The sequence below is a fragment of the Haloferax sp. Atlit-12N genome, from assembly GCF_003383095.1.
Classification (GTDB): Archaea; Halobacteriota; Halobacteria; order Halobacteriales; family Haloferacaceae; genus Haloferax.
In genome coordinates this window covers 271,528-378,105 of record NZ_PSYW01000002.1, presented here as the reverse complement: position 1 = coordinate 378,105, position 106,578 = coordinate 271,528, and the positions used below count along the sequence as shown (strand labels likewise).

The 106,578-nt window shown below is 67.5% G+C and carries 125 protein-coding genes and 3 tRNA genes (2 of these 128 cut by a window edge); 54 read left to right on the top strand and 74 right to left on the bottom strand.

Annotation, left to right across the window (positions count from 1 at the left end):
• Window positions 1-641, bottom strand: the 5' portion of a protein-coding gene (locus C5B90_RS10250; RefSeq protein WP_115881223.1) for a DUF1405 domain-containing protein. Its footprint begins 37 nt before the window's first position; 641 of the gene's 678 nt are visible here — the first part of the coding sequence; the start codon lies at window positions 639-641; the stop codon falls past the left edge of the window.
• 136 nt (window positions 642-777) lie between these two features.
• Here C5B90_RS10250 and gpmI point away from each other — a divergent pair, with 136 nt between their 5' ends.
• The gene (gene gpmI, locus C5B90_RS10245; protein WP_115881221.1) at window positions 778-2,373 is read left to right on the top strand and encodes a 2,3-bisphosphoglycerate-independent phosphoglycerate mutase; all 1,596 of its coding nucleotides are present in this window, start codon (window positions 778-780) and stop codon (window positions 2,371-2,373) included.
• Between the two features lie 59 nt (window positions 2,374-2,432).
• On the opposite strand, the gene C5B90_RS10240 is transcribed toward gpmI, so the two are convergent.
• Entirely contained in the window at window positions 2,433-3,065 is a 633-nt protein-coding gene (locus tag C5B90_RS10240; protein WP_115881219.1) for a TVP38/TMEM64 family protein, read from the bottom strand.
• Window positions 3,066-3,155: 90 nt separating this feature from the next.
• Here C5B90_RS10240 and C5B90_RS10235 point away from each other — a divergent pair, with 90 nt between their 5' ends.
• On the top strand, window positions 3,156-3,527 hold the full coding sequence (locus C5B90_RS10235; protein ID WP_058566930.1) for a DUF5830 family protein: 372 nt from the start codon (window positions 3,156-3,158) through the stop codon (window positions 3,525-3,527).
• A 36-nt stretch (window positions 3,528-3,563) separates the two neighbouring features.
• Here the strand turns inward: C5B90_RS10235 and C5B90_RS10230 are convergent, their stop codons facing one another.
• A complete protein-coding gene (locus C5B90_RS10230; RefSeq protein WP_115881217.1) occupies window positions 3,564-4,685 on the bottom strand; it encodes a hypothetical protein in 1,122 nt (373 codons plus the stop codon).
• A gap of 128 nt (window positions 4,686-4,813) precedes the next feature.
• Here C5B90_RS10230 and C5B90_RS10225 point away from each other — a divergent pair.
• Window positions 4,814-4,962, top strand: a tRNA-Met gene (locus C5B90_RS10225).
• Window positions 4,963-5,086: 124 nt separating this feature from the next.
• Here the strand turns inward: C5B90_RS10225 and C5B90_RS10220 are convergent.
• Window positions 5,087-6,136 carry a CNNM domain-containing protein gene (locus tag C5B90_RS10220; protein ID WP_115881215.1) on the bottom strand — a complete coding sequence of 350 codons (1,050 nt, stop codon included), beginning with the start codon at window positions 6,134-6,136 and terminating at the stop codon, window positions 5,087-5,089.
• A gap of 164 nt (window positions 6,137-6,300) precedes the next feature.
• On the opposite strand from C5B90_RS10220, the gene C5B90_RS10215 reads away from it, so the two are divergent.
• On the top strand, window positions 6,301-6,774 hold the full coding sequence (locus C5B90_RS10215; protein ID WP_115881213.1) for an Lrp/AsnC family transcriptional regulator: 474 nt from the start codon (window positions 6,301-6,303) through the stop codon (window positions 6,772-6,774).
• Between the two features lie 476 nt (window positions 6,775-7,250).
• On the opposite strand, the gene C5B90_RS10210 is transcribed toward C5B90_RS10215, so the two are convergent.
• The 3 genes from C5B90_RS10210 to C5B90_RS10200 form a co-directional block, all read right to left on the bottom strand.
• Window positions 7,251-8,033, bottom strand: coding sequence for a spondin domain-containing protein (locus tag C5B90_RS10210; RefSeq protein ID WP_115881211.1), 783 nt, complete (start codon window positions 8,031-8,033; stop codon window positions 7,251-7,253).
• A gap of 162 nt (window positions 8,034-8,195) precedes the next feature.
• Window positions 8,196-8,492: a hypothetical protein gene (locus C5B90_RS10205; RefSeq protein WP_115881209.1), complete on the bottom strand. Its 297-nt coding sequence runs from the start codon at window positions 8,490-8,492 to the stop codon at window positions 8,196-8,198.
• A 2-nt stretch (window positions 8,493-8,494) separates the two neighbouring features.
• Window positions 8,495-8,770, bottom strand: a complete 276-nt coding sequence (locus C5B90_RS10200; protein WP_004969621.1) for a winged helix-turn-helix domain-containing protein — start codon at window positions 8,768-8,770, stop codon at window positions 8,495-8,497.
• A gap of 285 nt (window positions 8,771-9,055) precedes the next feature.
• Here C5B90_RS10200 and C5B90_RS20810 point away from each other — a divergent pair, with 285 nt between their 5' ends.
• The 4 genes from C5B90_RS20810 (at window position 9,056) to C5B90_RS10185 (ending at window position 12,314) form a co-directional block, all read left to right on the top strand.
• Entirely contained in the window at window positions 9,056-9,208 is a 153-nt protein-coding gene (locus C5B90_RS20810; RefSeq protein ID WP_004974999.1) for an HVO_2523 family zinc finger protein, read from the top strand.
• A gap of 169 nt (window positions 9,209-9,377) precedes the next feature.
• Window positions 9,378-10,397 (top strand): phytoene/squalene synthase family protein, encoded by a 1,020-nt coding sequence (locus tag C5B90_RS10195; RefSeq protein ID WP_115881207.1) that lies wholly within the window; start codon window positions 9,378-9,380, stop codon window positions 10,395-10,397.
• A gap of 60 nt (window positions 10,398-10,457) precedes the next feature.
• Window positions 10,458-11,195 (top strand): helix-turn-helix domain-containing protein, encoded by a 738-nt coding sequence (locus C5B90_RS10190; protein ID WP_115882484.1) that lies wholly within the window; start codon window positions 10,458-10,460, stop codon window positions 11,193-11,195.
• A 171-nt stretch (window positions 11,196-11,366) separates the two neighbouring features.
• Window positions 11,367-12,314 carry a DMT family transporter gene (locus tag C5B90_RS10185; protein WP_115881205.1) on the top strand — a complete coding sequence of 316 codons (948 nt, stop codon included), beginning with the start codon at window positions 11,367-11,369 and terminating at the stop codon, window positions 12,312-12,314.
• Window positions 12,315-12,345: 31 nt separating this feature from the next.
• Here C5B90_RS10185 and cruF read toward each other — a convergent pair whose 3' ends face one another.
• Genes cruF through C5B90_RS10170 form a run of 3 tightly spaced genes read right to left on the bottom strand, consistent with a single transcriptional unit; the run spans window position 12,346 to window position 15,698 of the window.
• On the bottom strand, window positions 12,346-13,227 hold the full coding sequence (gene cruF, locus C5B90_RS10180) for a bisanhydrobacterioruberin hydratase (RefSeq protein WP_199517474.1): 882 nt from the start codon (window positions 13,225-13,227) through the stop codon (window positions 12,346-12,348).
• A gap of 24 nt (window positions 13,228-13,251) precedes the next feature.
• Window positions 13,252-14,199, bottom strand: a complete 948-nt coding sequence (locus C5B90_RS10175) for a prenyltransferase (protein ID WP_115881204.1) — start codon at window positions 14,197-14,199, stop codon at window positions 13,252-13,254.
• Window positions 14,196-15,698 carry an NAD(P)/FAD-dependent oxidoreductase gene (locus C5B90_RS10170; RefSeq protein WP_115881202.1) on the bottom strand — a complete coding sequence of 501 codons (1,503 nt, stop codon included), beginning with the start codon at window positions 15,696-15,698 and terminating at the stop codon, window positions 14,196-14,198. Before C5B90_RS10170 ends, C5B90_RS10175 begins: the two co-directional genes overlap by 4 nt.
• Window positions 15,699-15,793: 95 nt before the next feature.
• Here C5B90_RS10170 and C5B90_RS10165 point away from each other — a divergent pair, with 95 nt between their 5' ends.
• Complete coding sequence (locus tag C5B90_RS10165; RefSeq protein ID WP_115881200.1) at window positions 15,794-16,486, top strand: SDR family NAD(P)-dependent oxidoreductase; 693 nt, start codon at window positions 15,794-15,796, stop codon at window positions 16,484-16,486.
• A gap of 75 nt (window positions 16,487-16,561) precedes the next feature.
• Window positions 16,562-17,383 carry a ZIP family metal transporter gene (locus C5B90_RS10160; RefSeq protein WP_115881198.1) on the top strand — a complete coding sequence of 274 codons (822 nt, stop codon included), beginning with the start codon at window positions 16,562-16,564 and terminating at the stop codon, window positions 17,381-17,383.
• A 4-nt stretch (window positions 17,384-17,387) separates the two neighbouring features.
• Here C5B90_RS10160 and C5B90_RS10155 read toward each other — a convergent pair whose 3' ends face one another.
• The 3 genes from C5B90_RS10155 to C5B90_RS10145 form a co-directional block, all read right to left on the bottom strand.
• Window positions 17,388-18,698 carry a phosphoribosylamine--glycine ligase gene (locus tag C5B90_RS10155; protein ID WP_115881196.1) on the bottom strand — a complete coding sequence of 437 codons (1,311 nt, stop codon included), beginning with the start codon at window positions 18,696-18,698 and terminating at the stop codon, window positions 17,388-17,390.
• A 65-nt stretch (window positions 18,699-18,763) separates the two neighbouring features.
• Window positions 18,764-19,123, bottom strand: coding sequence for a hypothetical protein (locus C5B90_RS10150; RefSeq protein WP_115881194.1), 360 nt, complete (start codon window positions 19,121-19,123; stop codon window positions 18,764-18,766).
• On the bottom strand, window positions 19,111-20,118 hold the full coding sequence (locus C5B90_RS10145) for a PGF-CTERM sorting domain-containing protein (protein WP_115881192.1): 1,008 nt from the start codon (window positions 20,116-20,118) through the stop codon (window positions 19,111-19,113). The genes C5B90_RS10150 and C5B90_RS10145 overlap by 13 nt, the downstream gene beginning before the upstream one ends.
• 180 nt (window positions 20,119-20,298) lie before the next feature.
• Here C5B90_RS10145 and C5B90_RS20560 point away from each other — a divergent pair, with 180 nt between their 5' ends.
• Together C5B90_RS20560 and C5B90_RS10135 are read left to right on the top strand one after the other, a co-directional pair.
• The gene (locus tag C5B90_RS20560) at window positions 20,299-20,457 is read left to right on the top strand and encodes a DUF1059 domain-containing protein (RefSeq protein ID WP_158250835.1); all 159 of its coding nucleotides are present in this window, start codon (window positions 20,299-20,301) and stop codon (window positions 20,455-20,457) included.
• Between the two features lie 50 nt (window positions 20,458-20,507).
• Complete coding sequence (locus tag C5B90_RS10135; protein ID WP_058827544.1) at window positions 20,508-20,909, top strand: universal stress protein; 402 nt, start codon at window positions 20,508-20,510, stop codon at window positions 20,907-20,909.
• A gap of 30 nt (window positions 20,910-20,939) precedes the next feature.
• On the opposite strand, the gene C5B90_RS10130 is transcribed toward C5B90_RS10135, so the two are convergent.
• The 31 genes from C5B90_RS10130 to C5B90_RS09980 form a co-directional block, all read right to left on the bottom strand.
• Complete coding sequence (locus C5B90_RS10130; RefSeq protein ID WP_115881188.1) at window positions 20,940-21,632, bottom strand: hypothetical protein; 693 nt, start codon at window positions 21,630-21,632, stop codon at window positions 20,940-20,942.
• A gap of 120 nt (window positions 21,633-21,752) precedes the next feature.
• Entirely contained in the window at window positions 21,753-22,994 is a 1,242-nt protein-coding gene (locus C5B90_RS10125) for a TIGR00300 family protein (protein ID WP_115881186.1), read from the bottom strand.
• A 92-nt stretch (window positions 22,995-23,086) separates the two neighbouring features.
• Window positions 23,087-23,578, bottom strand: a complete 492-nt coding sequence (locus C5B90_RS10120; RefSeq protein ID WP_042663574.1) for a hypothetical protein — start codon at window positions 23,576-23,578, stop codon at window positions 23,087-23,089.
• A gap of 70 nt (window positions 23,579-23,648) precedes the next feature.
• A complete protein-coding gene (locus tag C5B90_RS10115) occupies window positions 23,649-24,590 on the bottom strand; it encodes an alpha/beta hydrolase (protein ID WP_115881184.1) in 942 nt (313 codons plus the stop codon).
• Window positions 24,587-24,943, bottom strand: a complete 357-nt coding sequence (locus tag C5B90_RS10110; protein WP_115881182.1) for a hypothetical protein — start codon at window positions 24,941-24,943, stop codon at window positions 24,587-24,589. Before C5B90_RS10110 ends, C5B90_RS10115 begins: the two co-directional genes overlap by 4 nt.
• 102 nt (window positions 24,944-25,045) lie before the next feature.
• On the bottom strand, window positions 25,046-25,765 hold the full coding sequence (locus tag C5B90_RS10105; protein ID WP_115881180.1) for a hypothetical protein: 720 nt from the start codon (window positions 25,763-25,765) through the stop codon (window positions 25,046-25,048).
• Between the two features lie 164 nt (window positions 25,766-25,929).
• Window positions 25,930-27,399 (bottom strand): preprotein translocase subunit SecY, encoded by a 1,470-nt coding sequence (gene secY / locus C5B90_RS10100; protein ID WP_115881178.1) that lies wholly within the window; start codon window positions 27,397-27,399, stop codon window positions 25,930-25,932.
• Between the two features lie 3 nt (window positions 27,400-27,402).
• A complete protein-coding gene (locus C5B90_RS10095; protein ID WP_004974953.1) occupies window positions 27,403-27,900 on the bottom strand; it encodes an uL15m family ribosomal protein in 498 nt (165 codons plus the stop codon).
• On the bottom strand, window positions 27,897-28,361 hold the full coding sequence (locus C5B90_RS10090) for a 50S ribosomal protein L30 (protein WP_008095305.1): 465 nt from the start codon (window positions 28,359-28,361) through the stop codon (window positions 27,897-27,899). The genes C5B90_RS10095 and C5B90_RS10090 overlap by 4 nt, the downstream gene beginning before the upstream one ends.
• Window positions 28,361-29,005, bottom strand: coding sequence for a 30S ribosomal protein S5 (locus C5B90_RS10085; protein ID WP_049905066.1), 645 nt, complete (start codon window positions 29,003-29,005; stop codon window positions 28,361-28,363). The genes C5B90_RS10090 and C5B90_RS10085 overlap by 1 nt, the downstream gene beginning before the upstream one ends.
• Entirely contained in the window at window positions 29,002-29,556 is a 555-nt protein-coding gene (locus tag C5B90_RS10080) for a 50S ribosomal protein L18 (protein ID WP_004969595.1), read from the bottom strand. The genes C5B90_RS10085 and C5B90_RS10080 overlap by 4 nt, the downstream gene beginning before the upstream one ends.
• On the bottom strand, window positions 29,556-30,011 hold the full coding sequence (locus tag C5B90_RS10075) for a 50S ribosomal protein L19e (protein WP_008095301.1): 456 nt from the start codon (window positions 30,009-30,011) through the stop codon (window positions 29,556-29,558). The genes C5B90_RS10080 and C5B90_RS10075 overlap by 1 nt, the downstream gene beginning before the upstream one ends.
• Window positions 30,011-30,718 (bottom strand): 50S ribosomal protein L32e, encoded by a 708-nt coding sequence (locus tag C5B90_RS10070; RefSeq protein WP_115881176.1) that lies wholly within the window; start codon window positions 30,716-30,718, stop codon window positions 30,011-30,013. Before C5B90_RS10070 ends, C5B90_RS10075 begins: the two co-directional genes overlap by 1 nt.
• Window positions 30,718-31,254: a 50S ribosomal protein L6 gene (locus C5B90_RS10065; protein WP_004974940.1), complete on the bottom strand. Its 537-nt coding sequence runs from the start codon at window positions 31,252-31,254 to the stop codon at window positions 30,718-30,720. The genes C5B90_RS10070 and C5B90_RS10065 overlap by 1 nt, the downstream gene beginning before the upstream one ends.
• A gap of 4 nt (window positions 31,255-31,258) precedes the next feature.
• Window positions 31,259-31,651: a 30S ribosomal protein S8 gene (locus C5B90_RS10060; RefSeq protein WP_004042581.1), complete on the bottom strand. Its 393-nt coding sequence runs from the start codon at window positions 31,649-31,651 to the stop codon at window positions 31,259-31,261.
• A 3-nt stretch (window positions 31,652-31,654) separates the two neighbouring features.
• Window positions 31,655-31,831 carry a 30S ribosomal protein S14 gene (locus C5B90_RS10055; protein WP_004042587.1) on the bottom strand — a complete coding sequence of 59 codons (177 nt, stop codon included), beginning with the start codon at window positions 31,829-31,831 and terminating at the stop codon, window positions 31,655-31,657.
• Window positions 31,828-32,346, bottom strand: coding sequence for a 50S ribosomal protein L5 (locus tag C5B90_RS10050; protein ID WP_004974920.1), 519 nt, complete (start codon window positions 32,344-32,346; stop codon window positions 31,828-31,830). Before C5B90_RS10050 ends, C5B90_RS10055 begins: the two co-directional genes overlap by 4 nt.
• Entirely contained in the window at window positions 32,343-33,086 is a 744-nt protein-coding gene (locus C5B90_RS10045) for a 30S ribosomal protein S4e (RefSeq protein WP_008095292.1), read from the bottom strand. The genes C5B90_RS10050 and C5B90_RS10045 overlap by 4 nt, the downstream gene beginning before the upstream one ends.
• The gene (gene rplX, locus C5B90_RS10040) at window positions 33,083-33,439 is read right to left on the bottom strand and encodes a 50S ribosomal protein L24 (RefSeq protein WP_115881174.1); all 357 of its coding nucleotides are present in this window, start codon (window positions 33,437-33,439) and stop codon (window positions 33,083-33,085) included. The genes C5B90_RS10045 and rplX overlap by 4 nt, the downstream gene beginning before the upstream one ends.
• Before the next feature lies 1 nt (window position 33,440).
• Window positions 33,441-33,839, bottom strand: coding sequence for a 50S ribosomal protein L14 (locus tag C5B90_RS10035; RefSeq protein ID WP_004042597.1), 399 nt, complete (start codon window positions 33,837-33,839; stop codon window positions 33,441-33,443).
• Window positions 33,839-34,183, bottom strand: coding sequence for a 30S ribosomal protein S17 (locus C5B90_RS10030; RefSeq protein WP_042663561.1), 345 nt, complete (start codon window positions 34,181-34,183; stop codon window positions 33,839-33,841). Before C5B90_RS10030 ends, C5B90_RS10035 begins: the two co-directional genes overlap by 1 nt.
• On the bottom strand, window positions 34,174-34,605 hold the full coding sequence (locus C5B90_RS10025) for a ribonuclease P protein component 1 (protein WP_058827535.1): 432 nt from the start codon (window positions 34,603-34,605) through the stop codon (window positions 34,174-34,176). Before C5B90_RS10025 ends, C5B90_RS10030 begins: the two co-directional genes overlap by 10 nt.
• A 1-nt stretch (window position 34,606) precedes the next feature.
• The gene (rpmC, locus tag C5B90_RS10020) at window positions 34,607-34,819 is read right to left on the bottom strand and encodes a 50S ribosomal protein L29 (RefSeq protein ID WP_004062417.1); all 213 of its coding nucleotides are present in this window, start codon (window positions 34,817-34,819) and stop codon (window positions 34,607-34,609) included.
• Window positions 34,820-35,731, bottom strand: coding sequence for a 30S ribosomal protein S3 (locus tag C5B90_RS10015; RefSeq protein WP_115881172.1), 912 nt, complete (start codon window positions 35,729-35,731; stop codon window positions 34,820-34,822).
• Entirely contained in the window at window positions 35,731-36,192 is a 462-nt protein-coding gene (locus C5B90_RS10010; RefSeq protein WP_004042608.1) for a 50S ribosomal protein L22, read from the bottom strand. The genes C5B90_RS10015 and C5B90_RS10010 overlap by 1 nt, the downstream gene beginning before the upstream one ends.
• A gap of 3 nt (window positions 36,193-36,195) precedes the next feature.
• The gene (locus C5B90_RS10005; RefSeq protein WP_042663557.1) at window positions 36,196-36,618 is read right to left on the bottom strand and encodes a 30S ribosomal protein S19; all 423 of its coding nucleotides are present in this window, start codon (window positions 36,616-36,618) and stop codon (window positions 36,196-36,198) included.
• 2 nt (window positions 36,619-36,620) lie between these two features.
• Window positions 36,621-37,346, bottom strand: a complete 726-nt coding sequence (locus tag C5B90_RS10000) for a 50S ribosomal protein L2 (RefSeq protein ID WP_004974912.1) — start codon at window positions 37,344-37,346, stop codon at window positions 36,621-36,623.
• 2 nt (window positions 37,347-37,348) lie between these two features.
• A complete protein-coding gene (locus C5B90_RS09995; RefSeq protein WP_004974911.1) occupies window positions 37,349-37,600 on the bottom strand; it encodes a 50S ribosomal protein L23 in 252 nt (83 codons plus the stop codon).
• Window positions 37,597-38,343: a 50S ribosomal protein L4 gene (rpl4p, locus tag C5B90_RS09990; RefSeq protein ID WP_058827532.1), complete on the bottom strand. Its 747-nt coding sequence runs from the start codon at window positions 38,341-38,343 to the stop codon at window positions 37,597-37,599. Before rpl4p ends, C5B90_RS09995 begins: the two co-directional genes overlap by 4 nt.
• A 3-nt stretch (window positions 38,344-38,346) precedes the next feature.
• Window positions 38,347-39,363, bottom strand: a complete 1,017-nt coding sequence (locus tag C5B90_RS09985; RefSeq protein ID WP_058566961.1) for a 50S ribosomal protein L3 — start codon at window positions 39,361-39,363, stop codon at window positions 38,347-38,349.
• A gap of 4 nt (window positions 39,364-39,367) precedes the next feature.
• The gene (locus tag C5B90_RS09980; RefSeq protein WP_004974908.1) at window positions 39,368-40,210 is read right to left on the bottom strand and encodes a putative RNA uridine N3 methyltransferase; all 843 of its coding nucleotides are present in this window, start codon (window positions 40,208-40,210) and stop codon (window positions 39,368-39,370) included.
• A gap of 289 nt (window positions 40,211-40,499) precedes the next feature.
• Here C5B90_RS09980 and C5B90_RS09975 point away from each other — a divergent pair.
• Window positions 40,500-40,570, top strand: a tRNA-Gly gene (locus C5B90_RS09975).
• Window positions 40,571-40,582: 12 nt separating this feature from the next.
• Window positions 40,583-40,653, top strand: a tRNA-Gly gene (locus tag C5B90_RS09970).
• 268 nt (window positions 40,654-40,921) lie between these two features.
• On the opposite strand, the gene C5B90_RS09965 is transcribed toward C5B90_RS09970, so the two are convergent.
• The 5 genes from C5B90_RS09965 to C5B90_RS09945 form a co-directional block, all read right to left on the bottom strand.
• Window positions 40,922-41,212, bottom strand: a complete 291-nt coding sequence (locus tag C5B90_RS09965; protein WP_115881170.1) for a hypothetical protein — start codon at window positions 41,210-41,212, stop codon at window positions 40,922-40,924.
• A 180-nt stretch (window positions 41,213-41,392) separates the two neighbouring features.
• On the bottom strand, window positions 41,393-41,647 hold the full coding sequence (locus C5B90_RS09960; protein ID WP_004974905.1) for a hypothetical protein: 255 nt from the start codon (window positions 41,645-41,647) through the stop codon (window positions 41,393-41,395).
• 72 nt (window positions 41,648-41,719) lie between these two features.
• The gene (locus tag C5B90_RS09955; RefSeq protein WP_115881168.1) at window positions 41,720-42,004 is read right to left on the bottom strand and encodes a hypothetical protein; all 285 of its coding nucleotides are present in this window, start codon (window positions 42,002-42,004) and stop codon (window positions 41,720-41,722) included.
• A gap of 38 nt (window positions 42,005-42,042) precedes the next feature.
• Complete coding sequence (locus C5B90_RS09950) at window positions 42,043-43,101, bottom strand: YihY/virulence factor BrkB family protein (protein ID WP_115881166.1); 1,059 nt, start codon at window positions 43,099-43,101, stop codon at window positions 42,043-42,045.
• A gap of 65 nt (window positions 43,102-43,166) precedes the next feature.
• The gene (locus C5B90_RS09945) at window positions 43,167-43,334 is read right to left on the bottom strand and encodes a hypothetical protein (RefSeq protein ID WP_233194354.1); all 168 of its coding nucleotides are present in this window, start codon (window positions 43,332-43,334) and stop codon (window positions 43,167-43,169) included.
• Between the two features lie 105 nt (window positions 43,335-43,439).
• Between C5B90_RS09945 and C5B90_RS09940 the strand changes: the two genes are divergently transcribed.
• The 3 genes from C5B90_RS09940 to C5B90_RS09930 all read left to right on the top strand — a co-directional run bounded on the left by C5B90_RS09940 (window position 43,440) and on the right by C5B90_RS09930 (window position 45,295).
• The gene (locus tag C5B90_RS09940; protein ID WP_004062408.1) at window positions 43,440-43,754 is read left to right on the top strand and encodes an MTH1187 family thiamine-binding protein; all 315 of its coding nucleotides are present in this window, start codon (window positions 43,440-43,442) and stop codon (window positions 43,752-43,754) included.
• 120 nt (window positions 43,755-43,874) lie between these two features.
• Window positions 43,875-44,807, top strand: coding sequence for a methenyltetrahydromethanopterin cyclohydrolase (gene mch / locus C5B90_RS09935; protein ID WP_115881162.1), 933 nt, complete (start codon window positions 43,875-43,877; stop codon window positions 44,805-44,807).
• Window positions 44,804-45,295 (top strand): hypothetical protein, encoded by a 492-nt coding sequence (locus tag C5B90_RS09930; protein WP_115881160.1) that lies wholly within the window; start codon window positions 44,804-44,806, stop codon window positions 45,293-45,295. Before mch ends, C5B90_RS09930 begins: the two co-directional genes overlap by 4 nt.
• Window positions 45,296-45,334: 39 nt before the next feature.
• Here the strand turns inward: C5B90_RS09930 and C5B90_RS09925 are convergent, their stop codons facing one another.
• From C5B90_RS09925 to C5B90_RS09890, 8 genes are all read right to left on the bottom strand, one after another.
• The gene (locus C5B90_RS09925; RefSeq protein ID WP_115881158.1) at window positions 45,335-46,939 is read right to left on the bottom strand and encodes a GTPBP1 family GTP-binding protein; all 1,605 of its coding nucleotides are present in this window, start codon (window positions 46,937-46,939) and stop codon (window positions 45,335-45,337) included.
• Between the two features lie 141 nt (window positions 46,940-47,080).
• A complete protein-coding gene (locus tag C5B90_RS09920; protein WP_115881156.1) occupies window positions 47,081-47,671 on the bottom strand; it encodes a J domain-containing protein in 591 nt (196 codons plus the stop codon).
• 90 nt (window positions 47,672-47,761) lie between these two features.
• Window positions 47,762-48,559: an orotidine-5'-phosphate decarboxylase gene (gene pyrF, locus C5B90_RS09915; protein WP_115881154.1), complete on the bottom strand. Its 798-nt coding sequence runs from the start codon at window positions 48,557-48,559 to the stop codon at window positions 47,762-47,764.
• Window positions 48,560-48,659: 100 nt separating this feature from the next.
• Window positions 48,660-49,856 (bottom strand): MFS transporter, encoded by a 1,197-nt coding sequence (locus tag C5B90_RS09910; RefSeq protein ID WP_115881152.1) that lies wholly within the window; start codon window positions 49,854-49,856, stop codon window positions 48,660-48,662.
• 89 nt (window positions 49,857-49,945) lie between these two features.
• Window positions 49,946-50,752, bottom strand: coding sequence for a carboxylating nicotinate-nucleotide diphosphorylase (gene nadC, locus C5B90_RS09905; RefSeq protein ID WP_115881150.1), 807 nt, complete (start codon window positions 50,750-50,752; stop codon window positions 49,946-49,948).
• Entirely contained in the window at window positions 50,739-52,331 is a 1,593-nt protein-coding gene (locus C5B90_RS09900) for an L-aspartate oxidase (RefSeq protein WP_115881148.1), read from the bottom strand. Before C5B90_RS09900 ends, nadC begins: the two co-directional genes overlap by 14 nt.
• Entirely contained in the window at window positions 52,328-53,485 is a 1,158-nt protein-coding gene (nadA, locus tag C5B90_RS09895) for a quinolinate synthase NadA (protein WP_115881146.1), read from the bottom strand. Before nadA ends, C5B90_RS09900 begins: the two co-directional genes overlap by 4 nt.
• Window positions 53,486-53,694: 209 nt before the next feature.
• A complete protein-coding gene (locus C5B90_RS09890; protein WP_115881144.1) occupies window positions 53,695-55,299 on the bottom strand; it encodes an amidohydrolase in 1,605 nt (534 codons plus the stop codon).
• Between the two features lie 144 nt (window positions 55,300-55,443).
• Between C5B90_RS09890 and hmgA the strand changes: the two genes are divergently transcribed.
• Together hmgA and C5B90_RS20555 are read left to right on the top strand one after the other, a co-directional pair.
• Window positions 55,444-56,655, top strand: coding sequence for a hydroxymethylglutaryl-CoA reductase (NADPH) (hmgA, locus tag C5B90_RS09885; RefSeq protein WP_115881142.1), 1,212 nt, complete (start codon window positions 55,444-55,446; stop codon window positions 56,653-56,655).
• Window positions 56,656-56,864: 209 nt separating this feature from the next.
• A complete protein-coding gene (locus tag C5B90_RS20555; RefSeq protein WP_158250836.1) occupies window positions 56,865-57,014 on the top strand; it encodes a hypothetical protein in 150 nt (49 codons plus the stop codon).
• A 46-nt stretch (window positions 57,015-57,060) separates the two neighbouring features.
• Here C5B90_RS20555 and C5B90_RS09880 read toward each other — a convergent pair whose 3' ends face one another.
• A complete protein-coding gene (locus tag C5B90_RS09880; protein WP_115881141.1) occupies window positions 57,061-57,600 on the bottom strand; it encodes a DUF5817 domain-containing protein in 540 nt (179 codons plus the stop codon).
• 125 nt (window positions 57,601-57,725) lie between these two features.
• Between C5B90_RS09880 and C5B90_RS09875 the strand changes: the two genes are divergently transcribed.
• From C5B90_RS09875 to C5B90_RS09865, 3 genes are all read left to right on the top strand, one after another.
• Window positions 57,726-58,070, top strand: coding sequence for a cupin domain-containing protein (locus C5B90_RS09875; protein WP_115881139.1), 345 nt, complete (start codon window positions 57,726-57,728; stop codon window positions 58,068-58,070).
• A 245-nt stretch (window positions 58,071-58,315) separates the two neighbouring features.
• Entirely contained in the window at window positions 58,316-58,819 is a 504-nt protein-coding gene (locus C5B90_RS09870) for a hypothetical protein (RefSeq protein ID WP_199517473.1), read from the top strand.
• Between the two features lie 172 nt (window positions 58,820-58,991).
• Window positions 58,992-59,447 carry a hypothetical protein gene (locus C5B90_RS09865; protein ID WP_115881135.1) on the top strand — a complete coding sequence of 152 codons (456 nt, stop codon included), beginning with the start codon at window positions 58,992-58,994 and terminating at the stop codon, window positions 59,445-59,447.
• Window positions 59,448-59,616: 169 nt separating this feature from the next.
• Here the strand turns inward: C5B90_RS09865 and icd are convergent, their stop codons facing one another.
• Window positions 59,617-60,876 (bottom strand): isocitrate dehydrogenase (NADP(+)), encoded by a 1,260-nt coding sequence (gene icd, locus C5B90_RS09860; protein WP_058566981.1) that lies wholly within the window; start codon window positions 60,874-60,876, stop codon window positions 59,617-59,619.
• A 118-nt stretch (window positions 60,877-60,994) separates the two neighbouring features.
• Here icd and C5B90_RS09855 point away from each other — a divergent pair, with 118 nt between their 5' ends.
• The 3 genes from C5B90_RS09855 to C5B90_RS09845 all read left to right on the top strand — a co-directional run bounded on the left by C5B90_RS09855 (window position 60,995) and on the right by C5B90_RS09845 (window position 63,467).
• Complete coding sequence (locus tag C5B90_RS09855) at window positions 60,995-61,948, top strand: isoaspartyl peptidase/L-asparaginase (protein ID WP_115881133.1); 954 nt, start codon at window positions 60,995-60,997, stop codon at window positions 61,946-61,948.
• A gap of 85 nt (window positions 61,949-62,033) precedes the next feature.
• Window positions 62,034-62,969, top strand: a complete 936-nt coding sequence (locus tag C5B90_RS09850; protein ID WP_115881131.1) for an oxidoreductase — start codon at window positions 62,034-62,036, stop codon at window positions 62,967-62,969.
• A gap of 69 nt (window positions 62,970-63,038) precedes the next feature.
• A complete protein-coding gene (locus C5B90_RS09845) occupies window positions 63,039-63,467 on the top strand; it encodes a hypothetical protein (protein ID WP_115881129.1) in 429 nt (142 codons plus the stop codon).
• A gap of 67 nt (window positions 63,468-63,534) precedes the next feature.
• On the opposite strand, the gene C5B90_RS09840 is transcribed toward C5B90_RS09845, so the two are convergent.
• A complete protein-coding gene (locus tag C5B90_RS09840; protein ID WP_115881127.1) occupies window positions 63,535-64,167 on the bottom strand; it encodes a DsbA family protein in 633 nt (210 codons plus the stop codon).
• A gap of 114 nt (window positions 64,168-64,281) precedes the next feature.
• Window positions 64,282-66,093 (bottom strand): formate/nitrite transporter family protein, encoded by a 1,812-nt coding sequence (locus C5B90_RS09835; RefSeq protein WP_115881125.1) that lies wholly within the window; start codon window positions 66,091-66,093, stop codon window positions 64,282-64,284.
• An 89-nt stretch (window positions 66,094-66,182) separates the two neighbouring features.
• Between C5B90_RS09835 and C5B90_RS21205 the strand changes: the two genes are divergently transcribed.
• A complete protein-coding gene (locus C5B90_RS21205) occupies window positions 66,183-66,314 on the top strand; it encodes a hypothetical protein (RefSeq protein ID WP_255566825.1) in 132 nt (43 codons plus the stop codon).
• Between the two features lie 49 nt (window positions 66,315-66,363).
• Here the strand turns inward: C5B90_RS21205 and C5B90_RS09830 are convergent, their stop codons facing one another.
• A complete protein-coding gene (locus tag C5B90_RS09830) occupies window positions 66,364-67,005 on the bottom strand; it encodes a dienelactone hydrolase family protein (protein ID WP_115881123.1) in 642 nt (213 codons plus the stop codon).
• 166 nt (window positions 67,006-67,171) lie between these two features.
• Here C5B90_RS09830 and C5B90_RS09825 point away from each other — a divergent pair, with 166 nt between their 5' ends.
• The 3 genes from C5B90_RS09825 (at window position 67,172) to C5B90_RS09815 (ending at window position 69,586) form a co-directional block, all read left to right on the top strand.
• Complete coding sequence (locus C5B90_RS09825; protein ID WP_115882480.1) at window positions 67,172-68,206, top strand: thiamine pyrophosphate-dependent dehydrogenase E1 component subunit alpha; 1,035 nt, start codon at window positions 67,172-67,174, stop codon at window positions 68,204-68,206.
• Window positions 68,206-69,246, top strand: a complete 1,041-nt coding sequence (locus tag C5B90_RS09820) for an alpha-ketoacid dehydrogenase subunit beta (protein WP_115881121.1) — start codon at window positions 68,206-68,208, stop codon at window positions 69,244-69,246. Before C5B90_RS09825 ends, C5B90_RS09820 begins: the two co-directional genes overlap by 1 nt.
• 79 nt (window positions 69,247-69,325) lie before the next feature.
• On the top strand, window positions 69,326-69,586 hold the full coding sequence (locus tag C5B90_RS09815; protein WP_115881119.1) for a lipoyl domain-containing protein: 261 nt from the start codon (window positions 69,326-69,328) through the stop codon (window positions 69,584-69,586).
• Between the two features lie 32 nt (window positions 69,587-69,618).
• On the opposite strand, the gene C5B90_RS09810 is transcribed toward C5B90_RS09815, so the two are convergent.
• From C5B90_RS09810 to C5B90_RS09800, 3 genes are all read right to left on the bottom strand, one after another.
• Window positions 69,619-70,095, bottom strand: coding sequence for a hypothetical protein (locus C5B90_RS09810; RefSeq protein WP_115881117.1), 477 nt, complete (start codon window positions 70,093-70,095; stop codon window positions 69,619-69,621).
• A gap of 73 nt (window positions 70,096-70,168) precedes the next feature.
• Complete coding sequence (ppk1, locus tag C5B90_RS09805) at window positions 70,169-72,430, bottom strand: polyphosphate kinase 1 (protein WP_115881115.1); 2,262 nt, start codon at window positions 72,428-72,430, stop codon at window positions 70,169-70,171.
• A gap of 78 nt (window positions 72,431-72,508) precedes the next feature.
• On the bottom strand, window positions 72,509-73,210 hold the full coding sequence (locus C5B90_RS09800; protein WP_115881113.1) for a metallophosphoesterase family protein: 702 nt from the start codon (window positions 73,208-73,210) through the stop codon (window positions 72,509-72,511).
• A gap of 183 nt (window positions 73,211-73,393) precedes the next feature.
• On the opposite strand from C5B90_RS09800, the gene map reads away from it, so the two are divergent.
• The 3 genes from map to C5B90_RS09785 all read left to right on the top strand — a co-directional run bounded on the left by map (window position 73,394) and on the right by C5B90_RS09785 (window position 75,937).
• On the top strand, window positions 73,394-74,284 hold the full coding sequence (gene map / locus C5B90_RS09795; protein WP_115881111.1) for a type II methionyl aminopeptidase: 891 nt from the start codon (window positions 73,394-73,396) through the stop codon (window positions 74,282-74,284).
• A gap of 69 nt (window positions 74,285-74,353) precedes the next feature.
• Complete coding sequence (locus C5B90_RS09790) at window positions 74,354-74,920, top strand: HIT domain-containing protein (RefSeq protein WP_115881109.1); 567 nt, start codon at window positions 74,354-74,356, stop codon at window positions 74,918-74,920.
• Between the two features lie 81 nt (window positions 74,921-75,001).
• The gene (locus C5B90_RS09785) at window positions 75,002-75,937 is read left to right on the top strand and encodes a cation diffusion facilitator family transporter (protein ID WP_115881107.1); all 936 of its coding nucleotides are present in this window, start codon (window positions 75,002-75,004) and stop codon (window positions 75,935-75,937) included.
• A gap of 23 nt (window positions 75,938-75,960) precedes the next feature.
• Here C5B90_RS09785 and C5B90_RS09780 read toward each other — a convergent pair whose 3' ends face one another.
• On the bottom strand, window positions 75,961-76,551 hold the full coding sequence (locus C5B90_RS09780) for a S26 family signal peptidase (RefSeq protein ID WP_115881105.1): 591 nt from the start codon (window positions 76,549-76,551) through the stop codon (window positions 75,961-75,963).
• 91 nt (window positions 76,552-76,642) lie between these two features.
• Here C5B90_RS09780 and C5B90_RS09775 point away from each other — a divergent pair, with 91 nt between their 5' ends.
• Window positions 76,643-77,140 carry a GNAT family N-acetyltransferase gene (locus C5B90_RS09775; RefSeq protein ID WP_115881103.1) on the top strand — a complete coding sequence of 166 codons (498 nt, stop codon included), beginning with the start codon at window positions 76,643-76,645 and terminating at the stop codon, window positions 77,138-77,140.
• Window positions 77,141-77,158: 18 nt separating this feature from the next.
• On the opposite strand, the gene C5B90_RS09770 is transcribed toward C5B90_RS09775, so the two are convergent.
• Window positions 77,159-78,448: a tRNA (N(6)-L-threonylcarbamoyladenosine(37)-C(2))-methylthiotransferase gene (locus C5B90_RS09770; protein ID WP_115881101.1), complete on the bottom strand. Its 1,290-nt coding sequence runs from the start codon at window positions 78,446-78,448 to the stop codon at window positions 77,159-77,161.
• A gap of 276 nt (window positions 78,449-78,724) precedes the next feature.
• Here C5B90_RS09770 and C5B90_RS09765 point away from each other — a divergent pair, with 276 nt between their 5' ends.
• Window positions 78,725-79,126 carry a DUF5518 domain-containing protein gene (locus C5B90_RS09765; protein WP_115881099.1) on the top strand — a complete coding sequence of 134 codons (402 nt, stop codon included), beginning with the start codon at window positions 78,725-78,727 and terminating at the stop codon, window positions 79,124-79,126.
• A 117-nt stretch (window positions 79,127-79,243) separates the two neighbouring features.
• On the opposite strand, the gene C5B90_RS21035 is transcribed toward C5B90_RS09765, so the two are convergent.
• Window positions 79,244-79,387: a hypothetical protein gene (locus tag C5B90_RS21035; RefSeq protein WP_158547221.1), complete on the bottom strand. Its 144-nt coding sequence runs from the start codon at window positions 79,385-79,387 to the stop codon at window positions 79,244-79,246.
• 16 nt (window positions 79,388-79,403) lie between these two features.
• Here C5B90_RS21035 and C5B90_RS09760 point away from each other — a divergent pair, with 16 nt between their 5' ends.
• Both C5B90_RS09760 and C5B90_RS09755 read left to right on the top strand, forming a co-directional pair.
• Window positions 79,404-80,642, top strand: a complete 1,239-nt coding sequence (locus C5B90_RS09760; protein WP_115881097.1) for a PQQ-binding-like beta-propeller repeat protein — start codon at window positions 79,404-79,406, stop codon at window positions 80,640-80,642.
• Window positions 80,639-81,859, top strand: coding sequence for a PQQ-binding-like beta-propeller repeat protein (locus C5B90_RS09755; RefSeq protein WP_115881095.1), 1,221 nt, complete (start codon window positions 80,639-80,641; stop codon window positions 81,857-81,859). The genes C5B90_RS09760 and C5B90_RS09755 overlap by 4 nt, the downstream gene beginning before the upstream one ends.
• Window positions 81,860-81,912: 53 nt before the next feature.
• Here the strand turns inward: C5B90_RS09755 and C5B90_RS09750 are convergent, their stop codons facing one another.
• Together C5B90_RS09750 and deoC are read right to left on the bottom strand one after the other, a co-directional pair.
• Complete coding sequence (locus C5B90_RS09750) at window positions 81,913-82,911, bottom strand: sodium:calcium antiporter (RefSeq protein ID WP_115881093.1); 999 nt, start codon at window positions 82,909-82,911, stop codon at window positions 81,913-81,915.
• 161 nt (window positions 82,912-83,072) lie between these two features.
• The gene (deoC, locus tag C5B90_RS09745) at window positions 83,073-83,711 is read right to left on the bottom strand and encodes a deoxyribose-phosphate aldolase (protein WP_115881091.1); all 639 of its coding nucleotides are present in this window, start codon (window positions 83,709-83,711) and stop codon (window positions 83,073-83,075) included.
• A 66-nt stretch (window positions 83,712-83,777) separates the two neighbouring features.
• Between deoC and C5B90_RS09740 the strand changes: the two genes are divergently transcribed.
• The 5 genes from C5B90_RS09740 to C5B90_RS09720 all read left to right on the top strand — a co-directional run bounded on the left by C5B90_RS09740 (window position 83,778) and on the right by C5B90_RS09720 (window position 88,479).
• Window positions 83,778-84,587, top strand: a complete 810-nt coding sequence (locus C5B90_RS09740; RefSeq protein WP_115881089.1) for a DUF63 family protein — start codon at window positions 83,778-83,780, stop codon at window positions 84,585-84,587.
• Window positions 84,588-84,700: 113 nt separating this feature from the next.
• Window positions 84,701-85,618 (top strand): carbohydrate kinase family protein, encoded by a 918-nt coding sequence (locus C5B90_RS09735; RefSeq protein WP_115881087.1) that lies wholly within the window; start codon window positions 84,701-84,703, stop codon window positions 85,616-85,618.
• A 69-nt stretch (window positions 85,619-85,687) separates the two neighbouring features.
• Window positions 85,688-86,212 carry a hypothetical protein gene (locus C5B90_RS09730; protein WP_115881085.1) on the top strand — a complete coding sequence of 175 codons (525 nt, stop codon included), beginning with the start codon at window positions 85,688-85,690 and terminating at the stop codon, window positions 86,210-86,212.
• 107 nt (window positions 86,213-86,319) lie between these two features.
• The gene (locus C5B90_RS09725; RefSeq protein WP_115881083.1) at window positions 86,320-87,048 is read left to right on the top strand and encodes a nucleoside phosphorylase; all 729 of its coding nucleotides are present in this window, start codon (window positions 86,320-86,322) and stop codon (window positions 87,046-87,048) included.
• A gap of 6 nt (window positions 87,049-87,054) precedes the next feature.
• Window positions 87,055-88,479 carry a universal stress protein gene (locus tag C5B90_RS09720; protein WP_115881081.1) on the top strand — a complete coding sequence of 475 codons (1,425 nt, stop codon included), beginning with the start codon at window positions 87,055-87,057 and terminating at the stop codon, window positions 88,477-88,479.
• Between the two features lie 111 nt (window positions 88,480-88,590).
• Here the strand turns inward: C5B90_RS09720 and C5B90_RS09715 are convergent, their stop codons facing one another.
• Complete coding sequence (locus tag C5B90_RS09715; RefSeq protein ID WP_115881079.1) at window positions 88,591-89,820, bottom strand: NAD-binding protein; 1,230 nt, start codon at window positions 89,818-89,820, stop codon at window positions 88,591-88,593.
• A gap of 100 nt (window positions 89,821-89,920) precedes the next feature.
• On the opposite strand from C5B90_RS09715, the gene C5B90_RS09710 reads away from it, so the two are divergent.
• From C5B90_RS09710 to samp1, 3 genes are read left to right on the top strand one after another with little or no spacing between them, the layout of a single operon-like run.
• Window positions 89,921-91,135, top strand: coding sequence for a potassium channel family protein (locus tag C5B90_RS09710; RefSeq protein ID WP_115881077.1), 1,215 nt, complete (start codon window positions 89,921-89,923; stop codon window positions 91,133-91,135).
• Window positions 91,135-92,652, top strand: coding sequence for a cation:proton antiporter regulatory subunit (locus tag C5B90_RS09705; protein ID WP_115881075.1), 1,518 nt, complete (start codon window positions 91,135-91,137; stop codon window positions 92,650-92,652). The genes C5B90_RS09710 and C5B90_RS09705 overlap by 1 nt, the downstream gene beginning before the upstream one ends.
• Window positions 92,653-92,675: 23 nt before the next feature.
• Window positions 92,676-92,939 (top strand): ubiquitin-like modifier protein SAMP1, encoded by a 264-nt coding sequence (gene samp1, locus C5B90_RS09700; protein ID WP_115881073.1) that lies wholly within the window; start codon window positions 92,676-92,678, stop codon window positions 92,937-92,939.
• Window positions 92,940-93,187: 248 nt separating this feature from the next.
• Here the strand turns inward: samp1 and C5B90_RS09695 are convergent, their stop codons facing one another.
• The gene (locus tag C5B90_RS09695; RefSeq protein WP_115881071.1) at window positions 93,188-94,033 is read right to left on the bottom strand and encodes a ubiquinol-cytochrome c reductase iron-sulfur subunit; all 846 of its coding nucleotides are present in this window, start codon (window positions 94,031-94,033) and stop codon (window positions 93,188-93,190) included.
• A 225-nt stretch (window positions 94,034-94,258) separates the two neighbouring features.
• Here C5B90_RS09695 and ppc point away from each other — a divergent pair, with 225 nt between their 5' ends.
• Entirely contained in the window at window positions 94,259-96,952 is a 2,694-nt protein-coding gene (gene ppc, locus C5B90_RS09690; RefSeq protein ID WP_115881069.1) for a phosphoenolpyruvate carboxylase, read from the top strand.
• Window positions 96,953-97,018: 66 nt separating this feature from the next.
• On the opposite strand, the gene C5B90_RS20805 is transcribed toward ppc, so the two are convergent.
• Entirely contained in the window at window positions 97,019-97,186 is a 168-nt protein-coding gene (locus C5B90_RS20805; RefSeq protein WP_158250821.1) for a hypothetical protein, read from the bottom strand.
• 173 nt (window positions 97,187-97,359) lie between these two features.
• The gene (locus C5B90_RS09685) at window positions 97,360-98,160 is read right to left on the bottom strand and encodes an aldo/keto reductase (RefSeq protein ID WP_115881067.1); all 801 of its coding nucleotides are present in this window, start codon (window positions 98,158-98,160) and stop codon (window positions 97,360-97,362) included.
• Between the two features lie 88 nt (window positions 98,161-98,248).
• Between C5B90_RS09685 and C5B90_RS09680 the strand changes: the two genes are divergently transcribed.
• The 9 genes from C5B90_RS09680 to C5B90_RS09640 form a co-directional block, all read left to right on the top strand.
• The gene (locus tag C5B90_RS09680) at window positions 98,249-98,806 is read left to right on the top strand and encodes a maltose acetyltransferase domain-containing protein (RefSeq protein WP_115881065.1); all 558 of its coding nucleotides are present in this window, start codon (window positions 98,249-98,251) and stop codon (window positions 98,804-98,806) included.
• A gap of 135 nt (window positions 98,807-98,941) precedes the next feature.
• Complete coding sequence (gene pyrG / locus C5B90_RS09675; RefSeq protein ID WP_115881063.1) at window positions 98,942-100,591, top strand: glutamine hydrolyzing CTP synthase; 1,650 nt, start codon at window positions 98,942-98,944, stop codon at window positions 100,589-100,591.
• A complete protein-coding gene (guaA, locus tag C5B90_RS09670; RefSeq protein WP_115881061.1) occupies window positions 100,591-101,508 on the top strand; it encodes a glutamine-hydrolyzing GMP synthase in 918 nt (305 codons plus the stop codon). Before pyrG ends, guaA begins: the two co-directional genes overlap by 1 nt.
• The gene (locus tag C5B90_RS09665) at window positions 101,505-101,825 is read left to right on the top strand and encodes an NAD-binding protein (RefSeq protein WP_058569113.1); all 321 of its coding nucleotides are present in this window, start codon (window positions 101,505-101,507) and stop codon (window positions 101,823-101,825) included. Before guaA ends, C5B90_RS09665 begins: the two co-directional genes overlap by 4 nt.
• Before the next feature lie 124 nt (window positions 101,826-101,949).
• Window positions 101,950-102,678, top strand: a complete 729-nt coding sequence (locus C5B90_RS09660; protein ID WP_115881059.1) for a DUF4397 domain-containing protein — start codon at window positions 101,950-101,952, stop codon at window positions 102,676-102,678.
• 254 nt (window positions 102,679-102,932) lie between these two features.
• Window positions 102,933-103,556: a DUF4382 domain-containing protein gene (locus C5B90_RS09655; protein WP_115881057.1), complete on the top strand. Its 624-nt coding sequence runs from the start codon at window positions 102,933-102,935 to the stop codon at window positions 103,554-103,556.
• A gap of 207 nt (window positions 103,557-103,763) precedes the next feature.
• Window positions 103,764-104,726 carry a beta-ribofuranosylaminobenzene 5'-phosphate synthase family protein gene (locus C5B90_RS09650; RefSeq protein WP_115881055.1) on the top strand — a complete coding sequence of 321 codons (963 nt, stop codon included), beginning with the start codon at window positions 103,764-103,766 and terminating at the stop codon, window positions 104,724-104,726.
• 107 nt (window positions 104,727-104,833) lie between these two features.
• Entirely contained in the window at window positions 104,834-105,670 is an 837-nt protein-coding gene (locus tag C5B90_RS09645) for an HTR-like protein (protein WP_115881053.1), read from the top strand.
• Window positions 105,671-105,746: 76 nt separating this feature from the next.
• Window positions 105,747-106,578: the 5' portion of a hypothetical protein gene (locus C5B90_RS09640; protein WP_115882478.1), read on the top strand. Its footprint extends 77 nt past the window's final position; only the first 832 of its 909 coding nucleotides appear in the window; its start codon is at window positions 105,747-105,749; its stop codon lies off the right edge, out of view.

Genomic DNA, 106,578 nt, shown 5'->3' with positions numbered 1-106,578 from the left:
AACGCCCGCGACGCGAGGAACACCGCGAGGAACGAGAGGGCGACCGTGATGCCCGCGAGGAGCGCCCCCGCTTCGTACTTCAGCGGCGGGTAGTAGCCGAGGCCGTAGTCGAACACGTCGTTGACGAGCGCGAGCGTGAGGGCGAGCCCGAGCGCGCCCTTCGTGGTTGCACCGTAGCGCGGCACGACGAGGGCGAGCGCGAGAAAGCCCGCGTGGGTGAGCATGATGCCCCAGTAGTCCCAGAGCGCGGCCCCCGAGAAGCCGATGTAGAGGTCGGGCCGGAGGTTGAGCGCGACGACCGTCCAGACCCCGTACTTGACGAGCCAGACGAACGCGAGTGTGTGGAGGTACGCGAGTGGCCGGTTGACCGGGGCGTCGGCGACGCGGCGACCGAGGTTCGGAAGGAGCGTCGCGGCCGACAGCGTCATCAGCGCGAGGGCGGTCGGCGAGTCACCGAAAAGCGGGTAGAGGAACGTCGGCAGGTCCGAGAGCGCGGGGTCGGAGTGGACGTAGAAGCTCACCCCGACGAGGAACGCGGCGGCGTTGAGGACGAGGAAGACGACGAGGCTCGGGCCGTTTCCGAGGTAGTACTCCGTCCAGTCGTCCACCGCGGCGTCGAGGTCGAAGTCGCGCAGACCCATCGCCGAGTCGGACGGCGCGCCGAAAGAAAAGGCCGTCGGGGCGAAAAAATCCGAATTCGATGGCTCAGTACGCCACCGGTTGTCATCCCATGTCGGGAGCAAAGGACAGTTAGCCCGGCGCGCCGAACGGCGACGCATGGACGCAGCACTCATCATCCTCGACGGGTGGGGTCTCGGCGACCACGACCGCCGCGACGCCATCAAGGCGGCGGACACGCCGAACTTCGACCGCTACCGCGACGCGGGCGCGTTCGGAACGCTCATCGTCGACGGCCGGCGCGTCGGCCTTCCGGACGGCCAGATGGGCAACAGCGAAGTCGGTCACCTCAACATCGGGGCCGGCCGCGTCGTCAAGCAGGCGTACACCCGCATCGGCGACAGCATCGACGACGGCTCGTTCTTCGAGAACGAGGCCATCACGGCCGCCTACGACCACGCCGACGAACACGACGGCCGCGTACACCTCATGGGCCTCGTCTCCGACGGCGGCGTCCACTCCGACCAACAGCACCTCCACGCGCTCATCGAACTCGCCGCCGACCGCGGCGTCGAGGCCGTCACCCACGCCTTTACCGACGGCCGCGACACCAGCCCCACCGGCGGCGAGGAATACCTCTCGGACCTCGAAGCAGTCGCCGAGGAGCAGGGAACCGGCGGCGTCGCCACCGTCTCCGGGCGCTACTACGCGATGGACCGCGACCAGAACTGGGAGCGCACCAAGCGCGCCTACGACGCCATCGTCGAGCGCGAGGCGGAGTGGACCGCCGACACCGCCGTCGACGCCGTCACCGAGTCGTACGACCGCGGCGACACCGACGAGTTCGTCGAGCCGACCGTCATCGACGACGCGCCCGCCCTCGAAGACGGCGACTCGGTCGTCTTCTTCAACTTCCGCGCCGACCGCGCGCGACAGCTCGTGCGGATGCTCTGCGACATCGAGCCCGTCTGGGAGTTCGAGACGACGCCGCCGGAGATTCTCATGACGACGATGACGCAGTACGACAAGACGTTCGACGTCTCTGTCGCCTACCCGCCGGAACAGCCCGAGGACACGCTGGGTGAGGTGCTCGCCGGGGCGGACATGACGCAGCTTCGGATGGCCGAGTCCGAGAAGTACCCCCACGTCACCTACTTCCTCAACGGCGGCCGCGAGGTCGAGTTCGACGGCGAGATTCGGAACATCGTCGAGAGCCCCGACGTGCCGACCTACGACCTCCAGCCCGAGATGTCCGCGGTGGAACTCACCGACACGGCCATCGGCATCATCGAGTCCGACGACCCGAACGTGATGGTGCTCAACTACGCCAACCCCGACATGGTCGGCCACACCGGCGACTACGAGGCCGCCATCGAGGCCGTCGAGGCCGTCGACGAACAGCTCGGGCGGCTGGTCGAGCGCGTCCGCGCCCACGGTGGCCACGTCTGTATCACGGCCGACCACGGCAACGCCGACGACATGGGCACCGAAGACGACCCGCACACGGCCCACACGTTCAACCCCGTCCCGTTCGTCTACCTCGCGGCCGACCGCGACGACGAGGCGGCCGCGGAGAACGCCGCCGAGGACGAAGCCGCTGAAGACGAAGCCGCCGAGGTCGACCCCGACCACCCGCTTTCGGGCGGTCGGACCGTCCGCGAGGGCGGGTCGCTGTGCGACATCGCGCCGACAATCCTCGAACTCGTCGGCGTCGACCAGCCGTCCGCGATGACCGGCGAGTCGCTGTTAGATTAGAATAAGACGCCACCGCTCGCGCACCGATTCTCGCGTTTTCTTTCTCCGTCGCTGTTTTCCTACGCGCCGGACTCGCCCCGGTAGCGGCGGTACGCGGTCGGGACGAGCATCGACACGCCCGCGACCGCCGCGAGCACGACGAACTCCGGGCGGACGGCCGCGGCGAGGGACTCGGTCGTGAGCGTCTCGACCGACGCGCCGGCGATGACGCCCGCGACGGCCCACGGGAGTTCGCCGACGGCGGTTCCGAGCGCGAACGCGCCGAGTCGGACGTTGGCGACGCCCGCCGCCACCGAGACCACGTCGGAGGGAATCGGCAGCAGGCGGCTCGCGGCGACGCCCCTGACGGAGCCGGTCTGTTCGACGGTTCGCTCGCCGACGTCGGCCAGTCTGGTCGTCCCGCGGTAGCGCCGCGCGAAGAGGAACGGCGGGACGCTCGTGAGGACGATGAGCGCCAGCGCGAACGGCACGCCGACCGGGCCAAGGCCGTAGCCGACGACGAGCGCGAGGAGCGTCGTCGGCCACGCGAGAAGCGGGCGGACGAGCGCGAGCGCGCTCACGACGACGACGAGCCGAACGGGGTCGGCGGCGACCCACGCCGCGCGCCCGATGACGGCGTCTGGCGACGCGAGCAGGAGGCCGGCGACGACGGCCGCGAGCGCGAGGCCAGCGGCGAGGCGCGGACGGGGCACGGAAGCTCTGGGGTCCGTCGTCGCGCCGCGACCAAACGCTTTGTGCTTCGGAGGGCTTTAGCCCGACCCCGTTCGATTGGCTCCCGAACCGTGACCGAGCCCACACGCGACGAGCGCGTCGAACTCGCGCTCGACCTCCTCGCGCATCTCGAAGCCGACGAACTCTCCCTCGCCGAGGTTGTCGACCGCATCGAGACGGTCACCACGGACCCGACGCTCACCCGCGACATCCTCGATACGGCGGAGCTACGGGGCATCATCGAGCGTGACGGCGGCCGCATCCGTCACAACCGCGGCGGCACGTTCGTCAGGTTCGAGAGTCAGGTCGTCCAGCGCGAGGGCGACTTCGACTGCCGCCGGTGCGGCGCGTCAATCTCGACGGGCCACTTCGTGAAGTTCGAGTCCGGCGAACTCGGGCCGTTCGGCTCGTCGTGTATCAGAAAAGTGCTCGGTCGGGAGTAGCGGTCGCGACCGCCGCGACCGGCCGGAACGGCTCGCTTACCGCCCGCGGCGGAGTTCTTCGATGAGCTGTTCGACCAGCTCCTGCTGGTAGCGAATCTGCTCGCTTTGGGTCTCGACGACCTCGCGGAGCGACTCGATTTCGGCGGCGAGTTCGGCGTAGTCGGCATCGACAGCACCGGCGTCGGCCGACTCGGAGTCGGCGGCCGATTCGAAGCCGGAGCCCTCGAACCCGAGGTCCGCGGCGTCGGCGACGTTGTCCGACGCCGACTCGGTCGCCGTCGATTCGGCAGCCTGCTTCGCCTCGGCCACCGCGCCGGTCGCGGACGGGGCTTCGACGGACTGCGTCCGGGCGGTCTGTTGGCTCGGCTCGGCAGGCGCGTCGCTCTCTGCGCGGGTGGCGTTCGCCGGCTCGTCGGACAGTTCGCCGGGGTTCGCGCTCAGCGGGTCGGGGCCCGCGCCGAAGTCGGTGTTGTCACGGTCGGCGTCGGCGTCGGCGGACTCGTCGTTCGCCCGCGCTTTCTCCATCTGGACGCGGAACTCCTCGAGACTGCCGACGCCGTGGTAGTCACACAGCGCCCGCGCGAGTTTCTCGCGGACGAGTCGCGCCTCCTCGTTGGGAATCTTGAACCGCTCTTGGCGGCCGTCGACGGTGAGCACGACCGTCGTGGCGACGCTTCCCGACTCGAATTCGAGGTCGGTCACGTTGGCGTAGTGGTACGATTCGTAGTCTTCGTCCCAGACCGCGCTGCCGATGTGCCGGACGACGCGGGCGTCGGTGACGACGAACGTGAGTTCGCTGAATCGGAACGTCTGGACGACGCGCTCGCCGTCCTCGTCGGTCACGCCGGCGGCCGCGAGCACGCCCTCGACGATGGGCTGGAGCGCGTCGTCGAGTCGCTTCGAGGACATCGAGAACGTCTCGCTCCCGTCGAGACCGTAGTCGAGCGAGAGCTTCGCTTTTCGTCGGCCTTCCTTGACGGACAGTCGCTCGGCAGCGTGCGAGAATTCGTCGACGGACTCGTCAGAGAGGAGGCCTTCGGCCCGATAGACGAGCGTCCGCGTCGGAGTTACAAACAGTTCGTCCTCGCCCCCGAGGTGGACGCGCGTCACCACGTCTTCCTCTCCGAGGACGGACTGGACGATCTCCGGTTGGCTCATGCGTGTGTGCACCCAGTGTTGGGACATAAATCCGCGGGTGACGACGCGAATCGAGTGGCGTGGTGACTCGCCCCGCGGCCGTCGGAGATGAGAAGCTTAAATACAACCAGCACACAACGGGAAGTTGAGCCCGGGTGGCTTAGCTGGACATAGCGCCGCACTCATAGGGTTTCACAATCGGTGCGGAACGCCTTGGAAGCCTCCGCCCCTCGCGAGGTCATGCCGGCCTCGCACCTGGGACATGCGGAGATCGTGGGTTCGGAGCCCACCCCGGGCATTCTTCGATTCGTCACACGTCGAGAGTCGTCCGCGGGTCTCGATGACCACGCTCGTTTTCCCGGAACGCCGTCGCTGTGAGCCGCGGCCACACGTCGAAAAAAGCCGAAGAAGAGTCGGTGACGCTAGTCGAGCGGGTCGTCGAGTTCGCCCATGACCGCTTCGAGGGCGTCGGTCGCGGTGAGGAGGCCGACGACCTCGCCGTCCCGCAGGACGAGCGCGAGCTCTTGGTCTTCCGCCTGGAACTGGTCGAACGCGTCGCTGACGTTCGTGTCGGCGGCGAGCGTCATCGTCGGCGTGGCGATTTCTTCGAACGAGCGCTCGCCGGCGCGGAGCGCCTCGAAGTTGTCGATAATGGAGGGCGCGTAGACGACGCCGTGGAAGTCCGTCAGCGACTCGCCGACGAGCGGAAAGCGGGTGTGCGGCGTGTTCCGAATCCGGTCGAAGTTCTCGCCGGGCGTCGCCGCCGTCGAGAGCGAGACGATGTCGTCTGTCGGAATCATGATTTCGCTGATGGAGAGTTCGTCCACGTCGAGCGCGTTGAGCACCTCGTCGCGGCGCTCTTCGGGGAGTTCGCCCTCTTGGAGAAGCGAGTCCAGACGCTCGCGGAGTTGGCCGCGGGACTCGATGACGTCGGTCTCGGTTTCGAGCCACGCGCCCGTCATCTCGATACCGAAGAGCTTGAGCGTCCACTTGGCGACCCAGTCGCCGAACTTGATGATGGGCGAGATGGCGACGTAAAACCAGTGCAGCGGCGTCGCACCGTAGCGACAGACCATCCGGGAGCGCTCGACGCCGAGGTACGTCGGCGTCTGCTCGCCGTGGGTGAGGTGGAGGAGATTGATAATCATGTACGCGATGAGCGCGCCGGCCCCGATGGTTGCGAGCGTCGTGCCGGCGAACAGCGGCTCGAACAGGGCCGCCAGCGCGGGTTCGGCGACGATACCGACGGCGATGCTCGACGCCGTGATTCCGACTTGGCAGGTCGTGAGATACAGCTCGAGCTCCTGGGTCATCTCCCAGGCCCGTTCGAGTCGGGAGTCGCCGTCGACGAACTCGGACTCGGTGAACTGGCGCGCGCGGGTCAGCGCGAACTCGATAGCCACGAAGAAACCGTTCGCGAGGATGAGAAGTACCCCCGCGACGAGGCGTATACCGATCTCTGTTGGGGTCATCTGTGTCGGTGTCCGGTTCGTTCGCGTTCGACCCGTTAGAAAGCATCGGCCGTCCGGACGTATATGTAGTAGATTATCGGGAATTGTGTATTATTCAATTTGAACTGAGGTTCTGACAACGGTGCCGGGAAAGTTAATGTCGCAGGCGACAGACGGCCGGACGAATGACGGGTCGAGAACTCGACGCGTTGGACAGGAAGATACTGTACACGTTGCAGTCGGAGGCGCGCCGCACGTCGTCGACCGATATCGCCGACGAACTCGACGCCTCGGCCAGCACCGTCCGAAACCGTATCCGGCGGCTCGAAGCCGACGGGGTGCTCCGCGGCTATCACGCCGACGTTGACTACGAGCGCGCGGGCTACCAACTTTACACGCTCATCGTCTGTACGGCCCCGATTCCGGAGCGCGAGGAGTTAGCCGAGGCCGCTGCCGCGGTCCCCGGTGTCGTCGAGGTACAGGAGGTGATGACCGGCGAGCGGAACGTCATGGTCCGGGCCATCGGCGTCGACGGCGACGACCTCAGCCGAATCGGCGAGGAGTTAGACGAACTGGGGCTTCGCGTCTCCGACGAGGACCTGATTCGGAACACCCACCGCCGACCGTACGCGAAGTTCGGCGACGGCGACGGCGAGTGAGCCACGTGGGGACGTCGCCGGTCGACCGCAACCGTGGTTCGCGTGCGACCGATAGGCGAAACGGCTTTAAGAGCCCCGAGGACAGGACACACGGCAATATTCGAACGCTCACGCGACTGGTGATGCGGTTCCCGAACCACCGGTACAGCTTTGACAGGTGATAACGAACTGGTAATCGCCGTTGTCAGAGACCCTCCCGTTCGCGTCGGTCTCTCGCCGACCGGACGCCCCCCACCACCACCACCATCACCACCAGAGCGGTTCAACGCGCTCCGACAACGGGTAGACGCAAGCTGCAACAGCATCGCGCGGTCGGGTCCCCCGCACTCGCCGCGTGGTACGCTACGTGGTTTCATCGGACGACCTCCCCCGGTCGTTCGCTTCCGACGGCGTCCACGCCTCGGTTTTTCGTTCTCCACCGCCCGTGACTTGTGAGCGACGGGACACCGCTGTCGAGCGGTCGAGCCGGGGCTGACTCAGTCGAGTCGCTCGACCTGAATCAGCGCGACGGGGTCGTCCCAGCCGTAAACGGCGGGGTCGAGGTCGCCGTCGCCGACGATGCCGGCGTGCGGCGTGACGACGCCGCCCTCGGCGAGGTCCGGGTCGCTCGCGCCGGTTCCCTCGATGCCGGAATCGATGCCGTAGAGGGCCTGTGCAGGGGGGACCATGTCGCCGTACGCCTCCGTGTTGACCTCGGTTCCGGCGTCGTAGCTGGCCGCGAAGTACGACCGCGACTCGTTCACCCGCTCCGGGAGCGGGACGGTGTCGAGGCCGGCGAAGCCGTCGTTCGTGCCGATGAGCATGCTGACGAACGAGAGGTACGCGCCGCTGGCGTCGGTCTCCAGTTCGAGCGTCGCGGCCGCGGGGAACATCTCGCTCGCCGGGAGTTCGTCGGGGACGAGGGGCGTGTCGCCGACAGCGACGCCGCGAACGTCGTCGGTTTCCTCGGCCAATTCGCCGAGCGGGCCGAGGTTCCCGTTCTCGGCGAGTTCCCTGATGGCGTCGCTCGCCGGGTCGCCGACGGCGAACAGTTCCACGCCGGCGCGGTGGGCGACCACCGCGGGCGGGGTGAACGGCTGCCCCGTCGTCAGGTTCGCCACCGTCACGCGGTAGGTCCGCGCGGACTGGCCGGTTCCGTTTCCGGCCGATTGGCCCGGAAGGCTCGCACTACCCAGACAGCCAGCGAGGGCAGTCAGCACGCCCGCGCCGGTCAGTCCGAGTACGGTTCGTCGCGTCGTCGGAGTCGTCGTGTCTCTCATTGGTCTCACGTGTGGTCGGTTCCACGAGAACGAAGACGCGAGACCGGCTAAAGGCGATTTTTCGAGATTCGGGGTGACTCCGTGACGAATCGGGGTCGAGTCTGTACCAAATTCGGCTGGGACGATGAGCGAGGGACCGAAGTCTGTCGATGAGGTCGGTCGTCACCGGACCGTCACGTAGGTCAGGAACGCCAGCGCGACGAGTTGCAGGGCGCGGAGGACCAACACGGCCTGCTGGACGTGAGGGTCGCCGGAGTAGAGGCTCTGCATCGTGAAGAAGAAGTAGAGCGCGACGGCGTTCTCGACGAGCATGACGACGGCGAACGCGAGCAGGCCGAGGACGAGCGAGGTGCGGAACGTCCGGTAGTTGCGGATCCACACGGCGGTCAGCGCCGCGAGGAAGACGATGTTCGCGCCCGAGAGGGCGCTGGCCGCCATGATTTGGGTGTCCATTGCCATGGTCAATCGAGGTGTGTCGCGATTTCTTCGAAGGTGTCGCGGTACCGTTCGAACTGGTCGGTGAGGAAGTACAGTCGCCCGTACTTGTCGCCGCCGGCCTCGACGACTCCGTGGGATTCGAGGGCGTCGAGGTGGTGTCTGATGGTCTTGTAGCCCACGTCGAGTTCGTCGGCGAGGCGGTTCGCGTTCTGCGGGCGCTCCGAGAGGACGCGGATGATGCGGACGCGATTCTCGCCGCCGCGGGTCGCCGTGAGCAGATACCAGAGCGCCTTCTCCATCGACTGTTCGTTTGACTGATTGGTCGAGCGCGGTAATATTCTCGTGGGTGCCGTTCGACGCGACGAGTTCGACTCGGCGACGACCGAACATGAGCGTTGTTCCAGTTCCGTACCAAATTCGGGTGGAGTCTCCGGGCGCGTCGGGTTGGTCGATGCCGCCGCACCGACGGCGTTCGCCGGTGTCCGAGGCGGAGCAGACTCGGCCTCGTCGGCGGCCCGACTCGAACCGGCAGGACCCTCCGGCGGCAGTAAGGGATATGTCGGTCGCGTCCTACGAAAACTCGTATGGACGACGACACCGGACGGAACGCGTGTGCCATCGAGTCCCCGAAGGGGCGACCCTGTCCCTTCTGCGGCACGTCGATGGACCACCGCCACTGCAAGTACGTCTGCCCGGAACACGGGGTCGTCTACGACTGCAGCGACACGTTCTGGTAACGAAACCTGACAGGAGACGCCCGCACTGGTACCACCGCGAAGTCGGCGGGTTCCCGGGTCGATTTCACGATGGTACGAAGCGTTATGTCGGCAGAGACCTAACGAATGACCGTCCTCCCCGGTCAGCTCAGTTGGTCCCGATGACGGACGCAGTCACGCACACGAAACGATGCTCAACGAATCACAGGTCGAGGCGGGAAAAGACATCCAACAGCGGACGGGAAAGACGTTTTACTTCGCGACGCGCCTCCTTCCGGAGCGCGTCAGACACGCCACGTACGTGCTGTACGCGTTCTTTCGGGTCGCCGACGAGGTCGTCGACGCCGAGGAGACCGCGCCGCCGGCACAACAGCGCGAGCGTCTCGAACGCCTCCGCGCCGAGGCGCTCGGCGAAGTCGAGACCGACGACCCCGTCCTGTCGGCGTTCGCCGAACTCAGGGAGCGCTACGGCATCGACCCCGACGATGTGAACGTCTTCATCGACGCGATGGAGTCAGACATCGAGAAGGACCGCTACGAGACCTACGACGAACTTGAGACGTACATGGACGGGTCGGCCTCCGCGGTCGGCCGGATGATGACCGACGTCATGCGTCCCGACGACCCCGAGGCGGCGCTCCCGCACGCGACGGCCCTAGGACAGGCGTTCCAGATGTCGAACTTCCTGCGCGACGTGGGCGAAGACGTGGTCGAACGCGACCGCGTCTACCTCCCGCAGACGACGCTGGACCGCCACGGCGTCGACGCCGAACAGATACTCGACCTCGAATTCGACGAGCGCGTCGCCGACGTGATGCGCGACGAACTCCGCCGAGCGGAATCGCTGTACCGCGACGGCGTCGCCGGCATCGAGTACCTCCCGTCGGACTGTCAGTTCCCGGTGCTCCTCTCGGCGGTGCTGTACGCCGACCACCACCGGTCGATTCGGAACCTCGGCTACGACACGCTCACGACGACGCCCGAACTCAGCTTCGGGCGAAAGGTGACGCTCCTCGCGAAGACCGCGGCGTACTGGGCCGTCTGGCGCGACCCCGTGGCCGTGTTCAAGACCGTCAGCGTCGTCCCGTACCCGGACGACGACGAACTCGACGCGGAGTTCGGTCCCGGTTCGACGCCGGCCAGTCGCACCCGGCGCAGCGGACGCGTCTCCGGTTGGCTCCGGTCGCTGAACCGCTGGGGCTCTGACTGAGCGACGCGCGATTTTTCCGCGACTGAAACGGTTTACTGGATGGCCGACAGAGCCCACGGCATGCACCGCGTCACCCTCGACACCCGGTTAGACGACTGTCCGCTGGGACGGGTGACCGCCGCGCACGACGTGACGCTGACCACGCCGTACTGGAATCTCTCGCCCGAGACTGGACGGTGCGACCTCTGGGTCGAAGCCTCGTCGCCGGGGCGGTCACAGTTGGAGTCCAGCATGCGCGCGCTCAGAGACGCTGACGGCGTCGACCGCTTCGAACTGAAGCGGAAGCGCGGGTCGAACGCGACGGCCCACGTCGTACTCGCGGAGACGGCCGCCATCGAGACGGTCATGGCCAACGGCGGCGCGGTCATCGCTCCGTTCCGCGACAGAGACGGCTGGGAGCGGTGGCACCTCGGCTTCGCCGAGCCCCGGGCCGCGGCCGCGACCCTCGACTCACTCGACCGCCGCTACGAACTCGCCGTCGTCGAGCAGGCGCCGCTCGGCGGGTCGGTCGCGGCCGACGTCTTCCGGAACTTCGACGAGGCCGCGACGCTCCTCGACGGCTGTGCCCGGCTCACCGAGGCCGAGTCACGGGTGCTCCGAACGGCGGTCGAACACGGCTACTACGAGACGCCGCGGGGAGAGTCGCTCGCGTCACTCGGCGAGCGGTGCGGCGTCTCCGACGTGGCCATCTCGAAGACGCTCCGACGCGCGGAGCGAAAGCTCCTCGGAGCCGCCGTCTCCGCGCTCGCCGACCTCGACACCGACCGGCTGAACGTCGGGGGCGGCGACGGACGTTAGCATACTAACCGTCGGGTACTCCGGGGTCGCGGGCGTTCGTTTCGGTAATGAGCGCACACGCCGACGAACCGCTCTCGGCTGACGACGAACCGAGACTGATTCCCGACGCGCCCCCGCAAACCGCCGACTCGCTTACGCCCGCGACCCCGTTGTCTCCCAACCGCTCACGCCATGGTCGGTGAGTCGCTTCTCGTCGGTCGGTACCGAAACGCCGCCCTGTTCGTGTTCTTGGCGGCGATTTGGGGTGGGACCTACCCCGCGGTGACGGTCGGACTGTCGTCGTTTCCCCCGATTCTGTACGCCGCCCTCCGACTCGACCTCGGCGCGGCTCTCCTGTTGCTGTACGCGGGGTGGCGCACCGACTACTGGCGACCCCGCACGCGACGCGACTGGGCGGTCGTCGCGGCGGCCGGTCTCCTGACACTCGGCGGGTACGGCATCCTCCAGAACATCGGCCAGCAGACCGTCCCGAGCGCGGTCGCATCGGTGCTCGCGGGGCTGATTCCGATACTGACAATCGGGTTCGCGAAACTGTTTCTCCCCGACGAGCGGTTCGGGCCGGTCGAACTGCTCGGCGTCGCCGTCGGCTTCCTCGGACTCGTCGTCATCACCGACCCGGACCCGTCGAATCTCCTCGGAGGGAACGCCGTCGGACTGGCGATACTGGTGCTCGCCGCGGCGTCCTTCGCGCTCGGCGGCGTGCTCACCCAGCGAATCGACAGCGAGATGCCGTTCGCCGCGCAGACCGCGTGGGCGATGGTCGTCGGCGCCGCCGCGAGCCACCTCGCGAGCGCCGCGACCCCGACGGAGTCACTGGCGGAGGTCGACCCGTCGCTCGCGGGCGTCGCAGGTCTCGTCTACCTCGGCGTGGTCGTGAGCGCGCTCGGCTACCTGCTGTACTTCTCGCTTCTCCCCCGACTCGGCTCCGTCGAACTCAATCTCATCACCTACGCCATCGCCGGCTTCGGGACCGTCTACAGCTGGCTGCTGTTCACCGAACCGGTGACCGCGACCACGCTCCTCGGCTTCGGCATCGTCCTCCTTGGGTTCGGCCTGCTCAAGTGGAAACGACTCGGGGCCGTCTATCGAGGCCGTCGTCGCGGCGTCGAGTCGGACTGAGAACAGAACAGCCGCCGGAGAACACCAACGCTCAGGAGCGCCACGGCAACCGCCGCGGAAGCCGCAGGAGCCGCGAGTCGAACCGGTCCGTCTTGAGCAGTCCGACGCCGAACAGCGCGGCGACGGCGACGGGAATCCAGTTGCCGAACCACGCGTTGATGCCGCCCCAGAGGATGACGAAGCTCACGAGGTCGTCGAGCATGAACTCCGTGCGGTCGAGTCGCGCGAGGAGCGCCTCGCGGTCGAACGACCAGTCGAGCGCGACGACGGCGACGGTGGCGCTGACGACCCAGCCGGCGTAGTTCGAAAGCGGGACGCCGTAGAACAGGCGCGCATCGTCGGCGAGGCGGTAGTACTCCCAGAAACCGAGCGCGACGGCGCCCGGGTCGAGCACCACGTCCATGGCGAGGACGGCCGCGATGACGACCCCGAGACGGACGACCCCGTTGCGGGCGCGGTCGCCCAACAGGAGCAGACACAGCAGGTAGGCGTTCATCACGAGCGGGATGAAAAACACCGGCAGCCCGACCGGAACGCCGGCGACCGTCGGCCCGAGGTCGACGCCGTAGTGGAACCAGCCGTAGGGCCAGCCCGTGGTGACGCCGGTGTACTCGATGGCGTAGGCGTAGGCGGTGAGCGCGCCGACGCCGAGGGCGGCCCGCCGGGTCACGAGCGGGAGGACGCCCACGATGAGCGGCGAGCGCATCACGAGCGTCCCGAGGAGGATGAGAAACGCGTTGAACGCGAGCGGGTCGGGGAGCCAGCCCATCGCACTGGCGACGAGGAGCACCGCGCCGTTCAGCGGGAAGAACACCGAGATGGTAAAGCGGTTGTCGCGCACCAGCCGGTCGAGCGCCGCCTCCGCCTCGCTCCGGGTGGACGGCAGGCGCGCTCGCAGGTCGCTCACGCTCACGGACGCACCTCCAGGGACTCGCCTTTACCCATTGACGAACCTCCAGAGAGCCCCGAGGGTGATGAGCATGCCGACGACGGTGTTGATGACGGGATACCACCAGTACGCCCGGTCCACGTCGACGCCGGCGGCGACGATGCCGAGGACGACGACCGGATAGGCCGCCAAGAGCGCGCCGAGTCGGAGGTCGACCGCGGCGAAGGCGACGGCGGCGAGGCCCCACGTCGCGGCGCAGTACCAGTAGGTCCGGCGCTCGCCGAGGGCCGTCGCAGTCGTCCGAATACCGGCCTCGCGGTCGGGTTCGATGTCGGGAATCGCGGAGAACGTGTGCATCCCCATCGTCCAGAGCCACGCGCCGGCGACGGCGAGCATCGGGGGGTTCGACCCCGAGACGGCCGCGTAGGCGGCGACGCCCGGCAGGACGTACAGGCCGTTCGAGACCGAGTCGAGAAGCGGCGTCGTCTTGAACCGAAACGGCGGCGCGCTGTACTCGACGGCGAGGAAGAAGTGCGCGGCGAGCCACGGCCACGCCACCCGCGGAACGAGGGCGAACAGGCCGACGCCGAGCAGGCCGCTCGCGGCGACGACCGCGGTGTTTACTGGGTCGCCGCGCCAGCGGGCCTCGCGGTCGTCTTTCTTCGGGTTCGCCTCGTCCACGTCGGCGTCGAACACGTCGTTGACGCCGTAGAGAAAGACGTTCGCGGGGACGAGGAAGTACGCGAACAGGGCGACCGCTTCGAGGCCGAACAGGTCGGCGGGGGCGCTCGCGGCGGCCGCGACGCCGACGACGACGGGACCGGCGAGGTAGAGCCAGAAGCGGGGCCGCGAGAGGACCGCGAGGTAGACGAGGCGGTCTCGAAGACCGCCGCCTTCCCGTCCGTCGCCCGCTCGTCGGCCGTCGCTGTCCTCGTCGGACCCGCCGGACCCACCGCCCTCGCCGGACTCGGTCTGTGCGGCCATGTCGTCGGTCACCTCGCGTCTTCGGCCATCTCCTCGGCGGTGAGTTGACCGCTGATGAGACACATCGGGACGCCGATGCCCGGCGTGGTAAACGAGCCGGTGAAGTAGAGGCCGTCGACCGCGTCGGAGCCGTGCGGCGGCCGGAGGAGCGCCGTCTGGAACAGCGTGTGCGCGAGGCCGAGCGCGGTGCCCTGCGTGCTGTTGTAGCGCTCCTTGAAGTCGTTCACGCAGAACGACTCCTCGACGACGATTCTGTCGCGGAGGTCGACGCCGGTGTTGTCGGCGATGTCGTCGAGGACGAGGTCGCGGTAGCTCTCGCGGCGTTCCGGCGTGTCCTCCAACCCGGCCGCGATGGGGACGAGCGCGAACAGGTTGCTGTGACCCTCCGGCGCGACCGAGTCGTCGGTCTTCGACGGCACACAGAGGTAGTACGCGGGGTCGTCGGGCCACGCCGGGTCTTCGAATATCGTCTCGAAGTGGTCGTCCCAGTCGGTGGGTAACACGAGCGTGTGGTGGGCGAGTTCGTCCACGTCGCCCTCGACGCCGAGGTAGAGCAGGAACGCCGAGGGGGCGTACGTTCGGGAATCCCAGTAGTCGGCGTCGTACTGCCGCTTCTTCTCCGGGAGGAGCTCCTGTTCGGTGTGGGCGTAGTCGGCGTCGGAGACGACCTGGTCGCAGAGGAACTCGCGGCCGTCCTCGGTGCGGACGGCGAACCCGCCGCGGCGACCGGCGATTTCGGCCACCGGGGAGTCGGTGTGGAACTCGACGCCCAACTCCTCGGCGAGGTCGACGATGGCGTCGACGACGCCCGCGAGACCACCGTCGGGGTAGTAGACACCCATGTTGAAGTCCACGTGGCTCATGAGGTTGTAGAGCGCTGGCGTGTTGTTCGGCGCGCCGCCGAGGAACACCAGCGTGTACTGCATTATCTGCTGGAGCTTCGGGTGGTCGAAGTAGTTCTCGACGTGGTCCTGCATCGAGCCGACGAGCGAGAGCCCCCACGAGTACCGGAACACGTCGAGGTCGATGTAGTCGGTGAGGTCCGGGCGGTCGGTGTAGACGAAGTGCTCCATCCCGATGCGGTAGTTCCGCTCGGCCTTCCGGAGATAGTCGTCGAGCCTGTCGCCCGCGCCGGGTTCGTACGACTCGAAGGTGGCCTTGTTGGCCGCGACGTCGGGGAGCATGTCCACCCGGTCGCCGTCCTTGAAGAAGATGCGGTAGTGCGGGTCGAGCCGGGTCAGACCGTAGTAGTCCTCCGGTTGCTTGCCGAAGTAGGCGAAGAAGCGCTCGAACACGTCGGGCATGAGGTACCACGACGGCCCCATGTCGAACCGGAAGCCGTCGCGTTCGAGGGTGCTGGCTCGGCCGCCGAGCTGTTCGTTCTTCTCCAACAGGGTCACGTCGGCACCGGCGTCCGCGAGGTAGCACGCCGTGGAGAGGCCGCCGAAACCACCGCCGACGACGACGACGGACTCGCCGTCGAGAGAGTCGAGAGCCGAGACAGAATTCATGTCCGTTCGTAAGGACGTAGAGGACATAAATCGACTGACCGAATCGACCGCCGTCGGGGGGTAGCTTTAGGCTCGGTCCCTCCTTACGGCCCCGCATGAACGACACCACCGCGGTGGTCACAGGCGCGAGTTCCGGAATCGGCGCGGCGGTCGCGCGCGCCCTCGGTCGCGCCGGTGCGACCGTCGTCGTCTGTGCCCGCGACGGCGACGCCCTCCAGTCGGTCGTCGACGACATCGAGGCCGGCGGCGGGACCGCCAGCGCCGTCCGCGCCGACGTCCGCGACGAACTCGACATGGAGCGCCTGATGGAGACGGCGGCCCGCGCCGGCGGACGCATCGACGTGCTCGTCGCCAACGCCGCCGTCGCCCACGGGTCCCCCGGCGAGATGCCCGCGCCCGAGGAGTCCTACGCGGCGTTCGACGACACCCTCCGGACCAACGTCCGCGGCGTCTTCGCGGCAGTCAAAGAGGCGCTCCCGCACATGGCCGACGACGGACGCATCCTCGTGCCCTCCGGCTCAATCGCCCGCGAGGCGAAGCCGGGGATGGGCGCGTACGCCGTCTCCAAGGCGGCCGCCGAGGCGCTCGGCCGGCAGTTCGCCGCCGACTGCGACCAGACCGTGACGGTCGTCGACCCCGGCCTCGTCGCCACCGACCTCACCGGCGGACAGGGCCGCGACCCCGACGACGTGGCCGACCTGTTCGTCTGGGCGGCGACCGACGCCGACCCCGCCGAGTTCGACGGCGACATCGCGGACCTCAAGGCGTGGAAACAGGCGACGCGGTGACGACCCTCCCCGTTCCGACTCCCCCATCCCGCCGGAACCGCGCCCCTTATTAATCCGAGCCAGCTCGTTCACAATATGAACCGTTCGACGGCCATCGGCGCGGGGAGCGTCGTGGCACTCGTCGCGCTCTCCGGGTACGCCGCGAGCGCCGAGGCGTGGAATCTCCTTATCGTCTCGTGGGCCGCCTTCGGCGCGATGGCGCTCGCCGCGCCCTTCGGCGCGCGGAGCCGGACCGAACACGCCGAGGGACTCGTGTGGGGCTACGGCCTCGCCAGCGGCGCGATGGTGACGAGCGCCGCGGTGTTTCTGGTCCCGCAGGCGCTCGGCCACCACCCTCAGTTCGGCGGCTTCGGCATCGCCTTCGGTATCCTCGCGGGCTTCGCCGCCCACACCGTCGGCCACCGATTCGCCCATATGGACTTGCCCATCGACCGCACCGTGGCGGAACTCTCGGCGCACGCCGTCTCCGCGGGCGCGATTATCGGCGTCGTCTACGGAAACATCGACGTGGGCGTCGGTCTCGGCCTCGCCATCGTCTCGCACAAGGGGCCGGCCGGCTACGCCGCCGCCCGCCGGCTCTCGGGCCGGGGCGAGTCGGTCGCCCCGCTTCTCCTCCCCGCGGCGGGCCTCGGCATCGCCGCCATCGTCTCCAGCGCCGTCTCGCTCCCGGCGACTGGCGCGTTCCGCGGGCTCGTCTTCGGGTTCGCCTCCGGCGTCTTCCTCCACGTCGCCATGGACTTCCTCCCGCGCTGTGAAATCGGCAGCGAGATTCACGAACTCCTGTCGGTCGAAGACGGCCACGCTCACGCGATTCTCGACCGCCTCCGGGTCCACGCCGCGCTGAGCACCGCCGTCGGCGGCCTCGCCGTCTTCGCCGCGTGGCTGGTGCTCAACTAATCTCTCATTCGCTCGCCGGCCCGAGGTAGCCCCACGCGAGCAGTCGGTCGCCGTCGCCTGCTATCCAGCGCTCGCCGATGTCGTCGCGGTAGTAGAGGTTCGGGATGACGATGTCGTCGACGCGGTCGTAGGCCTGCTTTCTCGCCTCCTGCATCGTCTCGCCCTTCCCGGTGACGACGAGCGGAATGCCGCTCTCGCCGGCCGCGCGCCACTGTCCGTCGACGAGTTTCGCGTCCTCGATGTGGACGCCCTCGCGGCTGTCGGTCTCGAAGACGACCGCCGCGTTCCGCGAGTTCTCGTCGTAGGTCTTCTCGTCGGTGAAGGGAAACGGCGGCAGGACGATTCGGACCGCGATTTGGTAGCCGCTGTGGACCGATAGCTCGGGGTCGTTGCCGTGGGCGAGGTCGTAGAAGAACTGCGCGGTCGACGACTCGAACGACTCCTCTTGGAGCGTAATCGTCGGGTAGCCGAACCGCGGCGTGAACTCCAGCGGGTAGATGCCGTGTTCGTTGACGATGCAGTTGATGTCGATGCTCCCGACGTAGCCCTCCTCGGCGAGCCACGGTTCGAGCCGACCCAGAGTCTCCTCGAACAGCCGGTTCCGCCCGGCCCAGAACATCGACGTGCCCATCTCGCCGGTCGAGGGTCCGATGTTGCCCGGAAAGAGCTTCTTGTGCTCGAAGTTGAAGTTCACCGGGTCGACGAACGTCTCCCCGTTGAAGAAGCCGCAGACGGCGATTTCGACGCCTTCGACCTTCCGCTGGAGCTGAAAGCCCTTCATGCGGTGCCCCCACGCCTGCTTGTAGGCGCGAAGCACCTCGACTACGTCGCTCCCGTCGTCCTCGTTGCCGACGTAGAGGAGTCGCTTGACGTTCTGGACCTCCCCGAGCGGCTTGATGACGTAGGGGGCGCGGTTCCGCCGGACGTACTCGATTCCCTCGTCGAAGTCGCGGAAGACGCGCTGTTCGATGGTGTTGACGCCGTGTTCTTCGAGCACGTCCATGGCGTAGCCGCGGTCCTCTTCGAGGCGGTCGGTGTTGGGCGTCCCGCCGACGACGGCGTGTCCCTCCTCGCGGAGTTCCTGCGCCAGCGCGCCGGTGCCGATATCGGAGCCGACCCAGATGTCGTCGAAGACGATGACGTCGGCCCATTGGACCTCTGCGCGCCAGTCGTCCGTCTTCGGGACGAAGCCGTCGCCGATTTCCTTGTCGCGCTCGGCTTCGATGTAGTACCGAACGTCGTGGCCCTCCCTGTGGACCTGCCACGCGAGGTCGGTGATGAGCGCGGCGTCCGCCGACACGAAGAGGAACTTCATAGCCGACGACTCGGGCGGCGGCCTGAAAACTGTGTGTGTGTGGTGAGCGGTGGCTCGGCGACGACTCAGTTGCTCGCCAGTCGGCGAAGCTGGACGGAGACGCCGAGCGCCGCCCCGAGGAGTAACACGAGGTTGAACGCCGCTTGGAACGGCGCGCGGTACTCGGGGTTCACCCACGTCGTGATGGTCTGGCTGGCGTTGAGGTAGAACTGCAGCGCCGCGATGAGCGCGAGCAACAGCAGCCCCGCGAGGACCGCGTAGTCGAGATAGCGGCGTATCCGCTCCGCGAACTCTCGGTTCTCGCTTTCCTCGTCGTCTCCCGCGTCGTCGGCACTTTCGGGTGGCTCCGGCGTCGCGCCGGTCGAGACCGCCGTCTCGATGTCGGCCTCGTCGGCAGTCGTCGAGTCGTCGCTCATTTCGACCACCTCCGGGCGACGAAGACGGCCGCGAGCAGTCCCACGACCGCCACTATCGGCCCGAAGCCGGGTGCCGCCGAGGAGGTCTCGGTCTGCTCGTACTCGGTTCGCTGCGGTGCGTCGCCGTCGCCGTTCTCGAAGTCTTCGACGCGGAGTTCCACGTCCTCTCTGGTCTGGTTCACGCTAATCGTCCTCGTTGGGTTCAGGTTCGCCGCGCCGCGGGCGGTGTCGATGACGACCCCGTCGCGGAGCAACACGGTGTCGATGTAGTAGTTGTAGCCGTTCGGGACGCTCGCCGACGCGTCCACCGTCTCGGTCCGGCCGGCCGCGATGGCCCCCGCATCGACCGTCGTCCGGGAGGCCACGATGTTCGATTCAGCCTGCCGGAGGACGAACAGCACCGAGAGGTCCTCGGCCGGGTCGTCGCCGGCGTTCGTCAGCGTCGCCGTCAGGTCGAGCGTCGTCCGGTCCTCGCCGGCCTCGCCGATGGCGAATGAGACGGGCGGAAGCGCCTCGCTGTCGGTGAACGAGGTGGTCGACCGGAGGTACGGCGGCTTGATGGCCGAGACGCCGCGGACGCTCTTTCGCGCCTGGTCGACCCGCTCGTCGTCGCTGTAGAGGACGACTTCGATGTCGTAGCCGCCCTCGCGGGGGACCGTGAGGTTGGTCGTCGTCGCCGTCTCACCGTCCTTCGAGAGCGTCCCGACGTCGAGTTCCTGCGTCGTCGTCAACAGCCCCGACTCGGCGTCGACGGCGCGGACGAGGACGCTCACGTTCTGCGTGGGGTTTCCTCGGTGGTCGATGCGTGTCTCGATTTCGAGCGTGACCGTCTCTCCCGTCGCCTGTCCGGCCGCGATGGAGACGCCGGCGACGTCCACCGGTCCGGGTCGGACGGGGCCGTCGTCGGTCGGGTCCGCGACGACCCCCGGAACCACGGCGGCGGCGACGAGCGCCACGACGACGACGCCGACCGCCCCGGCGGTGAGGAGGGCGTTTCTTTCCATACCCGACTGACATTTACGGTCGGGTATATGTTTTGTCCCCGACGGGTTGGCGGAGCAGGCGACACAACGGAGGCACCGCGGCCGCAGAGACACCGCAGCCGTGGGGACCCGCCCGACTCCGGGAGTGTCATGGTGAGTGTGAACACACGCTTTGGCCTCGGGGCGCGTATCTCTACTGCCATGTCGAAGGCGATGCAACAGGCGACGTGTTCGTGCGGGTTCAGCGTAACCTCGGAGAACAGAAACGAGGTCGTGAAAGTGATTCAGGAACACGCCCACGACGAGCACGGAAAAGAGATGACGAGAGACGACGTGCTGGCGATGATGAAGCAGGCCTGACGAGCGTGGTCGGGCGTGGATTTTTATAGGACGGCGTAGCGATATGTGGCATGGCAACATACGTTATCGGGACGAACTCGGTCCACACGAGCGCCGAAGTCTGCGACTATCTCTCGCGGCGAATCGACGCCGGCGACGTGCTCCACGTCGTCAACTCTCACCGCGGCGGCGACGAGACCGACAGCGAGGACGTTCGCGACGGCGAGGACGCCCTGAACGTCGTCGTCTCCCGTCTCGGCGACCTCGTGGACGTGGAGACCCACCAGTACATCCGCGGTAACGACGCCGCCGACGACATCCTCCAGTGCGCCGACGAACACGACGCGGACGAAATCGTCATCGGCGTCCGAAAGCGCAATCCGACCTCGAAAATCGTCTTCGGCAGCACGGCACAGGACGTGCTGTTGAACTCGAACATCCCGATGGCGGTCGTCCCGCTGGAAAAAGTCTAATCGTCGCGTCCGAAGTCGCTCGCGGCCGCGTTAGTCTCCGGCCCGGTACTCGACGAGCACCATCTCGAATGCGGGCTCCTCGTCGCCTTCCTCCTCGTAGAACGCCATGTAGCCCGGCAGCGGACTCTCCGGCGTGACGCAGCTCTCCCAGAAGACGCTCCCGTTCGTCCGGACGACGAAGTTCGCGCACTCCAGGCCGGCGTAGGCGGAGATTTCTTCGACTTTGAAGCTCACGTTGCCGTTTTCGCCGGAGGCCTCCCAGCCGTCGCCGACGCGGAGCGTCTCGCCGTCGACCCCGCTGTAGTACGGCGAGTCGAAGCCGATGGTAGCGACTGAGCCCGACGGGCTTCCGGCGAGTTCGCCGTAAATCTCGTCCGGCGGCGCGCTCACGGTCTGCTCGCTCGTCGTGTTGGGCGTGACCAGTTTCGTCCGAATCGTCACCTCGTCGTCGGTCGCGGAGACGACCTCCCACTCGTAGGTTGCGGTGCCGTCGATGCTCGGACTCGTGATGTCGTAGCGGTAGTACTGTCCGGTCCGGTACCGCTGGTCCCACGTCCCGTTGAAGCTGAAAGACGTCCTCTCTGCTGCGTCGCCGTCGCCGCTCTGGTCTGCCGACTCGCCGTCGGCGGCGGTCCCGGTCGCGTCTGTCGCGCCCGTCGATGCGTCGGTCGCGGTCGTGGCGTCGCCGCCGACGCCGCCCCCGCACCCGGCGAGGAGAACCATGAGTGCTGCGAGAAGCACTCGCGCTGCTGTGGGTTGCATACAAGACACGAGAGGCCACCCGGGGACATAATAGACACGTCAGACGGGGCGAGGGCGCACGAGGCGAACCGAGACGACCGTTCAGTTCTCGCCGTCGGCGTCGAGGACCTTCTCGGCGAGCGTCGGCACGAACGTCCCGATGTCCGTGACCATGCCGATGGCCTGCGAGGAGCCGCGGTCGAGCAGTTGCGTGACGGTCGCGGGGTTGATGTCGACGCAGACGGTCTTCGCCGTCGAGGGCAGGCAGTTGCCGACGGCGACGGAGTGCAGAAGCGTCGAGAGCATGAGCACCATGTCGGCGCGGTGGGCCTGCTCGCGGATGGCGTTCTGCGCCTCGATGGTGTCGGTGATGGTGTCCGGAAGCGGGCCGTCGTCCCGAATCGACCCCGCGAGGACGTACGGTACGTCGTTTTTCACGCACTCGTACATCACACCCTCTTTGATGAGTCCCTCCTCGACCGCCTCGGCGATGCCGCCGGCGCGGATGACCTCGCTGATGGTGTAGATGTGGTGTTTGTGGCCCTTTCGGGGGTGTTCCATCGTCTCCATGTCCATCCCGAGAGAGGTGCCGTACAGCCCGCGTTCGATGTCGTGGGTGGCGAAGCCGTTCCCGGCGGAAATCATGTCCACGTAGCCCTCGCGGACGAGTTCGGCGAGGGCGTCGCCGCCGCCCGAGTGGATGAGCGCCGGTCCGGCGACGACGAGGACGTTCCCGCCGTCGGCTTTGGTCTCGCGGAGCGCGTCGGCGACCTCGCCGATGAGCGACTCCGAGGGGCGCTCCGAGGAGACGCCGCCCTGCATGAACCCGAAGGGACCCGAGGCGTCGCGGGGCCGCTCCGGCGGCTTGACGCGAATCCCCGCCTCGTCGGTGACGACGAGGTCGCCCTCCTCGATGCCGTTGAGGACTTTCGTGTAGGCCCGGGGGCCGTCGTCGGTCTCCTCGACGACTATCGCGCAGTCCATCTCGATGTCCTCGACAGGGAGCCACTCGCCTTGATACCGAACGTCGGTCGGGTGGTTGGTCGTCGAGTAAAAGCCCACGGGGACGACCCGGTCGGCCGGCGAAGCCTCGACGCGGGCGTCCACGGGGTCCGTGAGGTTCGCGCCGATTTGGTGGAGTTCGTGCAGTATCTCCTGGAGCGTCTCGCGGTCGTCCGCGGTCACCGACATGCGGCAGTAGGAGGTCTGGTCTTTCTGCCGTCCGACGTCGAACTGCTCGACGTCGAAGTCGCCGCCGAGGTCCATCACGATACCCATGGCCTGTTGCATCATCCCCGAGTCGATGATGTGGCCGTCGAGTTCGACCGTGCGCGTGAACGTCATCGACGGAGAGACGGGGGAGGCGGCAAAGTGGGTTACGGACGCGACGACGCGGAGAAAAGACGGAGTCGGACGAAGTTCAGTTCGGCCCGGGTTCAGAGGAAGAAGCTCTTGAACGTGTTGGCGACGGTCCAGACGACCTGGTCGACAGGGTGGCCCTTCTCGCCGGAGACGCGGATGCGGTCGTCGGCGAGGGCGTCTTGAACCTCGGCGAGCGGGTCAGGCGAGTCGGCGATGGTTTCGAGGGTCTGTCGGTCCGTCGTGATTCGGGTCGACGCCTCGTCGTTGGCGCCGGTCGAGATGTCGTCGATGCGCATGTCGTCTTGCACCGACGCCGAGAACACGTGCGTCTCGTCGCCGTCTTCGATGTAGACGTTCACCGTCTTCCCCGCGATGAGGCTTCGGGCGAACGATACGTCGAGCTGTTCGACGTTATCGTTGTACAGCGCGACGCCCTCTTCGAGGAGCTGTTGCATCTCCTCGTCGCTCGGTGCCTCCGACTCCTGTGCGAACACCGGGGCGGACGCGGCCACCGCGACGAGCGCGACGGCGAGGAACAACGAGACGAAACGTGTGGATGTGGACATTTCTGTGTGGTATATGCCGGGCGAGGACATAATGGTTCGCGCGAGCGTTCAACGGGATGACTCGTTCCCGTCAGCGAACCGTTCGGAGGAACGACAGGAGGTGGCCGAACGTCTGTTCGAACGCCCGGTCGTAGTGGTCGAAGTGGCCGGCGGGGAGTTCGACCAGCGTCGACTCCGGTAGCTCGTCGGCGAGGGCGGCCACCGCGTCCGCGGGCGCGAGGTCGTCGCGCGTCCCCGAGACGAGAAGCGTCGGGCAGGTGACGGCCTCCGGGTCGGAAAGCGCCCGGTAGCGGAGCAGCGAGAGGAACAACCGAGCGGGCGTCTCGTCGCGCCACGCGCTCCCCGGCGGCACGAGGTCGCGGTAGGCGGCGCGCACCCCGGGGTCCTCGAAGACGGCCATCGACGAGCCGTCGCCGACGACGGGGACGCGATACGGGCCGAGGAGCCGCGACTGGAGTTTGTCGCGGACGCCGGCGGCGACCGCCGCGAGCGTCCCTTTGACGCCTCGGCCCCGTGTGACCGCCTTTCCGTCGAGCATGGGGTTCTGGGCGACGACCGCGGCGACCCGACCGTCTTCGGCCGCTGCGCGGAGCGCGTAGCCGCCGGAGAGCCCCGCCCCCCAGAGGACGAGCGAGCGCGAGTCGATTTCGTCGCGTCCACGGAGGCCGTCGAGCGCGGCGTGCCAGTCGGCGACCTGCGAGTCGGGGTCCACGAGATTCCGGGGCTCTCCGTCGGAGTCACCGGTGTTCCGGTAGTCGAAGAGGAACGACGCGTAGCCCGCCTCGGCTAGTCGCTCCGCGTAAGGTCGGAGCCCGAAGCGACGCTCCGCGGCGAGTTCGCCGGCCATGACGACCACCGGCGGCGACTCGACGCCGTCGGGGCGGTAGAGCCAACCCGCGCAGTTCGTCCCCTCGCTCTCGAACGTCAGCGAGACGCGCGAGTACTCGAAGTGCGAGGGCCGACGCGGGCCGCGTGCGGCGGGGCGCTCGCCGCGGTGACGCCACGCGCTCACGCGTCACCCTCCTCGTAGAGGCTGTCGAGAACGCGCTGGGACAGTTCCTCGTCGTCCAGCGAGTAGTCGTTGTACGCGCGAATCCAGTCGGCTTGGAGCGTCCACGTCGCCTGCACGTCGCCCTCGCTTCGGAGCACTGTCGCCTCGACGGTCCTCGGGTTGAACTCGTCGTCGCGAGCGAGGTCGAGGAAGGCTGTGACGGCGCGGCCGACTTCGCCGTGGTCGGGTTCGACGTCCGGGAACGCCGTGAGATAGGTCAGCGAGACGGACTCGTCGAGCGAGACTGACTCGACGCTGATGCCGTTGCCGCGGAGCGCCTCCTCGACGGCGGCCACCGGTTCGAGGTCGTTCATACCACGCGATACGACTGCCGGCCGCTAAACGTTTGCCGCGAGACAGGACGATGCGCGGCCTCGACCGACGGCGTCGAGTCGGGTCGGCAGGGACGAGACGAGTCAGTCCGTGGTCGCGTCGGCCCGGCGGAGCGCGTCGTGGAGCGAAAACAGCGGTTCGATGTCGCCGGCGGCGTAGTCGACGAGGAGTCGAGTGAGTTCGGCGTGCGTCCGGGTGTGGTCGAGTCCCGCGACCACGCCGTCGACGTACGTCTCGCCCAGCGCCTCCCCGACGTGCGCGCCCTTGACGTGGCCGTCCTCGATGCCGAGGCGTTCGAGATAGCCCGCCGGGAAGTCGTAGTCGTCGTACCAGACGGTCGGCTGGTCGATGCCTGCTTCCTTGCACGCCTTCCACAGCGCCGGGATGTCGCGGTTCGGACGGACCGCTTCCGGGTACGCCTCGGCGGCGAGCGTCCCGAGGTCGACGTGGTCCGCAAACAGCGCGTCGATTCGGCTCGGCGCGTCCGCCCAGACGCCGGCGTCCGCGACTCGGTCGGCCCACGTGCGGAGGTGGTGTTCGTCGAAGTACTCGCCGTTGTAGGTGACGACGCCCTCGCCGCGGGCCTCGCACCACTCGACGACCCGTCGGAGGAGGTCGGCGGTGTGTTCAAGCGACCAGTCGCCGTCGCGGAGGAGCACCTCGACTTCGACCTCGGCGTCGTCGCTGGCGCGGTAGCCGAGGCCGACGGCGACCAACTCGAAGTCGTCGGTGTTTCGGAAGTCGCTCGGCGGACCGTTCGGGCTGGCCGTCTCGATGTCGACTGCGAGTCGCCCCTCGTGCATACCCCGCTGTTCCGGCGGCGGCAGTCAAAAGTGACCGGATTGTCGGCGGTGCGGGCGGTCCGAGACGGACGCGCCGCTCTCGGTGCGAGTGGGTCAGAAATGAAGTGAAGTGGAAGTGACGTTCGCCGCGAACGTGCGGCGGCAGTCGAGCGCGTCGGTGCTCGCTATTCGGAGCCGAACATGTTGCGCATCATCGGGTGCATCTCCATGAGCTGTTCCTCCGCGATCTCCTCGTACAGCTTGTACGTGATGGAGACCGTAAGGAGCAGCCCCGTCCCGGAGACTGCGCCGATGGTGCCGAGCATGTTCGCCATGACGGCGAGCAGGCCGACGAGCGCGCCACCGATGACGGTCACTTGCGGGATGTACCGCTCCATGACCTTCTCGATGACCTGCGGGTTACGTCGGAACCCAGGGATCTGCATCCCGGAGTTCTGAATCTGTCGCGCGGTCGATTCCGGACCCATGCCCGTCGTCTCGACCCAGAATATCGCGAACACCGCGCCACCGACGATCATGAAGACCAGGTCGATGAGCACGCGGATGGCGATGTCGAGCGGGTCGGCCGACGTGAGCCCGAGGAACCACATCCAGTCGGACCGCGACTGGATAGGCGCGAGGTAGTAGAACAGGCCACCGGTGACCTGTCCGCTCGTGTACTGGCCGAGCCACGCTGGCATGGCCGCCCACGAGTTGTTGAGGATGCGCCCGAGGAACTGGATGTTCGCCTGCAGGGCGCGGACGAGGATCATCGGCAGGACGCTCGCGTAGATGAGCTTGACCGGGAAGCGACCGCGGGCACCCTTCACACGGGCGTGCGAGAGGGGAATCTCGACGCGGACGCTCTCGGCGTAGACGACGATGCCGAAGATGAGCACCGTCGTGATGAGCGCGAGCAGCTGTCCCTGACCGAGGAAAATCGTCGACAGCAGGTCGGTCGGCGAGGCCGGCAGTTCGATGGCACCGGTGATGATGCCGATCCACGTCGGGAAGAACCCGGACGCGCCGCCGAGGCCCTCCCAGCTGAACAGCCCACCGACGAGCTGCTGGCTGACGCCGGCGATAATGAACAGGCCGACCCCGGAGCCGACGCCCCACTTGCTGACGATCTCGTCCATGAACAGGATGAGGACACCACCGACGGCGATCTGCGCGAAGATGAGACCCTTCACGCCGAGCGTACCGATGCCGAGCGACGCCGCTACGGCCTGGTCGGCCGGCAGGAAGTTGCCGGCAAACACCATCGGCAGACCCGTCAGGACGATCATGACCCCGACGAGCAGCTTCTGCAGTCCCTGATAGAGGATCTGGTCGCGCGGGCTGTTGTCCGTGTCGAGCCCGAGCAGGTCAGCACCGCCAAGCAGTTGTAGGACGATGCTCGCCGTGACGATTGGACCGATACCCAGTTGGAGCACCGAGCCCTGCTGGCCGGCCAAGATGGACCGGAACTGACCGAACAGGTCGTTCGCGGTCGCGGCGTCGACGCCGAACAGCGTCACGTTCGTCAGGAAGAAGTACAGAACGAGGATGCCACCAGTCCACCCGAGCTTCCGGCGGAACGGTACGTGTCCCTCCGGTCGGGCGACTGCGGGCATCCGCGCCAGCACTGGTTCGGCGGCGTCCTTCCATCCCATGATTTATTCCTCGTCGTCCTCGTCAGCGTCGGCCGATTCCTCGGCCTCCGCCGCTTCTTCGGCACGTTCGGAGAGTTCGGCGTTGCCGCCAGCCTCTTCGATGAGTTCGACGGCACCGGCCGTGAAGGCGTCGGCGACGACGTGCAGTTCGTTACGAACCTGCCCGCCACCGAGCACCTTCACGACATCCGCTTCCCAGCCGTCCTCGGCCACGTCGCGGGCGTCAATGGTGTAGGTGTCGCCATCCTTCTCGGCGACTCCGTCGGCCGCGAGGAGCGCTGCGTCCTCGTCGAGCTTCTGGATCTTGACTTCGGCGACGTCGTCCTGCAGGACGTCAGGTCGCTTGAAGCCGTGCTTGCCGAGCGGCTCGTAGTTGTGGAACTCGTGTTTGTCGCGTCCGGCGCGGCCGCGACCGCCGCGGTGACCGGCACCGCGTCGGTTCTTGTGCGTACCGCCGCTGTGCGTGCGGGAACCGCGTTGGCGTCGCTTCTTGGACGTCATCGCATGTCCTCCAGGAGTTCGTCGATCTGTTCGGTGCTGTGCTTACCGAGCTGGCCACCTTCCTTGGTGACGTGCTTCTGTCCGCGGTGGCCGCCACGCGGCGGGTGCAGACGGAGCACGGGGGAGACGCCCTGCTTTCGCAGCGTCGTCTCCTCGTCGACGATGGCCTGCGCGAGCGCGGCCACGTCGTCGTAGTCGGTGTTCTCGGAGACCCACTCGTCGGTGATGTCGCCGTCGCCCTGCTCGGGCTCGGCGCGCGTGCTGATGAGGGTCTCGACGACGTCGACGCTCGGCTCGCCGTGCGCGACGAAGTCGTTGACCTTCGAGATCATCCCGCGGTAGGCGTCCGTTTCCGGCACGAACGTCGCGTGGTTCACGCGGTGGATGTTGAGCATCGTGAGCGTGTCGCGGACGTCCTGTGCGATGTTGACCTCACCGCGAAGCTGAACGATAGCCTGCATTATTCGCGCACCTCCTGACGCACTTCACGAGCGCGCTGGGGCGTACGGGACTGCGACGCGTTCTTGAGCGCGTTGTAGGTCGCCTTCGCGAGGTTGACCGTGGTCCGGGTGTTCCCGTCGCTCTTGGTCCAGGCGTCCTGGATGCCGGCGAGTTCGAGGATGTTCCGGACGGTCTCTGCGGCCGCGAGGCCGAGACCCTGCGGGGCGGGGATGATGCGGACCGTCACGGAGCCGGCCTTGCCCTCTGCCTTGCGCGAGAGGGAGTTGAGGCCGCCTGCGCGGTCTTCCCACGACCCCGAGCCGCGGTCTACCTTGATGATGTTCAGTTTCGCCACCTCGATGGCTTTCTGGATGGCACCGCCGACCTGGTCGTCGCGGGCCTCAGCGTAGCCGAGGTAGCCGTCACGGTTCCCGACTGCGACGACACACCGGAACTTCACCCGGCGGCCGGAGTCGGTCATGCGCTGGACCATGTTGATGTCGAGCACCTCGTCGTCCAGTCCGGGAAGGAGCTGGTCGACGAGCTGGGGTTCCTTAAGCGGAAGTCCCGTCTCGAGCGCCTGGTCCATCGACGTGACGTCGCCGTTCTGCACCATGCGGCCGAGCCGCGTTCGCGGCTCCCAGCCGTTGTTATTTCTGCTCATTCGTCCTCCTGAAGGTTCCCGAGCACTTCGTCGAAGTGGTCGGGGAGGTTCGTGGCATCGAAGTCTCCACTGTAGAGCGGCTCGTCGAGCTGCTCTGCGTACTCGGCGATGTGGACACCGCGGTTGCGGTCCCAGTCAGCGAGTACTGCGTCGTTGTGGGGGATTTCGAGGCCAGCGTCGATAGCACCCTCCTGCACCGCGAAGACCTTGTTTCCGGGCGTGGCCGTGTTGAGGCCGATGTCGAGGACCGCTTCCTCGACGCCGGCGGCCAGCGCCCGCTTACCTGCCAGATACCCCGTGAGGTACGCGCTCGGGAGGTTGCCCGTGGGGGCTTCCCAGCCGTACTCGTCGAGGTCAGCAGAGGTCGCTGCAGCGTGGGTCTCGTCGCCCTGCGGGCCCGGAGTGACCAGCTGCGCCCTGACGTGCTTGTTGCTCACGCGAGCAACGAGGCGGGGCTTGCCCGATTTCAGCAGGCGCAACCTTTGATGGTAATCGGTCCGGACTTCGCGGCGACGCCGCATCGGAACCTTGTATCGTGGTCCGGTCGCCATTATTGAATCTCCACCTGGTAGTTGTTCTGAATGTACGCTTCAAGCCGGTCCACGCTATCGAATTCGCCACCGGACGCCTTGTTGTAGAGCGAGCGGTACTGGGAACGGTCGAGCGTTCCGTCCTCGCGAAGCTCCTTCAGGCGACGGCGCTGGGCGCGGATTCGGCTGACCCATGCGTCTTTCTTGTTCTGTCGAGCGCCGGAACGGCCCTTGCGGGAGCCGGCACCCTTGCGGTGACCGTAGGAACGCTTGGCGGCGCGCTCGCGTGCGCGACCTTTCGAGTTGCCCTTGGCGTCCTTGGCGCGAATCGTGCCCTCGTCGACGAGTTCACGGATGTCTTCGCGCGTGATGGCCTCCGCGATTTCGGCCTGTTCCTCGGGGTCGAACCAAACTCGACCCTTGCCGACGTCGAGGACGTCGGCCGCCATTCGCTTCTGCGCTTTGAGGTCCGTCATCAGTTATCCACCTCTACTTCGACGTAGGTGGGGTTGAGGACGCGAATCTCGCGGTCCTCACACGCTTCCTCGATGCGCTCGCGCTTGCGCGCGCCGACCGAGGAGGCGATGCGAACTGCCTGCGTATCGCCGTCGATGCCTTCGAGGTCGTCCGTGTTGAACACGCGGACCTCCTCGAAGCCCGACGGGTGAAGGCCGCGGGCGGCCTTCGGCGTGCGGTAGCCCGCCTCGACCTTGGGGCCCTTGCCCTTGATGCCGATACGCTGTTTGGAGAGACCACCACGGGGGCGACGCCACGACGTGGGCGTGCGCTTCTTCTTGTGGTAGTCCTGCCGGTTGAACTGCGGCTTGCCTTCGCGGCGCTTCTGCGCCAGGGCTTCCGCGGTTTCGTCGTCGAGCTGGGGCTTCTTGTCCGCGTGACCGCGGGGCTGAAGCTCCGTTTCGACGTCTTCGGCTTCCTCTTCCTCAGGCTCGGCTTCGGACTCGTCTTCGACTTCGGCCTCGGCCTCGTCGGAGACCTCGAGGCCACCGACGTCGGCTTTGATACGCGCGGCGAGCGCGTTCCCGATGCCGTCGACCTCGGCCAGTTCGGACTGGCTCGCGGCCTGTACGTCGTCGACGCTCTCGAAGCCGGCTTCGCGGAGCGCGTCGGCCTTCGACGGGCCGACGCCGCTGATGTCTTCGAGTTCGGTGATTTCTTCCGACATTAGGCATCACCAGTCTGCGGTTTCTGGGTGATGTACACGCCGTCGGTGAACACGCGAGTGTCCTTGTCCTTGACGCGGGTGAGTTGTTCGATGTCGGCGGCGGTCTGCCCGACGTCCTCCTTGTTGGAGCCCGTCAGGGTGAGTTCTTCGCCGTCGACCTGTACGTCCGTGTCGCCGCGAATCTGCGCTCGTCGCGGGGACTTCTCGCCGAGGAAGTTCTTGATGACCACGTCGCTACCTTCGACGCTAACCTGCATCGGGAAGTGAGCGTAGTGGACTTCCATCTTGTACTCCCACCCCTCGGTCGCGCCGTGAAGCATGTTGTTCACGTGGCTCTCGAAGGTACCGATGGTCGCGTTAGTCTTCGCGTTCTCGACGTCGCTCTCGATGACGATAGCGTCGTCTTCGGCGGAGACCGAGACGTTCGGGTACCAGAGGCGCTTGGTGACGCTTCCGTTGGGGCCCTCGATGGTGAGCTCGAGGTTTTTGACCTCGGCGGATACCTCGTCCGGGATTTCGATTTCTATTCGGCTCATTGTTCTAGTAGACGTAGGCGATGATCTGGCCACCGATGCCCTTCTCGCGGGCCTCGTAATGGCTCATGACGCCGTGGCTCGTCGTGACGATGAGCGCGCCGTAGTCACGGGCGGGGAGGAATCGCTTCTCCCATTTCTCGAAGTCGTCGGCTCCGGCGGAATACCGGGGCTTGACGACGCCACAATCGTTGATTGCGCCTTTCAGTTCGACCTCGAACAGACCGGCCTTGCCGTCGTCGACGAACTCGAAGCCGTCGATGTACCCGCGGTCGTAGAAGACCTCGAGGACGGAGCCGATGATGTTGGAGGCGGGCTGGATCTCGTGGGACAGGTGTCCGACGCTCTCGGCGTTGTCCACACCGGAGAGAGCGCTACTGAGTGGGTCGTTGTCAGCCATTGCTTATCGGTACTTCTTGAATCCCATCTCGCGGGCGATCTCTCGGAAGCACTGGCGGCACAGGTTGATGTCGTACTTGCTGACAAGTCCCTGCTTTCGACCGCAGCGCCGGCACTCGTTCTCCTGGCCGGTGCGGCGGGATGCGTGCTCGCCCGTCTGTTCTGTTTCGCTATCGCTCATTCTTCAACCTCCACGTCGAACGTGGACTCGATGAACGCGACGGCGTCCTCGACGGTCATCCGGTGGGACGACGGAATCTGACGGGAACGCTTGTCGCGCTTTTTCACTCGGTAGCCGGGGCGGACGAGGTTAACCGTCACGTCCAGCCCGTAGATACCGATCTGCGGGTCGTACTCCTGGCTCGGGAACTCCGTGTGCTCTTCGACGCCGAAGCCGAAGTTGCCCGTCTGGTCGAACGACGAGACGGAGAGGTCCGCGATGGGGAGTGCGGTTTCGAGGAACTCGACGGCGGTGTCACCACGGAGGGTGACCTTCGCGCCGACGGGTTCGCCGCGGCGGACGCCGAAGTCCTGCGAGGCGCGGCCGGAGATCGTGCGGACGCTCTCCTGACCGGTAATCTCCTCGAGGATGTCCTCGGCCTTGGCGAGTTCGCGACCACCTTCGCCGACGCCCATGTGGACGACGACCTTCTCGATGCGCGGGTCGCGCATCGCGTGGAAGTCAGCCTCGCTCATTCGTCATCACCGCCGTCAGTAGCCTGACGTGCTTCGGACTCGTCGTCCGAACCCGTGAAGTTCTCGTCGATGACGACGACGTACTGTTCGACCGTCTCGAACTCGCCGTCTTCGGTCTCGACGACAACGGAGTTGTTCCCGCTGCCGGGCGTGACGATAATCTCGGTGATTTCGCCGATCTCGCCGGAGTGCCGTCCGTTGACGGCCGTGACGAGCGCGCCTTCCTCGTAGGGGAAGTGCGCGACGACGTCCTTCGTCTCGTTGTCGACGACGATGGAGTCCTTGCCGCTGTACTCCGACGCGTCCTCGACGATGAGGGTCGCCCCGTCGTGGAGCGTCAGCTGGAAGTCGCCACCGCCGACCTGCGTCTTGTTCACGATCTTACCGAGACGGCTGGATGCCGAGTCGGCGTCGATGGGGGTCAGCGCCAGGCGGCCTCCCTCGTCGGGGAAGACGCGGTAGTACTCCTCTCGCTGGACGAACGCCAGGATGTCGAACATCCCGATGGGACGGCGGACGTCGGAGGCCACGTCGCCGTTGACCAGAATGCTCTGGTGGTTGAGGGCGTACTGGGCCTCCTTCTTCGAGTCCACGTAGCCGAGCACGTCGCGCAGGACGATGAGGAGGGGAACCCCCTCTTCGCCGTGCGGACCCGCTCCGGCCTTGACCGTGAACGTGCCTGTCTTGCGCTCGACCGGCCAGGACTTCGGTACGGACAGTCGCTTCTGGTGTCGAGTCATTCGTTATCCTCCTTGAGTCGGGCCTCGCGCACGTCGTCTTCGAGGTCCAGTTCCGTCACGCGGACGTTACTGGCCTGAAGGGGGCGTGGGACCTCCTCGCCGTCGGCTTTCTCAACGGTGACGCCGTCGACGTAGATGACGGCGTCGGTGAGGTCGACCTCGGTGACTTCGTCTTCTTCGCCGGCGAAGTCGCCGCGGAGCACCTCGACCGTGTCGCCCGCGTTGACGCGGACGTTACGGCTGCCGTACTCCTCGCGGAGGTCGGCCGACAGCGGTGCGCGGACCTGCTTTTGCCGCTCGTGGAGCGGCGCGTCGCGAATCTGGGTTCGCTGTTTGCGCGGTTGTCGAGTCATACTATACAATCATCGTAGCCGTCGATGCGATACTCCCGAAGCGCTCGGCGACTTCGCGTGCGACGGGACCCTTGATCTCGGTCCCGCGAGGCTCTTCCATCTCGTCGATGATGACGGCGGCGTTGTCCTCGAACTTCACACGCGTGCCATCGGGCCGGCGGATGGATTTCCGCTGGCGGACGATGACCGCTTCGAGCACCTGGCGGCGCATCTCGGGGGTACCCTTGGTGACAGAAACGGTCACCTTGTCCCCGATGCCTGCCTTGGGGTGGCGGTTCTTCGTGCCGGAGTAACCCGCGACGCTGATAATCTTCAGTTCACGAGCGCCGGTGTTGTCGGCGCACGTGACCAGCGAGCCACGGGCGACACCCTTGGTGATGTCCGCTTTGAGCGCTTCCATCACTCGTCACCTCCGATAATCTCGACGACGACGTGGGATTTCGTCTTCGAGAGAGGTCGGGTCTCCGCAATCGTTACTTCGTCACCGACAGCGACGTCGTCGAGCACGCCCGGCACGTGTGCCGGGATGCGGGAACGTCGCTTCATGTAGCGGTCGTACTTCGGAACGAATACGTCGTACTCCCGCTCGACGATGACGGTCTTTGCCATGTCCGTCGAGACGACTGTCCCCTCCAGGGTCTGACCCCGGACGGAGAGCGAGCCGTAGAACGGACATTTTTCGTAGTCGTAAGCCTCGGAATCGTCAGGTTCCGGAGGCATTGGAACGTCAAGTCCTATCGCCATTTCGAGTCACCTGTAGTTTCGGTGCGCAGGGCGGGTCGTGAGAGCAGTTGTGCGCCATCCACCGTAACGTAGGCCACGCCCTCGCAATTCCCGGAACGGGAAGCCGCCGATGATGAGTCGGCGAGCCGATCAGACTGACTGGCATCAAATCCGCCAGTAGTATCCGACCGAAGTTTGGACGCGGTCCCCGACGCCTTCGCAGCGCCGGCGGCTTCATCTGTACGCGGAATCTCGAATTCGAAGGTCGCCCCTCGTTTCGGCACCTGCCGCACCCGAGACCCGTCGTCGACCATGAGCGTGTGCATCGTCTCGACGACGATGCGACCGGCTATCCCGACGAGGTCGGGGTTCGCCGCGTCGACGACCTCCACGTGGAGGCCGTTGAGCTCGTGTCGCGTGAGGGTCTCGGGTGTAAGTGGCATTTTATTCTTCGTCGAGGTCGCCTTCTTCGCCCTGAATCGTCTTGATTCGGGCGATGGTCTTCTTCAGTTCAGAGACGCGGCCGGGGTTCTCCGGCGCGCCACCCGCGGCCTGCACGGCCTTCGCGTTGAGCAGCTCCGTCTCGAGCTCTTCGAGCTCGGCGGTGCGCTCTGCGGGCGTCATGTCGCGAATCTCTTCGGTGTAGAGGATCGCCATTTATTCTTCCTCCGTTTCTTCGTCGTCGTCTTCCATCTCCGCGACGAGGTCGGCCGCCTCTTCGGCGACGTCTTCGTCGAGTTCTTCGTCGTCGTCGACGACTTCCTCGACCGCTTCGTCCTCGTCGTCGTCGGCTTCGTCGTCGACGACTTCTTCTTCGACCGCTTCGACGGCCGCTTCCTCGACGACGTCTTCGTCGACTGCGTCCGTCTCGTCGTCGGCCTCCTCGGAGACGTCCGGAACTTCCTCCGGCTCCTCTTCGAGGAGGTCCTCGACGCTCTCGGTCTCTTCGATTTGTTCGACCGCTTCGGGGTTCGCGTCTTCCTCGACTTCGAAGTCGTCGGGGAGCTTCGCACCCGGCGGGATGATCTTGACCGTCACGCCGATGGTGCCGAGCTTCATGACTGCGACGCCCTGGCCCTCGTCGACGATCTCCTGTGCGGGCTCGCCGTTGTGCTTGATGTAGCCGCGGTTGAACTTCTCGACGCGGGAGCGAGCGCCCGTGACCTTCCCGGAGAGGACGATTTCGGCACCGAGGGCGCCGGCGTCCATGATACGGTCGATGGTCGTGTGGCCCGCCTTACGGAAGTACCAACCGCGCTCGAGCGCGTTGGCGAGGCGGTCGGCGACGATCCGGGCGTTGAGGTCCGGCTCGTCGACTTCCTGCACGTCGATCTGAGGGTCGTCGAGGTTGAATCGCTCTTCGAGTTCGCGGGTGACCTTACGGATGTTCTTCCCGCCTTTCCCGATGACCATCCCGGGCTTTTCGGCCTTGAGCACGATCTGGGTGCCCATCGGCGTCTTGGCGACGTCCATGCCGCCGTAGCCCGCTCGACCGAGCTCTTCTGCGAAGAACTCGTCGATCTGGGACCGCTGCAGTCCGTTCTCGATGAATTGGTGTTCGTCAGCCATTATTCCTCGACCTCTTCGATGATGAGTTCGACATCACAGATTGGGGTGTTCCACGGGTCCGCCCGACCGAAGGCGCGGGGCTTGCGACCCTGACGTTCGCCGACCTTGTGGGCGGCGACGTGCTTGATCTCCATAGCCGGTCCGTCGAACCCTTGTTCGGTCGCGTTGTTGCGAACGTTTTCGAGGAGTTCGAGGAACGCCTTGGACGCCTTCTCGGGGTACCGTCCCGCGTCCCAGCCGTCGATGTCGCTTCGGTGACCGACACCGGAGTTGTGCTGCTTGAACGGAACCGACCGCTCGCCGTCGATGACGGCTTCGAGGTACTCCTCTGCGTCGGCGACGGGCATCCCCTTGATGGCTCGGGAGATGGCCTTGCTGTGCTTGATGCTGATGGGCCGGTCCCGGAGCATACCCTTGGCCGTGGTGTCCGGGTCGGCCTCGACGCTGTAGTTGATTCCCATGGTTTACTTGAGGGGCACGAACTTCGAAGACCGGGTCGCGCCGATACCGGCCTGACCGTGCTCGACCGAGCTACGGGTCAGCTGGAACTCGCCCAGGTAGTGTCCGATCATCTCGGGCTGAATCTGGGTGCGTTCGAACTCCTGGCCGGTGTAGACGGCGAAGGTGAGACCGACGAATTCGGGGAGAATCGGCATGTCACGCAAGTGCGTTCGAATCGGTGCGTTAGCCGTCTCCTCTTCCGTCTTGTCCTGAGCCTTCGCGAGCAGCTTCTCGTGCTCGGCCGACAGGCCTCGGGTGATGGTTCGCCGCTGACGAGCGGGGAGCAGTTCCGCGACCTCGTCGAGCTCCATATCCTGCAGCTCGTCGAGCGTGTAGCCGCGGTAGGTGAACTCACCTTCGCGGCCGGTGCGGTATTGCGTACTCATGGTTACTTACCTCCCTTGCCACCGCGACCGGTGCGTTTGGAGGCGATGTCACCGACCTTCCGACCCGGCGGAGCGTTCCGCGAGACGGACTTCGGCTGACCGGGGTGCTGCCGGCCGCCGCCACCGAACGGGTGGTCGACGGCGTTCATAGCAACACCACGCACGCGCGGCCACTTGATACCGCGCGCTTTCATCTTGTGGTACTTCTTGCCTGCCTTGACGAAGGGCTTCTCCGTGCGGCCGCCACCGGCGACGACGCCGATGGTGGCGCGGCAGTTGGGGTTGAGGCGCTTGACCTCACCCGACGGGAGCTTCACGATGGCGACCTTGCGGTCGTGCGAGAGAAGCTGCGCGCTCACGCCGGAGGCGCGGGCGAACTTCCCGCCGTCGCCGGGCTGGTGCTCGACGTTACAGACGGGGACACCCTCGGGAATCTCGGCGAGCGGCAGCGTGTTGCCGGGCTTGATTTCGGCGGAAACGCCGATCTGAAGCTCTTCGCCGACGGTGACACCCTCGGGCGCGAGAATCATGCGCTGTTCGTCCTCGAACTCCACGAGGGCGATGGGCGCACTGCGTGCGGGGTCGTGCTCGATGCCGACGACCGTACCCGTGATGGTGTCTTTCTCCTCGGACTTCTTGTGCGACAGTTCGGCCTTGTAGCGGTGCGACGGCGCCCGGAAGGTGGACGTACCGCGACCACGACGCTGGCCCTGAATTCGGCGTCCCATGGTTAGAACACCCCGATACGCGACGCGACTTCCTGCGCGTCGTCGTCTTCAGAGAGACGAACTGTTGCTTTCTTTTTGCCTTTCATCGTGACCTGCGTGTTGACCTTCTCGACGGTCACGTCGTAGCGCGACTGGACTTCGTCCTTCACGTCGGACTTCGTCGAGTCGATGTGGACGATGAACTGGAGCTTGTTGTCGAAGTCCATCTGGTTCATCGCCTTCTCCGTGACCAGCGGGTGTTCGATGATGCTCATCGTTCTGCGACCTCCTCGAGCGCGCTCTCGGTGAACAGCGTGAGGCGACCGGCGTGGGTGCCGGGCGCGAGGTCTTCGGCGGAGACGTTCGCCGCGGTGGCGACGTCGACGCCGGCGAGGTTGCGAGCCGCCTTCGAGGGCTCGTCAGCCGTCACGAAGAGGATGGACTTCGGACGGGTGTACTTGCGACCGCGGAGCTTGCCCTGGCCGCTCTTGACCTTCTTGTTCTCCTCGGAGCGCTCGATGTCGTCGTAGACGCCGAGCGACTGCAGGAGGTCGACGACCTCCTTCGTCTTGACGAGGTCCTCGAAGTCGTCGGAGACGACGAGGGGGAGCTCGAGGTCGTCGTCGAAGCGGTGACCGCGCTCGGCGACCAGCTCGGGGTCCGCCGTGGCGGCGAGCGCCGAGCGGACGGCGAGCTTACGCTCCTTCGTGTTGATCTCCTTCCCCTGGTCCTTCTCGGCCTTCGGCGGGTGAGCGCGACGGCCGGAGACGGCGTGCGGGACGCGTCGGGCGACGCCGTTCTGGCGTGGGTCGTGGGACATCCCACGGCCGCTGCCCATGGACTCTGCCGGGGTTCGAAGTCCGGCGTAGGGGTCGGCACCGTACGGCTGTTTTCGGTTTGCCTGCGCGGCGATGACAGCACGCTTGATGAGGTCCGGACGGTAAGCCGTCTCGAAGACCTCGGGCAGGTCGATGCTGCCCGCGTCGTCGCCGTTCAGGTCTCGGATAGTTGCCTGCATGGATTATCCCTGGTTCGATGCGGTAGAGACGTAGCGCACCTCGGGGTCGAGGCGCGGCTGGTCGTTCGGCCGGATGGCCGGGCGGAACCGCAGAAGGCGCTTGTTGGGGCCCGGCAGCGAGCCCTTGATGAGCGCGTAGGAGCCGTCGACCTCGCCGTAGTTGACGAAGCCACCTTCGACGGAGGCCTCGTCACCCTCACCGAGGTCGATGAGGCGCTTGTTGAGCTCGGTGCGCTGGTGGTAACCAGTCTGACCGAGCTGCGGAACCGTAGAGCGGACACGGGACGGGTTCCAGGGGCCGAGGTTGCCAATACGGCGTCTCCAGCCCTGGCGGGCGTGCTTGCCCTTACGCTTCTGGACGCCCCATCGCTTGACGGGACCCTGCGTACCCTTACCCTTCGTGACACCCGCGGCGTCGAGGTACTCGCCGGCGCGGAACACGTCGGACATCTCGTGTTCGCCGCCCTCGGCAACGAGGTCGAGGGCGAAGTCGGCGCGCTCCACCATGGAGCCGCCACCGACGCGAGTCTCCATCACGTCGGGCTTCTTCTTGGGCACGTTCGCGAGCTCGGAGGGCACCGTGTGCGTGATGACGCGGAGGTCATCGACTTCGCCGGCCTCGACGGCCTCGCGAAGCGCATCGGCGTCCGAGTCGAACGTGTCTTCTGCCGGCAGGTCGAGGACGCGGTCGAGTTCGTCGTGGAACTCGCCCGCCCAGACCTCGGTCTGCGGCTTCATACCGTACGGCGTCTGCTCGTAGGCGCGAAGGGCGACGGCGCGCATCGGCGGCGTCTCGACGACAGTCACCGGGACGGACTCCTCCATTCCTTCGCGGGGGGAGTCTGCCTCGTCGTTGACCATCATCACGTGGGTCATACCGGCCTTGTAACCGGCGAAGCCCTGCAGCGCTGGGGAGCCGTCGTCGGACGGCCACGACTTGATGCGTGGAACCTCCTTGACTGCTCGCTTGCGCGGGCTGAAGCCCATCGAGCCTTTTCGTGGTCTGCTTGGTTGTGGCATGGATTCACTCCGTGAGTGTCAGGGAGGCGAGGGAGGCGAACATCGCTTCTTCTGTTCGCACGACCTCGCTGCCCTGTCGCGGAATCGTATTGAGCCAGAGGTCGAACCCCGGACCAACGGAAGGTTCGACGTCTGCAACATCCTCGGGAGACATCCCGAGCATGTCCGGAAGCCCACGGCCCGGCGACCCGAAGACGACGGTCATGCCGCCGGCATCGGTGATGCGGGCCGTCAAGTCGCCCAATGTGGGGACCGACAGCGGTTCGCCATAGCGAGACGTGGCGATTCGCACGCCCGCATCTGGCCTGCCGAGTGCTTCCGTGAGGTCCATGCGGGATACGTCGAAGCCCGGAAGGGGCTCGTCGACGATCCGCGCACGGACCGGTTCTCGCGAAGAGATCCTGACAGCGACGCGCTCTCCCTCTGTGAGGTCCATCCCGGGAGGGACGAACAGGGAGATCGGGTGTTGCATTCCGCAATTGACCCGAACGCGGTCGTCAGGTCCGACCTCGGTCACGATTCCTTCTCGCAACGCGGGCGACTCGTCGGAGTCGTCCGCGGTCGTAGACGCCACGAGAACGGGCGGCAGGATACCAGCGTAGCGGAGTTCGTCGCGCTTGCCCCAGACCTCCTTACGGAGGTAGGGGGGCGTCGCGGCGTACCGAAGTACGGTTTCGACGAACTCGCCGCCCCACTTGTTCTCGCCGTCTTCGTCGGGGAAGACGACGAGTTCGTTCGCCCGGAAGACCGCCGCCGCGCGGGCGACGTAGCCGAGTTTGCGAGTTGCCTCGCGTTGATCTTCGGCTTCCCGGACGAGTGAGGACGGCACGAGTACGCTGAGTTTCATGCCGGGTTCATCCTCGTCTCGTCTAGACTGTGGCGTTTCTACCGGGGGCCTACCTAAAAGAGTAGCGAATCCATTCTGGGGTGATAGAGCGTCCCACGACCCAGTTTGCGGGAGATTGGCGAACGTCGCGTGGTACATAATTACACGGTCGACGACAGGTCGGCGAAGACGAATCTCACGTGGTAGCAGGTGGCGCGCCGTCGCCCGATTTCTCCCCCGTTTCGCAAGTCTTATTTATCAACCCGACACTATCGAGTAACGCAGCAGCACGCCACGATACACGCGGAATGCGCTGGTAGTGTAGTGGTATCACGTGACCTTGCCATGGTCACAACCTGGGTTCAAATCCCAGCCAGCGCACTTCCACCACATGCGTCGGTAGTGTAGTGGTATCACGTGACCTTGCCATGGTCACAACCTGGGTTCAAATCCCAGCCGACGCACTTCTACAACGAACCTACCTTCCGAGCGACCGCTGTGCGTGTCGCTCGGACTGTGAGTTGTGAATGCGGGACCCTGGGATTCTGAACCCGACGAGACGCAGTCCCGAGCAGCGCGAGGGAACCGTCTCGGCTCGGTTCAAATCCCCTCTCACCGACTCGACCGCCGGTCTCGCCGATGCTCCTGCGTTCACCTCACGGTGTTCGGTGAACTCCCAGCCGACGCACTTCTCTCTGAACGCAACCCGGCCACCGATGCGTCCCCATGAACTCACACTTCGTCTCGCACCCGCCACCACCAGCCCATCGCGGCCACGCCGACGATGAGGACAACGACGGCGAGCGCGTCGAGGGCGTAGTTGAGCGGCGTTCCCGTCGGCACGGTCCCAGACTGCGTCACCTGTAAGAGAGCGTACGAGAGCCACGTGAGACACATCCCGACGAGGAGAACCGCCCGCGTGCCGGAGAGTTTCCCGCGCCGATACTGCACGGCCGTGCCCGCGAGGAGCAACAGGTACGCGACGAGCAGGGGAAACTCTCCGAGGTTGGTGAGTACGCTCACGGTTCTGTCGGGAACGCCGCAAGGAGACTCACAGTCGCGAAGCCAGCGAGCGGTACGCCGAATCCGGATGGTGCGGCGCGGGAGGGGAGAGGGACCATACGCCACCTCCGCAGAGAACACACTAAACAGTTGACACCAGCTGTCACGAAAGCCACCGCCCTCGCACGCGTGGGCGAAGAATCAGTATCCGAGCGTGTCGACCGTCTCGATTCGCTCGATACCGTCGAGTTCGCAGAGGTCGGAGACGGCCGACTCCGCGAGCGAGACCACGACGCCGCCGAATCGAAGTTCGCGTTCGAGGCTGCCGCCGAGCGACTCGACGCGGGTTTCCAGCGCGGCGCGGGCGTCGTCGTCCGCGGGTTCGACGCGGAGTTCCGCGACCTCGTCGTCGAGGGGGTCGTCGCGCATGCGACGGACGGGGTGAGAGAGATACATATCCGGGGGTCGTCGGCCGGCGGGAAAACGGTCGCGGTCGGCCGGTGGCGGACCGCGCTCGGCCGAGGGGGGTCAGTCCTCGGTGAAGTAAAACAGCGCCTCGCGGCCTGCGCCGCAGTCGGGACACGCCGACGGGAACGCGGTCAGCGAGCCGAGTTCGCCGCAGTCGTCGCAGCGCCAGACGAGTTGTGCCTCGCCGAAGTTCTTTCCGGGGAGTCGCTGATGTTCGACGACGGTCGGGGGTTGGACCGCACGAGACGTCGTTTCGGCGGTCGTCTCGACGGTTTCCCACCTCGGTTGCTCCTGTTCGAGCGGTTGCGCCGGTTCAGTCGGTCGCGCGGGAGTCTTTATTGCCATAGTGTCACATACGCACGCCAGCCCCATAACGCCCGTCGTCACTCCTCCTGACTGTCAGGCCACGAGGACCATCTGAGTTCCAGTCTGACCGGCCCCTCCGGGAGGAACCGACTGGTCTCGGTGTCGCTGACGACCCGTTCGGGGCGGGGGAGCGTGACGGACTCGTCGCCAATGCGAACCGTCAGGTCCTCGTCGGGGGCGGCCGCCACGAGGCGGTCGAGCTGTTCGATGGCCGCGGTCACCTCGCCGCGGGTCACCGTGTCGGTCTGCGAGTCGAGGGGGACGCCGCCGAACAGCGGGCGGACGTTCACGTCGCGCGAGCGGTTCGAGAGCACCGCGTTGACGGCCGCGCCGAGGAGGATGACGAGCCCGCTGAAGTAGAGCCACGTCAGGAGGACGAGGATGCCGGCGACGACGCTCGACTCGGGCGCGCGGCTACTGAACTCGACGTAGAGCCGGAACAGCGACTCGAAGGTCGTCAGCCCGACGGCGGCGACGAGGGTTCCGGGGACGACTTCGAGGTAGGTGACGTCCTCGTCGGGGAAGATGTAGTACATCGGGTAGAACGTCACGAACAGGACGACCACGAGGAGCCCGCGGTAGACGGCCCACCCGAGCGCACCGTCGAGCGCCGGGAGCACGGACTCGATGAGCGCGCCGGCGACGACGGCGACGGCGACGGTGACGAGCACGACGATGCCGTCGGAGAGCTGGTCGGCGAAGGTGTTGGCCGCCTCCGACTCGTAGATGTCCGAGAAGGCGGTGTCGAGACCGCGGAAGATGCGGAGCGTCCCCCACACCAACACGAGCACCCCGACGACAGAGAGGCTCGCCAGTTGGGTCGACGACTCCAGTTCGGCGACGATAACGTCGCCCGCGCCGGGAGTCAAGACGGATTGGATGACGGCGATGACGCCTTCGCGGAGGCCGCTGTCGCCGGTTGCGGAGACGGCCGCGAGGACGAGCAGGAACAGCGGTAACAGCGAGACGAACGCACCGTAGGCGATGCTTCCCGCCATGAAGGTGAGCCGCTCGGTTCGTACCTCGTAGACGATGGCCCGGCCGAGCGTGAGCGCTCTCGTGACACGCGGATTCATGGACGCTGATACGTCGGCCGACGAGAAAAGCGCGATGCGCTGCCAAGTCGGGAATGCGGAGGCGGCTATCTCCGGGCGGCGAAGACGGCGACCGCCAGCCCCAAGATAGCTCCTGTTGCGGTCCACTCCACCGCGTAGCCGACCGTTCCACCGATGGCCGAGCCGAGGGTCACCCCGCCGACGACGTTCGCCCCTGCGACGAGTGCCATCCGAGTGAGTTCGCTCTGGAACATATCGGAATCTGTGGCTGTTCGAGGAGATAGCCTCGTCGGTTCCGTCATCGAATCGACTGTCTCGGTCCACTCCGTTTTACTACCGCGTGGCGCGTGGGTTCGACCATGACAGTCATCGCCATGTTGAGCGTCGCACCGGTCGTCGAAGGGAGCATGTCGGGCGAGGTCGCCAAGGCGGTCGCGGCCCTCGACGACTTCGAGGTGTCCTACGAGACGAACCCGATGGGAACGGTCATCGAGGCCGACGACATCGACGAACTGCTCGCGGCGGTCGGCGCGGCCCACAAGGCGGTCGACGGCGACCGAGTGAGCACGTTCCTGAAGATAGACGACAAGCGCACGAAAGACCAGACGGCCGCCGACAAGGTCGACGCCGTCGAAGCCCACCTCGGGCGAGAAGCCAGAAGCGACCGCGAGTAGATTCGCGGGCCGCGGTGGCCCGCGTGCGTTTCCGCCACGCGAGACACGAGACACGTCCACGCGACCCGTAGCGGTGGGTGACTGACAAACCCTTTAGCCGAAGGCGCGCAATCGCCTCGCATGGACAGCATCAATCGGATGGCCATCGAACTGGTCGACGAGGCGCTCGACTTCGCCGGGGAACTCGGCATCGAGGGCTACGAACTCGACTCGGGCGCGACGGTCATCGACTTCGGCGTCGACGCCGACGGCGGTGTCGAAGCGGGGATGCTCCTCGCGGAGATTCAGACCGCGGGTCTCGCCACGGTACAGACGCGGATGGGCGAGGTCGCCGGCACGCCCCGCCCGCACGTCGAACTCTCCACCGACCGCCCCGCGCTGGCCCTCCTCTGCTCGCAGAAGGCCGGCTGGGAGCTCGCTTTCGACGACTTCGACGGCCTCGGCTCGGGCCCGGCCCGCGCGCTGGTCGGCGAAGAAGAGGAGTTCCACCACCTCGGCTACTACGACGAGTTCGACCTGACGGTCCTCTCGGTCGAGAGCATCGACCTCCCGACCGACGAGGTCGCAGAACACGTCGCGGAGACGACCGGCCTCGAACCGAGCGCCATCTTCCTGCCGACCTACGCGACCGGCTCGCTCGTCGGGAGCGTCACGGGCGCGGCCCGCGCCGCCGAACTCGCCGTGTTCAACCTCTTCGAGGCGGGCTACGACCCGACGAATATACTCTCTATCAACGGCTCCGCCCCGCTCGCACCCGTCAGCTACGACGAGAGCGTCGCCATGGGTCGGACGAACGACGCCGTCGCCTACGGCGGGCGCGTCCACGTCACCGTCAGCGAGGACTTCGACGACTTCGACCGCGCGATTTCCACGGCCGGGTCCGACTACGGCGTCCCGTTCGAGCAGCTGTTCGAAGACGCCGACTGGGACTTCGGCGAGGTCGACCCCGACGTGTTCGGCCCCGCGCAGGTCACGGTCGACGTGGTCAACGGCCCGACGTACACCCTCGGCGAGACCGACGAGGACGTGCTCGCCGACTCGTTCGGACTGTGAGGCGCAAGCCGGTCCCACCCGCGCCGGACTCCCTCGACCGGCTGTGGGACGCCCACCGCGCCGTCCCGCTGATTCCCGGCTCCGAAGACGACTGTTGCGGGCGCGTCGCCGAGCGGCTCGACGTGACGCCCGACGAGGGCCGCGACTGGCTCGTGTTCTGCCAGTCGCTCGGGCTCGCCCGCGAAGTGAGCCGCGGCTTCGAGCGCGTCCGCGACGACCCGACGCAGGACGACTTGCGGGCCGCCTTCGAGAAACGCGTCTTCGGCGCGCTCGAAGCGCTCGACGCCCTCGACGACGAGCCGAAGTCGGCGGACGCGGTGTTCGACGCGTTCGAGCCGACCGTCCCGAACTGGGAGCGCCACCGCGACCCGGAGGGGTGGGAGTCGCGCTGGCGCGACAGAGTCGCCCGCCTACTCGACTGGGCGGTGCTGTTCGGCGCGGCGGCGAGAAAATCGGACGGCTACGTCGCAGTCGAGAACTCGGGCTGACCGTCGGCGGGAACGAACCGGAGCGCCGCCCGTACTGTTTTAATCGACTTTCGTCACGGTTCCGACGCCCTTGGACCGGCCCTCGCGGAAGACGAATCGCTGGCCCTCCTCGACGAAGTACGGCCGGAACTTGAACTCCACGCGGGTCGTCCCGGTGTCGCCGGGCAGGAGTCGCCCGCCGTCGGGGTGGAAGACGGCCGCCTCGGAGATGGTTTCGAGGTGGACGACCGGCTCGTAGCCCTCCTGAATCCGCGTCGGGTGGTTGAGCACCATCACGTCGGCTTCGAACTCGCGGACTGCCGTTGGCTCCGAGTCGGCCGGGAGGAGCACCATCCCGCGTTCGATTTCGGACTCGCGGACGCCCTTGAGGGCGATACCGACGATGCGGCCGGCGTTGGCCCGGTCGACCCGGTGGTAGTGCATCTCGATGGAGCGGACCTCGACCTCGCGGAACTCGCCGTCGGACATCGGCCCCAAGAGCAGTTTGTCGCCGGCTTCGACCGCCCCGGAGTTGACCGTGCCGGAGGCGACCGCGCCGACGCCCGTGACCGAGTAAGTCCGGTCGATGTACATCTTGAAGTCGCCCTCGGCGGCGCTGCGCTTCGGGAGCGACTCGAACAGCCGGTCGAGGTCGCCGAGGCCGTCCATCGTGACCGCGCTCGTCAGGAACAGCGGGACGACCGACTCGCTTATTTCGTCGACCGCAGCGTCGACGCCGTGGCGCTCGACGCTCAGGGGCGTTCGACCCACGTCGCGGAGGAGCCGTTCGACCTCGCGTTCGACCTCGGCGGCGCGCTCCTCGGAGACGGCGTCGACCTTCGTGATGGCGACGACCGTCGGAAGCTCCATCGCGAGCAGGATGCCGAGGTGTTCGCGGGTCGTCCGCGTCGGGCCGTCGTCGGCGGCGACGACGAGCAGGCCGTAGTCGAGGCGCTGGCCGACGAGGCCGCGAATCGTCGTCCGGAGCCACGGCTCGTGGCCCACAGTGTCGACGAACGACACCAGCCGGTCGGCCTCTTGGACGATTTGCGCCCGGTCGGACTTCCGGTGCGGGTTGCGCATGTGGACCGGCCCGTCGTCGGAAAAGCCGTAGACGGCGTACGAGAGGTCCGCCGACAGGCCGCGTTCGACCTCGTGGGGCTGTACGTCGAGGAACGACCGCGTGCCGCCGTTGCCGTTGTCGGCCTGTCCGGTCACGAGCGACCCGACGAGGGTGGACTTGCCGTGGTCGACGTGGCCCGCGGTGCCGACGACGATGTGGTCGTCGTCCACGTCGAGCATCGCGCCCTCGCGGATGGTCGCGACACCGACGAGGCCGCGTTCGGCCGAGTCGCCGACGCCCCACGTCTCCACGTCTTCGATGTGCGCCCCGGCCTCTTCGGCCAGAAGCGACAGCACGTCCATGGTCTCGGAGAAGTCGTCCGGCGGGATGCCGGCGATGCCGCCGTCGTCGGTGACGCCGACCACGTAGGTCGCCACGCCGTCGCCGGAGAGCACTCGGTGTCTGAGTTGCGCCGCGAGCGACTCCATCCGGCCGTCGGACAGGTGAACGGCGCGGGTGAGGCGTTCTTTGAACTCGACGTTTCCGCCTTCTTCCTCACCGCGCTCGAGGGCCTCGTCCAAGAGAGCCCGATCCGCGCTCATGGAAGCGGGTAGGAAACCGACCGTGAAAACGCTTTCCGCGGTAGCGATTGCCATGAGAACGTACCGCAATCGAGACAGAACCGACGCGGGGGCGCTCGTCGGGGCTCGTGGCGGTCGAATGCGGATGAAAAAGAAAACGCGTTACTCGGTCAGGCGCTCGTAGGCGCGGTTGACGCGCTTGAACGCCTCCTCGTCGCCGGTCTTCGAGTCCGGATGGGTCTCCTTGACTCGCTTCCGGTAGGCCGCTTTCACCTCGTCTTCGGAGGCGTCGTCGTCGAGGTCGAGCGTTTCGAGGGCTTTCTGCCGACTCATACCGCGCCGCGGCGGGCGGACTCGCGTCCCGCTTCCGTCGCGGGCGCGCCGCCTTCGCCGACCACCGTCGAATCCGCCGTCGGGACCGGCGTTAGGGCCGAATCGCCCGGCTCGAGGTCCCTCTTGGGGGTCGCCGCGGGGGCCCGCACCGAAGCCGCCGGTCTCCCGGCGGTCGCCTCGCCGTCGCTCTGACCGGAAGCCGAACCCGCCGCGTCCGGCGTCGGCGCGGACGCGCGTCCGGCGGAACCGCTCTTCGAGGCGGCCGCTGACGTGGGCGTACATGAAGTACGTCGTCGCGCCGAAGGGGACGGCGACGAACAGCAACAAGAGCTGTCGGTAGGCGAACGCCAACACGACGAGGAGCATGGTGATTCCCGCGAACACCGCCGCGAGCCCCATGACGAGTCGGTCTCGATCCACGGGCGCAGTTAGGTTCGCACGGTGGTAAACGTCTCGCCGGGCGGCGACTGCCGGACGGAGCAGCCAGAAAAATCGACCGCTGGCGTCGGCTCAGCGGTACTGGTTCAGCCGCTTTTTGAGGCGCTTCGCCGCCTGTCCGGCGGCCTTGTCGAACTGCTCGCCGTCGTCCTCGCCGGCGAAGATGATGCCGCGCGAGGAGTTCACGAGGCCGACGCCGTCGGCGAGGCCGAACTCGACGGCGGCCTCGGCATCGCCGCCCTGCGCCCCCACGCCGGGGACGAGAAACGGCAGGTCGGGCACCTGTTCGCGGAGGTGTTCCAGTTCGTCGGGACCGGTCGCGCCGACGACGAGGCCGACGTTCCCGTGTTCGTTCCAGAGGTCGCAGAGCGCGGCGACGCGCTCGTAGAGGGGTTCGCCCGAGTCGAGTTCGAGCGACTGGAGGTCCGAGCCGCCGGGGTTCGAGGTGCGGCAGAGGACGAACACGCCCTTGTCGGCCCGCGAGAGGAACGGCTGGATGGAGTCGCGACCCATGTAGGGGTTGACCGTGATGGCGTCGGCGTCGTCAAGCAGGTCGGCGTACTTGCGGGTCGTGTTGCCGATGTCGGCGCGCTTGGCGTCCAGCAGGACCGGCACGCCCTTCCCGTGGGCGTAGGCGATGGTCTCGCGCAGGGAACGCCAGCCGTCTTCGTCCTCGTAGAACGCCGCGTTCGGCTTGAACGCCGCGGCGTGTTCGTGAGTCGCGTCGATGATACGGCGGTTGAACGCCCAGCGCGGCAGGTCCTTGTCGAGCAGGTGGTCGGGGATGCGGTCGATGTCGGCGTCGAGGCCGACCGAGACGACGCTGTCTGTCGCCTCGATGCGGTCGCGGAGGTCGTCGAAGAAGCCCATTGCCCGCGAGTGCGACGACCGGGAGTAAGGGGTTTTCCCTTCGGCGTGGGTGGCGGGGCCTCCCGCGCACCGAGGCTGGCAGCCACACCCCGAACAGCCCTCAGACGGGTCGCTCGACCGTCCACAAGAGGCCCGCACCGACGACGAGCACCCCGCCGAAGAGGGCGAGCGCGCCGGCCGGCGAGAGGGCGTCGGCGACGACCCCGCCGGCGAGTTCGAACGGGACGACAGCGAGCGAGTAGAGCATCCCGGCGGCCGAGAGGACGGTCGCACGCCCGACCGAGTCCACCCGGTCGTTGACGTACTGGTTCCCGAGGACGGACGAGACGTTCGTGACGCCGCGGGCGACCGCGAACGCGGGGAAGGCCAGCGGCCCGAAAAGCGGGACCGACGCGTAGGCGACCGCGAGCACGACCGGCGAGGCGAGGAACCACCGACGGACGCCGACCCGGGCTTCGACCCACCCGGCGCGGAACGTCGCGGCGGCCGCGACGAGCGAGAACAGCGCGTAAGAGGCGCTGACGGCGGTGTTCGTCGCCGACGCGGGGACGCCGAGGTCGAGCGCCACGTCGCGAAGAATCGGCTGGTCGAAGATGTACACCATGTTGGCGACGCCGAACAGGAGCGCGAAGTAGGCGACGAAGCCGCGGAGCGGCGGGCGCGAGAGCTTTTCGCGGATGACCCGAAGCGCCGTCCGCGGCGTGAAGTCGCCGCCGTTGGCTCCGGTCTCGGGGACCGACAGCAGAATCGGGACGCCCAGCGCCGTCACCGCGGCAGTGGCGAAGAAGGGAACCGCGTAGTTCGTCGCGTCGGCGAGGAGTCCCCCGGCGAGGGTCGTCACCGCGCCGATTGCGAGGCCGACGCCGGTGGCGCGCCCGCGAACGGCGGCGAACTCGTGAGTCTCGTCGGTCTCAGCGAGGAGGTCGTAGAGCCACGCGTCGTCGCTGCCGGACCGGAACGTCTGGCCGACGGCCCACGCGCCGTAGACGACCGCGAGTTGGAGGAACGTCTCCGACAGGCCCATCGCCGCGGTCGAGACGGCGATGATGGCCGTGCCGAAGGCCATCGCGCTCCGGCGACCCAGTCGGTCGCCGAGGTAGCCGGTCGGTATCTCGGCCGCGACGAGCGCGAGCCACCAGACGCTGTTGAGCGCGCCCACCTCGGCGAACGAGAGGTCGCGCGAGCGGACGAACAGAATCCAGATGGCGGCCGTGAAGGAGACGAACTCGGTCGTCTTGTACGCGTAGTACTTCGCGACCGGGGAACGCAGGCGGGCGGCGACGGGCCACGAAGTCATCGTCCCACCGTCTCGACACGGCCCAAAGAACGTGTGGATTCGACCGCCTGCGACGGTACGGTGTCCGAGTCGGGGCCGACGCCCGTCTCTCACCCGGTTCGGAAGGAGAAGTCCGAACTCGGTGCACTGTGGGTGAGCCAGCCCATCGAGACTACGTCGACGCCGGTGTCGGCGTAGTCGGGGAGCGTCTCCAGCGTGATGCCCCCGCTGGCCTCCGAGATGACGCCTTCGGGGAGTTGGGAGACGCCCTCGCGGACCGCCTCGGGCGGGAGGTTGTCGAACAGGACGATGTCGGCCCCGGCGGCCGCGGCGCGCTCGCCCATCTCGGGTGTCTCGACTTCGACTTCGAGCTTCGTCGCGAACGACTTGCGCTCGGCGAAGCGGCGGACCGCCTCCTCCAGCCCGAGTTCTGCGACGTGGTTGTCCTTGACCATCACCATCCCCGAGAGCGTGAGGCGGTGGGTGTCGCCGCCGCCGGCGACGACGGCGCGCTTTTCGACGCCGCGGAGGCCGGGCGTGGTCTTGCGGGTCGCGGCGACCCGAACCGAGTCCGAAACCTCGCGGGCGGTATTGACGGCTTCGCGAGTCGTGGTGGCGACGCCGGAGGCGTGGCCGACGACGTTGGCGGCGACGCGCTCGCCGCGGAGGACGTTCCGGGCGTCGCCTTCGACGCGGAGAACCACGTCACCCGGTTCGACCGCGTCGCCGGCCTCGACCGCTTGCTCGGCCTCTACGCCGAGGTAGTCGAAGACGGCGACGGCGGCGTCGAGACCGGCGGCGACCGCCGGCTCCTTCGCCACGAGTCGTCCGGTGGTGTCGCCGGGCACGTCGTTCGTCACGTCGCGGTGGCCCACGTCCTCGGCCAGCCAGCGCTCGACGGTCTCAGTCGTCAGCACTCGGGGTCACCCCCCGTCCGGCGTCGTCGCTCTCCTCGCTTTCCTCGCATCCATCGCGTCCGTCCGGGTCGACCAGCGAGTGGCAGCCGGCCGACGGCGCGTCGGCGGCCGCGCGGGCGACGAGGAGCGACGAAACGCAGGCGTTCCGGAGTTCATAGATGGACCGCGAGACGCGGGTGCGGGCGTAGGCGTCGACCTCGCCTTTCAGGCGGCGGAGCCGCGCCCGCGCGGTCCCGAGCCCGTCGGGGGTGCGCTCGATGCCGACGAACTCGTCCATCGTCCGCCCGAGGCGGTCGAACTTCGTGTCGGCGAAGGCGTCGGGCAGCGCCGGGTCGGAGTCGCGCGGCGGCGCGTACTCGACGGCCTCGGCGTCGCCGCGGCCCCGGTCGGCCGCGGTCTCGCCGGCGCGGACGCCCCAGACGAGCCCTTCGAGCAGGCTGGTCGAGGCGAGTCGGTTCGCGCCGTGGACGCCGGTGCGGGCGCACTCGCCGGCGGCGAACAGGCGGGACAGCGAGGTCCTGCCGCGGTCGTCGACGGCGACGCCGCCGCAAAGGAAGTGCTCGCTCGGCGCGACGGGGATGCCGGCGTCGAGGTCGACGCCGCGGTCGTCGCACAGCGCCGCGAGGTCGGGGAACTCCTCCCGGAAGTCGAGGTCGGACACGTCGAGGACGACGCGGCCGGTTCGGTCGCGGGCGCGAGAGACGGCGCGGGCGACCACGTCTCGGGGGGCGAGTTCGGCGTCTTCGTGCACGTCAGGCATGAATCGGCGGCCGTCGGCGTCGCGCAGGGCCGCGCCCTCGCCGCGAACGGCTTCGCTGACGAGAAACGGTTGCGCGTCGTCGGCCTGGGGGTCAGTCCGGGGGTCGTACGCCGTCGGGTGGAACTGGACGTACTGCATGTCCGAGACGGTCGCGCCGGCGAGCGCGGCCATCGCCACGCCGTCGCCGGTCGCGCCCGCGGGGTTGGTTGACCGGGCGTAGCAGTCGCCGATGCCGCCAGTGGCGAGGACGGTCGCCCCGGCGAACACCGGTTCGACCTCGCCATCCGCGAGGACGGTCGCGCCGCGGACAGTCCCCTCCTCGGTCAGGAGGTCGAGGGCCGTCGCGTCCTCCATGATTCGCACGCCGTCGCGGGCCGAGAGGTGCTTTAGGAACGGCCGGAGGACGTGCGCGCCGGTGCTGGCGTCGACGTGGAGGATGCGGCGGCTGGAGTGGCCCGCCTCGCGGGCGAGGTCGAAGGTATCTGCGTCGGCGTCAGCGTCAGTACCGTCTCCCACCGCGTCGAACTCGACTTCGAGCGTGTCCAAGAGCACGTCCTCGACGACGGCGCGGGACTCGGAGACGAGCGTCTCGACGGCCTCGGGGTCGGCGGTGCCGTCGCTCGCCCGGCGGATATCGGCGGCGAACTCCTCGGGCGCGGACTGGGTGACGGCGATGCCGCCCTGCGCCCAGTCGGACGCGGCGTCCTCGGGTTCGGTCGCCTTCGTGACGACGAGCACGTCGGCCCCCTCGCGGGCGGCAGCGAGGGCCGCGGCACAGCCAGCGATGCCGGAGCCGACGACGAGCACGTCGGCCTTCATAGGTCGAGCATGCGGTCGAGCGCGACCGCGGCGAGTTCCTTCTCCTCGGGCGCGACCTCGACGACGTTGGGTTCGCGGCCCGCGGCGAGTTCTTCGAGCACCCACGTCAGGTAGTTGGGGTCGACCTGCCGCATGGCGTTGCAGTCCATGCAGGCGTCGCCGCAGAGGGGTCGCACGTCGACCTCGGGGTGCCAGCGCGCGAGGTGTCGCGCGAGGTGGACCTCGGTGCCGATGGCCCACGTCTCGCCGGGGTCGGCGTTCTCGATGACGTCGCAGATGTGGCTCGTGGAGCCGACTTCGTCGGCGGCCGCGACGACGCTCGGGCGGCACTCGGGGTGGGCGACGACCTTCGCGCCGTCGGCCTGCGCCTCCTCGACGTGGTCGACGCGGAAGCGCTCGTGGACCTGACAGTAGCCGTCCCAGAGGATGACCTCGGCGTCGCCGAGGTCCGGGATATCGGGTTCCACCTCGTCGGCAGCGCCCATCGACTCGGCCACGTCGCCGGCCCACGGGTCCCACTCGACGACCTCGTCGATGCCGAGGTCGTCGGCCGTGTTGCGCCCGAGGTGCTTGTCGGGCAGGAACAGCACGGCGTCGCCGCGCTCGAAGGCCCACTCGAAGGCGTCGGCGGCGTTCGAGGAGGTGCAGATGAGCCCGCCGTGGGAGGCGCAAAAGGCCTTCAGGTCGGCGTAGGAGTTCATGTACGTCACGGGGATGATGTCCTTGCCGCCGGACTCCTCGACGAGCGTCTCCCACGCGGAGTCGACCTGCACGGCCTCGGCCATCCCGGCCATCGGGCACGACGCCTCCATCGACGGGAGGATCACCGTCTGGTCGTCGTCGGTGATGATGTCCGCGCTCTCGGCCATGAACGTCACGCCGGCGAAGACGACGTACTCGGCGTCCGACTCGGCGGCGCGCTTCGAGAGTTCGTAGGAGTCGCCGACGAAGTCCGCGTGCTCGACGATTTCGCGTCGCTGGTAGTTGTGTCCGAGCACGATGACTCGGTCGCCGAGCTCCTCGCGGGCGGCGGCGATTCGCCGGGAGCGAGCGGCCTCGTCGAGGTCGCGGTGGCTCTCCGGAAGCTGTTCGAGCGTGTCGTATTTGAACAGACTGAGCTCCGACTCGAACCCGACCGACTGTAATTCAACCACGATTGGTCACCACGGTGGAAGTCCAATCATCGGCCCTTATTGAAAAATATTTTTCTTCAATACTCGACACCCATCCGTAAAGATTCTCTATAGAATCGATTGGTCGGTGGTACCTTGGCCTAATTGGATTCAGAACCCGTGAACGTCGTCTACTCGGTTGAAGAACAATTTTATTCGAAGGAATCTCCCGGTCGATGGCGATTATTCGTTCAGTCGCGTTCGAAGACGACGCGACCGTCCACGACGGTCATCGAGACTGCAATGTCACGAATCGAGTCGGTCTCCCACGGTGACTCATCGAGGACGACGAGGTCAGCGGCGCTCCCGACCGTGACGGTTCCCAGTCGGTCCTCGTCGAACCCGGCGTAGGCCGCGCCGGAGGTGTACGCCCGAAGCGCCTCGGTGACGGTGAGCGACTGGTCGGGGTTCGGGTGGTCGGTGGCGAGGTCGACGCCGAGCAGCGGCCCGAGCGGCATGCAGTCGCTTCCGAACGCGAGGTCGACCCCGGCGTCGAGCAGGTCGCGGTAGCGATTGGTTCGCAGGCGTCGCTCGCTGAGGCGGGCGTCGTAGAGGCCGCCCTCGTCGGCCCACTTCAGGAAGTTCGGCTGGACTGAGGCGACGACGCCCAACTCGGCGAACCGCTCGATGGCCTCGTCGGACGCGAGTTCAACGTGTTCGACCCGATGGCGGGCCGCGCCGGGGTCGTCGGTCTCCTCGTACGCGTCGAGCACCGCGTCGATGGCCGCGTCGCCGATGGCGTGCGCGGTGAGTTGATAGCCCGACTCGTCCGCGTCGGCGACGAGGTCACGGAGTTCCTCGGGGGCGACGACCCACTGGCCCGTCTCGTCGTCGGCCGCCTCGGGGTCCGCCGCGGCGTCGGCGTAGGGGTCGGTGAGCTTCGCGGTCCGTCCACCGAAGCTCCCGTCGGTGAACGTCTTTATCGCGCCGACGGTGACGAGGTCGCGGCGGCTCCCGCCCCCGTGGTTCGTCCGCAGGCCGACCTCGCGGAGCGCGTCGAGGTGGTCGGACCAGTAGTTGATGCGGACGCGGAGAGCCAGTTCGCCGGCGTCGGCGAGGTCGCGGTAGACCTCGGGCGCGCGGGAGCCGCGGACCATGTCGTGGACGCCGGTGACGCCGCGGGCGGTCGCGTACGACTGCGCCGCGCGGACGAGTTCCGCCATCTCCTCGCGCCCCGGCTCGGTTGCCTCGCGGAGCACGTCGACCGCGCCTTCGACCACGACACCCGTCGGCTCGCCGGTGTCGCCATCGCCGCCATCGCCGTCGCCCCCGGCGGTCTGGACGCCCGAGTAGGGCATCTCGTCGACGTAGTGGTCGAGGACGACCGAGTTGACGCCGGCGGTGTGAAGGTCCTCGCGGAAGGCGACCACGGGAAGCGACTCGGAGACGGCGTCGAGGTCGTCGCGGGTGAGGTATCTTGATTCGTCCCACGTGCTCTCGTCGTAGCCGTAGCCGAGCACCCAGTCGGTGTCGTCGTCGGATTCGACCTCGACGGCCCGCTCGCGGAGCAGTTCGACCGCCTCCGCCGCGGAGTCGGCGGCGGAGAGGTCGGCGTGGACGAGCGACCGGCCGACCATCGGGAGGTGCGTGTGGGCGTCGATGAAGCCGGGAAGGACGACGCGGCCGCCGCAGTCGACGACTCGCGTCTCGACGCCGGCGAGCAGTTCCACGTCGAAGGCACGGCCGACGCGGACAACCTCACCGTCGCGAACGGCGACGGCTTCGTGCGTCTCGTCGGGCGACCCGAGGGTGTGTACCTCCGCGTTCGTCAGTACGAGGTCCGCTGCCGCGGTCATACCTTCGACCCCGGCGCGGGAGGGCAAAACGGTTCGGGAGGCGACGGGGTGGTCGGGCGGTGGCCAGACGGTCTCGAACGGAGACCGACCGCGACCGTTGAAAGAACCGGAACGCGTTAGGGCCGGCGCGGGAAACGTCGGAGCATGACAGACGCCGCGTCCCTCGCCGACCGCGTTCGGGAGGGCGAACTCCGCCTCCACGAACTCGAAGCGCACGCCGACGCCGACACCGCCGCCGAGGCGCGCCGGTTGCTCGTCGAATCGCAGTCCGGCGCGTCGCTCGACGCGGTCGGGAACTACGGCTTCCCCGCGGAGGCCGCCGAGTCGGCCATCGAGAACATGGTCGGCGCGATTCAGGTTCCGATGGGCGTCGCCGGCCCCGTCAGCGTCGACGGTGGCTCCGTCGCCGGCGAGAAGTACCTCCCGCTCGCGACCACCGAGGGCGCGCTCCTCGCGTCGGTCAACCGCGGCTGTTCGGTCATCAACAGCGCCGGCGGCGCGACCGCTCGCGTCCTCAAGTCCGGGATGACCCGCGCGCCGGTGTTCCGCGTCGCCGACGTGGCCGAGGCCGAGGCGCTCGTCTCGTGGGTCCGCGACAACTTCGCGGCGCTGAAGGAGGCCGCCGAGGAGACGACGAACCACGGCGAACTTCTCGACGTGACCCCGTACGTCGTCGGCAACTCGGTGTACCTGCGATTCCGCTACGACACCAAAGACGCGATGGGGATGAACATGGCCACCATCGCCACCGAGGCCGCCTGCGGCGTCGTCGAAGCAGAGACGACCGCCTCGCTCGTCGCCCTCTCGGGCAACCTCTGTACCGACAAGAAGCCCGCCGCCATCAACGCCGTCGAGGGCCGCGGCCGGAGCGTCACCGCCGACGTGCGCATCCCGCGCGAAGTCGTCGAAGCGCGCCTGCACACCACGCCCGAAGCGGTCGCGGAACTCAACACCCGTAAGAACCTCGTCGGCTCTGCGAAGGCCGCGAGCCTCGGTTTCAACGCCCACGTCGCCAACGTCGTCGCCGCGATGTTTCTCGCCACCGGACAGGACGAGGCGCAGGTCGTCGAGGGCGCGAACGCCATCACGACCGCCGAGGTGCAGGACGGCGACCTCTACGTCTCGGTCTCCATCGCTTCCCTCGAAGTCGGCACCGTCGGCGGCGGCACGAAGCTCCCGACGCAGTCCGAGGGCCTCGATATCCTCGGCGTCAGCGGTGGCGGCGACCCCGCCGGCTCCAACGCCGACGCCCTCGCCGAGTGCATCGCCGTCGGCTCGCTCGCGGGCGAACTCTCGCTCCTCTCCGCGCTCGCCTCGCGGCACCTCTCCAGTGCCCACGCCGAACTCGGCCGGTAACTCGACCGGTTTCAGTTTCGCCGGTACCGGACACAGCTGAATTGCGTTTCTCAGCGCGCTCCCGGACTATACCAGTGTATTCGCATCTTTCTGTTTACTTTCACTTTCACCCCGCACCCGTGGCTCGCGTTTATTCCGTTTCCGCGGAAACGATGAAAACGCGTCCGTCGGGGAGCACCCGCGGGCGTGTCCACAACCCGTCCCCTCCCATGCCCGTCTCCACACGCAGTACCGACCCCGAATCGCCCGACGAGTACGACGACGCGCGGCGATTGGCGCTCGCGCTCAGGCTGGTGAAGTTGGCCCTCGGCGTCGTCGCCTCCGCGCTGACCGTGGCGAAGCTCCTCGGCGCGCTCTGAAGTACCCGCGCTCGCGCCCGGTCTCACCGCTCGCCCGCCGCGACGCTCAGACCAACCGGTGTCGGCCCCGTGACTCCGACACCTCGCCGCGCCGCCGGAGTTTGTCGAGCAGGTCGCGGGCGCGGTCCTCCGGGACGCCGCGTTCGACCGCGGTCGCGACGATTTCCTCCTCGGTCGGCCGGTCGCCATCGCGTATCGCCTCGCGGACGACCGTCAGGCGGTCGGGCGACCCCGACGACGAGTTCCGGCCACGCGCGGCGGACTCGCCCGCCTCGAACACCTCGTCGGCGTCGAGCCCCGAACCTTCGAGGTACTCCCGGTCGTCGACGCCCGACTCCTCGACTCGCCGGTCGAGTTCCGAGACGTGTTCGACCTGCGCGAACGCCTCGCTGTCGCCGTGTTTCTTCGCCAACAGCGCCGAGCGCGCCTGCCGCGCCGCGTCCCTGTCGTCGGACTCGAAGAAGCGCCGGAGCTTCTTCGTCTGGTGTCGTCTGCCGCACCGCGGACACGTCGCCGTCTTCGACCCGTCGGGGTCAGAAAGCAGCCACATGTTCGCGCAGTCCGTACACCCCACGACCGCGTACATGCGCCGATGTTCCGCGGCGTCGGATTTGAACGTTCGGGAGCGCGAGCGAACGCGGACTCCTCGCGGTGACGCCCCCCGCGGCGTCTCCCCGGCGGATTTATCTCCGTTCCCTGTGGCTTGCCACCATGGACCGAGTTTCAATCGACGACGCGCCGTCCGCCGAGGCGGCCGACGGCGTCTCCCTCTCGCTCCTCGCGGGCGGGGAACAGATGAACGTCCAGCACTTCCGCATCGAACCCGGCGCGGCCGTCCCGGTTCACGACCACCCCCACGAGCAGGTCGGCTACATCGTCGCCGGCGAACTGACGTTCCTCGTCGGCGACGAGGGCGAGGAAGTCGTCGTCGGCCCCGGCGACGCCTACTCGCTCGCGGGCGGCGAACCCCACGGCGCAGAGAACCGCGGCGACGAGACCGTCGTCGGCATCGACGTGTTCTCGCCGCCGCGGGAGAACCCGCCGTGGCTGGACTGACGCCGAGCGCGAACTGCCATCCGTTAGAGACACCGTTTCGATTGTTTTGACTGGTTTGAGTGCCTCTAAGGCGTCTTCTATCTAGATAGTTCAGTCAAAACATATGAGGAGAAAGCATTTATCAATACAGTGTCACCATTCGGTAGACGGTAGTCCCTAACTATGCCCTCCCCCCGCGTACTTCCTCCATGGATAGCGCCCGGCGCGTCGAACACCCCGGATACCCCGCCGAGCGGCGAGCGACCATGAGTCACTCGAAACTCGCACGCGAGCCGTGGCTGTGGGTGTTCGTCGGCGTCTGGGCGGCGGTCGTCAGCGCGCTCCACTTCGGCGGGCTTGCGTACGATATCTACACGAGAATCTGGTGGTGGGACGTACTCACTCACTCGCTTTCGGGCTTCGGCGTCGCGGGCGTGTTGTTCCTCGTGTTCCCGCGGACCTTCCGGGGCGCTCGCGCTCCAGTCGTCGTCGGTGGCATCATCCTCGCCATCGGCGCGGGCTTCGAGGTGTACGAGTACCTGTTCAAGGACTTCTGGTGGGGCTGGTCGATGGCCTACTACCTCGAGGACACCGCGATTGACCTCGTGGTCGACGTGGTCGGCGGCCTCGGCTTTTTCGTCCTCGTCGAGGGCGTCCTCAGGTCGCGGGCGCGGTCGGACGCCCCCCGCGGCGACTCGCCGCCCTCAGCCGGTCACCTCCGCTCCGACGGCGGCGAGAAGGCGAACGACGACCGCCCGAAGAACCGCTGAGTTCGACCGTGATACCCCCGTCGGCGGGGTTAATTTAACCCCAAACGTGTTGCTCCGTCGGGATAACGTACATATCGATGATGTCCTATCTCTCGTCTATGCTTCCGCTCGCAGCAGCCCCGGCACCGACCCTCCTCACCGCACTCGGCGCGACCCGCGCATCTCCCCGCGCATGCTGAGGCGCACTTGGGACGAGATGGTGCTTGCCGGGTGGGAAGAGCGACCCCGAGAGATGGCCGTCGTCGCGGTGTTCGGAGGGGTCGTTACTGCGACGCACTTCACGAGCATGGCGCTGTTTCTCTACACCCGCATCTGGTGGTGGGACATCCTCGTCCACGCCGCCTCCGGGTTCGGCGTCGCGGCGGTCCTCTACGTCCTCAACCCCCGCCTGCTCCACTCGCGGTTCGCGCTCCTCGTCGTTCTCCCGATGGCCGTCGCCGCCATCGGCACGTGGTTCGAGGTGTACGAGCGTCTGTTCACCGGCTTCTGGGTCGAATGGCCGCGTTCGGTCTACTTGGAAGACACAGGCGTCGACATCGTCGCCGACACCGCCGGTGCGGTCGTCTTCGGCGTCGTCAGACCCCTGTGGAACCGGATTCAACGCTGGCGAGACCCGAATCGACTGTAGTCGGCGCGAAACGAGTGCGGCGTCGGTGCCGCGAGAGAGAAGTGGTGTGTTCGCTTACGCGAGTTCCTGAATGTATCCAGAAATCGAAGATTTCTGGCTGCTCAACGAACTGGCTTAGGCCAGCTCGTTGATGTTCGCGCGGTGTAACCGCGCGAGTTAGAGAAGCGCTCTACGCGAGTTCGTTGATGTTCTCGACGACCTTGTCGGCGTACTCGCTCGTGGCAAGCTTGTTGCCGCCCTCGATCTGACGTTCGAGGTCGTAGGTCACGTCGCCGTCCGAGATGGTCTTCTCGACGGCGTCGCGGATGAGCTTACCGGCGTCCTTCCAGCCCATGTACTCGAACATGAGACGGCCGGAGAGAATCATCGCGGTCGGGTTGACCTTGTCCTCGCCGGCGTACTTGGGCGCGGAGCCGTGGACGGGCTCTGCGAGACAGAGGCCTTCGCCGAAGTTCGCGCCGGGGGCGATGCCGAGGCCACCGATCTGCGCGCCGGCGGCGTCGGACATGTAGTCGCCGTTGAGGTTCATCGTGGCGATGACGTCGTAGTCGGCGGTGCGCGTCAGAAGCTGCTGGAGCATGTTGTCCGCGATGCGGTCCTTGACGACGACCTTGTCCTCGGGCTTCTCGCCGTCGTACTCCTCCCAGAGTTCGTCTTCCGTGATGGTGACGTCGCCGAACTCCTCTTCGGCGAGTTCGTAGCCCCAGTCGCGGAACGCGCCCTCGGTGAACTTCATGATGTTACCCTTGTGGACGAGGGTGACGGAGTCGCGGTCGTTTTCGAGGGCGTACTCGATGGCCTCGCGGACGAGGCGCTTCGTCCCGAACTCGGTGATAGGCTTGATGCCGATGCCGACGGGGCCGTCGTGGATGACGCCCGTGGCGCCCATCTCCTCTTCGACGAACTCCTTGACCTGCTGGACCTCGTCGGTGCCGGCTTCCCACTCGATGCCGGCGTACACGTCTTCGGTGTTCTCGCGGAACGTGACCATGTCCATCGCCGAGGGGTTCTTGACGGGCGACGGGACGCCGTCGAGGTGGTAGGTCGGGCGGACGTTCGCGTAGAGGTCGAGCTTCTTCCGGAGCGCGACGTTGAGCGAGCGGAAGCCGGCGCCGACGGGCGTCGTGAGCGGGCCCTTGATTGCGACGCGGTGGTTGCGAATGGCGCTTACCGTGTCTTCCGGGAGGTTCTCGTCGTACTTGTCGCGGGCGGACGAACCGGCGTAGACGCGCATCCAAGAGACAGAGCGGCCGGTCGCCTCGGCGGCGGCGTCGAGGACCTTCTGCGCGGCGGGGCCGACGTCCGTTCCGATTCCGTCGCCGTGGATGATCGGAATAATCGGGTTGTCGGGGACGGAGAGCTCGCCCGTCTCCTCGTCGACCGTGATTTTCTCGCCGTCGTCCGGAACCTCAATCTGGTCGTAGCTCATGAACAATTTGGGTTTTCCAGTGCGGTGTAAAAGTCCTGCCGTTATCGACGGCGAAGTGCAAGTATCGCTCCATTCATCGGTCGATACGTTTAGGACCACGCTCCGAAGACACCCTCGTATGCGAATTATCCTCCACGGCGGTGCCGGCGGTATCCCCGGCGAACCGGAACCCAGACAGGCCGTCTTGGACGACGCGGCCGACGCGGGCGCGAGCGAATCCGACCCGCTTTCGGCGGTCGAGACCGCGGTCCGCGTCCTCGAATCGGACCACCGATTCAACGCCGGCGTCGGCGGCGCGGTCCAGTCCGACGGCGTCGTCCGCACCGACGCGGGCGTCATGCTCAGCGACCGCTGCGTCGGCGCGGCCTCCGGCATGGAGGGCGTCGAACACGCTGTCTCCGTCGCGCGGGCGGTCCTCGAAGACACCCCGCACGTCCTCCTGACGGGCGAACCGGCGGTCGACTTCGCCGCCGATGCGGGCGTCGAGACCGGCGTCGACCTCTTCACCGACGAGACCCGCGAGCGCTGGGAGAACGCGGACGCCCCCGATGGCTCGCCCAGCGAACACCTCGCGTGGCTCGCCGACCGGTTCGGCGGCAGCACGAGCGACCCGACGGCCGAGGCGAGTGACGGCTACCTCCCGACGAACGAGGGAACCTCAGCAAGCAGTGGCCGCTCGGCTCGCGATGCTCGCCTTCCCGGCCACGACACGGTCGGGGCGGTCGCCACCGACGGCGAGACGTTCGCCTCCGCGACCTCGACCGGCGGCCGCTGGTTCGCCCTCGCCGGCCGCGTCGGCGACGTGCCGCAGATCGGCTCGGGCTTCTACGCCTCCCCGGCCGGCGGCGCGTCGACCACGGGAGCAGGTGAAGACATCGCGCGCGTGACGCTCGCGCGCCGCGCGGTCGGCCACCTCGAACGCGGCTGTGACGCCCAGACCGCGGCCGACCTCGCCATCGAGGAGTTCGGCGAACTCACCGGGTCGTCGGCGGGCATCATCCTCCTCGACGACGAGGGCTTCGGCTCGGCGTACAACTCCGACGGGATGCAGACCAGCACCGCGTCGAAGTGAGGTCGTCGCGGCCGGCGGCGACCGCGTTCCGGTCGCGCTGGCCGTCGTCGCCACGGTTTACTCGATTCAGTCCTTGGAGGCCCCCATGAGCGATTGGACCGCGGCCGACGCCCCCGACCTCTCGGGGAAGACCGTCGTCGTCACCGGCGCGAACAGCGGCCTCGGCTTCGAAGCGACGCGCATGTTCGCCGAGAAGGGCGCGCACGTCGTCATGGCCTGCCGGAGCCTCGACCGCGGCGAGGACGCGATGGCCGACATCCGCGACTCGGTGCCGGCGGCCTCGCTGACCCTCTCGGAACTCGACCTCGCCGACCTCGACTCAGTCCGGCGGTTCGCCGACGAGTTCGCCGCCGAACACGGGTCGCTGCACGCCCTCTGCAACAACGCCGGCGTGATGGCCATCCCCCGACGGGAGACCGCACAGGGCTTCGAGACGCAGTTCGGGGTGAACCACCTCGGCCACTTCGCCCTGAGCGCCCGCCTGTTCCCGACGCTCCGCGACACGCCCGGCGAGACGCGACTCGTCACGATGTCGAGCGGCCTCCACGAGCGCGGCCGGATGGACTTCGACGACCTGCAGGGCGAACGCGACTACGACGAGTGGGACGCCTACGCCCAGAGCAAGCTCTCGAACCTGCTTTTCGCGTTCGAACTCGACCGCCGACTGACCGCCGCGGGCATCGACGACGTGCTGAGCGTGGGCGCACACCCCGGTTACGCCGCTACTAACCTCCAGTTCCGCGGCCCCGAGGCCTCCGGGTCGACGCTCCGGTACTGGATGAGCAAACTCGGCAACGCGATATTCGCCCAGTCGGCGGAGATGGGCGCGCTCCCGCTCCTGTACGCCGCAACCTCGCCGGCCGTCGAAAGCGGGGAGTACGTCGGCCCGCAGGGGCTGTTCGGCATGCGCGGCAACCCCGGCATCGCGGAACCGAGCGACCGCGCCAGAGACCCCGAGACCGCCGCCCGACTCTGGGACGTGTCGGAGGAACTCACCGACACGCGGTTCCGACTGGCCTGACTCCCGAACCGTCTCGGACGAGCGCCGGGAGGCGAGACGGCCAAATACTGCGACGTGCTATCTACTCCCGTGACCGAATCAATACCGACAATCACCGAGAGCGTCGCCGACGCTCTCGTCTCCACCTGCCGAACGACCCTCGGAGACTCCCTCCGAAGCGTCGTCCACTTCACCCGCGACGACTTCGGCGTGCTGTACGTCCGACGGGACCTCTACGACGGCGACGAGGCCGCGGCGCGCGCCGCCAAGTCCGAACTCGTCGAGAGCGAGCGCACCGGGTTCGGCCCGCGAGAGACCTACAGCGACGGCACGTCCGGCGCGACCCCCGACTTCGGCGAGTACGAGTTCACCCTCCGCGTCTTCTCGGACGGCTTCGTCGGCCGCGTCGTCAGCGGCGACCGCGGCGTCATCGTCACCACCGACGAACTCGAACTCTCCGAGTTCGAGGAGATGGAAGTCGCGCTCCGCCGGATGCTCGAAACGAACACCGCCGGGTGAACCGACTCGCCGGCTGGCGCAACGACTCTTCGAGCGCTGTCGGTCCCGTTCGTCGCTCGTCCCGTGTCTACACTCCCTCGACGAGTCGCTCTAGCTGCTCCGGCGGAACCGCTCCTCGCGCGGCGTAGCCCTCGTATGCGAAGGTTGGAACACCGGTGACGCCGTGCTGCTGGGCCTCACGAAATCGTTCGCGCACTTCGGTCCGAAGCGTGTCGTCGTCGAGCGCGGACGCGACTTCCTCGCCGTCGACGCCCACCGATTCGGCGAGTTCGACGAGCACCGCCTCGTCGCCGATGTCTCTGCCGTCCTGCCAGAGCGCCTCGAAAACCGCCTCGTCGAACGCGAGCCACGTCTCGTAGTCGGCGTGTCCCGTCAAGTAGTACGAGACGATTTGCGCCGGAAGCGAGTCCACGTCGGTCCCGAGGTCCAGGGTCATCTCGACGTCGTACCGCTCTTGTAACCGACGGACTCCCTGCTTCGCTTGCTCGTAGTAGTCTTCGTCTTTCCCGTCGTCGACCGAGAAGTCGATGCTTCCATCGGGGCGACGCTTCTGACTCCGCAGGTCGAACGGATGCCAGTCGATGTCGAGTTCCTCGTCTCTCGTCTCTTGATACTGCGACAGGGACTGCCTCCCGAGATAGCAGAAGGGACACACGTAGTCCGAGTAGACCGTTATCGCCTGGTCGGCGTCTGAGCTCATGCGCATTTGTCTCTCCTACGGTTACAAAAGCGACGCGGTCGGTGGCGACCAGTTCGAACGTCGTCGCGACTGAGAGCGGGGCGGAATCGACCGCGAGAAGAGGAGCCGACCGCCTCAGCGGCCGAACAGGCGCTGTCTGAGGCTTCGGTCGGTGGCGCGTTCCACCAAGAGAACCGCGTGGTCAGTGTCGTTGACCACGTCGAGGTGCAGCGAGTCGGTCAGGAGTCGAGTGAGAAGGCCCTGTTCGGTCGCGCCCATCAGCACCATCGAGTGGCTGTCGGCCCGGTCGGCGATGGCTCGTTCGATGTCGCCGGAGTCGTCGACGATTCGCGTCGCGTCCTGAAGGTCGTGTTCGGTCGCCCAGTCGGAGAGGAACGCCTCGCCCCGTTCGCGGTCGTCCGGGCCGTCGACGACGTGGAGGAGCGTCACCTCCGACCCGAGGGTCGACTGGAGGGACTTCGCGACCTCGGCGCTGAGCGCCGAGTGGGGGCTATCGACCGTCGGCAAGAGGAGTCGACTGGTGTCGTAGTTCCGGTCGTTGAGGACGAGGAAATCACAGGGCAGGCGACTCGTCAACTCGCTCATCGTCCGTTCTGCACGTCCTCCTGCCCAGATTCGGTCGTTGCTCCAGCCCATGATGACGAGGTCCGCGTCTTTGCGGCGGGCGACGGTGAAAATCTCCTCGAACGAGCGGTGTGAGACGACGGTCGACGTCCGGGCTTCGATGTCGTAGCCGGCGGCGCGTTCGCGGGCGTCTTCGAGCTGCTCGTTGGAGTGTGAGATAATCCGTTGGTTCTGTGCGGCGCCGTAGCGTTGCGAGACGCGCGAGGGGACTTGCACCACGTGGACGATGTCGACGATGGCGTCTTCTTTCGACTTCGCGAGCGCGCAGGCGAATTCGACGACGTGCGACTCGGTCCGCGGGTTCGCGATGGGGACGACGACCCGGTAGGAGTCCGGGTGGTCGTCGGTTCCCTCTTCGGTCTCGATGAGCGGGACGTACGACCGACCGGCGAGTCCACCCAGCACCCACTCACGAATCGAGAGCTGCCGTTTCGCGCCCTCGAAACGAGCGGATTCTAACCGGTTTTCCGTCGTCTGGAAGTAGTTGACGACGGTGACGAGGACGACGCCGCCGAAGGTGTTGCCCAAGAGTACGGGGACGACGAACTCGGTCAGTCCGACGAGGAACGCCAACTGGCCGTTCATCACGAGATAGACCATCTCAGTATAGGAGACGACGACGTGGAAGAGTCCGCCGAGCGGAACCGCGAGGAACGCGAGGTAGACGACGACGAGACGGGAGATAGTGTCGCGGGCGGCGAAGGTGACCCAGACGACGCCGGCGACGATGAGGCCGGCGAACGCGGCCTTGAAGAAGAGACTCCACCAGGGCGTCTCGACGCCCTTCTGGGCGAGTTCGAGGGCCGCGTTCGCGGCTTCCGGCGAGAGGACGCCGCCGAAGGCGAGGGCGGCCGCGCCGAGCGTCCCGCCGAAGAGGTTCCCCGCGAGGACGACGACCCAATTACGCAAGAGCGCGGGGATACTGGCCAACCGCTCCAGCGTCAACGCGACCGGCGGGAGCGTGTTCTCGGTGTAGAGCTGATAGCCCCCGATGATGATGTAGATGAATCCGAGCGGGTAGAGCATCGCACTCAGCACCGGGTCGCCGCCGGTCGACGCTTTCATCGAGACGTAGAGGAGGAACGTAATCGTAATCGCGAACCCCGCCGCGAGGGCGCTGAAGAACAGTTCCCGCGCGCCGGAGGTTATCTCCTCGTCCGCGGCGGCGACGATGCGCTGAAACACCTCGTCGGACGAAAACCGGTCGCGAACCACCGAACCGACCGCCGGTGCGCCGCTTCGTGACCGTTCGACGGCCTCGCGAACTGACTCGTCGAGCTCCGTCGTCTCGGGGTCTGTCATTGAGCGGTGTTTTTCGAATAAACCGTTCTAAACGTACCGGTTCAGGCCGTCTGCAACAGTTCGGTCGCGTCGGAGGTGGGTAGTCATCTATGCTCTGCGGTCGCGGTTTCGACACCGGCGAGCGACTCGACGAACACGTCGAGCGCCGCCACCCCAAGGAGGACGCTCGCTGGTGGGTCGTCGTCGAAGACCCCACGAAGGACCGCAAGTTCTCGCACTGATTCCCGACCCGCCCCGGTCGCCCCAGATTCGTCTTCGCGGGCGATGCGCTCAGCCGAGGTTTGCTTCGAACCAGTCGGCGGCGAGACCGGCCACCTCGTCCAACTCGCCCGGCCCCTCGAACAGGTGGCCCGCGCCGGCGACGACTTCCAGCGACTTCTCGCAGTCGAGTTCCGCGAACGCGTCGCGGTTCAGGCTCAAGACCGGTTCGTCGGCACCGCCGACGACGAACAGCGTCGGTGCCGTCACGTCGCCGAGTCGGGACGACGCGAGGTCGACGCGCCCGCCGCGAGAGACCACCGCACCGGCGTCGTCGCCGAGGTCGGCCGCCGCGAGGAGCGCCGCCGCCGCGCCGGTGCTCGACCCGAAGTAGCCGTAATCGAGGTCGGAGGTGTCGTCGCGGCCGCGGAGCCACTCGGTCGCGCCGAGCAGTCGCTCAGTCAAAAGCGGGATGTCGAACCTCGTTTCGTACTGCTCGTCTTCCGCCTCCGTGAGTAGGTCGAAAAGGAGCGTCCCGACCCCGCGGTCACGGATGACCTCGGCGACGAAGTTGTTCCGCGGGCTCTTCCGACTGCTGCCACTGCCGTGGGCGAACACCACGAGGCCCGACGCCCCGGGGGGAATACGGAGGTCGCCCTCCAGCACCGCGTCGCCGACGGGTATCGAGACGAGGTTCGCGGTCGTGTCGTTCATACGAGACGATACGGTGGACTGCGGCTTAGGCCTGTCTCGACCCGTCGATTCTCCTGAATTCGTAGTCCGTTCGTTCTGATGGTCATGACTTACACAATTAATGTTAATAGATACTCGGGAGTACACCCGCACGCCAACCATGGTGAGTGTTACCGACCTACAGACGATGTACGAGCAGATGGTGACTGCTCGGCACTACGAGGAGCGACTGGTGGACGAGTACCTCGTCGGCAAGCAGCCGGCGTTCGACATCTCGGCGGGGCCGATTCCCGGCGAACTTCACCTCGCGGCCGGCCACGAGGCGTCCGGAGCGGGCGTCTGCATGCACCTCCGCGACGACGACACGGTGACCGCGCCGCACCGACCGCACCACATCGCCATCGCGAAGGGCGTCGACCTCAAGCGCATGACGGCCGAGATTTTCGGTCGGAAGACGGGGCTGTGCCGCGGGAAGGGCGGCCACATGCACCTGTTCGACCCCGACGTGAACTTCGCGTGTTCGGGTATCATCGCCCAGGGCTGTCCGCCGGCGGTCGGCGCGGCGATGGCTGCGAAAAAGCGGAACACCGACTCGGTCGCCGTCGCCTTCCTCGGCGAGGGCGCTATCGACCAAGGCGGCTTCCTCGAATCGCTGAACCTCGCGGCGGTCCACGACCTCCCGGTCGTCTTCGTCGTCGAGGACAACGACTGGGCCATCAGCATGCCGAAAGACCGCGTGACCGACGTGCAGAACGGCGCACAGCGCGCCGCCGGCTTCGACCTGCCGGGGGTCCGCATCGACTCCGACGACGCAACGGCGGTCTACGAAGCCGCGGGCGAGGCCGTGATGCGCGCCCGCGACGGCAACGGGCCGACGCTCATCGAGGTACAGGTCCACCGCCGGATGGGTCACTTCATGGGCGACGCCGAGGCGTATCGCCCGGAAGCCGACATCGACCGCGCGAAAGAGCGCGACTCCATCGAGCGACTCGCCGAGGACCTCCGCTCGCACGGCGTGACCGACGACGAACTCGACGAGATTCGAGAGCGCGCCCACGAGCGGGTCGAAGAGGCGATTTCGTGGGCGAAAGAACAGCCCGAACCGGGCCCGGAGGAGGCGTACGAGAACGTGTTTACGAACCCGCCGGCGCAGGCGGCGACGGACGGCGGGAGCGCGGCGGACGCGTCGGGTGACGCCGACGAGATGGGAGGTGACAACTGATGGCGACCGAATCACGAGACTACACGGAAGCGACCGAGACGGACCGCGAACTGACCATGAGCAGGGCGATGGTCGAGGCCATCGCGTGGGAGATGCGCGAGAACGAGGAGGTGTTCTACATGGGCGAGGACGTGGCCGACTACGGCGGCATCTTCTCCAGTACGACCGGCCTCTTGGACGAGTTCGGCCGCGACCGCGTGATGGACGTACCCATCAGCGAGACGGCCTACCTCGGCGCGGCCGTCGGGGCCGCACAGGCCGGCATGCGCCCGATTGCCGAACTGATGTTCGTCGACTTCTTCGGCGTCGCCATGGACCAGATCTACAACAACATGGCGAAGAACACCTACATGAGCGGCGGGTCCTTTTCGGTCCCGATGGTGCTGACCACGGCCGTTGGCGGAACTTACAACGACGCCGGCCAGCACTCCCAGACGCTCTACGGGACCTTCGCCCACCTGCCGGGGATGAAAGTCGTCGTCCCCTCGACGGCCTACGACGCCAAGGGGCTGATGCACAGCGCCATCCGCGACGACGACCCGGTCGTCTACATGTTCCACAAGCGCCTGATGGGTCTCGGCTGGATGCCCTCGCCCTCGGGTCCGAAGACCGGCGTCCCCAAAGAGGACTACACGATTCCGTTCGGCAAGGCCGACGTGAAGCGACCCGGCGACGACGTGACCGTCGTCACCCTCGGCCTGCACGTCCACCGGGCGATGGAGGCCGCAGAACAGCTCGACGACGACGGCATCGACGCCGAGGTCATCGACCTCCGGACGCTCGTGCCCCTCGACACCGAGACGGTGCTCGACTCGGTCCGCAAGACCGGGAAACTCCTCGTCGTGGACGAGGACTACCAGTCGTTCGGCGTGACGGGCGAAATCATCGCGCGGGCCGCCGAGGGTGCGCTGGACGACCTCTCGGCCGTCAAGCGCCTCGCCATCCCCGACGTGCCGATTCCGTACGCCCGCTCGCTGGAAGACGAGGTCAACCCCGGCACCGACGACATCGCGGCGGCCGTCCGCGAACTCCACGAATGAGACGAGCGCCCGAAACAGACGGAGACGGAATCGAGGCCGGAAGCGGAAGCGAAGACAGAGACGGGGACGGAGGCGGACGATGAGCGACGCCCTCGACGTGAACTCGGCGGACTCGTGGCCCGACGACGCCGACGACGTGGCCGAGGGCTACCTCGCCAACTGGTTCGTCAGCGAGGGGTCGGCGGTCGACGAGGGCGAGACGCTCTGCGAGATACAGGTCGAGAAGGTGAGCATCGACGTGGCCGCGCCAACCGCGGGGACGGTCACGGAGATACTCGTCGCCGAGGGCGGCGACTTCGACCGCGGCGACGTGCTCGCGCGGGTGCAACCGAGCGCCTGAATCGGACTTTTTTCGGCGGCACGCGGTTCGGGTCAACAGGGAGAGACGTTGTCACCACTGGTGCGTTCGATGTTCGTCTCGGTCACGAGGTAGAATGCCTCCGAGGACGAGTCCGCTTCTTCGCCTTCTTTGCCGTACCAGTACGGATGCGTCACGTCGACGACGACGCCGTCAGCAGAGCGTTCGACGACCATCGCTTCTTTGCTCGCCGTCGTCGGTGTCGTTCCCCAACTCAGGAGACAGGTGGCGTTCTGCAGACGGGTTTCGAGATAGGTTTCCTCGGCGGCGAGCGCTCGGGCTTTGGCGTCCTCGTCTGAAATTTCGGCGAGTGGAACTGCTGTCTCGGATTCCGGTGTTGCCGTCTGGTCACCGGTCGTCTCGGGGTGTGTTGTGGTGGGAGAGTCATCACCAGTCGGTGCGTCGGCGAGACACCCTGCGAGACCGATTCCGGAGACGAGAGCGACGCCGGCACGCTGGAGGATACGTCTTCGGGGGCGAGGAGGGTCCATAGACTCGTCTGCGACGTGGACCAGAATATGTCTTCTGTCCAACTAAATGTGCGGACCAATCACGTCGGACACGCTACGACTCGTGGTCACCGTTCTTCGAACGGTGGGTCTCCGCCAGCGCCCGGTTCATCAGGAGAGTATGCACCTCGACTTCCTGTGCGTCGTCTGCCGGGCGGAGTTGCTGGTACCGACCCTCGGCATCCATCACCCAGCGTCGGCGGTTGTCCGACAGGAGCGCGTCGAGCACGGCGTCGAGTTCGGCGCGATGTTCGGGGTCTTCGACGGGCGCGACGGCCTCGACCCGGCGGTCGAGGTTGCGGGTCATCCAGTCGGCGGAACCGACGTAGTAGTCCGGGTCGCCCGCGTTTTCGAAGTAGAAGATACGCGAGTGTTCGAGGAACCGACCGACGACGCTCGACACCGAGACGTTCTCGGAGAGACCCTCGATGCCGGGTCTGAGTCGGCAGATGCCCCGAACTACGAGGTCGATGTCGACGCCGGCCATCGACGCCTCGTAGAGTTCGCGGACCATCGCGGGGTCTTCGAGGGCGTTCATCTTGGCGACGATGCGGGCGTCGCGGCCGGCGCGGGCGTGGTCGGCCTCCCGGCGGACGAGTCGGGTCATCTCCTCGCGGAGGTTCGTCGGCGCGACCAGTAGCTTCCGGTACGTCTCCTGACGCGAGTGGCCGGTGAAGAAGTTGAACAGGCGAACGAGGTCGTGGCCGATGTCGGGGTCGGCCGTGAACAGCCCGAGGTCGGTGTAGAGCTTCGCCGTCTGGGAGTGATAGTTGCCGGTGGCGATGTGGGAGTACAGCCGCACCTCGTCGTCTTCCTCGCGGACGACGAGCGCCGTCTTCGTGTGCGTCTTGAGGCCGATGGTGCCGTAGGCGACGTGGATACCTTCCTCTTCGAGGCGACGGACCCACCGGAGGTTGTTCTCCTCGTCGAACCGCGCTTTGAGTTCGACCATCACCGCGACCTGCTTGCCGTTCTTGGCGGCCTCGATGAGCGTCTCGATGACCTCGGAGTCCGGCGCGGTCCGGTAGATGGTGGCTTTGATGGCCAGCACGCCGGGGTCGGCTGCGGCGGCCGCGAGGAACGTCCCGACCGTGCCCGTAAACGAGTGGTACGGGTGGTGGACGAGCACGTCTTTCCGGGCGATTTCGGCGAACACCGAGTCGGGGTCGTCGGCGGAGCGGCCGGCGAACCGCGGGTGGGGCTGCGGGGTCCACGGGTCGACTTCGAGTTCCGGGCGGTCGAGGTCGAAAAGCGACGCGAGTGCGCCGTAGTCCAGCGGTAGGTCGCGCTCGAAGACCTCGGAGGCGTCCACATCGAGTTGTTCCGCGAGCAGGTCGCGGACCGCCTCGGGCGTGCCCGACTGGACCTCCAGCCGAACGACCGTGGCGAACCGGCGCTGGCGGAGCACGTCCTCTATCGTGGCGATGAGGCCCTCGGCGACCTCCTCGTTGCGGCGGACCTCGGCGTTCCGCGTCACCCTGAACGCGGAGGTGTCGATGACCTCGACGTTCGGGAACAACAGGTCGATGTTGCGCTCGATGACGGCCACGAGCGGAACGAACCTGACGGGGGCGGCGGCGGACACGGACGAGTCGGCGGACTCCTCTTTCCCGCCCGCGTCGCCGACGCGCTCGGCCACGTTGACGAGTCGCGGGCGGTTGCCGGGGACCTTGACCCGCGAGAATTTCGTCGGCTCGTCGTCGCCCTCGGTCGTGCGGACCGCGAGCGACAGCGAGAGGTTCGAGATGAACGGGAACGGGTGCGCCGGGTCGAACGTCAGGGGCGTGAGCGTCGGCAGGACCGACGCCTCGAAGTAGTCGCGCAGAGCCGTCTGCTCCTCGGCCGTGAGGTCGTCGTAACCGACGATTTCGATGCCGGCGTCGGCGAGCGCGGGTCGGACGAGGTCGTGGAAGCAGTCGGACTGCCGGTCGAGCAGGTCGCGGGCGCGGTCGAGGACGAGCGACCACTGCTGGTTCGGGGTCCGACCGTCGGGCGAGAGTTCGCTCACGCCCGCGGCCATCTGCTGTTTCAGGCCGCCGACGCGCTTCATGAAGAACTCGTCGAGGTTCGAGGTGAGAATCGAGAGGAACTTGACGCGCTGGAAAAGCGGGTTGCGGTCGTCTATCGCCTCGTGGAGGACACGCTCGTGGAAGGCGAGTTCGCTCAGTTCGCGGTTGAGATACAGCGAGGGGTCGGTGAGGTCGGCGTCGGCCGGGGGCGACTCGTCGTCGCCGCGCTCACGGGCGCGGACCGGCGCGGTCGTCTGACTGGCGTGTCGGGCCTGCGAGTCGCCGCCGCGAGCCTCGTCGTCGGACATGTGCTGAGAGGAGATGGTTCGGCTGCGACCTTTAGTTCGCCGCCTCCGCCGCCGCTCCCACCTTCGCCTCGGCGGGGGTCAGACCAGCGCGGGCTGGCGGGGTTCGAGAATCTTCGAGTCCTTCCGCGACTCGTGGGTGACCTCGGACTCGACCGCGACGAGTTCGTCGGCGTGGAGGTCGTAGGCTGTGAGCGCGCCGCCGTAGACCGCGCCCGTGTCGAGGCCCATCGCGTGCTCGAAGACGGCGGGGTGGGCCATGACGGTGTGGCCGAAGAAGACGCGCTCGGGGCCCTCGTAGTACTCGAACCAGAACGGGCCGTCGTAGCTGTCGCCGGGGTTCATCGCCCGGGTGTTTTCGAGTTCGTCCACGTCGTGTTCGTCGAGCGGCTTTTCGGGGTGGATGCCGCCGTGGACGACGATGGCGTCCTCCCACGTGATGGCGACCGGGAGGTTCGAAATCCACTCGAGGTCGTCGTCGGTCAGCGCGTCTATCTCCTTCGTGCCGCGGATGAGCTTCTCCTCGTTGTTGCCGCGGACGGTCAGGAAGTTGTCGCGCTCGCGGACGTAGTCCACGACGCCCTTGCTGTCGGGGCCCTTCCGAACGAGGTCGCCGACGAAGACGACGAGGTCGTCCTCGGACGGGTCGAGCCGGTCGACGAGGCGTTCGAGCGCCGGCAGACACCCGTGTACGTCGCCGACGACGTACACGTCGTCCCAGTCGTCGATGTCGACTCGAAGGTGTTGCTCGGCGACGTCGGGATGGAAGGATGGGACACTCATTGGAAACGTTCTCTCCTGTTCCTGAACACGGCTACCTAAGAAAGGGTTGCTAGTTTCGAACTGTTGTGCTATATAGACACGGCAGTGACACTCACGCACACCAAACGAGCCGGCTGTGACGGCCCACCCCCAGTCGCCGGCCATCCCGCAATCGCTTTCCGGCGCGGCCGCGAAGTCGCGGCCATGAGCATCGGACCCCTCGACGACGAGACGGTCGAGAAGTATCGAGAGGCAGGGGAGGTCCTCCGCACGGTGTTGGACGAGTCGGCCGAGATGGTCGAACCCGGCGTCACCCACCTCGAAGTCGCCGAACACGCCGAAGCCCGCATCCGCGAACTCGCCGACGGCTGCGCCTTCCCGGTCAACATCAGCGTCAACGAGGAGGCGTCGCACGCCAGCCCCGGCCGCGACGACGACACCGTGTTCGGCGAGGACATGGTCTGTCTCGACGTCGGCGTCCACGTCGACGGCTACATCGCCGACTCCGCCGTGACAGTCGACCTCTCGGGCAACGACGAACTCGTCGAGTCCGCCGAAGAGGCGCTCGACGCCGCCCTCGACATGGTCGAAGCGGGCGCGCACACCGGGAAAATCGGCGCGGAAATCGAGGACGTGATTCGCGGCTACGGCTACACGCCCGTCCTCAACCTCTCGGGCCACGGCGTCGAACAGTGGGACGCCCACACCGACCCGACCATCCCGAACCGCGGCGCAGAGCGCGGCGTCGAACTCGAAGTCGGCGACGTGGTCGCCATCGAACCGTTCGCCACCGACGGCTCCGGCAAGGTCACCGAGGGCTCGAAAAACGAGATTTACAGCCTCGTCAACGACCGGTCGGTCCGCGACCGGATGTCACGTAAACTGCTCGACGAGGTGCGCGAGAAGTACAAACTGCTCCCCTTCGCGGGTCGCTGGTTCGAGGGCGGCCGCTCCGAGATGGCGATTCGCCGGCTCGAACAGCAGGGCATCCTCCGCGGCTACCCCGTCCTGAAAGAAGAAGACGGCGCGATGGTCGGACAGGCCGAAGACACCATCATCGTCACCGAAGACGGCTACGAGAACCTCACGCGATAGTCGGACACCGGGCGAACCCGGTCGTCACGAGACCGAAACGGCTTGCACGTCCGGGTCCATTGAGCCGCCATGGACCAACTGTTCGCCCCGTGGCGCATCGAGTGGGTCGCCCGCGACGACGACCAGGACACCGACGCCGACGACCCGGACGACGACCGCTGTCCCTTCTGTGCGCTCCCCGAGCGTGACGACGACAGAGAGAGCAAAATCGTCGCCCGCTCCCCGCACTCGTTCGTCCTCCTGAACAACTACCCCTACGCGCCGGGGCACGTCATGGTCATCCCGTCCCGTCACACCGGCGAGTTCGCCGCCCTCACCGACGCGGAACTCCTCGACCACGCCCGGCTCAAGTCGAAGACGCTCACCGCGTTGGACGCCGCCTTCGACCCCGACGGCTGCAACGCAGGCGAGAACCTCGGCGGGTCGGCCGCCGGCGGCTCCATCGACGACCACCTCCACACTCACGTCGTCCCGCGGTGGAGCGGCGACACGAACTTCATGCCGGTCATCTCCGACACGAAAGTGCTCGTGCAGGCCCTCGACGACTCCTACGACCAGTTGCACGAGGCGTTCGCCGGGCTCGACGGCGCGGTCGTCGAGGGCGACGACGACGCGGTTCACTTCGAATTAGACTGACTCTAAAACTCACGTCGAGTGCGTCTAATAGGCCGCTCCGGCCCGAAGCGCATTTGAACCCCACTCCCGAAAGCCACGGTAATGGAGCGGAAACGGGCCATCCGTCGGGTCGGATTCGTCGTCCTCGCGGCGAACGTGCTTCTCGTCCTCGGGAAGGGCGGCGTGTGGTGGACGACCGGGAGTCTGGCCCTCGGGTCCGAGGCGGTCAACAGTCTCTCGGACGTAGTCTACAGCACCATCATCCTCGGTGGCCTCTACCTGACGACGAAGCCGCCGGACTGGGAACACCCCCACGGCCACGAGCGCATCGAGCCGTTCATCTCGCTTTTCGTCGCGGTCGGCATCTTCGCCGCCGGCGGGGCGATTCTCTGGCAGAGCACGTCCAGCATCCTTGCGGGAACCTACGGCGGGGATGCGGGGATGCTCGGCGTCGTCGTCCTCGTCGTCGCGGCGGCGGCCAAGTACGTTCTCTACCGCTACTGCTACTCGGTCGGCCGCGAGCAGAACTCGCCCGCGCTCGTCGCCGCCGGCGTCGACAACCGAAATGACATCCTCACCGCCGGCGCGGCGCTCGTCGGCGTGGTCGGCGGCCAGTTCGGCTACCCCATCTTGGACCCGCTGGCCGCCATGGTCGTCTCCATCGGCATCGTCTACACCGGCTACGAAATCGTCCGCGACAACGTGAACTACCTCGTCGGGGCCGCCCCGCCGGAGTACCTCCGGGCGCTCATCGTCCAGACCGCCCTGTCGCACCCCGACGTCTACGGCGCACACGACGTGGTCGCCCACTACGTCGGCCCCGAAATCGACGTGAGCCTCCACATCGAGGTCGAAGGCGACATGACGATTGCCGAGGCCCACGACATCGAGACGTGGGTCGTGCAGGCGATTCGGAACATCGACGAGGTCGACGACGTGTTCGTCCACATCGACCCGCGGGAACTCGGCGAGTGGAAGGAAGACGACGAGACGGAGCGCTACACCATGTTCTCGCCCGACGGCGGCGACGGTCGCTGACGCGCTGACGCGTCGGCGAGCGCTTAAAACAGTTTCTGCGCTTCGAGCCGCAGCGCTCCGAGATACGGCACGTGGAACTGGCCTTTCGCCCGCACCCAGTCGGGGCGGACGGGCGAGGCGATGCCCCGCGCTTGGTCGTAGTAGTCGTTGTTGTCGCCGCGGGTGACGTAGCCGGCGTGCGGCGCGGGGCAGTTCAGGAGTTCCGCACAGGAGTCCGCGCGGTCCACGTAGGATTCGTTGGCCCGGTCGTACCAGTTCTCGCCGTCCTCGACCCAGAAGACGGCACGGTGGATGACGGGCGAACCGGCGCGCGACGGCGCGTCGTAGACGACGACGTCGCCAGCCCCGCCGAGTCGCCCGTAGCCCTCGCTCTCGTTCGCGGTGACGATACCGTAGTCGTCGGCCGCGGGGCCGCCGTAGCGACCCTCCGCGGTCACGACGACGAGGTCGCCGCGTTCGAGCGTGGGTTGCATGCTCCCGCTCTCGATGGCGACCATCGGGGGCCACACGCCGCTGACCGCGAAGAGTACCGCACCGACCGCGACGACGACGGCGACCGTCTCCAGCGCGTCTCTCGCGAACGTTCGGGCCTCCGATGGACTGTCGTCGGACACGGATGCTGTCACCCCGCGAGTCGCTATCAATCTTGTTGCCGACACCGGCGTGAGAGAAACCGTTAGGACCGGGTGGCGCGACGGTCGAATCGTGACCGACGACTACCGCCTCGTCCCCGAGTTTCCCGACCCCGAAACGTACGTGTCTCTCCGCGACGCCGCCGGGATGCCTCCCCGGTCTCTCGCGGCCGCCGAGCGCGGCGTTCCGAACACGATTTTCGGCGTGCGCGTCGTCTTCGAGGGAGCGACCGGCGACGACGGCTCGGACGAGCGCGTCGTCGGCATGGGTCGGCTCGTCGGCGACGGGGGCACCGTCTTTCAGGTCGTCGACGTGGCGGTCCACCCCGACCATCAGGGCCGCGGCCTCGGCACTCGCGTGATGGACGCGCTCGTGGACTACCTCGACCGCGAGGCCCCGCCGTCGGCGTTCGTGAACCTCATGGCTGACGTGGACGGCTACTACGAGCGCTGGGGATTCGAACCGACCGCGCCGGCCTCGAAAGGGATGTTTCTCCGGGTCGGCGAGGACGGCGTCCGCGGGCGCGAGGAGAACTGTGATACGAGTGCAAACGGGCAGAGCGGCGCTTAATCGGCTCGGAACCGACACTCAGGCGGCGGTCGGCTCTCGCGGTTCGGGCTGTGCGTCGACCGGTTCGGCGAAGGCGTAGACGGTCTGGTGGGCGGTCACCTTCACGCGGGCGAAGTCACCGGGTTCGAGGCCGTGTTCGGTCGCGTTCTGGACGATTATCTGGCGGTAGGCCTCGTCGCGGCACTTCACGGAGTCGCCGGTGCCCTCCTCGACGACGAGCACCTCGCGCTCCGTGCCGACCATCTCGTCGTAGGCGGCGGCGACGATGTCCATCTTCGCCTCGGACATCTCCTTGGAGCGCTCCTTCTTGAGCGTCCCGCCGAGGCCCTTCAGGTCGGCGGCGTCGGTGCCGGGGCGCTTCGAGAAGCGCGTGACGTTGACCTTCTCGGGGCGAATCTCGCGGAGCAGCTCCATCGACCGCTCGTGGTCCTCGTCGGTCTCGGTCGGGTAGCCGACGATGAAGTCCGTCGAGAGCGTCCAGTACGCAAGCTCCCGGTCGAACGTCTCCACGATTTCTCGGAACTTGTCGACGCGGTGCTGGCGACGCATGTGTTCGAGCACCTCGTCGGAGCCGGACTGCACCGGCGCGTGGATGAAGTTGTAGAGCTTGTCGTGTTCGGCGAACACCGCGGCGAGCTCGTCGCGGATGCCGTGGACGCCGCCCGGGTTGGCCATGCCGACGCGGACGCGGAACTCGCCGTCGATTTCGGTGCAGATGCGGTCCAGTAGTTCGGGGAGCTTCCGGTCGCCCTTGTCCCAGCCGTAGACGCCGGTGTCCTGCCCCGTGATGCGGAGTTCCTTCGCGCCGGCGTGGACGAGCGCCCGCGCCTTCTCGACGTTCTCGTCGACGGAGGGCGAATCGACCCGGCCGGTGGCGAACTTCGTGATGCAGTACGAGCAGTTCGACATACAGCCGCGGGCGATGGGCAGGATGCCGACGACGCCGTCCAAGACGGGTTCGACGCCGGGTCCGGGAGTCGGACACTCGCCGTTCGTGACGGCGGTGGGCACGTCGTCCCAGTGGAGAATCTGGGCGTCGATGCCCTCCTCGCGGAAGTCGTTGCCCTGCGCGAGCGCCATACAGCCCGTGATGATGAGGTCCGCCGTCTCCGCCTCCAGCTCTTTGGCCCGACGGAGCATGTTTCGCTCCGTCTTCTCCACGACCGTACAGGTGTTCATGATGGCGACATCGGCCTCCTCGGGCCCGTCGACGCGGTAGTGCCCGGCGTCGCGGAGCGCGCTCTCGATGGCGCGGCTCTCGCCGCGGTTCGAGGTACAGCCGTATGTCTCGATGTGGTATCGGGCCATTCGGTTATCCCACGTACCGGGTCAGCGGCCAAAAACGCCGCGGTCTCCCCCGAGACTGCCGGCGTCCGCGGGCCGTGATAGCGCCTCACGAGACTCGTTCACGCGCTCCGTGAGTGTCTCGCTCCGCACCGCGCCGTGACCTCCGTCCGCACGAACACGGCCGCCGGAGCATCGCGCCGGACGGACGCTCCGCCCCCGAGGAGTCTCGCATCGGCCGTATTATCCGTTAAAAGACGAATATAATTCATTATCTCATACATTGTATTTAGAGTCGCTATGAAGTTCAACATGCGCGCCATCGCCTACGGGTTCATCGCGACCGTAGTCGTCGGCTTCCTCGGCGGCCTCACGGTCCCCTTCACGAACGTCACGCTGCCAACGGTCGGCTACATCCTCACGGGCATCATCGGCGGTCTCGTCGCCGGCTACCTCGTCACGACCGGGATGGCCGACGGTGCGCTCAACGGCCTCGTCGGCACGACGCTCGGCGCGATTATCGTCGCCATCGGTCTCGTCGTCATGAACGTCCTGTTCGCGGGCGTGTTCTTCGGCCTGACCGTGTTCGCGGCGGCCGTCGTCATCATCGCCCTCGCGGGCATCCCCGGCGCTCTCGGCGGCGCACTCGGCAGCATGCTGCACGACCGCTCGGCCGCCCGCCGCACCAGACCCGCGGCCTGAGCCGACGCGTTCGGCCTCGATTCCTCGTTTTTCGTCCGTGTTTCACGTTATTCCGCAGCCCCACGCGTCCCCCTCGCGTTCGCGCCCTCGCCACCGCTCCCGGCAAAAAGTTACTTGTCATGGTGTTGTGCAGTTGTGGTAGATGCGCTCCCGTAGGACACCGCCGGATTCGCCCTCCACCAGCGACTCGGCCGCGACCGACAGCGTCGCTTCGTCCGCCGCTCGCAGTTCACCTTCGCCCGCCGCCGGCGCCAGCAGCACCAGCACCCGTCGCGGCGTGCTTCGCCTGTTCGGGGCGGGCGCAGCCGTCGGCCTCGCCGGGTGCCTCGGCGGCGACCGGGGACAAACTGACGACGACTCCGCCGAGGGCGTCCGCTTCGAAAGCGACTGGCCGACCTACGCCCACGACGACGCGAACACCGCGTTCCTCCGCGAAGGCACCGCCGTCTCTGACCCCACCGTCGAGTACGAACCCGACTTCGGGATGGACTCCATCGAACCCGTCGCGGTCGACGGAATGGCCTACACACCCGGCGACCAACTGCGGGCAATCGACCCGGCCGCCGGCGAGGAGTTGTGGAACGCACAGGGCGAGGGGTGGACGTCGCCGGTCGTCCTCGACGGAATCGTCTACTCGCTCGGAACGACGGTCCACGGCCCGAACCGGCTCGCGCTCTACCGCGCCCGGACCGGTCGACTGTTCCGGACTATCGAGCTCCCCGGGCGTCCGCAGACGCCACCGGCGTTCTCCAACGACCGCGAGACGCTGTTTGTCGGTCTCGACGGCGAGCGCGTCTGCGCGGTCGACATTGACGCCGGAGAAGTCAACTGGACGCGGTCGCTGTTCGGCGCGGTCCGGCGTCCCCTCGCGGTCAACCTCAACTCGGTCTTCGTGGTTACTGAGGGACAGCGGCTCTACTGCCTCGGAACTGACGGCAGCGCCTACTGGCAGGCGCCGACCGAGACGGTCGAGGCCGTCGCGCCGGTCGTCGGCGACGAGCGAGTGTACATCGCGGGCTGGGACCGCATCGCCGCGCTCGAACGACGGACCGGCGACGTGGTCTGGGAGGACGACCGCGGCGTCCACAGGCGACTCGCGTTCGACGGCGAGCACCTCTACGCCGCCCGCGGGTCGCTCCGGGCGCTCGATAGCGCGACCGGGGAAGAGCGATGGAAGTACGACCCGCGAGAGAGCGTCTCCGCCGCGAGCATCGTCGGCGACACGGTCTACGTCGGCACCGGGCAGGGCGAACTGGTCGCGCTGAATCGGACTGATGACGGCGGCCTGTTCGGCGACCGCGAGCGCTGGTCGATTTCGCTCGGGCGCTACGTCGGCCACTCGCTCGCCGCGACCGACCGGCGGGTGTACTGCCCGGTCGTCCGTGACGACGGCCTGCTGAGCATGACCGTCGTCGGCGACGCCGACGCCGACGGGTCAAGCGCGGGGACGACCGCGACTGCGGGGACGAACGCGACTGCGGAGACTGCCGCGGACGCTGGAGGCTCGGGCTCGTGAGACACCCCGGCGCGGACCTATCCAGACGGGCTGTCCTCGGGACCCTCGGAACCGGCGCGGCTGCCGGACTCGCGGGTTGTGTCGGTGGCGACGGGGGCTCTACGGGCGACGGGCGCCCCGACTGGCCGCATCCGTACTTCTCCCCCGAGGGGACGGGCTACAACCCCCGCGCGACCGGCCCGGCCTCGAAGCCGAGCGAGTCGTGGGGCGTCGAGGTGAACGGCCTCGAACTGGCGCGCCCGGTCGTGTTCGACGAGACGGTGTACCTCGCGACCAGCGAGCGCCTCCGGGCGTTTTCGGTCGCCGACGGTACCGAGCTATGGTCGGTCGAAAGCGACCCCCAGAGCGGTTTCCGCTCGTCGGTGACGGTCGATTCGGAGCGCGTCTACGTCGGCTACGTCGGGACCAGAACCGGCGTGCTCGCGTACACCCACGACGGCGAGGAAGCGTGGCACGCGCCGACCGAGTCGAGTATCTGGGCACCCGTCGTCCGACCCGAGCCGGACCGCGATCGCCTCTACGCCGCTGACACCGCGGGGAATCTCTACCGCGTCCGCGCCAGCGACGGAACCGTCGAGTGGCGCGAGGAGGTGTTCGGCGCGGTTCGGTCCCTCGCGGCCCGGTACGACACCGTCGTCGCGGGGACGGAGGGTGGCGAAGTGTTCACGTTCCGCGACGAGGGCACCGAACACGGCGCGACCGGAGAGTGGCGAACCAAACTCCCCGGCGGCGTGCAGGCGCTCGCAGTCGCCGAGTCGAACGACGTGTTCGCGGGCTTCTTCGGCGCGGGCGTCACCCGACTCAGAGGCGGCCTCCGCGCCGGTGCCGTGGGCTGGCACCGCGAAGACCCCTCGCCGCACGGCTCGCTGGTCGTCGGTCCCCGGCGCGTCTTTTCGACCGACGGGACCGGCCTCGACGCCTTCGACAAGCGCTCCGGTTCCCCCTCATGGGCGGCCGGCGACAACTTCTTCGCCCCGCCAGCGGGTGCCGGCGACACGGTATTCGTCTCGGACACGAGCAAGAGCGGCGTCGTCGTCGCCTACGACGCCGGCGGCGGCGTCGGCCTCGACGACACCCGAGTCGGGGCCGAGCGCTGGCGATACGAGGTCGCGGGTCGCGCCTTGACCGGTCCGACACCCGCCCACGACGCGCTGTTCGTCGTCGAATCAGGGGGCGACGACGGACCACGGCGACTCGTCGCGTTGCGGGCCGAATAGGAGAGCAGTTCAGAGGAGGCGACCGACAGGGTCGCCTCGGGAGACCGCGACCCTCAGATGAGCCCCAGTATCCACCGCGTAACCTCGGAGGTCGCGAAGAAGGCACCCTCCAACCGGGAGAGGACTCTCCCGGTCCAGAGCGCGGCGACTATGAGGAGAGTGACCGCGACGAGCCACGCGAGCGTCCCGAGCGCCGAGGCGCTCACCGCGAGTGGACTGGCGATTGCCGCGACGCCGACGATACCCGTGATGTTGAGGATGTTGCTCCCGACGACGTTGCCCACCGAGACGCCGAGACTCCCCCGCCGAAGCGCGACGAGCGAGACGGCGAACTCCGGCGTCGACGTCCCCGCCGCGACGATTGTTCCGCCGATGACCCACTCGGAGACGCCGGCACCGCGGGCCAGTTCCGAGGCGGCGAGCACCATGTAATCGCCGCTCACCACCACTAGACCCAACCCGCCCACGAGGAACACGGCGTCCCGTCCGGGGAAGTCGATTCGTTCGGTTATCGGGCGGGTCACGCTGCTGTCGCCGGGCGGTCGGTCGGCCGGTCGGTCGGCCGGTTGGTCGGCCGCTCCGTCGGTCTCAGTCTGGGAGCCGCGGAGCAGATACGCCGTGTAGGCGACGAACGCCCCGACTAAGAGGACGCCTTCGAGCCTCGTGACCCGGAGGTCGAACAGGACCAGTCCACCGAGGAGCGTGCTCGCCAGCAGGGCGACGCCGTCGCGGGAGACGAGTGACTCCGCGACCGGAATCACCCGGAGCAGCGAGATGACACCCAACACGAACGCCACGTTGTAGATGTTCGAGCCGAGGACGTTGGCGACCGCGATGTCGCCCAACCCCTTGTACGCGGCGTCGACTGCGACCGAGAGCTCCGGCGTGGAGGTCCCTATCGCGACGATTGTCAGCCCGATGGTGAGTTCCGAGAGGCCGAACCGCCGAGCCGACCGGACGGCGGCGTCGACCAACAGCCGCGCGCCGACCCAGAGCCCCAGTACAGACACGAGAATCACGCCGATTTGAACGACGGGTCCGCCTCGGAGCATGGTACTGGGTTCTCGGGAGTCGAATAATCAATGTTGGGCCCGCGACGGACGCGATATATCGACGCCTGCGAGACCGAAAGACTGCGAAACTACGAGCCCGCGAAACTGCAAAACTGCAAAACTGCGAGACCGTGAAACCGCAAGACTGCCTGGCAGCCGACTTACTCCTCGGGCGCGCCGGAGACGATATCGACGCCCGACGACGCGCCGATACGCTCCGCGCCGGCTTCGAACATGGCGACTGCCTCGTCGTAGGAGCCGACACCGCCGGAGGCCTTGACGGGCAGGTACTCGGCCATGAGCGCCACGTCTTCGACCGTCGCGCCGCCGTCGGCGAAGCCGGTGGAGGTCTTGACGAAGGCGGCGTCGGCCTCGACGGCCGCCTCGCAGGCGCGGTGTTTCTCCTCCTCGGTGAGGAGCGCCGTCTCGATGATGACCTTCACGGGAATCGGGACAGCCGCGACGACCTCCGAAATATCCTCGGTCACGAGTTCGTCCTCGCCGGCTTTGAGCCGACCGACGTTGATGACCATGTCCAGTTCGTCCGCGCCGGCCTGCCACGCGTCGACGGCCTCCTCGCGCTTGGCCGTCGTCGTGTGCTGACCGTGGGGGAAGCCGACGACCGTCGCAAGCAACACGTCCGGGGCGTACTCGCTCGCCTCGCCGACGTAGCACGGCGGGATACAGGCGTTCATCCCCCACTCGTCGGCGTCGTCGAGGACGGCCTCCACGTCGGCCATCGTCGTCTCGGGTCCGAGGACCGTGTGGTCGATGCGGGCGGCGAGGTCGGCTCGGTTCATACCCTGTCGAGGCGACCCGAGGCTAAAGAACGTAAGGCTTTCACGCCGCCCCGCCGCGCCTCCTGCATGGCCATTCTCCCCGAGGGGTTCGCGCTCCCGCCGCTTCCCTACCTCGTCGCCCTCGTCGCGGGACTCGTCGGCGTCGGCGTCGGACTGCGTCGCACGCGACCGACGGTCACGCCCGCCCACGTCGCCGCACTCGTCCCGTGGATGGTGTCGGGGTCGGCGCTGCACGTCCTCTACGTCATCGGCGCGCTCCCGCCCGCGGTCGAACCGCTCGCCGGCACGCCCGCAGTCTATCTCTCCGTGGCTGTCGTCGCCGGCGCGTCGTGGCTCGCACTCGACGCGACCGACCTCGACTCGCCAACGGCGCTCGCGGTACCCGGTTCGCTCGTCGCCGCCGGACTCGCGGGCTTCGCGCTGTTCATCGGTCTGGCCGCCGGAACGCTCTCCATCGTCTGGCCCGGCGTCGCCCTCGTCGCCGCGCTCGTGGCCACCCCGTTGACCTGGTGGGTCGTGACGCGACTCGCACCCGAGGCGGCCGCCGCGGGGTCGCTCGGCCTGCTCGCAATCTTCGGACACGCCCTCGACGCGCTGTCGACCGCCGTCGGCATCGACGTGCTCGGCTTCGGCGAGCGGACGCCGCTGTCGCGCGTCATCCTCGAAGCCGCCGCGGCGCTCCCGACCGCGGAGGTCATCGGCGTCGGCTGGCTGTTCGTCCTCGTGAAACTCGTCGTGGCCGGCTTCGTGGTCGCCCTGCTCGCCGACTACGTCCGCGAGGACCCCACCGAGGGGGCGCTCCTCTTGGGCCTCGTCGCCGCCGTCGGTCTCGGCCCCGGCGTCCACAACCTCTTGTTGTTCGCCATCGCCGGCTGAGACCGCGACCCCGTTCGGGGCCGCCCGCCTCCGCATTCACGCTTTTTCTCCGCGCTCCGTAGTCGCCCGACCCGGGAGAGTTATCCCACCGGCGAACCGACCTACGGGGACGCATGTCCCGTGTCATCTGCGCCGGCCACGTGAACTGGGACGTCACCCTCCGCGTGGACGCGCTGCCGGAGCCCGACGGCGAGGCGACCGTCGAGTCGCGGGTCGGCGCGGGCGGCGGCAGCGCCGCCAACGTCGCCAGCGGCCTCGTCGGCCTCGACGTGCCCGCCGCGCTCCTCGGGAGCGTCGGCGACGACGAACACGGCCACGCCGCCGTCGCCGAACTCGCCTCGAAGGGCGTCGACTGCCGCCACGTCGTCAGCGTCGACCGCGGCCCGACCACGGTCAAGTACATCGTCGTCGATGCCGCGGGCGAGGTGTTCGTCCTCGGCTCGCCCGGCGTCAACGAGGCGTTCGAGGCGACCGACCTCCCGACCGACCCGCTCGCGGCAGCCGACCACCTCCACCTGACGAGCCAGTCGCCCGACACGGCCGCGACGCTCGCCAGACGGGCCCACGAGGTCGAGACGACGGTTAGCTTCGACCCCGGGCGGCGCGTCGGCGACCGTGGCTACGCCGACGCGCTCCGCGAGGTTGACTACGTGTTTCTCAACGACCGCGAGGCCGCCACCGCGCTCGGCGAGGCGGCGGTCGAGCGGGGCCGAAGCGCCGATGCCGAACCCGTGTCGGACGTGGCCGAGGCGCTCGCGCGGACGACGCTCGTCCTCAAACACGGCCCGCGCGGCGCGGAGGTCAGAGACGGCGACGAGCGACACGTTCACCCCGGGTACCCCGTCGACGCGGTGGACACGACCGGCGCGGGCGACGCCTTCGCCTCGGGCTTCATCGCCGCCCGTCTCGACGGGGCCACCTACGAGCGGGCGCTGGCGGTCGCCAACGCCTGCGGGGCGCTCACCGCGGCCGAACCGGGCGCGCGGACGCAACTCAGTTGGCGGCGGCTCGACGACCTCGTCGAGGGCTGAACCGCCGCCTGCCACGCCGCTCGACTCCGACCCGACCAATTTTATCCCCACCAGTCATTCGTCGGGACGATGTTAGACCAGCTCCCGGTCGCCGTCGCCGCCCTCGACGCCGCGTCGAGCCTCGGTGCGGTCACCGGGCGACTGCTCCTCGGCGCGGTCGTCGGGGTCGCGGCCGCGGTCGTGATGGCCATCCCGATGTGGCGACAGGACGAGGGCTTTACCCCCGCCTACGTCGCCGCGTCGGTCGTCCGACGGACGACGCCCGACGAGGTGAGCTTCGGCGACGCCAACGTCGTCCACCACGCCGCCGGCGCGCTCGCCGGCGTCCTCTACGCGTTCGTCTACCTCGCGACCGACGCCGTCGCGCCGGACCTCGGAGTCGCCGGGGTCGACCTCCCGTCGCACCTCGTCGCGACGGCGGTCGTCGTGGCGTTCATCTACGTCGTGTTCGCCCGGTTCGTCCTCCCGCGCGCCGGCCGGCGCATCTACGAGGAGCGCGCGACGGCGGTCCGCGGGCAGTGGCTCCGCTCCTCGCTCGTCTTCGGCGCGACGCTGTTGGTCCTCGCGCCGGCGCTTTTCACCGGGTTCGCGTGACGGCGGCTCGGTCGGTCGGCTGGGCAGTCGGCCGCTCAGTCGAGTCGACCGCTGCCGCCCCCGGTCGAACCGCGTCGTTTTTGCCCGCGACCCGAGTGGGTCGGAACATGGCGAAACAGCCCCATCTCCTCGTCGAAGAAGGCGACGTGAACGACATCGCGCTCATCCCCGGTGACCCCGGACGCGTCGACCGCATCGCAAAGCAGTGCGAGAACGTCGAGGAAGTCGCGCAGAACCGCGAGTACAAGGTCGTCAACGCCGAGTACGAGGGCGTCCCGCTCACCATCTCCTCGACCGGCATCGGCTGTCCCTCGGCGGCCATCGCCATCGAGGAACTCTCCCGCGTCGGCGTGGAGACGTTCATCCGCGTCGGCACCATCGGCGCGCTGCAGGAAGACATCGAAGTCGGCGACATGATTGTCGCCACGGGCGCGGCCAAAGAGGAGGGCACCTCGAAGCGCTACGAGTCCGAGGTCTACCCGGCCGTCCCCGACTACGACGTGCTCACGTCGCTCGTCGACTCGGCGGAGGCCAACGACGAGGACGTCCACGTCGGCCCCATCGTCTCCGACGACGCGTTCTACAACGAGTCCGACGAGTACGTCGACGACTGGAACGCCGCCGGCCTGCTCGCCATCGAGATGGAGGCCGCCACGGTGTTCTCGCTCGCCCGCCGGAAGGGCCTCCGCGCCGGGGCCATCTGCACGGTCGACGGCAACCTCGTCGCCGGAACGCAGAAGGGGGCCGACTCCGACGAGGAACTCCCCGAGAAGGCGAAGAACAACGTCGAGCGCGCCATCTCCATCACGCTCGACGCCGTCACCGACCTCGCGTAGACGAGCGTGGACCTCCGCCATCTCGCGGCCCGAGCGGTCGCCCGCGTCGGCGCGCTCCGAGCCCGAATCCGCCGGATAGAGCGGCGCGAGATGGTGGCGTTCGGTCGCTGGATAGAGAACACGAACAACCTGCTTCACCTCTCGATTCTCTTCATCATCCCCGTGCTCATCGCCGGGGTGACGTTCATCTCCAACTCGGTCAGCACGCTCTCGTTCCTGCTGTTCCCGCCGCTCGCGTCGGGGTCGTACACGCTGTTTTCGGACCCCGAGGGGCGGTACGCCTCGCCCGTGAAGTTCGTCGTCGCCCTCACGGTCGGCGCGCTCTGCGGCCTCGTCGCCGTCGGGTTCACCGGGTGGGCGTACGACCCGGCCGGGACCGCGCTCGTCCACCCGTCGTCGGCGGCGCTCGCCATCTTCCTCGCGGGCGTCACGACGTGGCTCCTCGACGTGGAAGCGCCCTCTGCGTTTTCGACGGCGCTCCTGACGCTCGTCACGGGCGACGTGAACCCCGAGGAGTACGTGGTGAGCATCTTCTTCGCCAGCGTCGTCATCGCCATCACCTTCACCGTCTGGCGCGAGCAGTTCTACGAGCGCCGCGCGGAGTACCTCTACGGGACCGTCCGCGGCGACGACCACGTGCTCGTCCCGATGCGCGGCGAGACGGCGACCCAGACGGCCTTCTTCGCCGCCCGCCTCGCCGCCGCCCACAGCGCCGGCAAGGTGGTCCTCCTCGACGTGCTCTCACCGGAAGCGACCGCCGAGGGCGACGCGGGCGCGACCGCGGAAGCCGGCGGCGAACTCGACACCGACGCCGACGCGTCGGTCGAGCGCCTCGAATCCTGCGCCCACAAACTGCGGACCCAACTGGGCGTGCCCGTCGAGGTCGCCGTCGCCCGGGGCGACCCGTTGACCGCGACGACCGAGGCCGCGGCCAACACTAACTCCGACCTCGTGGTGGTCCCGTACGAGGAGGACCGGGGCCTGCTGTCGGACTACATTCGCGGCCTGTTCGGTGGCTCGTACGACACCGTGGCGTTCCGCTCGACCGGCGAGACCTACCGCTGGCGGCGCATCCTCGTGCTCGTCTCGCGGCCGGGCGACGCCGCCCACGCGATGATAGACTTCGCGACGCGTCTCGCCGGGAAGACCGGGAGCGTGAGCGTCACGACCTGCATCTCCTCGGAAGTCGAGCGCCGGCCCGCGGAGTCGAAACTCGCCAATCTGGTCGAAACGGCGGACGGGAACATCGAGACGCGGGTCGCCCGCTCCGACGTGACCGACTTCATCGCCTCGAACGCCGCCACCTACGACCTCGTGGTGCTCGGTTCCAGCGGCGACCGCTCGCCCGCCTCGCGGTTCATCTCGCCGCCGACGTTCGAGCGCATCCGCGAGATAGACTGCGACGTTGCGGTGTTCGACCGCGGGCACTAACGGAGAGAGCGATGCGAAGAAGTCGGAGCCGGGTCCGGGTCTGGGTCCGGGTCCGGGTCCGGGGGCGGAGTCGGAGTCGATTCGCGCTTGCGACCGGGGTCGCCGACCTCGTCAGTTTTGGCCGTCCGAACCGGGGTCGTCTGCCTCGCCCGCCCCGTTCGTCTGGACCGGTTCGTCTTCGGCTGGGTCGGTGGGCTGTTCGTCGAGCAGCCGTTCCTCGATGGTCTCGAGGCCGCTCCCGCCGACGGCGGACTCGGCGAGGAAGTGGCCGCCGAGCGCCGCCGGGCTGATGACGGTGTTGGCCCCGGCGCGGCGAAGCTTTCGCTCGTTTTCCCGCTGGGTCGCCGCCGCGACGATGTGCACGTCGGGGTTGAGCTGTCGCGCCGTGAGGATTGCCAGCGCGTCTTCGGCGTCGTTGTTGGTGGCGACGACGACGGAGCGAGCGGCGTCCACGCGGGTCCGCTGGAGCGCCTCCTCGTCGCTCGGGTCGTCCGTGACCACGTCGTAGCCGCGGTCGGTGAGGCGCTTGGCGCGGGCCTCGTCGGGCGTGACGATGACGACGCGGGCGCGGTCGCCGAGCTCTTCGAGAATCGGTTCGGTCAGTTCCCCGTAGCCGAGGACGAGGACGTGGTTCTCCAGGATGTCGAGTTGTGATTCGGTCATGCGTCCGAGTGCTTTGGTGAGTCGCGCTTCGATTGCGGGCGTGAGCAGGACACCGAGCGCCACGGCGAACGTCGCCACCGTGAGCAACAGCGCCGAGATGCCGAACAGCTTTGCGATGGCGGTCTGCGGCGTGATGTCGCCGTAGCCGACCGTGCTGCCGGTGACGACGCCGAAGTAGAACGCGTCGAACAGCGTGTCGATGCCGTTGAACTGCTCTCTGAGCGCCCACGCGCCGGCGGTCGTGTAGGTCTGTGCGCCCGCGATAGCGAGCAGCGCCGACAGCTGTGTCGCCGTCAGGTCGAGGTCGCGGTCGAACGCCCTGTGGTTGAAAAGCAGGAGTGCGAGGCTGATAAGCGAGAGGCCGACGAGCGGTGCCGCCCGTTCTGGCGACTGGATGAGCCCCTGCGCGGCGGTCACCGGAAGCAACACCGCGGTCGAGTACCACGCGGCGCGGTAGCGTCGGCGGAGTCCGAAGACGCTCGCGAGGAGCAGAAAGCCCGTCAGCGTCCCGGTGAAGCCGGCGGTGATGCGGACCGCTTCCGGGATGTACGGTGCCAACACACCGCCGGTGACCGGGGAGCTGATGTTGAGGATGCCGATGGCGACCGACAGGACGGCGGCGAGGAACACCGTCCCAATCGTCGCACGGGCACCGACCCACTCACGTACCGAAGCCATGTCTTTCCCAGTTCTGGCGTCCGAGGGCAAAAGCGGTCGGGTATCGGTCCGTCACGTGCGCGTCGTCACGTCTTTATTCCGTCGGCGAGTGTACCGGCCCATGGCTTCACTCCCCGTCGAAGTCGTTTACGGGCTGTACTTCGGCGTTCTCACCGGGCTCGTCCCGGCCGCCGTCGCGTGGCTCCTCGGATTCGGCTTCCGCTACGTCACCGGCGTCACCGTTCCGGGCCTCGCCGTCGTCGTCCTCAGCGTCGCTATTGCGGGCGCGAGCGGCGGTCTCATGGCGCTGGCCGACCCGACAATCACGCAGTCGGAGAGCCAGGTCAGGCTGACGGTCGCGCTGTTAGTCGTCCTGATGGGGGCGCTGTACGCACACAACCGCGGGGACGCCTTCGCCAACGACATCCCGCGGAAGATGTCGCTGCGAAAGCTCACCGAACGGTCGCTCTCGACCGACGTGGTCGAACTCGTCGGCGGCCGCGGACAGGTCAGCGTCACCGTCACCGGCGAGGTCGGCGACATCGAGGGCTACCCGCCGGTCCCGCTGGACATCCGCACCAGTATCCGAAACGGCGAGTGGACGTTCCCCGCCGACATCCCGCTCGTGGAACTCGAGTCGCGGTTCTCCGACCGCCTGCAAAACGAGTTCGACCTCGCCGCCGTCGAGGTCAGACTCGACGAGCGTGCCCGCGCGTCCGTCTCCGCCGCGGCCCCGGTCGGCGGCCTCTCGAAGCGACTCCCGGCGGGCAAGCGCGCGGTGTCGGTGACGGCGCTCGTCCCGACCGGACTCGCGCGGGGCGACGAGGTCGTCGTCGTCACCGACGGCGGCACCGTCTCGGCGAACGTCGCCGGGGTCGAATCGGTCGTCGAGACCCCGAGCGAACCTGACGAGGACGACGCGGACGACGCGGACGCGCCGAAGGCCGCGCCGCGCGCACCGACGGCCGTCGGCGGCGAGGGTCGCGTCACGCTCGCGATCGACCGAGGCAAGGTCGAATCGCTCCTCGGGAGCGACGTGGAGCGTTTCGTCGTCACCTCCCGCGGCGTCCGGCGGGAGTTCGAACTCGTCTCCTTGCTTCGCCGCGCCGGCAAGCGGTTCTCGCGGCTCTCGGTCGGGGCAGAGGGACCGCTCGACGGCGTGACGCTCAGAGACGCCGGCGTCCGGGACACCTACGGCGTCGCGGTCCTCGCGGTCCGCCACGGCGGGAACTGGACGATTGCGCCGCGGGGTGACCAAGCGGTCTCCGCGGGCGATACGCTCTACGCGGTCGGGTCGAGAAGCGACCTGACTGCCTTCGAGGGGGCGGTCGCGTGATGTTCGCCGCCCTCGCCTCCGCCGTCACTTCGGTCGGCGGCGTGGCCACCGCCGTCCCGGCCGCCCCCGCCGTCGACCTGCTCGCGGCGGTCGGACAGTCGTCGACCGCCGGTCAGGTGTCGATTCCGCCGGCGGACGACTCGCTCGTCCTGCAAATTCTCCGATTCGTCGGGCTCGTCGTCGGCACGTTCGTCGTCTCCGCCATCGCCTCGCTGCTCTACCGCTGGTACACCCGAGAGATAATCCCGCGGGCGCTCTCGGTCCTCTTCGGCGGGGCGGTCGTCGCCCTCTACCTGAACACCATCGGCCTGTTCGGCGCGTTCACTACCGGCACCGAGACCGAGGTGTTCCAACTCGACACCGTCCTCTTCAACACCGCGTCGCTCGCCGGCGGAGCGCTCATCGCGCCGGTCGGCCGCGTCGCCGGCGACCGACTCGCGACGGACGTGTTCGCCGTCGCGGGCGCGAAGGAACTCGACGCCGACGTGAGCCGGTTGGTCCGGACCGTCGGCCGCGTCACGTCGGTGACGCTCCCCGAGGACATCGCCGACATCGAAGGGTACGACCCGGTCGGCGAGGCCGTCAAGACCCAACTGAGCGGGAAGACGCTGCTGTTCCCCCGGCGGCTCAGCGAGGCCGAACTCCGCGACCGACTCGCGACGCGCATCAAGGACGACCACGGCGTCGGCCACGTCGACGTGGAGTTCGAACCCGAGGGGAGTGAGGTGTCCTATCTCGCGCTCGGCAGTCGCGCGGCCGGCCTCGGACCGACCCTCGCGCCCGGCACCGTCGCAGTCGCGATTCGCGGCGACCCCGGTTCCGGCGCGGCCGCCGGCGACCCCGTGCAGGTCTGGTCGGTTCCGAAGCCGGACGCGGACGGCGACGAGAACGACCCATCGGGCGACGCCGTCGCGGGAGCGACCGACGCGACTGAGTCGGCCAAGTCCGCCGAACCGACGACCGAGACGCAACCCAGCGGTTCGGGGTCGCTGTCCGACGGCGGGACCGACGCGCCGGCCGCGTCGACCGCGCCGACCCGCGTCGCCTTCGGCGAACTCCGCGGCGTCGCCGACGACGTGGCGACCGTCGCCCTCGACGAGGAGGACGCCGACCGCCTGACGAGCGGCGAAGAGTACCGGCTCGTGACGCTCCCCGCGGACCCCCACGTCGACCGCGAGTTCGCATCGCTCCTCCGGAACGCCGACGAGACGATGGCGGTCACGACCGTCGCGCCCGGTGCCGACCTCGACGGACTGTCGGTTGCGGACGTAGACACGACTGTCGTCGCCATCCGGTCGGCGAACCGTCCGGTGGACGCGATTCCCGGCCGGGGACGCGAACTGGTAGCCGGCGATACGCTCTACGTCGTCGGCCGGCCGGAAGTCCTCCGGAAGGTCGAACGCCGAGCGACGACGGACACGGGCCGGACCGACGGCGGTGACGACGACGGTGACGAAAACGACGGTTCCGGCTCCGACGGTGACGCGCCGCGGTCGTCCGGGGCGCAATCCTCATGAGCGCCGGGCGACGAGACGGGTGTATGGAGTGGAAGCTGTTCGCCGACCTCGCGGAAGTCACCGGCGCGCGGACCGTTCGGGTCGACGTCGACGGCGACGCCACCGTCGGCGACGCGCTCGACGCCCTCGTCGGGGCGCACCCGGCGCTCGAATCGCGGGTGTTCGGCGACGACGGCGAACTGTACGACCACATCAACGTCCTGCGAAACGGCGAAGCCGCTGCGCTCGGCGAGGAAGCCACCGCCGGCGACGAACTCGCGCTCTTCCCGCCGGTCAGCGGCGGCTAACGCCTCGGAGCGTCGGAGCGCCGGCGCGACGGTACCGATTCTCGGATTCGACTTCCATCCCGCGAGCGACGGGTCCGTCGGCACTCGGGGGCGGGAGACGGAGATGGTGCTGAAGACGGAGACGGGACCACGGGCTCGAAACGAGCGACTCGTCGGAGCGGAAACGGGTCGTTCGGGGGTCGGAAAAGAGAAAACGGCGGGAACGCGTCGCGGTCGGACTCGAAACGGGAGGGCGGCTTCGAGGGTCGTTACTCGCTCGGGCGCGGCAGCGCCGTAAACAGCGTCTGGACGATGGAGAAGGGGTCGTAGACGGACTGGTGACACTGACAGTAGACACCGTTTTCGCCGCCGAACGTGGCGGAGCTGGCCGCCTGCTTGTAGCCGGGGACACAGCAGAAGTGGGTACACTTGTTGAGCCACGCGATGACTCCCTGGTCCGTCGAGGCGGCGAGCCACTCGTTGTCCTGTGCGGCCTCCTCGATGCGCGTCGAGCGGAGCACCTGAATCGGCATCGTGTTCTCGGCGCCCTCGGAGCGCCAGGTGCCGGTCGCGGGCATCCCGATGCCGGCCTGTCCGATACCGTTGCCCCAGGTCTCGTACTCGTCGAAGTCGTTGACGTTCAGGCGGTCGCCGGAGCTGTACGTCTCGGACTGCCAGTCGTATCCGCCGCTGTCGGAGCGGAAGTAGTTGTCAGACTCGTAGGTCGGGTTCAGGCCCTCGTAGGTCTGCACACCGCAGTACTGGAACCAGTCCTGCGAGTAGGTGACGCCCGTCCCTTTGTAGTCCTCGGTGAGGGCGAGGTCGACTTCCACACCGTTCTGCGTGACGGTCTGAACCTCCGGCCAGACGCCGCGGATGTAGCCCTCGTCGTCGATCTCGATCGGGATCTGCGGCATGCCACGCGGTGCGGGACCGGCGGTGTTCTCGATGGCGTACGCCTGCGTCGGCCCCCCACCGGTACCGGTGGATGACGTTGCGCTGTTGATGGCGGCCGCGCCTGTCGTTCCCACGCCCGCGAGCGTCGCTCCCCCGACGACGCCCTTGACGAACCGACGGCGACCCGAGTCGGCGGGGTACTTGTCGCTATCGCTCATACTCTCACCTTCGAGGCGGCCAGTAAAAGCGTGACGAATCCACCGTGGTAGTACGCCCCACGAAACGGCCGCCAGCGAAGGGGTCCAACCGCCCGAACGCGCGGAATTCGTCGGTCGTCGAAAACGGGACGAAAACGTGCGCAACGTTCGTTTAGAACCGACTTCCGGGCAATTTTTCGACGTTACTCGTGGCCTTTTAGAATGTGCTACTCGTATCCGAGTACGATGCGATTGCACACCAGAGACGTGCGGCAAGATGTTCGCGAGCTTGGGGCGTTGCTCGGGGACGTGCTCGAAGCGCAGACGTCGACGGCGTCGTTCGAGACGGTCGAAGAGCTTCGGCAGGCGGCCATCGCCTACCGGAAGGGCGAGTCCGGGTCGCGCGAGCGACTCTACGATGTGGTCGGTGACCTCGAACCGGAACGTGAGAGCGTCGTCGCCCGCGCGTTCACGACCTACTTCGAACTCATCAACCTCGCCGAGGAGCGCGAGCGCGTTCGCGTCATCCGCGAGGCGTCACAGGAGGGGACGCTCGAAGACGGAATCCTCGACACGCTCGACGCGCTGGACGACGAGGAGGTCGACGAGGAGCTTCTGGGACGAGTCCTCGAAGACGTGCTCATCGAGCCGACGTTCACGGCGCACCCGACTGAGGCCCGCCGCAAGACGGTGAAATCGAAGCTCCGCTCCATCGCCAACCGGCTGGAGACGCTCGACGAGCGCCGTCTCACCGACCTCGAACACGACCAGGAGTGGCGGCACGTCGTCGCCGAGGTGACGAGCCTCTGGCAGACCTCGCAGGTCCGCGACCGCCGCCCCGAGCCGACCGACGAGGCCCGCAACGTTCAGTGGTACCTCGAAAACACGCTGTTCGACGTGGTCGGCGAGGTGTACGAGGAACTCGAAGAGGAACTCCGCGCCGAGTACCCCGGCCTCGACGTGCCGAAACTGTTCGAGTTCCGGTCGTGGGCCGGCTCCGACCGCGACGGCAACCCCTTCGTCACGCCCGAGGTGACAGAGGACACGCTCGAACGTCAGCGCAGCGTCGCCCTCGAAAAGTACAGCGACTCGCTCAAGCGTCTCTCCGGTGTGCTGAGTCAGGACGCGACACGAATCGACCCCGGCCACGAGCTCGAACGCTCGCTGAAGGCCGACCGCGAACTCCTCCCCGTCGTCGCCGAGGAGGCCGACGAGCGCTACCCCAACGAGCCGTACCGCCAGAAGCTCAAACTGATGCGCGAGCGACTCCGCCGCGTCGAGGACGTGCGCCCGAACGGTTACGCGGACGAGAGCGAGCTACTGGCCGACCTCGAAGTCATCGACACCAGCCTCCGCCGGACCGGCGCGGCACAGGTCGCGGACGTGTACGTCGAGCCCCTGATGCGGCAGGTCGACACGTTCGGCTTCACCCTCGCCAGCCTCGACCTCCGCGACCACCAAGAGAACCACACCGAGGCCGTCCACGAGGCGTTGGCCCACGAGGGTCTCGACTACTATGGCAGCTCCGAGGCGGAGCGCGTCGAACTCCTCACCGACGCGATTCTGCAGGAAGAACCCGTCGTCGACCTCGAAGACCCCGGCGACGTGTCGGAGACGGCCGAACGCGTCCTCCGCCGCTTCCGCAAGCTCGGCGAGTGGCAGCGCGAGTACGGCGTCGGCGCTATCGACACCTACTGTATCTCGATGACCGAGGAGCCCTCGCACGTCCTCGAAGTGCTGTTCCTCGCCGACCAGGCGGGCGTCGTCTCCCTGCCCGACCACTGCGGTATCGACGTGGTCCCGCTCCTCGAAACCGAGTCGGCGCTCAACGGCGCGCGCCGAATCATGGGCACGCTGTTCGAAAACGAGGCCTACGGGACGGCGCTCGCCGCCCGAAACGACGTCCAGGAGATTATGCTGGGCTACTCCGACTCGAACAAGGAAAACGGCTTCCTCGCCGCAAACTGGGACCTCTACAAGAACCAGCGCCGCCTCGCCGACATCTGCGACGACTTCGACGTGACGATGCGGCTGTTCCACGGTCGCGGCGGCTCTATCTCCCGCGGCGGCGGCCCGATGAACGAGGCCATGCTCGCGCTCCCGAACGAGACCGTCACGGGACAGATTAAGTTCACGGAGCAGGGCGAGGCCATCGCCGAGAAGTACGCCAACCCGCGCATCGCCGAGCGGAACCTCGAACAGATGCTCAACGCCCAGATTCGAGCCCGCCTGCAGGCGATTCGGACGCCCGAGGAGGAGGTGCCCGACCGCTGGGTCGACGCCATGGACACCATGGCCACTGCCGCGCGCGAGGAGTACCAGGACCTCCTCGAATCCGACGGCTTCGTCTCCTACTTCGAGCAGGCGACGCCCATCACCGTCATCGAGGAACTCAACCTCGGCTCCCGCCCGGCCTCTCGGTCCGACGAGCGCAGTGTCGAGGACCTCCGCGCCATCCCGTGGGTGTTCTCGTGGACCCAGTCGCGGTGTATCCTCCCCGGCTGGTACTCGCTGGCCGCCGGCGTCAACGCCTTCCTCGAAGACGGCGGCGACATGGACGACCTCCGCGAGATGTACGACGAGTGGGCGTTCTTCCGCAGCACGTTCGACAACGCCGCGATGGCGCTGGCGCGCACCGACCTCGAAATCGCCACGGAGTACGCGAACCTCGCCGACGAGGAGCTCCGCGAGGAGTTCTTCACCCGTCTCACCGCGGAGTACGAGGACGCCGCGGACCTCATGCTCGACATCAGCGAGCGTAGCAGTCTCCTGAAGCGCGAGTGGCTCGAAGAGAGCCTCCGCCGCCGCAACCCCTACGTCGACCCGCTGAACCTGCTGCAGACCCACCTGCTGTCGCAGACCCACCGGACCGACGAGGAAGAACAGACCCTGCGGCTCACCGTCAAAGGCATCGCCGCCGGGATGAAGAACACGGGATAACGCGAACGCGACGCCGACGCCCTCGGCCACCCGCCGAGGATTCCGTCGCCGCGCCGCCGGGACCGATTAGGCCCGACGGAGGTCGTACGGGTTCGAACAGACCGGACAGGTCTGCCGCGCGACGCGATACTCGCTTTTTAACCGCTGTCTGACACCGTCGAAGTCGGCGTCGCCCTCGTATCTCGATTCAACTTCCTGTCCACAGTGCGGGCACACCACCACCACCGTTGCCATATTCGGCAGTACGGCTGAGTCCATCATATATGTTCACCCTGTTTGTGGCGGGGTCGCACGGCCCGAACTGACAGGGGTTCGTCGGCGACGAAGACGAGGGTCTGAGCGGTCGTACGTGGCGAAAATAGAGGATGCAGCGCCACGGCCGTCGGCCGGGCGCAGGTCGGCTCAGCTCAGGCGTGGTTCCACGGCGCTTCCTCGAAGTCGACGATGCGGTGGGTCGAATCGAGGGCGTCGATGGCGGCCACGTCCTCGTCGTCGAGGTCGAGGTCGAGCGCGGCGAAGTTGTCGCGGATGTGGTCGGGCGAGGCGGCCTTCGGGATGGGCGTCGCGCCCTTCTCGATGAGCCACGCGAGGGCGACCTGCGCCGGGGAGGCGTCGTGCTTCTCGGCGATGTCGACGATGACCTCCTCGTTGGCGACCTGGTTGCGCGCGATGGGCGAGTAGGCGATCAGTCGGTGGTCGTGTCCCGCGGCGAACTCGCGGAGTTCGCGCTGTTGGAGCATCGGATGCATCTCGACTTGGTGGGCGAACACCGGCGCATCGAGCGTCTCGATGGCGGATTCGAGCTGGTCGGGTCGGAAGTTGCTCAGGCCGACGTTGGCGATGACGCCCTCCTCGACGAGTTCGTCGAGGGCCGCGAGCGTCTCGTCCTCGTCGTAGCTGTCGAGCGGCCAGTGGACGTACAGCAGGTCGATGGTATCGACGCCGAGCTTTTCGGCGGACTCGCGGGTCGTCTCCAGCACGTCGTCGTAGCCGAGGTTGTCGGTGTCGAGCTTCGTCGCCACGAACACGTCGTCGATGTCCACGCCGGATTCGGCGAGCCCCTCGCCGACGAACTCCTCGTTGTGGTACATCTGGGCCGTGTCGACGTGACGGTAACCAACGTCGAGGGCGGTCTTGACGGCCTCGACACATTCGTCGCGGTCTTCGAGTTTGTACGTCCCGAAGCCGAGTCGCGGGAAGTCCTTCATACACGGGTGATTGCGGCCGGGCGAGTCAAATCCTGTGGTTGCGGAAGCCGTGGGTACACTTACCACTGGCCCGCCAGTCATCGAGGATATGCCCTCCGAGAAGGAGAAGATGCTTGCGGGCGAGTTGTACGACGCGAGCGACCCGGAACTCGTCGCGGAACGAAAGCGCGCGCGCCGACTCACGCGCCTGTTCAACGAGACCGACGAGACCCAGACCGAGCGCCGCGAGGAGCTGATTCGGGAACTGTTCGGACAGGTCGGCGACTCGTTCGAAATCGAGCCGACGTTCCGCTGCGACTACGGCTACAACGTCCGCGTCGGCGAGAACTTCTTCGCCAACTTCGACTGCGTCTTTCTCGACGTGTGTCCCATCACTATCGGCGACAACTGCCAAATCGCACCGGGCGTCCACATCTACACCGCAACCCACCCGCTCGACGCGGCCGAGCGAATCAAAGGCCCTGAGTCGGGCGACCCGGTGACGATTGGAGACAACGCGTGGCTCGGCGGGCGGGCGGTCGTCAACCCCGGCGTCACCATCGGCGACGACGTGGTGGTCGCCTCCGGCGCGGTCGTCACGAAGGACGTGCCCGACTCGGTGGTCGTCGGTGGCAACCCGGCGCGAGTCATTAAAAAGCTGGACTGACCGGGGGAGCGCCGCCGCGTCGCGGTCATCGTCGCGTCGCCGTCGCTCGATTCTCACGGATTCGGCAGCGTGCGGTGCTCTGGCACACGATGTTCCCTCCGAAATGGTTTTGAAGTACGCTCGCACACGGTCAGTATGCCGACGGACGAATACGACCCAGAGATGGGGCGCAAGTTCATTTTCGTAACCGGGGGTGTCATGTCCGGCCTCGGGAAGGGTATCACGGCCGCGAGCACCGGCCGACTCCTGAAGAACGCCGGGTTCGACGTCACCGCGGTCAAGATAGACCCGTACCTGAACGTCGACGCCGGGACCATGAACCCCTACGAGCACGGGGAGGTGTACGTCCTGAAAGACGGCGCGGAAGTCGACCTCGACCTCGGGAACTACGAACGGTTCCTGGGTATCGACATGACCGCCGACCACAACATCACGACGGGCAAGACCTACCAGCACGTCATCCAGAAGGAGCGCGCCGGCGACTACCTCGGGAAGACGGTCCAGATTATCCCGCACGTCACGGAGGACATCAAGCGCCGCATCCGCGAGGCGGCCGAGGGCACCGACGTGTGCATCGTCGAGGTCGGCGGCACCGTTGGCGACATCGAGTCGATGCCGTTCCTCGAATCGCTCCGCCAGTTCGCTTCCGAGGAGGAAGACGGCGACGTGCTTTTCACCCACGTCACGCTCGTCCCCTACTCGAAGAACGGCGAGCAGAAGACGAAGCCAACCCAGCACTCGGTCAAGGAGCTTCGGAGCATCGGCCTCCAGCCGGACATCCTCGTCGGCCGCGCCGACGACAAGCTCGAACCGGCGACGAAGACCAAAATCGCGCAGTTCTGCGACGTGCCGGACGCCGCCGTGTTCTCCAACCCCGACGTGCCGGACATCTACCACGTCCCGCTGATGGTCGAAGAGGAGGGCCTCGACGAGTACGTCATGGAACGCCTCGGCATCGCCGACGAGGCGCTGCCGAAGGAAGACCGCGACAGCCGCTGGCGCGAACTCGTCACGGCCGACCGGACCGGCTCGGTCGATATCGCGCTCGTCGGTAAGTACGCCCTCGAAGACGCCTACATGTCCATTCACGAGGCGCTCAAGCACGCGGGCATCGAGTGCGGCGTCGACGTGAACATCCTCTGGGTCGACTCCGACGAGATGCTCGACAAGCACGAAGAGCGCCTGAAGGACGCCGACGGCGTCGTCGTCCCCGGCGGCTTCGGCTCCCGCGGAACCGGCGGCAAAATCGAGGCCATCCGCTACGCCCGCGAGAACGACGTTCCCTTCCTCGGCCTCTGTCTGGGCTTCCAGATGGCCGTCGTCGAGCAGGCCCGAAACGTCCTCGGTCACGAGGACGCCCACTCGGCCGAACTCGACCCCGACACGCCGTATCCGGTCATCGACCTCCTGCCCGAGCAGTACGAGGTCGACGAGATGGGCGGCACGATGCGCCTCGGCGCGCACGACACCGACATCGACGCCGGCACGCTCGCGGAGGCGGTGTACGGCGACACCTCCTGTACGGAGCGTCACCGCCACCGCTACGAGGTGAACCCCGAACTCATCGACGAACTCGAATCCGAGGGGCTCCGCTTCTCCGGCCGCGCCGAAAACCGCATGGAGATTCTCGAACTGACTAACCACCCGTTCTTCTTCGGGACGCAGTTCCACCCCGAGTTCCGCTCCCGACCCGACCGCGCGAGCCCGCCGTTCCTCGGCTTCCTCCGCGCGGTCCTCGGCGAACTTGACGCGCGCGAACTCGGCAACGAAGAGGTGACAGCATAATGGTAAACGTAGACGAATTCATCGAAGACGCGACCGAATCGATTCGCGACCAAATCGGCGACGAACACGCCATCATCGCCCTCTCGGGCGGCGTGGACTCCTCTGTCGCCGCGACGCTCGCCTACGAGGCCGTCGGCGAGCAACTCACCCCGGTCTATGTCGACACCGGCCTGATGCGCAAAGGCGAGACCGAACAGATTGCGGACACCTTCTCCTTCATGGAGAGCCTCCGCGTCGTCGACGCCCGAGACCGATTCTTCGACGCCCTCGACGGCGTCGTCGACCCCGAGGAAAAGCGCAAGGTCATCGGCGAGCAGTTCATCCGCGAGTTCGAACGCGAGGCGAAAGAGACCGACGCCCAGTACCTCGTGCAGGGGACCATCTACCCGGACCGCATCGAGTCCGAGGGCAACATCAAGTCTCACCACAACGTCGGCGGCCTGCCGGACGTGGTGGACTTCGAGGGCATCGTCGAACCCGTCCGCGACCTCTACAAAGACGAGGTCCGCGAGGTCGCCCGCGCGCTCGGCCTCGAATCCATCATCGCCGAGCGGATGCCGTTCCCGGGGCCGGGCCTCGCGGTCCGCGTCCTCGGCGAAGTCACGCCCGAGAAGGTGCAGGTCGCCCGCGACGCGTGTCACGTCGTCGAAGACGAGACCGAAAAGCACGACCCGTGGCAGGCGTTCGCCGCCGTCATCGGCAAGGGCACCGGCGTCAAGGGTGACAACCGCGTCCACGGCTGGATTGTCTCCGTGCGCTCCGTAGAGTCGCGCGACGGCATGACCGCCCGCGCGCAGGAACTGCCGTGGGACACCCTCCAGCGCATCCAGTCGCGCATCACCGGGACGAACGAGAACGTCGCCCGCGTCGTCTACGACGTGACCCACAAACCGCCGGCGACCATCGAGTACGAATGACGACGGCAATCGTCGCGGGGACCGACCCCGACGGACTCGGCGAGGCGCTCGAAACTGAGGGTGCGACAGTCGTCCGCGTCAGCGGTATCGCCTCCGCCGACTCGCTCGGCGAGGCCGGTATCGAGGACGCCGACCTGTTCGTGCTCACCGATATGGACGACGCGACGGCCATCTCGGTTGCGAAGGAACTGAACCCCGACGTGCGCGTCGTGACCTACGCCTACGACTCCCTTCCGGAGTTCGCCACGGCGCAGGCCGACCTCGCCATCGACCCGAACCTGCTCGCGGTCGACGTGGTCGCGGAAGAACTCGTCTGAGACGGTCAGGAACTCCTGACTGTCTCGGTACGCAGACTTTCTTGCATTGTTTTAGTTGTGAGAATATTGATATCACCACGGTCCTTCATGATGGTTGCAGATGTCGTCCCTCTCTCGACGAACGATGCTGAAGAGCCTCGGCGCAACTGGACTCCTACTCGCTGGCGGCGCGACGACCGTGGCGGCACGCCCCGGCGGCGTCGCCGCGGGTGACGCGCGGTTCCGAGTCGGCCACTTCTCGCCCGACGCGCCCCCCGTAGACGTGTACGTGAACGGCGAGCCGTTCCCCGACCTGCAGGGCGTCCCGTTCGGCGTCCTCTCCGACTACTTCACCGTCCCGGCGGGGACGTATCAGGTCGAGGTCACGCCCGCGGGCGACGACTCGACGGTCGTCATCGACACCGAGGTCACGCTCCGGCGCAACCGTGATTACACTATCGCGGCGACGGACGTACTCGCCAACATCACGGCCGTCGTGCTCACGGACACGAACCGCCCGGCACCGTATAAGAAGGCCAGAGTCCGCGTCGCCCACTTCTCGCCCGACGCGCCCGAGGTCGACATCGTCGTCAAGGACGGCCCGACGCTGTTTTCGGGGCTGGCGTTCGGCGACGTCTCGCACTACGAGACGGTGCCTGCCGGAACGTACGACCTGCAGGTCGTCCTCTCGTCTGACGGGACGGTCGTGCTCGACCTCCCCGGAACGGCCCTCGCCGGCGGCCGGACCTACTCGGTGTTCGCCATCGGATTCGCAACCGGTGGGTCGCCCGGCTTCAGCGTCCTCCCCGTCGTCGACGCCGTCTCGCCCGCCCGCGCGCCGCCGTCCAACGGGAACGTCTGTCGCGTGCGCTGAGTCGATACCGTCCCCCGCCCACCCGCACGGGTCGGCGGCGAGAACGCTACATTTTCCGACGAAACTCGGCGAAATTCGACGCCGTTCGACCCGAATTTCACGCCAACGACCGCAAGCCGGCGAGCCGGTTTTTACCCTTCAATACGGCGGCGTGCAGAGCGGTCGGTGTCGCGGGGCGACGGCGGTTCCCCACCAGTCATCGCGCGGACCGCCCGGTCGCGCCGCGACACCCCGCAGACACGCGAACACAACCAATGACACACACCAGACGACGCTTCCTCACGTCCGCCGCCGGAATCGCCGCCGCAACCACCGCCGGTCTCGCCGGCTGTATGGGCACCGCGTCCGCGACGACGGGGACGCTCTCGACTCGGGTGAGCGACAAGCCCGGCGACATCGACGACTTCGGGTCCTGCGTCGTGACGGTCTCGACGGTCCGCGTCAAGCCCGCCGACGGCGAGGCGGAGTCGCTCGACGCGGGCGGCACAGCACTCGACCTCGTCGAACTGCAGGGCGACGCCTCCGCGCTCGTCGAGGAGTTCGAACTTGAGACGGGCACCTACGAGTTCCTGCAGGTCGAGGTTTCGGAGACTGACGCGACCCTCGCAGACGGGTCGTCCGCGACCGTCGAGGTGCCCGGGTCCGCCCCGCTGAAGTTCGAGCGGTCCTTCGAGATTCGCGCCGACGAGACGACCACGTTCACGGCCGACTTCACGCCCGTCAAGGCCGGCAACGCGGGCAAGTACGTCCTCCAACCCGTCGCCGACGAGGTGACGGTGACGTACGAGACAGAGGAGACGGCGACCGACACGGAATCGAACGAGACGACGACTGATTCGACCGCCAACGAGACGACGACGAACGAGACGACCTCGTAACGCGGTCGCTCCGACGCGACTGGTCCCGCAGGAGTTCCCGGCCCCGCTTCGGTTCGGCCCACACCTGTTCTCCCCGCGCTTTCGAACGCTCGGCCCTCTGATGACCCCCGCCGCGAGAGTCGAAACCGACCGACAGCGGTGGGAGACTCCGGCCCGCGTTGCCATGGTCGAAACCCCCTTTTGGCGTCCCCGCCGATAGCCGGTTACATGGTTCGGGTCTCGACCGGCGCGCGCATCCACTTCGGCTTCCTCAATCTGAGCCTCGCCCGCGACCGCCTCTACGGCGGCGTGGGTGTCGCGCTCGACGAGCCGCGGGTGGTCGTCGCCGCCGAGCCCGCGTCCGAGGTTCGGTGCCGGCATCCCGCCGCCCGCGAGTACGCCGAGCAGGCGGTCGAACTCCTCGGAGCCGATGGCGTCGACCTCTCGGTCGAGCGCGCCCTGCCGCGACACGCCGGCCTTGGGAGCGGGACACAGCTCGCGCTCGCGGTGTTGCGAGCGGTCGCAGCCGCCACCGGCCGCGAGGCCGACGTACGCCGACTCGCACCCGAGATGGGGCGCGGCGGTCGCTCCGGTGTCGGCGTCGCCACGTTCGAAGCCGGCGGGGCCGTCCTCGACGCGGGCCACCCGACCGCGCGCTTCACCACCGACAGACCGGAAGACGGCTCGTGGTCGGTGCCGGCGGTCGCCGCCCGGCACGAGATACCCGACCGCTGGCGGTTTCTGCTCGTCGTCCCCGACGTCGACCCCGGCCGCAACGGCGCGGCCGAGGAGTCGAGTATGCGCTCCGTCGTCGAGCGCGCGGACGCCCAGACCGGCGACCGAATCGCCGGCATCGTCACGCGCCGGCTCCTCCCGGCGCTCGCCGAAGGGTCCGCCGAGCGCTTCGGCGAGGCCGTCGAGTCCGTTGGCCGGCTCAACGGGACGTGGTACGCCGACGAGCAGGGGGGTGTCTACCGGCCGCCGGTCGGCGCGCTCGTCTCGTCGCTGTCTGAGTCGCCGGTCGTCTACGGCGCGGGCCAGTCGTCGTGGGGGCCGACCGTCTACGGCGTCACCGACATCGACCACGTCGACGAGGCGGTCGAGGCGGGTCGGGCGGCGCTGGCCGACGCCGACATCGACGGAAGCGTCTCGGTCGCCCGCGGGCGGAACCGCGGCGCGAGCGTAGAGTGAGCGTCTCGGTCGCCCGCGGGCGGAACGACGGGACAGGAGCGCCGGCGGTGGAACCTCACGTCGCGCTCCCCGAAACGCCTAACCGACGCGGCCGAGTCGGATTCTGTATGTCTCAAATCCCCTTCGGCGTCCCCCGCCTCGACAGTATCATCGGCGGCGGCGCACCCCCGGGGAACGTCGTGCTCCTCGCGGGCGAGTCCGGCGCGGGCGCTCGGGAGTTCCTCTACACGAGCGCGACGATGAACGCCCTCTCGCACACCGACGAGGAGCTGTTCGACCTCCACTACGGCTCGCTCGCGGACACCGCGACGCCGCCGCCGGAGATTCACTACGTCTCCTTTACCGCCGGCGAGGAGTACCTGCGCCGCGAGATGGGCTACACGATGGACGACGAACTCGTCGAGTCCGCCGTCGAACACATCGAGTTCCACGACCTCTCGCCGGAGTACTTCCAACTCAGTCCGATTCCGCGCGAGTGGTACCTCGGTCAGCCGACGAAGTTGGAGGACCTCGGCCACCGACACAACCGCGAGTCCGTGCTTGGCGCGCTGGGGACCACCCTCAGTCAGCACGCGCCCGGCAACCTCGTGCTCATCGACTCCCTGACCGACCTCGTGGCCAGCCAGTCCGACGAGATGACGTGGTCGGACATCGCGATGGTCATCAAGGGACTGGAGAAGGCCTCCTACCAGTGGGGCGGGCTCATCCTCGTGCTCGTGAGCACCGAGGCGCTCTCGAAGACCGAACTCGGCGTCCTCAAGGGCGCGACCGGCGGCTCGCTGCTTTTCGAGTGGGAGTCCGGGGGGTCGAAGCGCGCGCGGACCATGGTCGTCCAGGAGTTCCGCGGCGTGCTCGCCCGGTTAGAGAGCGAGAACATCGTGCAGTTCGAGACCGAAATCAACGAGAGCGGCCTCGACGTGAGCGACGTACGGAAGATTCGCTGAGTCGAGTGTCGAACCGCCGAACTGTCGCGAATTCGGGGATAGTTCTTAAGGCTGCGTGGACAAACTGAAAACGAAGATGGAAGGGGAAGACGGGGTGTCGCTCCCAGACGACCTCCGCACGTGGGTCGAGGCGCGCGCCGACGAGGAGGGCGTCGACCCGGAGACGGTGCTCGCACGGGCCCTCGGGACCTATCGGCTCGCCGTGAGCGACGCGGGCGAATCGCTCGACGACGCGGACGCGGTTTCGGACCGCCTCGGCGGGGTCGAAGCGCGCGTCGATGAACTCGAAGGTGAACTGGACGAGAAGATATCAGACGTTCGGATGCGCGTCGTGCAGGTCAAACGTGAGACGGACGAGAAGGCCCCGCACGACCACGCGCACCCGGAGTTGGACGCCGAGCTCGACCGACTGGCCGACGACGTGCACGCGGCTCGAAACCGCGTGGCTGACGTGGACGAGCGACTCGACGGCGGCTTCGAGAACTTCGAGGAGATTCTCACCTACCTCGACGAGACGACCGCGACGCTCGACGAGAACCTCCGGACGGTCGCGCGGACGCTGCTCGACCTCCGCGGGCGGGCGGCCGACCTCGAAGCCGCCGACCTCGAACGACAGGCGCTCGCCGAACTCCTCCGCACCGCGAACGCGGCCGGCGAGAAGAAAGCGCAATGCGAGGAGTGCGACGAGACCGTCCACCTTGACCTGCTCGCGGAGCCTCGCTGTCCGTCGTGTCGGTCCCTGTTTCGCGAGCTGTCGTCCTCGCCCGGGTTCTTCGGGTCGGCGACGCTCCACACCGGCCGGCTCCCCGCGCTGGAATCGGCGGACGACGCCCGCGCGACCGACGAGGTCGCCGACCTCCTCGACGAGGCGATTACTGGCGTGGTCGACGACGCGACCGACGGCGACG

Coding starts and splice junctions, on each gene's coding strand:
- C5B90_RS09945 (WP_233194354.1), bottom strand. CDS start 43,334: ATGTTCCAGAGCGAACTCACTCGGATGGCACTCGTCGCAGGGGCGAAC.
- C5B90_RS09660 (WP_115881059.1), top strand. CDS start 101,950: ATGCTGAAGAGCCTCGGCGCAACTGGACTCCTACTCGCTGGCGGCGCG.
- C5B90_RS09735 (WP_115881087.1), top strand. CDS start 84,701: ATGTCCCGTGTCATCTGCGCCGGCCACGTGAACTGGGACGTCACCCTC.
- C5B90_RS10085 (WP_049905066.1), bottom strand. CDS start 29,005: ATGAGCAGAAATAACAACGGCTGGGAGCCGCGAACGCGGCTCGGCCGC.
- C5B90_RS10065 (WP_004974940.1), bottom strand. CDS start 31,254: ATGAGCCGAATAGAAATCGAAATCCCGGACGAGGTATCCGCCGAGGTC.
- ppk1 (WP_115881115.1), bottom strand. CDS start 72,430: ATGTCCGACGACGAGGCTCGCGGCGGCGACTCGCAGGCCCGACACGCC.
- rpmC (WP_004062417.1), bottom strand. CDS start 34,819: ATGGCGATCCTCTACACCGAAGAGATTCGCGACATGACGCCCGCAGAG.
- C5B90_RS09900 (WP_115881148.1), bottom strand. CDS start 52,331: ATGAAGGCCGACGTGCTCGTCGTCGGCTCCGGCATCGCTGGCTGTGCC.
- C5B90_RS10035 (WP_004042597.1), bottom strand. CDS start 33,839: ATGGAAGCGCTCAAAGCGGACATCACCAAGGGTGTCGCCCGTGGCTCG.
- C5B90_RS09680 (WP_115881065.1), top strand. CDS start 98,249: ATGCCCTCCGAGAAGGAGAAGATGCTTGCGGGCGAGTTGTACGACGCG.
- mch (WP_115881162.1), top strand. CDS start 43,875: ATGGACAGCATCAATCGGATGGCCATCGAACTGGTCGACGAGGCGCTC.
- C5B90_RS09955 (WP_115881168.1), bottom strand. CDS start 42,004: ATGGCAATAAAGACTCCCGCGCGACCGACTGAACCGGCGCAACCGCTC.
- C5B90_RS21205 (WP_255566825.1), top strand. CDS start 66,183: ATGCTCTGCGGTCGCGGTTTCGACACCGGCGAGCGACTCGACGAACAC.
- C5B90_RS09770 (WP_115881101.1), bottom strand. CDS start 78,448: ATGGCCCGATACCACATCGAGACATACGGCTGTACCTCGAACCGCGGC.
- C5B90_RS10095 (WP_004974953.1), bottom strand. CDS start 27,900: ATGACGTCCAAGAAGCGACGCCAACGCGGTTCCCGCACGCACAGCGGC.
- C5B90_RS20805 (WP_158250821.1), bottom strand. CDS start 97,186: ATGGCAACGGTGGTGGTGGTGTGCCCGCACTGTGGACAGGAAGTTGAA.
- C5B90_RS09665 (WP_058569113.1), top strand. CDS start 101,505: ATGACGACGGCAATCGTCGCGGGGACCGACCCCGACGGACTCGGCGAG.
- rpl4p (WP_058827532.1), bottom strand. CDS start 38,343: ATGCAGGCAACTATCCGAGACCTGAACGGCGACGACGCGGGCAGCATC.
- C5B90_RS10230 (WP_115881217.1), bottom strand. CDS start 4,685: ATGAGCCAACCGGAGATCGTCCAGTCCGTCCTCGGAGAGGAAGACGTG.
- C5B90_RS09820 (WP_115881121.1), top strand. CDS start 68,206: ATGGCGACCGAATCACGAGACTACACGGAAGCGACCGAGACGGACCGC.
- C5B90_RS10015 (WP_115881172.1), bottom strand. CDS start 35,731: ATGGCTGACGAACACCAATTCATCGAGAACGGACTGCAGCGGTCCCAG.
- C5B90_RS09880 (WP_115881141.1), bottom strand. CDS start 57,600: ATGTACGCGGTCGTGGGGTGTACGGACTGCGCGAACATGTGGCTGCTT.
- secY (WP_115881178.1), bottom strand. CDS start 27,399: ATGGGATGGAAGGACGCCGCCGAACCAGTGCTGGCGCGGATGCCCGCA.
- C5B90_RS09730 (WP_115881085.1), top strand. CDS start 85,688: ATGTTAGACCAGCTCCCGGTCGCCGTCGCCGCCCTCGACGCCGCGTCG.
- C5B90_RS10145 (WP_115881192.1), bottom strand. CDS start 20,118: ATGGAAAGAAACGCCCTCCTCACCGCCGGGGCGGTCGGCGTCGTCGTC.
- C5B90_RS10120 (WP_042663574.1), bottom strand. CDS start 23,578: ATGTCCACATCCACACGTTTCGTCTCGTTGTTCCTCGCCGTCGCGCTC.
- C5B90_RS10205 (WP_115881209.1), bottom strand. CDS start 8,492: ATGGCAATGGACACCCAAATCATGGCGGCCAGCGCCCTCTCGGGCGCG.
- C5B90_RS09765 (WP_115881099.1), top strand. CDS start 78,725: ATGAAGTTCAACATGCGCGCCATCGCCTACGGGTTCATCGCGACCGTA.
- C5B90_RS10080 (WP_004969595.1), bottom strand. CDS start 29,556: ATGGCGACCGGACCACGATACAAGGTTCCGATGCGGCGTCGCCGCGAA.
- deoC (WP_115881091.1), bottom strand. CDS start 83,711: ATGAACCGAGCCGACCTCGCCGCCCGCATCGACCACACGGTCCTCGGA.
- C5B90_RS09865 (WP_115881135.1), top strand. CDS start 58,992: ATGCTGAGGCGCACTTGGGACGAGATGGTGCTTGCCGGGTGGGAAGAG.
- C5B90_RS09815 (WP_115881119.1), top strand. CDS start 69,326: ATGAGCGACGCCCTCGACGTGAACTCGGCGGACTCGTGGCCCGACGAC.
- C5B90_RS09655 (WP_115881057.1), top strand. CDS start 102,933: ATGACACACACCAGACGACGCTTCCTCACGTCCGCCGCCGGAATCGCC.
- C5B90_RS10200 (WP_004969621.1), bottom strand. CDS start 8,770: ATGGAGAAGGCGCTCTGGTATCTGCTCACGGCGACCCGCGGCGGCGAG.
- C5B90_RS09810 (WP_115881117.1), bottom strand. CDS start 70,095: ATGGACCCTCCTCGCCCCCGAAGACGTATCCTCCAGCGTGCCGGCGTC.
- gpmI (WP_115881221.1), top strand. CDS start 778: ATGGACGCAGCACTCATCATCCTCGACGGGTGGGGTCTCGGCGACCAC.
- C5B90_RS09940 (WP_004062408.1), top strand. CDS start 43,440: ATGACAGTCATCGCCATGTTGAGCGTCGCACCGGTCGTCGAAGGGAGC.
- rplX (WP_115881174.1), bottom strand. CDS start 33,439: ATGACTCGACAACCGCGCAAACAGCGAACCCAGATTCGCGACGCGCCG.
- C5B90_RS20810 (WP_004974999.1), top strand. CDS start 9,056: ATGGACGACGACACCGGACGGAACGCGTGTGCCATCGAGTCCCCGAAG.
- C5B90_RS10210 (WP_115881211.1), bottom strand. CDS start 8,033: ATGAGAGACACGACGACTCCGACGACGCGACGAACCGTACTCGGACTG.
- C5B90_RS09830 (WP_115881123.1), bottom strand. CDS start 67,005: ATGAACGACACGACCGCGAACCTCGTCTCGATACCCGTCGGCGACGCG.
- C5B90_RS10190 (WP_115882484.1), top strand. CDS start 10,458: ATGCACCGCGTCACCCTCGACACCCGGTTAGACGACTGTCCGCTGGGA.
- C5B90_RS10010 (WP_004042608.1), bottom strand. CDS start 36,192: ATGGGAATCAACTACAGCGTCGAGGCCGACCCGGACACCACGGCCAAG.
- C5B90_RS09910 (WP_115881152.1), bottom strand. CDS start 49,856: ATGACTTCGTGGCCCGTCGCCGCCCGCCTGCGTTCCCCGGTCGCGAAG.
- C5B90_RS10170 (WP_115881202.1), bottom strand. CDS start 15,698: ATGAATTCTGTCTCGGCTCTCGACTCTCTCGACGGCGAGTCCGTCGTC.
- icd (WP_058566981.1), bottom strand. CDS start 60,876: ATGAGCTACGACCAGATTGAGGTTCCGGACGACGGCGAGAAAATCACG.
- C5B90_RS09840 (WP_115881127.1), bottom strand. CDS start 64,167: ATGAGCTCAGACGCCGACCAGGCGATAACGGTCTACTCGGACTACGTG.
- C5B90_RS10215 (WP_115881213.1), top strand. CDS start 6,301: ATGACGGGTCGAGAACTCGACGCGTTGGACAGGAAGATACTGTACACG.
- C5B90_RS09950 (WP_115881166.1), bottom strand. CDS start 43,101: ATGAATCCGCGTGTCACGAGAGCGCTCACGCTCGGCCGGGCCATCGTC.
- C5B90_RS09960 (WP_004974905.1), bottom strand. CDS start 41,647: ATGTATCTCTCTCACCCCGTCCGTCGCATGCGCGACGACCCCCTCGAC.
- C5B90_RS10135 (WP_058827544.1), top strand. CDS start 20,508: ATGGCAACATACGTTATCGGGACGAACTCGGTCCACACGAGCGCCGAA.
- C5B90_RS09710 (WP_115881077.1), top strand. CDS start 89,921: ATGGCTTCACTCCCCGTCGAAGTCGTTTACGGGCTGTACTTCGGCGTT.
- C5B90_RS10000 (WP_004974912.1), bottom strand. CDS start 37,346: ATGGGACGCCGAATTCAGGGCCAGCGTCGTGGTCGCGGTACGTCCACC.
- C5B90_RS10125 (WP_115881186.1), bottom strand. CDS start 22,994: ATGACGTTCACGCGCACGGTCGAACTCGACGGCCACATCATCGACTCG.
- C5B90_RS10130 (WP_115881188.1), bottom strand. CDS start 21,632: ATGGTTCTCCTCGCCGGGTGCGGGGGCGGCGTCGGCGGCGACGCCACG.
- C5B90_RS10070 (WP_115881176.1), bottom strand. CDS start 30,718: ATGTCGGAAGAAATCACCGAACTCGAAGACATCAGCGGCGTCGGCCCG.
- C5B90_RS10105 (WP_115881180.1), bottom strand. CDS start 25,765: ATGCACGAGGGGCGACTCGCAGTCGACATCGAGACGGCCAGCCCGAAC.
- C5B90_RS09750 (WP_115881093.1), bottom strand. CDS start 82,911: ATGCTCCGAGGCGGACCCGTCGTTCAAATCGGCGTGATTCTCGTGTCT.
- C5B90_RS09890 (WP_115881144.1), bottom strand. CDS start 55,299: ATGACCGCGGCAGCGGACCTCGTACTGACGAACGCGGAGGTACACACC.
- C5B90_RS09825 (WP_115882480.1), top strand. CDS start 67,172: ATGTACGAGCAGATGGTGACTGCTCGGCACTACGAGGAGCGACTGGTG.
- pyrG (WP_115881063.1), top strand. CDS start 98,942: ATGCCGACGGACGAATACGACCCAGAGATGGGGCGCAAGTTCATTTTC.
- guaA (WP_115881061.1), top strand. CDS start 100,591: ATGGTAAACGTAGACGAATTCATCGAAGACGCGACCGAATCGATTCGC.
- C5B90_RS09800 (WP_115881113.1), bottom strand. CDS start 73,210: ATGAGTGTCCCATCCTTCCATCCCGACGTCGCCGAGCAACACCTTCGA.
- C5B90_RS10050 (WP_004974920.1), bottom strand. CDS start 32,346: ATGAGCGAGGCTGACTTCCACGCGATGCGCGACCCGCGCATCGAGAAG.
- C5B90_RS10155 (WP_115881196.1), bottom strand. CDS start 18,698: ATGAAGTTCCTCTTCGTGTCGGCGGACGCCGCGCTCATCACCGACCTC.
- C5B90_RS09790 (WP_115881109.1), top strand. CDS start 74,354: ATGGACCAACTGTTCGCCCCGTGGCGCATCGAGTGGGTCGCCCGCGAC.
- C5B90_RS09645 (WP_115881053.1), top strand. CDS start 104,834: ATGTCTCAAATCCCCTTCGGCGTCCCCCGCCTCGACAGTATCATCGGC.
- C5B90_RS10075 (WP_008095301.1), bottom strand. CDS start 30,011: ATGACGGACCTCAAAGCGCAGAAGCGAATGGCGGCCGACGTCCTCGAC.
- C5B90_RS10195 (WP_115881207.1), top strand. CDS start 9,378: ATGCTCAACGAATCACAGGTCGAGGCGGGAAAAGACATCCAACAGCGG.
- C5B90_RS09835 (WP_115881125.1), bottom strand. CDS start 66,093: ATGACAGACCCCGAGACGACGGAGCTCGACGAGTCAGTTCGCGAGGCC.
- C5B90_RS10045 (WP_008095292.1), bottom strand. CDS start 33,086: ATGACTCGACACCAGAAGCGACTGTCCGTACCGAAGTCCTGGCCGGTC.
- ppc (WP_115881069.1), top strand. CDS start 94,259: ATGCGATTGCACACCAGAGACGTGCGGCAAGATGTTCGCGAGCTTGGG.
- C5B90_RS09715 (WP_115881079.1), bottom strand. CDS start 89,820: ATGGCTTCGGTACGTGAGTGGGTCGGTGCCCGTGCGACGATTGGGACG.
- C5B90_RS09995 (WP_004974911.1), bottom strand. CDS start 37,600: ATGAGCATCATCGAACACCCGCTGGTCACGGAGAAGGCGATGAACCAG.
- C5B90_RS10220 (WP_115881215.1), bottom strand. CDS start 6,136: ATGACCCCAACAGAGATCGGTATACGCCTCGTCGCGGGGGTACTTCTC.
- C5B90_RS09785 (WP_115881107.1), top strand. CDS start 75,002: ATGGAGCGGAAACGGGCCATCCGTCGGGTCGGATTCGTCGTCCTCGCG.
- C5B90_RS10025 (WP_058827535.1), bottom strand. CDS start 34,605: ATGCCACTTACACCCGAGACCCTCACGCGACACGAGCTCAACGGCCTC.
- C5B90_RS09870 (WP_199517473.1), top strand. CDS start 58,316: ATGAGTCACTCGAAACTCGCACGCGAGCCGTGGCTGTGGGTGTTCGTC.
- C5B90_RS10055 (WP_004042587.1), bottom strand. CDS start 31,831: ATGAGCGATAGCGAAACAGAACAGACGGGCGAGCACGCATCCCGCCGC.
- C5B90_RS09925 (WP_115881158.1), bottom strand. CDS start 46,939: ATGAGCGCGGATCGGGCTCTCTTGGACGAGGCCCTCGAGCGCGGTGAG.
- C5B90_RS09685 (WP_115881067.1), bottom strand. CDS start 98,160: ATGAAGGACTTCCCGCGACTCGGCTTCGGGACGTACAAACTCGAAGAC.
- C5B90_RS10185 (WP_115881205.1), top strand. CDS start 11,367: ATGGTCGGTGAGTCGCTTCTCGTCGGTCGGTACCGAAACGCCGCCCTG.
- C5B90_RS09695 (WP_115881071.1), bottom strand. CDS start 94,033: ATGAGCGATAGCGACAAGTACCCCGCCGACTCGGGTCGCCGTCGGTTC.
- C5B90_RS09725 (WP_115881083.1), top strand. CDS start 86,320: ATGGCGAAACAGCCCCATCTCCTCGTCGAAGAAGGCGACGTGAACGAC.
- C5B90_RS20555 (WP_158250836.1), top strand. CDS start 56,865: ATGCCCGTCTCCACACGCAGTACCGACCCCGAATCGCCCGACGAGTAC.
- C5B90_RS09985 (WP_058566961.1), bottom strand. CDS start 39,363: ATGCCACAACCAAGCAGACCACGAAAAGGCTCGATGGGCTTCAGCCCG.
- C5B90_RS09855 (WP_115881133.1), top strand. CDS start 60,995: ATGCGAATTATCCTCCACGGCGGTGCCGGCGGTATCCCCGGCGAACCG.
- C5B90_RS10060 (WP_004042581.1), bottom strand. CDS start 31,651: ATGGCTGACAACGACCCACTCAGTAGCGCTCTCTCCGGTGTGGACAAC.
- C5B90_RS10030 (WP_042663561.1), bottom strand. CDS start 34,183: ATGGCGATAGGACTTGACGTTCCAATGCCTCCGGAACCTGACGATTCC.
- C5B90_RS10005 (WP_042663557.1), bottom strand. CDS start 36,618: ATGAGTACGCAATACCGCACCGGCCGCGAAGGTGAGTTCACCTACCGC.
- pyrF (WP_115881154.1), bottom strand. CDS start 48,559: ATGGGCTTCTTCGACGACCTCCGCGACCGCATCGAGGCGACAGACAGC.
- C5B90_RS10090 (WP_008095305.1), bottom strand. CDS start 28,361: ATGCAGGCTATCGTTCAGCTTCGCGGTGAGGTCAACATCGCACAGGAC.
- samp1 (WP_115881073.1), top strand. CDS start 92,676: ATGGAGTGGAAGCTGTTCGCCGACCTCGCGGAAGTCACCGGCGCGCGG.
- C5B90_RS09875 (WP_115881139.1), top strand. CDS start 57,726: ATGGACCGAGTTTCAATCGACGACGCGCCGTCCGCCGAGGCGGCCGAC.
- C5B90_RS09705 (WP_115881075.1), top strand. CDS start 91,135: ATGTTCGCCGCCCTCGCCTCCGCCGTCACTTCGGTCGGCGGCGTGGCC.
- C5B90_RS09740 (WP_115881089.1), top strand. CDS start 83,778: ATGGCCATTCTCCCCGAGGGGTTCGCGCTCCCGCCGCTTCCCTACCTC.
- C5B90_RS09650 (WP_115881055.1), top strand. CDS start 103,764: ATGGTTCGGGTCTCGACCGGCGCGCGCATCCACTTCGGCTTCCTCAAT.
- map (WP_115881111.1), top strand. CDS start 73,394: ATGAGCATCGGACCCCTCGACGACGAGACGGTCGAGAAGTATCGAGAG.
- C5B90_RS10160 (WP_115881198.1), top strand. CDS start 16,562: ATGAACCGTTCGACGGCCATCGGCGCGGGGAGCGTCGTGGCACTCGTC.
- C5B90_RS20560 (WP_158250835.1), top strand. CDS start 20,299: ATGTCGAAGGCGATGCAACAGGCGACGTGTTCGTGCGGGTTCAGCGTA.
- hmgA (WP_115881142.1), top strand. CDS start 55,444: ATGACAGACGCCGCGTCCCTCGCCGACCGCGTTCGGGAGGGCGAACTC.
- C5B90_RS09850 (WP_115881131.1), top strand. CDS start 62,034: ATGAGCGATTGGACCGCGGCCGACGCCCCCGACCTCTCGGGGAAGACC.
- C5B90_RS09980 (WP_004974908.1), bottom strand. CDS start 40,210: ATGAAACTCAGCGTACTCGTGCCGTCCTCACTCGTCCGGGAAGCCGAA.
- C5B90_RS10165 (WP_115881200.1), top strand. CDS start 15,794: ATGAACGACACCACCGCGGTGGTCACAGGCGCGAGTTCCGGAATCGGC.
- C5B90_RS10110 (WP_115881182.1), bottom strand. CDS start 24,943: ATGAACGACCTCGAACCGGTGGCCGCCGTCGAGGAGGCGCTCCGCGGC.